Annotated in this window: 111 protein-coding genes, 1 tRNA gene, 1 pseudogene and 1 riboswitch (2 of these 114 only partly in view); of the genes and pseudogenes, 59 read left to right on the forward strand and 54 right to left on the reverse strand. The window is 68.1% G+C overall.

The window, feature by feature from the left end; translation table 11 throughout:
• Together AC1PZ7_RS19060 and AC1PZ7_RS19065 are read right to left on the reverse strand one after the other, a co-directional pair.
• Positions 1-332, reverse strand: partial view of a DNA-packaging protein gene (locus tag AC1PZ7_RS19060; protein WP_482356758.1) — the start only. Its footprint begins 991 nt before the window's first position; the window shows 332 of its 1,323 coding nt (coding positions 1-332); the start codon lies at positions 330-332; the stop codon falls past the left edge of the window.
• Positions 298-870, reverse strand: a complete 573-nt coding sequence (locus AC1PZ7_RS19065) for a hypothetical protein (RefSeq protein WP_482356759.1) — start codon at positions 868-870, stop codon at positions 298-300. Before AC1PZ7_RS19065 ends, AC1PZ7_RS19060 begins: the two co-directional genes overlap by 35 nt.
• A gap of 351 nt (positions 871-1,221) precedes the next feature.
• Between AC1PZ7_RS19065 and AC1PZ7_RS19070 the strand changes: the two genes are divergently transcribed.
• The 4 genes from AC1PZ7_RS19070 (at position 1,222) to AC1PZ7_RS19085 (ending at position 3,355) form a co-directional block, all read left to right on the forward strand.
• Complete coding sequence (locus tag AC1PZ7_RS19070) at positions 1,222-1,911, forward strand: hypothetical protein (protein ID WP_482356760.1); 690 nt, start codon at positions 1,222-1,224, stop codon at positions 1,909-1,911.
• Between the two features lie 143 nt (positions 1,912-2,054).
• Positions 2,055-2,606 (forward strand): hypothetical protein, encoded by a 552-nt coding sequence (locus tag AC1PZ7_RS19075; protein ID WP_482356761.1) that lies wholly within the window; start codon positions 2,055-2,057, stop codon positions 2,604-2,606.
• A complete protein-coding gene (locus AC1PZ7_RS19080; protein ID WP_482356762.1) occupies positions 2,603-2,812 on the forward strand; it encodes a TOBE domain-containing protein in 210 nt (69 codons plus the stop codon). The genes AC1PZ7_RS19075 and AC1PZ7_RS19080 overlap by 4 nt, the downstream gene beginning before the upstream one ends.
• 12 nt (positions 2,813-2,824) lie before the next feature.
• The gene (locus tag AC1PZ7_RS19085; RefSeq protein ID WP_482359680.1) at positions 2,825-3,355 is read left to right on the forward strand and encodes an SAM-dependent methyltransferase; all 531 of its coding nucleotides are present in this window, start codon (positions 2,825-2,827) and stop codon (positions 3,353-3,355) included.
• Between the two features lie 2 nt (positions 3,356-3,357).
• Here AC1PZ7_RS19085 and AC1PZ7_RS19090 read toward each other — a convergent pair whose 3' ends face one another.
• Both AC1PZ7_RS19090 and AC1PZ7_RS19095 read right to left on the reverse strand, forming a co-directional pair.
• A complete protein-coding gene (locus AC1PZ7_RS19090) occupies positions 3,358-4,902 on the reverse strand; it encodes a serine hydrolase (RefSeq protein ID WP_482356763.1) in 1,545 nt (514 codons plus the stop codon).
• A gap of 80 nt (positions 4,903-4,982) precedes the next feature.
• Positions 4,983-5,555 carry an NADPH-dependent FMN reductase gene (locus AC1PZ7_RS19095; protein ID WP_482356764.1) on the reverse strand — a complete coding sequence of 191 codons (573 nt, stop codon included), beginning with the start codon at positions 5,553-5,555 and terminating at the stop codon, positions 4,983-4,985.
• A 246-nt stretch (positions 5,556-5,801) separates the two neighbouring features.
• Here AC1PZ7_RS19095 and dcd point away from each other — a divergent pair, with 246 nt between their 5' ends.
• Positions 5,802-6,359 carry a dCTP deaminase gene (gene dcd, locus AC1PZ7_RS19100; RefSeq protein WP_482356765.1) on the forward strand — a complete coding sequence of 186 codons (558 nt, stop codon included), beginning with the start codon at positions 5,802-5,804 and terminating at the stop codon, positions 6,357-6,359.
• Between the two features lie 225 nt (positions 6,360-6,584).
• Here dcd and AC1PZ7_RS19105 read toward each other — a convergent pair whose 3' ends face one another.
• Positions 6,585-6,911, reverse strand: coding sequence for a DUF6481 family protein (locus tag AC1PZ7_RS19105; protein WP_482356766.1), 327 nt, complete (start codon positions 6,909-6,911; stop codon positions 6,585-6,587).
• 113 nt (positions 6,912-7,024) lie between these two features.
• Between AC1PZ7_RS19105 and AC1PZ7_RS19110 the strand changes: the two genes are divergently transcribed.
• Complete coding sequence (locus AC1PZ7_RS19110; protein ID WP_482356767.1) at positions 7,025-7,924, forward strand: DMT family transporter; 900 nt, start codon at positions 7,025-7,027, stop codon at positions 7,922-7,924.
• A 33-nt stretch (positions 7,925-7,957) separates the two neighbouring features.
• Here the strand turns inward: AC1PZ7_RS19110 and AC1PZ7_RS19115 are convergent, their stop codons facing one another.
• On the reverse strand, positions 7,958-8,719 hold the full coding sequence (locus tag AC1PZ7_RS19115) for an FCD domain-containing protein (protein WP_482356768.1): 762 nt from the start codon (positions 8,717-8,719) through the stop codon (positions 7,958-7,960).
• Positions 8,720-8,958: 239 nt separating this feature from the next.
• On the opposite strand from AC1PZ7_RS19115, the gene AC1PZ7_RS19120 reads away from it, so the two are divergent.
• Together AC1PZ7_RS19120 and AC1PZ7_RS19125 are read left to right on the forward strand one after the other, a co-directional pair.
• A complete protein-coding gene (locus tag AC1PZ7_RS19120) occupies positions 8,959-10,641 on the forward strand; it encodes an L-lactate permease (protein WP_482356769.1) in 1,683 nt (560 codons plus the stop codon).
• A gap of 108 nt (positions 10,642-10,749) precedes the next feature.
• Positions 10,750-11,886, forward strand: coding sequence for an alpha-hydroxy acid oxidase (locus tag AC1PZ7_RS19125; RefSeq protein WP_482356770.1), 1,137 nt, complete (start codon positions 10,750-10,752; stop codon positions 11,884-11,886).
• A gap of 494 nt (positions 11,887-12,380) precedes the next feature.
• Here AC1PZ7_RS19125 and AC1PZ7_RS19130 read toward each other — a convergent pair whose 3' ends face one another.
• Positions 12,381-12,899 carry a YcgN family cysteine cluster protein gene (locus AC1PZ7_RS19130; protein ID WP_482359681.1) on the reverse strand — a complete coding sequence of 173 codons (519 nt, stop codon included), beginning with the start codon at positions 12,897-12,899 and terminating at the stop codon, positions 12,381-12,383.
• 174 nt (positions 12,900-13,073) lie between these two features.
• On the opposite strand from AC1PZ7_RS19130, the gene AC1PZ7_RS19135 reads away from it, so the two are divergent.
• The 4 genes from AC1PZ7_RS19135 to AC1PZ7_RS19150 all read left to right on the forward strand — a co-directional run bounded on the left by AC1PZ7_RS19135 (position 13,074) and on the right by AC1PZ7_RS19150 (position 18,326).
• Positions 13,074-15,308, forward strand: a complete 2,235-nt coding sequence (locus tag AC1PZ7_RS19135; protein ID WP_482356771.1) for a transglycosylase domain-containing protein — start codon at positions 13,074-13,076, stop codon at positions 15,306-15,308.
• A 76-nt stretch (positions 15,309-15,384) separates the two neighbouring features.
• Positions 15,385-15,975 carry a DUF1214 domain-containing protein gene (locus tag AC1PZ7_RS19140; RefSeq protein WP_482356772.1) on the forward strand — a complete coding sequence of 197 codons (591 nt, stop codon included), beginning with the start codon at positions 15,385-15,387 and terminating at the stop codon, positions 15,973-15,975.
• Between the two features lie 49 nt (positions 15,976-16,024).
• Complete coding sequence (locus AC1PZ7_RS19145) at positions 16,025-16,570, forward strand: DUF1254 domain-containing protein (protein ID WP_482356773.1); 546 nt, start codon at positions 16,025-16,027, stop codon at positions 16,568-16,570.
• 331 nt (positions 16,571-16,901) lie between these two features.
• Complete coding sequence (locus AC1PZ7_RS19150) at positions 16,902-18,326, forward strand: DUF2336 domain-containing protein (RefSeq protein WP_482356774.1); 1,425 nt, start codon at positions 16,902-16,904, stop codon at positions 18,324-18,326.
• Here the strand turns inward: AC1PZ7_RS19150 and AC1PZ7_RS19155 are convergent.
• Positions 18,323-18,667 (reverse strand): DUF1491 family protein, encoded by a 345-nt coding sequence (locus tag AC1PZ7_RS19155; protein ID WP_482356775.1) that lies wholly within the window; start codon positions 18,665-18,667, stop codon positions 18,323-18,325. The genes AC1PZ7_RS19150 and AC1PZ7_RS19155 overlap by 4 nt on opposite strands.
• A gap of 8 nt (positions 18,668-18,675) precedes the next feature.
• Complete coding sequence (locus tag AC1PZ7_RS19160) at positions 18,676-19,326, reverse strand: peptidoglycan-binding domain-containing protein (protein WP_482356776.1); 651 nt, start codon at positions 19,324-19,326, stop codon at positions 18,676-18,678.
• Positions 19,327-19,532: 206 nt separating this feature from the next.
• Between AC1PZ7_RS19160 and AC1PZ7_RS19165 the strand changes: the two genes are divergently transcribed.
• Positions 19,533-20,033 carry a DUF5330 domain-containing protein gene (locus AC1PZ7_RS19165; protein ID WP_482356777.1) on the forward strand — a complete coding sequence of 167 codons (501 nt, stop codon included), beginning with the start codon at positions 19,533-19,535 and terminating at the stop codon, positions 20,031-20,033.
• Positions 20,034-20,112: 79 nt separating this feature from the next.
• Positions 20,113-20,547, forward strand: coding sequence for a SufE family protein (locus tag AC1PZ7_RS19170; RefSeq protein ID WP_482356778.1), 435 nt, complete (start codon positions 20,113-20,115; stop codon positions 20,545-20,547).
• Here AC1PZ7_RS19170 and AC1PZ7_RS19175 read toward each other — a convergent pair.
• Both AC1PZ7_RS19175 and AC1PZ7_RS19180 read right to left on the reverse strand, forming a co-directional pair.
• The gene (locus AC1PZ7_RS19175) at positions 20,541-21,101 is read right to left on the reverse strand and encodes a DUF6456 domain-containing protein (RefSeq protein WP_482356779.1); all 561 of its coding nucleotides are present in this window, start codon (positions 21,099-21,101) and stop codon (positions 20,541-20,543) included. The genes AC1PZ7_RS19170 and AC1PZ7_RS19175 overlap by 7 nt on opposite strands.
• Positions 21,094-21,447 carry a helix-turn-helix domain-containing protein gene (locus AC1PZ7_RS19180; RefSeq protein WP_482356780.1) on the reverse strand — a complete coding sequence of 118 codons (354 nt, stop codon included), beginning with the start codon at positions 21,445-21,447 and terminating at the stop codon, positions 21,094-21,096. Before AC1PZ7_RS19180 ends, AC1PZ7_RS19175 begins: the two co-directional genes overlap by 8 nt.
• A gap of 195 nt (positions 21,448-21,642) precedes the next feature.
• Here AC1PZ7_RS19180 and AC1PZ7_RS19185 point away from each other — a divergent pair, with 195 nt between their 5' ends.
• Complete coding sequence (locus tag AC1PZ7_RS19185; protein ID WP_482356781.1) at positions 21,643-21,906, forward strand: hypothetical protein; 264 nt, start codon at positions 21,643-21,645, stop codon at positions 21,904-21,906.
• Between the two features lie 62 nt (positions 21,907-21,968).
• On the opposite strand, the gene AC1PZ7_RS19190 is transcribed toward AC1PZ7_RS19185, so the two are convergent.
• Complete coding sequence (locus AC1PZ7_RS19190) at positions 21,969-22,391, reverse strand: Ros/MucR family transcriptional regulator (protein WP_482356782.1); 423 nt, start codon at positions 22,389-22,391, stop codon at positions 21,969-21,971.
• A 367-nt stretch (positions 22,392-22,758) separates the two neighbouring features.
• Here AC1PZ7_RS19190 and msrB point away from each other — a divergent pair, with 367 nt between their 5' ends.
• Together msrB and AC1PZ7_RS19200 are read left to right on the forward strand one after the other, a co-directional pair.
• Complete coding sequence (gene msrB / locus AC1PZ7_RS19195; protein WP_482356783.1) at positions 22,759-23,196, forward strand: peptide-methionine (R)-S-oxide reductase MsrB; 438 nt, start codon at positions 22,759-22,761, stop codon at positions 23,194-23,196.
• Positions 23,193-25,292 (forward strand): S9 family peptidase, encoded by a 2,100-nt coding sequence (locus AC1PZ7_RS19200; protein ID WP_482356784.1) that lies wholly within the window; start codon positions 23,193-23,195, stop codon positions 25,290-25,292. The genes msrB and AC1PZ7_RS19200 overlap by 4 nt, the downstream gene beginning before the upstream one ends.
• Before the next feature lie 56 nt (positions 25,293-25,348).
• Here AC1PZ7_RS19200 and AC1PZ7_RS19205 read toward each other — a convergent pair whose 3' ends face one another.
• Positions 25,349-26,131, reverse strand: coding sequence for a hypothetical protein (locus AC1PZ7_RS19205; protein WP_482356785.1), 783 nt, complete (start codon positions 26,129-26,131; stop codon positions 25,349-25,351).
• 364 nt (positions 26,132-26,495) lie between these two features.
• Here AC1PZ7_RS19205 and AC1PZ7_RS19210 point away from each other — a divergent pair, with 364 nt between their 5' ends.
• On the forward strand, positions 26,496-27,092 hold the full coding sequence (locus AC1PZ7_RS19210) for a superoxide dismutase (RefSeq protein WP_482356786.1): 597 nt from the start codon (positions 26,496-26,498) through the stop codon (positions 27,090-27,092).
• Between the two features lie 74 nt (positions 27,093-27,166).
• Here AC1PZ7_RS19210 and AC1PZ7_RS19215 read toward each other — a convergent pair whose 3' ends face one another.
• Both AC1PZ7_RS19215 and AC1PZ7_RS19220 read right to left on the reverse strand, forming a co-directional pair.
• Positions 27,167-27,544: a hypothetical protein gene (locus AC1PZ7_RS19215; protein WP_482356787.1), complete on the reverse strand. Its 378-nt coding sequence runs from the start codon at positions 27,542-27,544 to the stop codon at positions 27,167-27,169.
• An 85-nt stretch (positions 27,545-27,629) separates the two neighbouring features.
• A complete protein-coding gene (locus tag AC1PZ7_RS19220) occupies positions 27,630-28,616 on the reverse strand; it encodes a zinc transporter ZntB (RefSeq protein WP_482356788.1) in 987 nt (328 codons plus the stop codon).
• Between the two features lie 187 nt (positions 28,617-28,803).
• Here AC1PZ7_RS19220 and AC1PZ7_RS19225 point away from each other — a divergent pair, with 187 nt between their 5' ends.
• Positions 28,804-29,169 (forward strand): hypothetical protein, encoded by a 366-nt coding sequence (locus AC1PZ7_RS19225; RefSeq protein WP_482356789.1) that lies wholly within the window; start codon positions 28,804-28,806, stop codon positions 29,167-29,169.
• A gap of 61 nt (positions 29,170-29,230) precedes the next feature.
• Here the strand turns inward: AC1PZ7_RS19225 and folK are convergent, their stop codons facing one another.
• Complete coding sequence (folK, locus tag AC1PZ7_RS19230) at positions 29,231-29,770, reverse strand: 2-amino-4-hydroxy-6-hydroxymethyldihydropteridine diphosphokinase (protein ID WP_482356790.1); 540 nt, start codon at positions 29,768-29,770, stop codon at positions 29,231-29,233.
• Positions 29,760-30,602: a dihydropteroate synthase gene (gene folP, locus AC1PZ7_RS19235; protein ID WP_482359682.1), complete on the reverse strand. Its 843-nt coding sequence runs from the start codon at positions 30,600-30,602 to the stop codon at positions 29,760-29,762. Before folP ends, folK begins: the two co-directional genes overlap by 11 nt.
• Before the next feature lie 164 nt (positions 30,603-30,766).
• Here folP and AC1PZ7_RS19240 point away from each other — a divergent pair, with 164 nt between their 5' ends.
• Genes AC1PZ7_RS19240 through AC1PZ7_RS19250 form a run of 3 tightly spaced genes read left to right on the forward strand, consistent with a single transcriptional unit; the run spans position 30,767 to position 34,703 of the window.
• The gene (locus AC1PZ7_RS19240; protein WP_482356791.1) at positions 30,767-32,440 is read left to right on the forward strand and encodes a helicase HerA-like domain-containing protein; all 1,674 of its coding nucleotides are present in this window, start codon (positions 30,767-30,769) and stop codon (positions 32,438-32,440) included.
• A 9-nt stretch (positions 32,441-32,449) separates the two neighbouring features.
• Positions 32,450-33,838, forward strand: coding sequence for a M20/M25/M40 family metallo-hydrolase (locus tag AC1PZ7_RS19245; protein ID WP_482356792.1), 1,389 nt, complete (start codon positions 32,450-32,452; stop codon positions 33,836-33,838).
• Positions 33,839-33,842: 4 nt separating this feature from the next.
• Entirely contained in the window at positions 33,843-34,703 is an 861-nt protein-coding gene (locus tag AC1PZ7_RS19250) for a branched-chain amino acid aminotransferase (RefSeq protein WP_482356793.1), read from the forward strand.
• A gap of 93 nt (positions 34,704-34,796) precedes the next feature.
• Here the strand turns inward: AC1PZ7_RS19250 and AC1PZ7_RS19255 are convergent, their stop codons facing one another.
• Positions 34,797-35,000 carry a CsbD family protein gene (locus AC1PZ7_RS19255; RefSeq protein ID WP_482356794.1) on the reverse strand — a complete coding sequence of 68 codons (204 nt, stop codon included), beginning with the start codon at positions 34,998-35,000 and terminating at the stop codon, positions 34,797-34,799.
• A 91-nt stretch (positions 35,001-35,091) separates the two neighbouring features.
• Here AC1PZ7_RS19255 and meaB point away from each other — a divergent pair, with 91 nt between their 5' ends.
• The 3 genes from meaB to AC1PZ7_RS19270 are packed head-to-tail and all read left to right on the forward strand — an operon-like array spanning position 35,092 to position 37,214.
• Positions 35,092-36,084, forward strand: coding sequence for a methylmalonyl Co-A mutase-associated GTPase MeaB (gene meaB, locus AC1PZ7_RS19260; RefSeq protein ID WP_482356795.1), 993 nt, complete (start codon positions 35,092-35,094; stop codon positions 36,082-36,084).
• 60 nt (positions 36,085-36,144) lie between these two features.
• Positions 36,145-36,582 carry a response regulator gene (locus tag AC1PZ7_RS19265; RefSeq protein ID WP_482356796.1) on the forward strand — a complete coding sequence of 146 codons (438 nt, stop codon included), beginning with the start codon at positions 36,145-36,147 and terminating at the stop codon, positions 36,580-36,582.
• Positions 36,583-36,584: 2 nt separating this feature from the next.
• Positions 36,585-37,214, forward strand: a complete 630-nt coding sequence (locus tag AC1PZ7_RS19270; RefSeq protein WP_482356797.1) for a pyroglutamyl-peptidase I — start codon at positions 36,585-36,587, stop codon at positions 37,212-37,214.
• Positions 37,215-37,340: 126 nt separating this feature from the next.
• Here the strand turns inward: AC1PZ7_RS19270 and AC1PZ7_RS19275 are convergent, their stop codons facing one another.
• A complete protein-coding gene (locus AC1PZ7_RS19275; protein WP_482356798.1) occupies positions 37,341-37,667 on the reverse strand; it encodes a c-type cytochrome in 327 nt (108 codons plus the stop codon).
• 67 nt (positions 37,668-37,734) lie between these two features.
• A complete protein-coding gene (locus tag AC1PZ7_RS19280; protein WP_482356799.1) occupies positions 37,735-39,015 on the reverse strand; it encodes a PQQ-dependent sugar dehydrogenase in 1,281 nt (426 codons plus the stop codon).
• 336 nt (positions 39,016-39,351) lie between these two features.
• On the opposite strand from AC1PZ7_RS19280, the gene AC1PZ7_RS19285 reads away from it, so the two are divergent.
• Positions 39,352-40,278: a sulfite exporter TauE/SafE family protein gene (locus AC1PZ7_RS19285; protein WP_482356800.1), complete on the forward strand. Its 927-nt coding sequence runs from the start codon at positions 39,352-39,354 to the stop codon at positions 40,276-40,278.
• Complete coding sequence (locus tag AC1PZ7_RS19290) at positions 40,275-41,045, forward strand: TIGR02186 family protein (protein ID WP_482356801.1); 771 nt, start codon at positions 40,275-40,277, stop codon at positions 41,043-41,045. The genes AC1PZ7_RS19285 and AC1PZ7_RS19290 overlap by 4 nt, the downstream gene beginning before the upstream one ends.
• Here AC1PZ7_RS19290 and AC1PZ7_RS19295 read toward each other — a convergent pair.
• Both AC1PZ7_RS19295 and AC1PZ7_RS19300 read right to left on the reverse strand, forming a co-directional pair.
• The gene (locus AC1PZ7_RS19295) at positions 41,042-42,451 is read right to left on the reverse strand and encodes an AtzE family amidohydrolase (protein WP_482356802.1); all 1,410 of its coding nucleotides are present in this window, start codon (positions 42,449-42,451) and stop codon (positions 41,042-41,044) included. The two genes, AC1PZ7_RS19290 and AC1PZ7_RS19295, sit on opposite strands and share 4 nt — an antisense overlap.
• Before the next feature lie 11 nt (positions 42,452-42,462).
• On the reverse strand, positions 42,463-42,666 hold the full coding sequence (locus AC1PZ7_RS19300; RefSeq protein WP_482356803.1) for a DUF4089 domain-containing protein: 204 nt from the start codon (positions 42,664-42,666) through the stop codon (positions 42,463-42,465).
• Positions 42,667-42,818: 152 nt separating this feature from the next.
• Between AC1PZ7_RS19300 and AC1PZ7_RS19305 the strand changes: the two genes are divergently transcribed.
• From AC1PZ7_RS19305 to AC1PZ7_RS19325, 5 genes are all read left to right on the forward strand, one after another.
• Positions 42,819-42,895: transfer RNA gene (locus AC1PZ7_RS19305), tRNA-His, on the forward strand.
• 282 nt (positions 42,896-43,177) lie between these two features.
• Positions 43,178-43,471, forward strand: coding sequence for a 30S ribosomal protein S21 (rpsU, locus tag AC1PZ7_RS19310; protein WP_482356804.1), 294 nt, complete (start codon positions 43,178-43,180; stop codon positions 43,469-43,471).
• A gap of 179 nt (positions 43,472-43,650) precedes the next feature.
• A complete protein-coding gene (locus AC1PZ7_RS19315) occupies positions 43,651-43,860 on the forward strand; it encodes a cold-shock protein (protein ID WP_482356805.1) in 210 nt (69 codons plus the stop codon).
• 104 nt (positions 43,861-43,964) lie between these two features.
• A complete protein-coding gene (locus AC1PZ7_RS19320) occupies positions 43,965-44,186 on the forward strand; it encodes a hypothetical protein (RefSeq protein ID WP_482356806.1) in 222 nt (73 codons plus the stop codon).
• A gap of 68 nt (positions 44,187-44,254) precedes the next feature.
• Positions 44,255-44,434 carry a hypothetical protein gene (locus AC1PZ7_RS19325; protein ID WP_482356807.1) on the forward strand — a complete coding sequence of 60 codons (180 nt, stop codon included), beginning with the start codon at positions 44,255-44,257 and terminating at the stop codon, positions 44,432-44,434.
• A gap of 265 nt (positions 44,435-44,699) precedes the next feature.
• Here AC1PZ7_RS19325 and AC1PZ7_RS19330 read toward each other — a convergent pair whose 3' ends face one another.
• The 3 genes from AC1PZ7_RS19330 to AC1PZ7_RS19340 form a co-directional block, all read right to left on the reverse strand.
• The gene (locus AC1PZ7_RS19330; RefSeq protein ID WP_482356808.1) at positions 44,700-44,894 is read right to left on the reverse strand and encodes a hypothetical protein; all 195 of its coding nucleotides are present in this window, start codon (positions 44,892-44,894) and stop codon (positions 44,700-44,702) included.
• An 83-nt stretch (positions 44,895-44,977) separates the two neighbouring features.
• The gene (locus AC1PZ7_RS19335; protein WP_482356809.1) at positions 44,978-46,078 is read right to left on the reverse strand and encodes a choloylglycine hydrolase family protein; all 1,101 of its coding nucleotides are present in this window, start codon (positions 46,076-46,078) and stop codon (positions 44,978-44,980) included.
• 187 nt (positions 46,079-46,265) lie between these two features.
• Complete coding sequence (locus tag AC1PZ7_RS19340) at positions 46,266-47,105, reverse strand: universal stress protein (RefSeq protein WP_482356810.1); 840 nt, start codon at positions 47,103-47,105, stop codon at positions 46,266-46,268.
• A 165-nt stretch (positions 47,106-47,270) separates the two neighbouring features.
• On the opposite strand from AC1PZ7_RS19340, the gene AC1PZ7_RS19345 reads away from it, so the two are divergent.
• The 6 genes and pseudogenes from AC1PZ7_RS19345 (at position 47,271) to clcA (ending at position 53,890) form a co-directional block, all read left to right on the forward strand.
• A complete protein-coding gene (locus AC1PZ7_RS19345; RefSeq protein WP_482356811.1) occupies positions 47,271-48,023 on the forward strand; it encodes an ABC transporter permease in 753 nt (250 codons plus the stop codon).
• Between the two features lie 176 nt (positions 48,024-48,199).
• The gene (locus tag AC1PZ7_RS19350) at positions 48,200-49,066 is read left to right on the forward strand and encodes a diguanylate cyclase domain-containing protein (RefSeq protein WP_482356812.1); all 867 of its coding nucleotides are present in this window, start codon (positions 48,200-48,202) and stop codon (positions 49,064-49,066) included.
• 72 nt (positions 49,067-49,138) lie between these two features.
• Positions 49,139-50,146: a diguanylate cyclase domain-containing protein gene (locus tag AC1PZ7_RS19355; protein WP_482356813.1), complete on the forward strand. Its 1,008-nt coding sequence runs from the start codon at positions 49,139-49,141 to the stop codon at positions 50,144-50,146.
• Positions 50,065-51,267, forward strand: a pseudogene (locus AC1PZ7_RS19360) (winged helix-turn-helix domain-containing protein). The gene AC1PZ7_RS19355 and the pseudogene AC1PZ7_RS19360 overlap by 82 nt, the downstream one beginning before the upstream one ends.
• A 46-nt stretch (positions 51,268-51,313) precedes the next feature.
• A riboswitch (TPP riboswitch) is annotated at positions 51,314-51,411 on the forward strand.
• Positions 51,412-51,504: 93 nt separating this feature from the next.
• Positions 51,505-52,443, forward strand: coding sequence for an ABC transporter substrate-binding protein (locus AC1PZ7_RS19365; RefSeq protein ID WP_482356814.1), 939 nt, complete (start codon positions 51,505-51,507; stop codon positions 52,441-52,443).
• Positions 52,444-52,588: 145 nt separating this feature from the next.
• On the forward strand, positions 52,589-53,890 hold the full coding sequence (gene clcA / locus AC1PZ7_RS19370) for a H(+)/Cl(-) exchange transporter ClcA (protein WP_482356815.1): 1,302 nt from the start codon (positions 52,589-52,591) through the stop codon (positions 53,888-53,890).
• A 7-nt stretch (positions 53,891-53,897) separates the two neighbouring features.
• On the opposite strand, the gene AC1PZ7_RS19375 is transcribed toward clcA, so the two are convergent.
• The 4 genes from AC1PZ7_RS19375 to phnC form a co-directional block, all read right to left on the reverse strand.
• On the reverse strand, positions 53,898-55,643 hold the full coding sequence (locus AC1PZ7_RS19375) for an ABC transporter ATP-binding protein/permease (RefSeq protein ID WP_482356816.1): 1,746 nt from the start codon (positions 55,641-55,643) through the stop codon (positions 53,898-53,900).
• Positions 55,644-55,871: 228 nt separating this feature from the next.
• On the reverse strand, positions 55,872-56,702 hold the full coding sequence (gene phnE / locus AC1PZ7_RS19380) for a phosphonate ABC transporter, permease protein PhnE (RefSeq protein ID WP_482356817.1): 831 nt from the start codon (positions 56,700-56,702) through the stop codon (positions 55,872-55,874).
• 154 nt (positions 56,703-56,856) lie between these two features.
• Positions 56,857-57,861 (reverse strand): phosphonate ABC transporter substrate-binding protein, encoded by a 1,005-nt coding sequence (gene phnD / locus AC1PZ7_RS19385; protein WP_482356818.1) that lies wholly within the window; start codon positions 57,859-57,861, stop codon positions 56,857-56,859.
• A 14-nt stretch (positions 57,862-57,875) separates the two neighbouring features.
• Positions 57,876-58,718 carry a phosphonate ABC transporter ATP-binding protein gene (gene phnC / locus AC1PZ7_RS19390; RefSeq protein WP_482356819.1) on the reverse strand — a complete coding sequence of 281 codons (843 nt, stop codon included), beginning with the start codon at positions 58,716-58,718 and terminating at the stop codon, positions 57,876-57,878.
• A gap of 343 nt (positions 58,719-59,061) precedes the next feature.
• On the opposite strand from phnC, the gene AC1PZ7_RS19395 reads away from it, so the two are divergent.
• Positions 59,062-59,523 carry a hypothetical protein gene (locus AC1PZ7_RS19395; protein WP_482356820.1) on the forward strand — a complete coding sequence of 154 codons (462 nt, stop codon included), beginning with the start codon at positions 59,062-59,064 and terminating at the stop codon, positions 59,521-59,523.
• A 30-nt stretch (positions 59,524-59,553) separates the two neighbouring features.
• Here AC1PZ7_RS19395 and AC1PZ7_RS19400 read toward each other — a convergent pair whose 3' ends face one another.
• Positions 59,554-61,230, reverse strand: coding sequence for an electron transfer flavoprotein-ubiquinone oxidoreductase (locus AC1PZ7_RS19400; protein WP_482356821.1), 1,677 nt, complete (start codon positions 61,228-61,230; stop codon positions 59,554-59,556).
• A 104-nt stretch (positions 61,231-61,334) separates the two neighbouring features.
• Here AC1PZ7_RS19400 and AC1PZ7_RS19405 point away from each other — a divergent pair, with 104 nt between their 5' ends.
• The 4 genes from AC1PZ7_RS19405 to AC1PZ7_RS19420 all read left to right on the forward strand — a co-directional run bounded on the left by AC1PZ7_RS19405 (position 61,335) and on the right by AC1PZ7_RS19420 (position 65,431).
• Positions 61,335-62,207 carry a uracil-DNA glycosylase gene (locus AC1PZ7_RS19405; protein ID WP_482356822.1) on the forward strand — a complete coding sequence of 291 codons (873 nt, stop codon included), beginning with the start codon at positions 61,335-61,337 and terminating at the stop codon, positions 62,205-62,207.
• Between the two features lie 179 nt (positions 62,208-62,386).
• Positions 62,387-63,799, forward strand: a complete 1,413-nt coding sequence (locus tag AC1PZ7_RS19410) for a cytochrome ubiquinol oxidase subunit I (RefSeq protein WP_482356823.1) — start codon at positions 62,387-62,389, stop codon at positions 63,797-63,799.
• Positions 63,800-63,802: 3 nt separating this feature from the next.
• Positions 63,803-64,825, forward strand: a complete 1,023-nt coding sequence (gene cydB, locus AC1PZ7_RS19415) for a cytochrome d ubiquinol oxidase subunit II (RefSeq protein WP_482356824.1) — start codon at positions 63,803-63,805, stop codon at positions 64,823-64,825.
• 162 nt (positions 64,826-64,987) lie between these two features.
• Complete coding sequence (locus AC1PZ7_RS19420; protein WP_482356825.1) at positions 64,988-65,431, forward strand: SRPBCC family protein; 444 nt, start codon at positions 64,988-64,990, stop codon at positions 65,429-65,431.
• 7 nt (positions 65,432-65,438) lie between these two features.
• Here the strand turns inward: AC1PZ7_RS19420 and AC1PZ7_RS19425 are convergent, their stop codons facing one another.
• Positions 65,439-66,089, reverse strand: coding sequence for a ribonuclease HII (locus AC1PZ7_RS19425; protein ID WP_482356826.1), 651 nt, complete (start codon positions 66,087-66,089; stop codon positions 65,439-65,441).
• Between the two features lie 143 nt (positions 66,090-66,232).
• Between AC1PZ7_RS19425 and AC1PZ7_RS19430 the strand changes: the two genes are divergently transcribed.
• Positions 66,233-66,856, forward strand: coding sequence for a MarC family protein (locus AC1PZ7_RS19430; RefSeq protein ID WP_482356827.1), 624 nt, complete (start codon positions 66,233-66,235; stop codon positions 66,854-66,856).
• A gap of 151 nt (positions 66,857-67,007) precedes the next feature.
• Here the strand turns inward: AC1PZ7_RS19430 and groL are convergent, their stop codons facing one another.
• The 4 genes from groL to AC1PZ7_RS19450 all read right to left on the reverse strand — a co-directional run bounded on the left by groL (position 67,008) and on the right by AC1PZ7_RS19450 (position 70,348).
• On the reverse strand, positions 67,008-68,651 hold the full coding sequence (gene groL, locus AC1PZ7_RS19435; protein WP_482356828.1) for a chaperonin GroEL: 1,644 nt from the start codon (positions 68,649-68,651) through the stop codon (positions 67,008-67,010).
• Between the two features lie 46 nt (positions 68,652-68,697).
• Positions 68,698-68,994 carry a co-chaperone GroES gene (gene groES / locus AC1PZ7_RS19440; protein WP_013165451.1) on the reverse strand — a complete coding sequence of 99 codons (297 nt, stop codon included), beginning with the start codon at positions 68,992-68,994 and terminating at the stop codon, positions 68,698-68,700.
• A gap of 248 nt (positions 68,995-69,242) precedes the next feature.
• Entirely contained in the window at positions 69,243-69,734 is a 492-nt protein-coding gene (locus AC1PZ7_RS19445; protein WP_482356829.1) for a phasin, read from the reverse strand.
• Between the two features lie 227 nt (positions 69,735-69,961).
• A complete protein-coding gene (locus tag AC1PZ7_RS19450) occupies positions 69,962-70,348 on the reverse strand; it encodes a phasin family protein (RefSeq protein ID WP_482356830.1) in 387 nt (128 codons plus the stop codon).
• A 318-nt stretch (positions 70,349-70,666) separates the two neighbouring features.
• Here AC1PZ7_RS19450 and AC1PZ7_RS19455 point away from each other — a divergent pair, with 318 nt between their 5' ends.
• Entirely contained in the window at positions 70,667-73,354 is a 2,688-nt protein-coding gene (locus AC1PZ7_RS19455; protein ID WP_482356831.1) for an ATP-binding protein, read from the forward strand.
• Positions 73,355-73,357: 3 nt separating this feature from the next.
• On the opposite strand, the gene AC1PZ7_RS19460 is transcribed toward AC1PZ7_RS19455, so the two are convergent.
• Complete coding sequence (locus tag AC1PZ7_RS19460) at positions 73,358-75,334, reverse strand: AsmA family protein (protein ID WP_482356832.1); 1,977 nt, start codon at positions 75,332-75,334, stop codon at positions 73,358-73,360.
• A gap of 219 nt (positions 75,335-75,553) precedes the next feature.
• On the opposite strand from AC1PZ7_RS19460, the gene AC1PZ7_RS19465 reads away from it, so the two are divergent.
• Positions 75,554-77,515, forward strand: coding sequence for an acetoacetate--CoA ligase (locus AC1PZ7_RS19465; protein ID WP_482359683.1), 1,962 nt, complete (start codon positions 75,554-75,556; stop codon positions 77,513-77,515).
• Positions 77,516-77,665: 150 nt separating this feature from the next.
• Here the strand turns inward: AC1PZ7_RS19465 and AC1PZ7_RS19470 are convergent, their stop codons facing one another.
• The 15 genes from AC1PZ7_RS19470 to coxB all read right to left on the reverse strand — a co-directional run bounded on the left by AC1PZ7_RS19470 (position 77,666) and on the right by coxB (position 91,957).
• A complete protein-coding gene (locus AC1PZ7_RS19470; RefSeq protein ID WP_482356833.1) occupies positions 77,666-79,330 on the reverse strand; it encodes an ABC transporter permease in 1,665 nt (554 codons plus the stop codon).
• 99 nt (positions 79,331-79,429) lie between these two features.
• Positions 79,430-80,479 carry a Fe(3+) ABC transporter substrate-binding protein gene (locus tag AC1PZ7_RS19475; RefSeq protein ID WP_482356834.1) on the reverse strand — a complete coding sequence of 350 codons (1,050 nt, stop codon included), beginning with the start codon at positions 80,477-80,479 and terminating at the stop codon, positions 79,430-79,432.
• A 262-nt stretch (positions 80,480-80,741) separates the two neighbouring features.
• A complete protein-coding gene (gene bfr, locus AC1PZ7_RS19480) occupies positions 80,742-81,218 on the reverse strand; it encodes a bacterioferritin (protein WP_482356835.1) in 477 nt (158 codons plus the stop codon).
• Positions 81,219-81,339: 121 nt separating this feature from the next.
• Positions 81,340-81,615 carry a (2Fe-2S)-binding protein gene (locus tag AC1PZ7_RS19485; RefSeq protein ID WP_482356836.1) on the reverse strand — a complete coding sequence of 92 codons (276 nt, stop codon included), beginning with the start codon at positions 81,613-81,615 and terminating at the stop codon, positions 81,340-81,342.
• 167 nt (positions 81,616-81,782) lie between these two features.
• Positions 81,783-82,439, reverse strand: coding sequence for a GNAT family N-acetyltransferase (locus tag AC1PZ7_RS19490; protein ID WP_482356837.1), 657 nt, complete (start codon positions 82,437-82,439; stop codon positions 81,783-81,785).
• 20 nt (positions 82,440-82,459) lie between these two features.
• The gene (locus AC1PZ7_RS19495) at positions 82,460-83,674 is read right to left on the reverse strand and encodes a M16 family metallopeptidase (RefSeq protein ID WP_482359684.1); all 1,215 of its coding nucleotides are present in this window, start codon (positions 83,672-83,674) and stop codon (positions 82,460-82,462) included.
• A 68-nt stretch (positions 83,675-83,742) separates the two neighbouring features.
• Entirely contained in the window at positions 83,743-85,152 is a 1,410-nt protein-coding gene (gene thrC, locus AC1PZ7_RS19500) for a threonine synthase (RefSeq protein ID WP_482356838.1), read from the reverse strand.
• Between the two features lie 154 nt (positions 85,153-85,306).
• Positions 85,307-86,056 carry an SURF1 family protein gene (locus AC1PZ7_RS19505; RefSeq protein WP_482356839.1) on the reverse strand — a complete coding sequence of 250 codons (750 nt, stop codon included), beginning with the start codon at positions 86,054-86,056 and terminating at the stop codon, positions 85,307-85,309.
• Complete coding sequence (locus AC1PZ7_RS19510; protein WP_482356840.1) at positions 86,053-86,439, reverse strand: DUF983 domain-containing protein; 387 nt, start codon at positions 86,437-86,439, stop codon at positions 86,053-86,055. The genes AC1PZ7_RS19505 and AC1PZ7_RS19510 overlap by 4 nt, the downstream gene beginning before the upstream one ends.
• 106 nt (positions 86,440-86,545) lie before the next feature.
• A complete protein-coding gene (locus AC1PZ7_RS19515) occupies positions 86,546-87,382 on the reverse strand; it encodes a cytochrome c oxidase subunit 3 (RefSeq protein WP_482356841.1) in 837 nt (278 codons plus the stop codon).
• 72 nt (positions 87,383-87,454) lie between these two features.
• Complete coding sequence (locus AC1PZ7_RS19520; protein ID WP_482356842.1) at positions 87,455-88,090, reverse strand: cytochrome c oxidase assembly protein; 636 nt, start codon at positions 88,088-88,090, stop codon at positions 87,455-87,457.
• Between the two features lie 7 nt (positions 88,091-88,097).
• Positions 88,098-88,283, reverse strand: a complete 186-nt coding sequence (locus tag AC1PZ7_RS19525) for a hypothetical protein (protein WP_482356843.1) — start codon at positions 88,281-88,283, stop codon at positions 88,098-88,100.
• Positions 88,284-88,305: 22 nt separating this feature from the next.
• Entirely contained in the window at positions 88,306-89,259 is a 954-nt protein-coding gene (locus AC1PZ7_RS19530) for a heme o synthase (protein WP_482356844.1), read from the reverse strand.
• Between the two features lie 171 nt (positions 89,260-89,430).
• Positions 89,431-91,023, reverse strand: coding sequence for a cytochrome c oxidase subunit I (gene ctaD, locus AC1PZ7_RS19535; RefSeq protein ID WP_482356845.1), 1,593 nt, complete (start codon positions 91,021-91,023; stop codon positions 89,431-89,433).
• Positions 91,024-91,087: 64 nt separating this feature from the next.
• A complete protein-coding gene (coxB, locus tag AC1PZ7_RS19540; protein WP_482359685.1) occupies positions 91,088-91,957 on the reverse strand; it encodes a cytochrome c oxidase subunit II in 870 nt (289 codons plus the stop codon).
• 326 nt (positions 91,958-92,283) lie between these two features.
• Here coxB and AC1PZ7_RS19545 point away from each other — a divergent pair, with 326 nt between their 5' ends.
• From AC1PZ7_RS19545 to AC1PZ7_RS19605, 13 genes are all read left to right on the forward strand, one after another.
• A complete protein-coding gene (locus tag AC1PZ7_RS19545; RefSeq protein ID WP_482356846.1) occupies positions 92,284-92,799 on the forward strand; it encodes an invasion associated locus B family protein in 516 nt (171 codons plus the stop codon).
• A 10-nt stretch (positions 92,800-92,809) separates the two neighbouring features.
• On the forward strand, positions 92,810-93,445 hold the full coding sequence (locus AC1PZ7_RS19550; RefSeq protein ID WP_482356847.1) for an HAD-IA family hydrolase: 636 nt from the start codon (positions 92,810-92,812) through the stop codon (positions 93,443-93,445).
• Positions 93,446-93,503: 58 nt separating this feature from the next.
• Complete coding sequence (gene mutM / locus AC1PZ7_RS19555) at positions 93,504-94,403, forward strand: bifunctional DNA-formamidopyrimidine glycosylase/DNA-(apurinic or apyrimidinic site) lyase (RefSeq protein WP_482356848.1); 900 nt, start codon at positions 93,504-93,506, stop codon at positions 94,401-94,403.
• Between the two features lie 45 nt (positions 94,404-94,448).
• Entirely contained in the window at positions 94,449-95,222 is a 774-nt protein-coding gene (locus tag AC1PZ7_RS19560; protein WP_482356849.1) for an enoyl-CoA hydratase, read from the forward strand.
• Positions 95,223-95,394: 172 nt separating this feature from the next.
• Positions 95,395-95,661 (forward strand): 30S ribosomal protein S20, encoded by a 267-nt coding sequence (gene rpsT, locus AC1PZ7_RS19565; protein WP_482356850.1) that lies wholly within the window; start codon positions 95,395-95,397, stop codon positions 95,659-95,661.
• Between the two features lie 1,199 nt (positions 95,662-96,860).
• The gene (gene dnaA, locus AC1PZ7_RS19570; protein WP_482359686.1) at positions 96,861-98,276 is read left to right on the forward strand and encodes a chromosomal replication initiator protein DnaA; all 1,416 of its coding nucleotides are present in this window, start codon (positions 96,861-96,863) and stop codon (positions 98,274-98,276) included.
• A 238-nt stretch (positions 98,277-98,514) separates the two neighbouring features.
• A complete protein-coding gene (dnaN, locus tag AC1PZ7_RS19575; protein ID WP_482356851.1) occupies positions 98,515-99,630 on the forward strand; it encodes a DNA polymerase III subunit beta in 1,116 nt (371 codons plus the stop codon).
• 11 nt (positions 99,631-99,641) lie between these two features.
• Positions 99,642-100,805: a DNA replication/repair protein RecF gene (gene recF, locus AC1PZ7_RS19580; protein ID WP_482359687.1), complete on the forward strand. Its 1,164-nt coding sequence runs from the start codon at positions 99,642-99,644 to the stop codon at positions 100,803-100,805.
• Between the two features lie 88 nt (positions 100,806-100,893).
• The gene (locus AC1PZ7_RS19585) at positions 100,894-101,508 is read left to right on the forward strand and encodes a LysE family translocator (protein ID WP_482356852.1); all 615 of its coding nucleotides are present in this window, start codon (positions 100,894-100,896) and stop codon (positions 101,506-101,508) included.
• 56 nt (positions 101,509-101,564) lie between these two features.
• On the forward strand, positions 101,565-104,003 hold the full coding sequence (gene gyrB, locus AC1PZ7_RS19590; protein ID WP_482356853.1) for a DNA topoisomerase (ATP-hydrolyzing) subunit B: 2,439 nt from the start codon (positions 101,565-101,567) through the stop codon (positions 104,001-104,003).
• A gap of 253 nt (positions 104,004-104,256) precedes the next feature.
• Entirely contained in the window at positions 104,257-104,658 is a 402-nt protein-coding gene (locus AC1PZ7_RS19595; protein WP_482356854.1) for a DUF6152 family protein, read from the forward strand.
• Positions 104,659-104,665: 7 nt separating this feature from the next.
• Positions 104,666-105,148, forward strand: coding sequence for a DUF6644 family protein (locus AC1PZ7_RS19600; protein WP_482356855.1), 483 nt, complete (start codon positions 104,666-104,668; stop codon positions 105,146-105,148).
• A 137-nt stretch (positions 105,149-105,285) separates the two neighbouring features.
• On the forward strand, positions 105,286-106,980 hold the full coding sequence (locus tag AC1PZ7_RS19605) for a thiamine pyrophosphate-binding protein (protein WP_482356856.1): 1,695 nt from the start codon (positions 105,286-105,288) through the stop codon (positions 106,978-106,980).
• Between the two features lie 9 nt (positions 106,981-106,989).
• Here AC1PZ7_RS19605 and AC1PZ7_RS19610 read toward each other — a convergent pair whose 3' ends face one another.
• The 3 genes from AC1PZ7_RS19610 to AC1PZ7_RS19620 all read right to left on the reverse strand — a co-directional run.
• The gene (locus AC1PZ7_RS19610) at positions 106,990-107,517 is read right to left on the reverse strand and encodes a cupin domain-containing protein (protein WP_482356857.1); all 528 of its coding nucleotides are present in this window, start codon (positions 107,515-107,517) and stop codon (positions 106,990-106,992) included.
• Between the two features lie 53 nt (positions 107,518-107,570).
• Positions 107,571-108,119 carry a hypothetical protein gene (locus AC1PZ7_RS19615; protein WP_482356858.1) on the reverse strand — a complete coding sequence of 183 codons (549 nt, stop codon included), beginning with the start codon at positions 108,117-108,119 and terminating at the stop codon, positions 107,571-107,573.
• A 79-nt stretch (positions 108,120-108,198) separates the two neighbouring features.
• Positions 108,199-109,100: the 3' portion of a lysine--tRNA ligase gene (locus tag AC1PZ7_RS19620; RefSeq protein ID WP_482356859.1), read on the reverse strand. It continues 757 nt past the right edge of the window; only the last 902 of its 1,659 coding nucleotides appear in the window; its start codon lies off the right edge, out of view — the gene reads right to left on this strand; the stop codon is at positions 108,199-108,201.

Here is a 109,100-nt window from a genome sequence, read left to right on the forward strand (position 1 = left end):
GGATGCACGGCGAGAATGCCCGAGACGCCCTCCACCATCACCTCGCGGCAATCGCCGAGGCTTTCCGCCACCAGCGCGATCCGCCCGGCCTTCGGCCCAGCGCGCCCGAAGGCCAGCGCGCGCACCCATTCGGCGCCGGCGCGCGTCTTGCCGGCGCCGCGCCCGCCGAGCACCAGCCAGGTCAGCCAGTCGCCGCCGCCCTGCGCCGTGGCGGGCGGCTGCTGCGCCGGCCGGCCGAGCAGCGGCCAATGGTGCATCAGCCAGCGCGCCGTGTCGGGCTCCAGCGCGGCGATCGCCTCAGCCAGCCTCCCCTGCCGCCAGCACGCGCTCAAGCGTGTCGCCAAGCTCGCGTCGGAAGGCGTCGGCATCGCGCGTGACGTCATCGTCGTCCCTGTCCGGCTCCAGCCTGTCCAGCGCGGCGAGTTCCCGCAGCGAGCGCACGAGAATGGCCAGCGTGCGCGCGGCGCGCTCGCTGTCCGCCTGGGACGCCTCCGGCTTCATGGCGGCGGCGAGCCCGGCGAGCCCGACCAGCCGCTCGAGCGCGGCGATCTCACCCTCGATCCGCCGCACCAGCCGGGCGATCAGCTCGCGCCGGTCGACGGGCGCGGCGGCCTCGCCGTCCACCATCCCGGCCGCGCCGGTTCCGCCGGCGGGCGTCCCGGCCGCTGCCGGCACCAGCCGGGCCGGATCGCCGTCGAAGCGATGCGGCTCGCGCGATTTCCATCCCCAGGCCCGACGGCGCTGATAGAAGGTGCGCAGGCCGATGCCCAGAAGCTGGGCGATGTTCTCGGCCGGCACATCGGTGTTCTCATAGAGCCGCCGGGCGTGGGCCACGGCTTCGGGCGCGAGAAGACGCACGGGAACCGGCATGCCGACCTCCGCCATTCCGGTGAAACCGGCTTGAAACGAAAAAGCCGGCCCGAAGGCCGGCTGGAAACGCGTCGCCGCCGCAGGCCGCAGGGCCCGTCGACGCAGTTGTGGAGCATGACCAAAAGCTACCCCGGCAGCGTCACGCTGTCAAGGATTATTTTCCTAGTATGGGATGATGGGGAAAGACGCATGTCCCGGACAGTCACCTTGCTAGCATACACCGTTATGCCCAGCCTCAGGCGGGGCATGCACGATTTAGTGGGCGGCGTCCAGATAGGGTGAACAGACGTTGTCGAACTAATTGGGGCATCGTATTATTTTAAAATGGGCAACTGGGAATCCGCCAAACGAATGATTCTGACCCCGCAAGGGGTTGTCGGCGTGGTAATTATCGCGCTGGTGCTCGTTGTATTCGCACTGAGCCAATTCATTTCGAATATTTTTGAGCTTTGGCAACAAGTCGAATTTCTGTGGCATACTCCATTTTGGCCACTAGCGTGTGCGATTATAGCATCAACCTGCTTCTTATTAGCAGCTCGACATGTCAGTCACGAGGAAGATAAGAAGCGAGCCGCTCAGAACGTGGCCTTGGAGACTGTCCGGACAGAACTCAGAGCACTGTCCGACTGTATTGTGGCAGAACGTGCAAGAGCCTTGAAGATTCTTGGAATCCTTCAGCAGTTACCTAAGATTCGGCAGGCTCGATCACGGATCGAATCAACTTTCAAAGAAGCGGAAAAAACCGCCGAGAGAGGAGCTGAAGCAGCACCCGGGCGTCTAGGGCATTTGCGCACGCGCTGGAAAGAACAGGGTCGAGAGATTGAGACGCTTTTTTCCGACGTAGGACACTCTATATTGGTGCGGGATGAACCTGACCTGCAGACAAATGTCCCCGGGCGAGAGCATCTCTCGTCGGAGAATTACTTGGAATGGAATGCGATCCATATCAGTCATTGTCGGTCCATAGGGGGAGTCGACATGGGTATTGAACGACTTGAAGAGTCGGTACTTACTCTTTTTGGACACAGACCCGCTAGATAGAGATAACATTCCGTGGACAAGCGGCACAACGTACCGGGCCGCCTTAGGCAGGGGCGGCATCGAACCTTCCTTCCCCCCTCCCCGCATTGCCCCCGCGCGCGGCTTCCTGTATCCCTACGGATATACAGTCGGATCCACCCCGCATGCCCGCGCGCCGCCGCCTTCTTCCCGCCCTGACGGCGCCGCTCCTCGCCGCGCTCGCCCTTTGGCCCGCCATCTCACCGGCGCTGGCGCGCGATCCGGTGGCGCTCGCCGGCGCGGGCCGCGAGGTCGCGCTCTCGGTGGAGGCGCTGCGCGCCCTGCCGGCGGAGACGCTCACCGTCACCTACCTCACCTCGAAGGGGCCCGAGCGCGCCCGCTTCACCGGGCCGCGCCTGTGGGACATCCTCGCCGCGCAGGGCCTCGTCGACGCCGACCGGCACGGCGCGCTGCTGCGCACGCTGGTCGTCGTCACCGCCGGCGACGGCTACACGCTCGTCCTTTCGGCCGGCGATCTGGCGCCGGAGCTGGGCGACGCGCCGGTTCTTCTCGCCCATGCCCGTGAGGGCGAGGCCATCGCGCCCGCCCGCGCGCCGCGCCTCGTCGTGCCGGGAGACCGGCGCGGCGCCCGGCAGGTGTTCGATGTCGCGCGGATCGAGGTCCGACTCGTCGACGCTCCCGCTTCCGAAAACCCGACACAGGAGAAAACGCCATGAAGCTCAGCGCCCGCAACATCGTCCCCGGCACCGTCGTCAAGGTCACCAAGGGCGCCACCACCTCGCATGTGCGCCTCGATATCGGCGGCGGCCAGCTCATCACCTCCTCGATCACCAACGAGGCGGTGGACGAGCTGGGCCTGAAGGAGGGCGGCAAGGCCTATGCCGTCATCAAGGCCTCCGACGTGATGATCGCGGTCGACTGAGGAGGCACGGCCATCGTCCGCCTCAACGAGATCCGCGCCGGCGAGGTCGCCATCGACCCGCCGGCCGCCACCGACGCCGGCCTCGTCTTCGTCGGCCGCATCCGCACGCCGTGGACCTCGCGGCTGGAGACGCCGCGCCTCGGCCGGCTCGACGGCCCGCTCTGCCGCATCGAGCTGTTCGCGCCGTGGCGGCCGGCGCTGGCCGGCATCGCGGCCTATGAGCGGCTGGAAGTGCTGTTCTGGATGCACCTGTCGCGCCGCGACCTGGTGCTGCAGAGCCCGGCCAATGACGGCCGGCTCCACGGCACCTTCGCGCTGCGCGCGCCGGTGCGGCCCAACCCCATCGGCACCACCATCGTGCGCCTCGTCAGCGTCGCGCCGGAGGGGGCGCTGCTGGTGCGCGGGCTCGACTGCCTCGACGGCACCCCGCTTCTCGACCTCAAGCCCGACCGCACCCTGTTCACCCCCATCGCCCCGGAACAGCCCGGCGACCGGCAGGTGGGGGATCAGCAAGCGGGGGATCAGCAAGCGGGCGACAGCTAGGCTCACTCCCGCCGGAGCGTTCCCATCCCGAAACTGTCGAGATCCTCGATGGTGACGGCCTCGGCCTTGCCGTCCGGGCCGAGGGTGAAGGTCACGCCGGAGGGCATGTCGGGCAGTTCCGGCGCGGGGGTGTAGATGAAGACGTCGCGGTTGAAATGGGTGAGCGGGAAGCACGCCTGACCCTCCGGCCCGAGCCGCAGCTCAAGCGCCTCGCCCACCGCCACCACCTCGGCCCGGCCGATATAGGCATTGGCGTAGCGCCCGGCATAGGCGGCCGGCGCGGCGGCGGGCAGCGGCGCGGCGGGGGCCGCGTAGCGCGTCTTCGCCTCGGCGATGGAGGGGCCGAACAGCCCGGCATAGCCGGCGTTCCACGGGCCGATCCAGTCCTTCTGCATCTTCCCGTCGAAGACGAGGTCGAAGAAATTGTCGGCCAGCCCTTCCGGCACGCCGGTGGGGAAGGCGTTGGCCAGCACGACGATGCCGATATCGGCCTGCGGGTAGATCGTCACCAGCGTGCGCGCGCCGACGCTGAAGGCGCCGGCATGGCCCCAGCTCAGCCCGTGCCGGCCGAACTCGACATTCCAGCCCAGCGCGTAGAAGGAGGCGGCGCCGCTCACCGGGTTGTTGCCGCGCGCCATCACCGGCTCGTGCGTCTGCTTCAGCGCCTCGGCGGCGATCAGCCGGCGGCCCTCGAACATCCCGCCGGCCAGCTCCAGCCGCAGCCATTTGGCGAGGTCGTCGACATTGGACGAGACGCCGCCGGCCGGCGCCTGCGCGTCCGGCTCGCGCGTCAGCTTCGCCGCCCAGTGGCCGACGCCGCCGATATGCAGCGCGGCGCGGTTGTCGCGGGCGAGGAAGTCGGCATGGCGGGAGGAGGTCGCGTTCATGCCGAGCGGCGCGTAGAGCTTTTCCCGCGCCACCTCCTCCCACGGCGTGCCGGTGGGGGCGGCGGCGGCCACCGCGCCGGCGGTGAGGCCGAAATTCGAATAGGAATAGCCGGCCCGGAAGCTCGACGCGGGCGGCACCAGGCGCAGCCGGTGGAGAATGGTCGCGCGGTCATAGCCGAGCGATTCCAGCTCGTTGCCGGCATCGCCCGGCAGGCCGGAGCGGTGGGCGAACAGGTCGCGCACGCTCACCTGCTGGCTCGGATAGGGCTCGCTGAGCTGGATCGCCGGGTCGAGGCTCGCGACCGTGCTGTCCCAGTCGAGCACCTTCTCGCCGACCAGCGCCGCCACCACCGTGGCGGAGATCGGCTTGGAGAAGGAGGCGAGCTGGAACACCGTCCCGGTGTCCACCGCCCCCGGCTTGCCCGCCTCGCGCAGGCCGTAGCCCTTGGCGAACACCACCGCGTCGCCGTGCACCACCACAATGGCGAGGCCCGGCACCTGGCCGTCGGCGATGGCCCTGGCGGCCATGGCGTCGAGCCGCGGCAGCGCCGCCGCCAGCCGCTCCTGCGTCACCTTTTGCGTCACCTCCTGCGCGCAGGCGGGCAGCACCGCGCCGGCGAGAAGCGCGGCGGCGAGAAAGGCACGGGCGGAAAACATCATGGGGCGGCTCCTGGTCGGATGCCGCCCCAGTGTGGACGAGACGGCGGCAGGCTCAAACCCCCGCCGCTCCCTGTCGCGTGTCAGGCGGACGCCGCATGCGCCGCCAGCAGGCGGATTTCCTTGATCAGCGCCGCCACGCCGCCCTCCAGGAATTTCCGCGTCTTCTCGTCGGTGAAGGCGCCGTCCTTGATCTTGTCGCCGACATTGGGGATGGCGAGGTGCGGATAGGCGACCACGCGCGCCCCGGCCGCGCTCAGCGATTCGCGCAGCTGCGCCTGCGCGCGGATGCCGCCGGTCGAGCCGGGCGAGGAGGTGAGCACGAGCACCGGCTTGCCGAGCAGCGCGCCCTTGGCATAGGGCCGCGAGCCCCAGTCGACGGCGTTCTTCATCGCCCCCGAGGGGCCGTAATTATATTCCGGCGAGGCGAAGATCACCCCGTCCGCCGCCGCGATCGCCGCGCGCAGCGCCGCCGCGCCTTCCGGCTGGGTCGCGCCGTCCTCGTCCTGATTGTACAGCGGCACGTCGTTGAGCGTCCGCACGCTCAGCTCGACCTGCGGCGCGAGCGCGGCCCGGAGCGCCTCCAGCACGAGGGTGGAGAAGGCGCCGGCGCGCAGGCTGCCGGAAATGCCGAGAAGCTTGGGGCGGTCGGTCATCGATCAGAATCTCCAGTTGCGGCGCCCGACATCGGGCGGTTCACATGGCTGACAAACTCATGCGCCGACGCCCGATGCTCAAGCCCCTTTCATTGCATCGTCGCACAGTTTTTCTTGCATGACCCGGCGGCGGGTTGCGCCCGGCCCGTGGCGGGCGGGCAGCGGGCGCGCCGGCGCGCCGTTCCCCCTGCCGGGAAAGCGTGTTACCGATCCAGATGTTGCGCTGATCTGTGGAGACCCGATCCCTTGATCCTGACCGACCGCGACATTCTCGACGCCATGGCCGAAGGCGCGGTGTCGATCGAGCCGGCGCCGCCGGCCGAGTTCTACGCGCCCAACGGCGTGGATCTGCGCCTCGACAGCCGCCTCACCCTCTACCGCGCCCCGGCCGAGGGCGAGGATCCGGTCATCGACCCGGCCGGGCCCGGCTATACCTTCCGCGAGGCCATCGCCCGCATGGCCGACGACATCGAGATCGGCGCGGAAGGCTTCGTGCTCGATCCCGGTCGTCTGGTGCTCGGCTGGACGCTGGAGCGGGTGGACCTGCGCCCCGGGGCGCGGCTGGCCGCGCGGGTCGAGGGCAAGAGCTCGCTCGCCCGCATCGGCCTCATCGTGCACCTCACGGCGCCGACCATCCATGCCGGCTCCACCGGCCGCATCCAGCTCGAGATCATCAATCTCGGGCCGCGGCCGATCCGCCTGCGCCCCGGCATGAAGGTGTGCCAGCTCATCCTCGAACAGACGCTCGGCGTGCCGCAGCGCGGCTATGGCGGCCAGTTCGCCGGCCAGCGCGCAGCCGGCTAGGACCGATCAGGCCGAAACGACCCGATCGGTGACGCCGAAAGCTGGAGCGACAAGGGAAAAACGAAGGCGCGGCGGAAGCCGGCGCGGCCACGTGTCGGCGCCCGGGCATGTTCCGCGAGAATGTTCGGCATTCGCGGTCGGAACAGGCCCCGGCCGGCCCACAAACCCTGATTTTCCGGATCGGCCTTTCGGAACGGATGGGCACCATCCGTTCCGGTCGATCCGCTAGCGCTGCCCGGTGCGCTGCTTGCGCGCGGCGTAGCGCTCGTCGCGACGGGCCTTGGCGGCGGCCTCTTCGGCGGCGGCCTGCTCGGCGGCGGCGGCACGCGCGGCGAGTTCGGCCGCGGCGGCGGCTTCCTGGCTGGCGATCTTGGCGGCCTTGCGCGCCTCGGCGGCGGCCTGCCGCGCTTCGGCGGCGGCCTTGCGCTCCGCGGCCCTGGCGATCACCGCGGGGTCGTCGGCGCGGGGCCGTTCGGCAAGGCGGGCAATAAGACGAGCCTTCGCCGAAGCGGAGGTCTGTTGGCGGTCCTGGAAAGTGTCGGTCGGTTTCATGGGCCCTCTTTACCCTCAGAATCGACGGATTGACAGTCGGCCGCGGAGATTTAAGTTCCGCGCGCGATCCGGCCGCTTCGGGCGGCGTCGCCGCATGCCGTCCGGTGCCGATCATGACTCCCCGAGACATCGCCTACTACGTCGCCCTGGCGCTGATCTGGGGTGCCTCCTTCGTCGTGATGGCGCACATCATCCACGTCTTCGGCTGGGCCGGCTCGGTGGCGCTGCGCTCCTTCGTGGCGGCGGCGACGCTGCTGATCGCCGCGCGGGCCCTCGGCCGCCGGCTCGATTTCAGCTTCGGCCTGTTCCCGCTGCTGGTGGTCGGCGCCACCACGGTGGCCGCCCAGCTCACGCTCATCTCCTATGGGCTGCCGCGCATCGGCACCGCCATGTCGGCCATCCTCGTCGCCACCATCCCGCTGTTCTCGATGCTGATCGCGCGGCTCTGGCGCGTCGAGCCGGTCCGCCTCGGCGGCCTCATCGGCATCGCGCTCGGCCTTGCCGGCGTGGTCCTGCTGGTCGGCTTCCCGGCGCGGCCGGTGACGGGCGACTTCCTCATCGGCTGCGCCGCGACGCTGGCCTCGACCCTGTCGGCGGCGACCGGCAGCGTCTATGCCGGCCGGCGCCTGTCGCACGCCGGATCGTGGGAAGTGACCATCGGCGCCTTCGCGTTCGGCGGCCTGCTCACCCTGCCGCTCCTCTTCGTCGCGCCGATCACGACCGTGCCCGGGCTGGTCGATCTGCTGATGCTGCTGCTGGCCGGCGCTGTCATGAGCGCGATGACCTATGTGCTCTATTTCAGCCTGATCAGCTCCATCGGCCCGACGCGCGCCATCAGCGTGGAATTCGCCGTCACCGGCGTCGCGGTGATGATCGGCACGCTGCTGCTCGACGAGCCGCTCTCCCTGCCGCAGATGGCCGGCGCGGCGGTCATCGGCCTCGGCTGCGCGCTGGTGCTCGGCCTCATCCCGGTCGGCCGGGCCGAGGCGGTGGTCGAGCATCCCGGCGCCTGAGCGCTACCGATCCGGCATTCCGCCTTCGCTCCCTCACCCCGAGAGCAGCGTCGAGCGGTTGAGCCGGCGCACCGCGAGATCGACCCGGGCGGCGTCGCGCCGCGTCTTCTCCACCGTGTCGCCGGTGAACTGCAGATGGGCGTGGATCGCCTTCTCCGCCGCCTCCGGGTCGCCGGCCACCACCGCCTCGCCGATCGCCCTGTGCTGGGTGAGCAACTCGTCGCGGAAGGCGGCCTGGGCGAACAGGCTGGTGCGGTTGAAGAAGATGTCCCGCCGCAGCATCTCGGAGAAGGCCCGCATGACGTGCAGGATGACGAGGTTGTGCGAGGCGGCATAGATCAGCCGGTGCAGCACGATGTCCGCCTCGGCCTCACGCACCGGGTCCTGCGCCTCGTGCGCGGCCACCATCTCGGCGAGGCATTCGCGGATCGCCTGCCGCTCGGGCGCGGTGGCGCGCACCGCCGCCAGCCCGGCCGCCGTCCGCTCCACCGCCGCGCGATACTCGAAATAATCCGCCGTCACCTGCTCGTTCGACTGCAGCAGGCCGGCCAGCGGGTCGGTCAGGCCGGACAGGAACTGCGTCACCCGCGTGCCGTCGCGGCTGGTCGCCAGCAGCCCGCGCTGCTCCAGAATCTCCAGCGCGTCGCGCAGCGAGGGGCGCGACACCTCCAGCCGCTCCGCCAGGTCGCGCTCGCTGGCGAGCTTCTCACCCGGCCGCAGGATCCCCTCCAGAATCAGCCGCTCAATATGCTCGGCGATCGCCTCGGCCAGCTTTGGCGTACGTAGCCGTTCCATGAGCCGCCCTCCTTCCTTTTGTTTTTACTACACTATTTCCGAAGCGAACCTAACGTAAGTACAACCAAAGGCTTATCTCCGGACCAATTGACTTGCCTGGTAAGAGGAACTTACCAAACGAGACTTTTTTGTAACCTCCTTCCCGGATGGGGAGGGCCGGCACGGCGGATACCGTGCCCAAGAGCCGTTGCGACAAGCGGAGATCAACTCCGTTCCCCCCGCTCCCCGGAGAAACGTCCGTGACCTGGAACCAAGTATATGATCCGTTCGGCAGCATGGCGCTGTCGACGCTGTTCGCCGCCGTGCCCATCGTCGTCATGCTCGTCGGCCTCGGCTTCCTGCACATGAAGGCGCATGTGGCGGCCTTCGCCGGTCTCGTCGCCGCCTTCGTCATCGCCGTGTTCCTGTTCGGCATGCCGGCCGACAAGGCGGGCCTCGCCGCCGGCTATGGCGCCGCCTACGGCCTTATGCCGATCGGCTGGATCGTTCTCAACATCATCTTCCTGCATCAGCTGACCGAGGCCAACGGCTCGTTCACCACGCTGCAGCACTCCATCGCCGGCATCACCGGCGACCGCCGCCTGCAGCTTCTGCTGATCGCCTTCTCCTTCGGCGCGTTCTTCGAGGGCGCGGCGGGCTTCGGCACGCCGGTCGCGGTCACCGCGGCGCTGCTCATCGGCCTCGGCTTCTCGCCGCTGGCCGCCTCGGGCCTGTCGCTGATCGCCAACACCGCCCCGGTCGCCTACGGCGCCCTGGGTACTCCGGTCATGGCGCTGGCCGCGGTCACCGGGCTCGACCTGCTCGACCTGTCGGCGATGATCGGCCGCCAGCTGCCGTTCTTCTCGCTGATCGTGCCGTTCTGGCTGATCTGGGCCTTCGCGGGCTGGCGCGGCATGATGGAGATCTGGCCGGCGATCCTGGTCTGCGGCATCTCCTTCGCGGTTCCCCAGTTCCTCGTCTCCAACTTCCACGGCCCCTGGCTGGTGGACGTGGTGGCGGCCATCGTGTCGATGATCTGCCTCGTCGCCTTCCTGCGCGTCTGGAAGCCGAAGAAGCTGTGGACCTCGACCGCGCTGAAGGGCCGCGAGGGTGGCGACGGCTCGGAAGGCGTCAGCACCAAGAAGGCCACCGACTTCAGCGCCGCCCGCCCCACCACCGGCGCGCTGGTCAAGGCGTGGCTGCCCTGGGCCATCCTCACCGTCTTCGTCTTCGCCTGGGGCATCCCGCAGATGAAGGGCCTGCTGGACGGCTTCTTCATCCAGAAGATCCCCTTCGAGGGCCTGCACAATCTGGTGTTCAAGGTGCCGCCGGTCGTCGCGACCGCGCATGCCGAGGCCGCCGTCTTCACCTTCAACATCATGTCGATGACCGGCACGGGCATCTTCGCCTCGGCCATCCTCGCCGGCCTGCTGATGGGCTTCTCGCCGCTGGCGCTGGTGAAGATCTACGGCCGCACGCTGTGGAAGGTGCGCTTCTCGCTCGCCACCATCGCCATCATGCTGGCCCTGGGCTTCCTCACCCGGTACTCGGGCCTGGACGCCACGCTCGGCCTCGCCTTCGCGATGTCCGGGCCGTTCTACCCGCTGTTCGGCACGCTGCTCGGCTGGCTCGGCGTCGCGCTCACCGGCTCGGACACCGCGTCGAACGTGCTGTTCGGCGGCCTGCAGAAGATCACCTCCGAGCAGCTCGGCCTGTCGCCGACGCTGATGGCGGCGGCGAACTCCTCGGGCGGCGTGATGGGCAAGATGATCGACGCCCAGTCGATCGTCGTCGCCTCGACCGCCACCGGCTGGCAGAACTCGGAAGGCACCATCCTGCGCTACGTGTTCTTCCACTCCATCGCGCTGGCGGTGCTGGTCGGCATGATGGTGACGCTGCAGGCCTATGTCTGGCCGTTCACCAGCCTCGTCATCCACCATTGACGTCTGCCCGGGGAGGCGTATCAGCCTCCCCGGATCACCGCATACCCGGGGGGAGGCATGTCAGCCTCCCCCTGATCCATTTACCCCAGGGGCAGCTGGAGACCGCGAATGGCCACCGTGACCAACATCCAGGATCTGCGCGCCATCGCGATGCGCAAGGTTCCGCGCGCCATCTTCCACTATGCCGACCGCGGCTCCTATGACGAGACCACATTGCGCGCCAACAAGGCGGACCTCGCCGCCATCGCGCTGCGCCAGCGGGTGATGATCGACGTCTCCGACCGCTCGACCGCCACCACCATGATCGGCGAGAAGGTCGCCCTGCCGCTGGCCATCGCCCCGACCGGCCTCACCGGCCTGTTCCACGGCGACGGCGAGATCCATGGCTGCCGCGCCGCCCAGGCCGCCGGCATTCCCTTCACCCTCTCCACCATGTCGATCTGCTCGATCGAGGACGTGGCGGGCGCGGTGGACAAGCCCTTCTGGTTCCAGCTCTATGTGATGCGCGACCGCAAGTTCTCGGAATCGCTGATCGAGCGCGCCAAGGCCGCCAAATGCTCGGCCCTCGTGCTGACGCTCGATCTGCAGATCCAGGGCCAGCGCCACATGGACATCAAGAACGGCCTCGCCGTTCCGCCCCGGCTCACTCTGGCCAATGCGCTCGACATCGCCACCAAGCCGCGCTGGATCGCCAGCGTGCTGATGGGCAAGCGCCATTCCTTCGGCAATCTCGCGGTGCGCCAGGAGAGCGACAGCCTCTCCACGCTGTCGCAGTGGATCGCCGGGCAGTTCGACCCCTCGCTGTCCTGGAAGGACGTCGAATGGGTCCGCTCCATCTGGCCGGGCAAGCTCATCCTCAAGGGCGTGCTCGACGTCGAGGACGCGAAGATCGCCGCCGAGACCGGCGCCGACGCCATCGTCGTCTCCAACCATGGCGGCCGCCAGCTCGACGGCGCGGTGTCCTCGATCAAGGCGCTGCCCCGGATCGTCGACGCCATCGGCGGCGGCAAGAGCGAGATCTGGTTCGACGGCGGCGTGCAGTCGGGCCAGGATATCCTCAAGGCCCGCGCGCTGGGTGCCCAGGGCTGCCTGATGGGCAAGGCCTTCCTGTGGTCGCTGGCCGCCGGCGGCCAGGCCGGCGTCGCCCAGGCGATCGAGATCATCCGGAAGGAACTCGACGTCTCCATGGCGCTCACCGGCACCAAGGACATCGAGCAGGTCGACAGGAGCGTGCTCGCGCTGTGAGCGGCGGCCGTCCCGAACGGGACGATCGGGCGGAGAGGTCCTTGGGATAGAGCCGCCTCCGGCGGTGTCTCCCCCTGGACGCCTGCGGCGGCGTCTTCCCTGGACCCCGGATCGGCGCCGCACTGACGCGCCGCTTGTCCGGGGAACGAGAGCCCGCACCAGCAAGAGCGCAGCCGCAACACAGGGCGAGCCCCCCTCCACTGTTTCCCGGACAAGTGACGCCGCAGGCGGAACGCCGATCCGGGACCCAGCGCAAGACTCCGCCAAGCGTCCGAACCACCGCGCCGAACCACCGCTTCGGGGCATGGAACCACCCGTTCCCCGGACAAGCCGCGCGCCAGCGCGGCGCCGATCCGGGGCCCAGCGCAAGACTCCGCGAAGCGCCCGCACCACCCTCTCGAACCACCCCTACAGACGCTCCAGGCCACGCGCCGCCAGCGCCTTCGCCGTCATGCGGCCGACGGCGCCGCTGATGCGCCGAGGCGCGACGGGCGCTAGCCGGCCGCCTTGCGCCGCACCGCCCCGCGCGGCAGGCGCAGCGGCCAGCGCACCATGTGGTCGACGAAATCCTCCAGCGGCAATTCGTCCTCCAGCGCCGCCACCTTGCCGCGCACCGACACCCCGGCGGCGTGGACGCTCGCGGGATCGCCCGAGACCAGCGGGTGCCACCAGTAGAGGTCGCGCCCCTCCTCTACCAGCCGGTAGCCGCAGGAAGGGGGAAGCCAGTCGAGCGCGCGCACCGTCTCCGGCGTCAGCCGCACGCAATCGGGAATCTGCGCCTGACGGTTGGGATAGTCGCGGCAGCGGCAGCCGAAATCGTCGAGCAGCTTGCAGCCGATGTCGGTATAGGCGATCGCCTCGGTGTCCTCGTCCTGCAGCTTGACGAGGCAGCAGCGCCCGCAGCCATCGCACAGGCTCTCCCACTCGGCGGCGTCCATCTCTTCCAGTGTCTTGGTGCGCCAGAACGGCATCGCGCCGGCGGCGGTCGAGGGGTTGGGCATAGGCCAGGAAATTCCGTGGAGCGATCAGGGGACCGGTCCATGCTTCACGAACCGGCAATCAAACATTAGATAGCGTCGCATCTTCGCTCTGGCGAGCCTTGTTCCCGCCCTCGTCCGGCGGCATCGGCTCGGCTATAAGGGCGGAATGCCTCGAACGGGCATCTCGGACGCCCCTGGAGCCTGGGCTTGAACGACACGTCGACCATCGATCCGCCGGACGACCGGCCGCCGCAGGAGCCGGGCCGCAAGCGCGCGCCCTCGCGCTTCCGCAGACGCCTGCGCCACGTGCTGCTGGCCATCGATTCCTGGATCGACTCATCGATCTATTCCGGCGGCGTCGGGCTTCGCGCGGCCTGGGACGGCTTCGTCGCCTTCACCGAGCGCTTCAACGTGCAGGGCCCCGCCCGCCACGCCATCTCCCTCGCCTCGGAGGGCATGACCTGGGGCGCGGTCGGCGCGGTGCTGATGCTGGCGCTTGCCGTGCCGGCCTTCCAGGAAACCTCGGACGACTGGCTCAAGCGCGCCGAGCTGTCCGTGACCTTCCTCGACCGCTACGGCAACACCATCGGCGAGCGCGGCATCCGCCACAACGACACCGTGCCGCTGGAAGAATTCCCCGATCATCTGATCAAGGCCGTGCTCGCCACCGAGGACCGGCGCTTCTACGAGCATTTCGGCATCGACATTCCCGGCACCTTCCGCGCCGTGCTGTCGAATGCACGCGCCGGCGGCGTGGTGCAGGGCGGCTCCTCCCTCACCCAGCAGCTCGCCAAGAACCTGTTCCTGTCGAACGAGCGCACGCTGGAGCGCAAGATCAAGGAAGCCTTCCTGGCGCTGTGGCTGGAGTTCCACCTCACCAAGAACCAGATCCTCAAGCTCTATCTCGACCGCGCCTATATGGGCGGCGGCGCCTTCGGCGTGGACGCGGCGGCGCAGTATTATTTCGGCAAGTCGGCCCGCGACGTGAACCTCGCCGAGGCGGCCATGCTGGCCGGCCTGTTCAAGGCGCCGTCGAAATTCGCACCCCACGTCAACCTGCCGGCGGCACGCGGGCGCGCCAGCGTCGTGCTCGACAACCTCGTCGATGCCGGCTTCATGACCGAGGGCCAGGTGTTCGGCGCCCGACGCAACCCGGCGACGCCGATCGACCGAAAGCAGGACGACCTGCCGGAATATTATCTCGACTACGCCTTCGACCAGGTGAAGGGCATCGTCGACACGCTGCCGAAGAACTATGCTGAGCGGTCCTTCATCGTGCGCACGGCGCTCGACCCCAACATCCAGAAGGCCGCCGACACCGCCATCCGCGACAGCCTGCGCCAGTTCGGCAAGGATTACGGCACCAAGCAGTCCGCCATGGTGGTGATGGAACCGAACGGCGCCGTGCGCGCCATGGTGGGCGGGCGCGATTATGGCGAGAGCCAGTTCAACCGCGCCACCGACGCGCTGCGCCAGCCAGGCTCGTCCTTCAAGCCGTTCGTCTACACCGCGGCGCTGATGACCGGGAAGTACAAGCCGAACACCATCGTGGTCGACGGCCCGATCTGCATCGGCAACTGGTGCCCGCAGAATTACGGCCGCTCCTATGCCGGCTCGATTCCCCTCATCAATGCGCTCACCCGCTCGCTCAATACGGTGGCGGTGAAGCTGGCGGAGGCGATCGGGCGCGGGCGCATCGTCAACCTCGCCCATGCGATGGGACTGAAGACCGAGCTGAAGATCACTCGCGCCCTGCCGCTGGGCGCCGCCGAAGTGACGGTGGTCGACATGGCGACCGCCTATTCGGTCTTCGCCAATGGCGGCTATTCCGTCGATCCGCACGCGGTCGTCGAGATGCGCACGCCGGCCGGCGATCCGGTGTGGAGCTTCGCGCAGAACGCGACGGCGCCGAAGGTGGTCATCCCGCCGGAGATCATCGGCATGATCAACCCGATGCTCAACAGCGTGGTGGAGAACGGCACCGGCCGGCGCGCGATGATTCCCGGCACCAGGGTGTCCGGCAAGACCGGCACCACCAACGCCTATCGCGACGCCTGGTTCGTCGGCTTCACCGGTAATTACGTAGGGGCGATCTGGTTCGGCAATGACGACTACACCTCGACGCGCCGGATGACCGGCGGCTCACTGCCCGCCATGACCTGGCAGAAGGTGATGGCCTTCGCCCACCAGGGTATCGAGCTGAAACCGACGCCGGGCCTCGGCAACCAGCCGGCCCCCAAGCTCGACGGGGCGGCGGCGCAGGCCTCCGCGCTCCAGATCGACGGCGTGCAGCGCCCCGTCACGCTCTCACCCGCCGCCGCCGAACGCCTGATGAGCCTTTCCGCCCGCCTGCGCGAGGCGGCCGACCAGCCCGTCCGCCGCCCGACCGCCGCCATGGAGCCCGCTCCGGTACCCGGTTCAAGCCTCATGGGAAGCAACTGACCCGCCGCCCGCAATTGACCTTCCCGCCGCATGCGCCCATCCATGGGGCGCCCGTTCCACCGGATAGCTACCGCCCGTGCGCTCCCTGCTGCTCATCCTGATACTGGCCATCGGCGCCGCCTTCGGTCTGGGCCTCACCTGGTTCACCATGGTGAACGGCTACGGGCCGGGCCTGGTGCGCTCGGGACCGTGGGAGACATGGCCGAAGGCCGGTACGGAATCGGCGGACCCCTATGCCCGCGCCACACTGGCCCGCGCCGGCGCGTTGCCGCTCGAACTCGCGGACGGCATCGCTTTCACCGCCACGCAGGACGCCAATGGCCGCGCGCTCGACGGGCGCTGCGACATCCGCCTCTCCGGTAGCCTGCCGCAGGCGCGCTTCTGGACTCTGACCGCCACGGACGGACAGGGCCGCCTGATCGAGAACGCCGCCGACCGCTCCGGCTTCACCAGCGCCGAGGTGGTCTGGAACCGCAACGGCACGCTCGACGTGGTGCTCGGCCCGCGGGCCCGTCCGGGCAACTGGCTGCCGACCGGCGCCCGCGATCGCATCGAGCTGACGCTTCGGCTCTACGATACGCCGGTGGGCCTCGCCAACCGCACCAGCGACGCGCCGGAAATGCCAAGGCTGGTCATCGAACACTGCCCGTGGGAGCGCGGTTCATGAGCGCGCGCCAGCCCCTGCCGAAGCGCGGCCGCCGCCGGAGCGAACGCCGATGACCCGGCTGATCCTGACCATCATCGCCGGCCTCGTGCTCGGCCTCATCGTGCATCTGGCGGCGGTGCTCATGCTGCCCTATCTCGCCGAGCAGGACGCCTATGCGCGCCTGTCCGCCGTCGGCAGCCCCAATGCGGTGGCGCAGATCGACGACCCGTCCGCATTCGGCGCGGTGCTGCCGGCGACCGACCCGGCCTTCATCTCGGCGGTATGCCTCTACGATCTCAGCGATGGCCCGCTGAAAGTGCGCGTGCCGACCACCGAGGATTACACCTCGGTCTCGTTCTACACGCGCTACGGACTACCCTTCTACGCCATCAACGACCGCTCGGCCGGGCGTTCCATCATCGAGCTCGACCTGATGAACGCCAAGCAGCGCGCCGCCCTGCCCGAGGACGACGAGGTCACCGCCGCCGACCGGCTCATCGTCGAATCGCCGAGCAATGAGGGCATCGTCCTCATCCGCGCCATGGTGCGCGAACGCGGCGCCCGCGACGAGGTCCGCGCGCGCATGGATCTGGCGACCTGCGGCCCCGCCTCCTAGCGGCAGCCTATCGCGATTCGTGAACGGGCCCCTGCTCCGCTCCCACGGTCGGGGCAGGCGGATTCGGCCCGGACCGCACGCACTGGACGACGGGGAGGATGACCACCTCGCCGGCATTTTCTGTCGACGCACGGACGCTGCGGGTCTCCCCTTGCGTCCGGCGCATCGGAAACGGCAACACCGTGCCCATCACGCCCTCCGCTGTTCAGCTGACCGAACTGTCGCAGTACCGGTCATTTATGGTTAACGGCTTTCTAACGTTCGCGGCCTAGCTTGGTTTCGCGCCTCCACCCGGGGACGCAAGGTGCCATTCGCGAGCAGCCCGCCGTCCATGCCTTCAACCTCCGGCTCCGGCCCCTCCGATCCAATCGATCCGGTGCGTCGCTCCCATGAGGACACGCGCCCGGACATGCTCCGGCTGCTGGTGCACGAGTTCCTGAAGCAACCGATCCGCACCGAGGCCGCCGAGGCGCGCTTCGTCACCCTCGCCATCCGCCTGATCGAGGCGGTGGAGGTGCCGGTCGCGGCCAAGCATGTGCGCGAGCTGGCGCCGCATCCCGCCGTGCCGCGCGCGCTTGCGCTGTATCTGGCGACGGGCCCGCTCTCGCTCGCCGGGCCGATCCTGCGCCTGTCGCCGGTACTGGACGAAAACGACCTCACCCGCCTCGCCGAACGGGCCGAGCCCTCCCATCTCGCCGCCATGGCGGCGCGCCGCGACGTCTCGCCAGCACTCGCCAAGCGCATTGCCGCGCTGGTGCACCGGGGCAGCGAGCAGGTGGCGCAGCCGCCGGTTTCCGGCTCCGACATTCCGCCTGCCGACATCCCGCCTTCCGAGACGCCGCGCGCCAACGTCGCAGGCGGCGAGGCCCCCGCCCCGATACCGGTCGAGATCGCCGCCCGAGCGCAGGAGGAACAGGCGGGCGCGACGCCCGCCTCCGCCCTCGGCGAGACCCTTGCGGAAGGGGTGGAGATCGAGTTGGCCGACATCGTCGCGGTGGTGGTCGGGACGGCAGCCGCCGAAGCCGCGCCCGCCTCGCTTGCGGCCGGGAATGCGCCCGCTGAACTGGAGGCCCCCGCCGCGCCTCCCGCCCCCCTGCCTTCCGCTCAGGCGCCTGCCCCGGTCCCGCCGCCGCATACCGAACCGACCTCCGAGGACGCCCCCTCGCCAGCCCTTGCGGCGGCGCCGGATACGGAACCGGCTCCCGCCGACACTCCACTTCTGTCGCCGCTCGATTTCTTCACCGCCGGCCCGGAGGAACGCACCCTGCTCGTCGCGCGGCTCGTCACCCTGCCGCCGCTGCCACTGGCCGAGCGCCCGGCGGCGCCCCCGCCGGGCTTCATCGACGCGCTGCTCGACGCCGCCAAGGCCACCGGCACCGACGAGCTGGCGACGCTTCTCGAACGCACGCTCGGCGCGACGCCGGAGAACACGGCCCGCATCGTGGCGGACGCGACCGGGCAGTCGCTCGCCGTCGCCGCCCGAGCCCTCGGCCTGTCCTTCGCCATCCTGTCGCGCGTGCTGTTCCGCCTCCATCCGGTCACCGGGCGTTCGGCCGGGGAAATGTCCCGCCTTGCGGAAATGTTCGATTCACTTCCCCTGCTCAGCGCGCAGCATCTGGTGGCGTCCTGGCGGGGCGGCCGGCGCATCGCCCGCGAACGGCCGGAGGACGCGCCCTCGATGCGCAGCTATGCCGGCCCCCATGCGAACGCGCAGGCCGTGCTGGAAGCCGCGGAAACCCGGCGGCGCAACAGCTAGGGCGTAGCGAGATCGAGGAAGCAGCGGCCCTCGCGATCCTCGATCTCGACGAACCACAGGTCCGGATCGAAGCGGATCTCGCGCACCATGCGCTGCTCGGCCTCGCTCTCCGGCGTACCCGGCGGCAGAATCGGCGCGAACAGCCGCACGCCCGGCGTGCGCTCAGCCTCGAGCGAGGGCAGCGCCGCCGCGTAGAGCGTGCAGGTGCCGTCGAACGTCGTCGCCTTGACGAAGATCGCGCCCGCCTCCTCGGCGCCGCGCCGGCGCACGGCGGCGAAGGCCCCGGCGCCGTTGGCCCGGCGGACCAGCGCGGCAACCCAGATGGCGCTCTTCAGCCGCATCGCCCGGCCTATTGGATGGAAAGGCCCGAGACGGCGTTCAGCTCGCGGATCACGCGATCCGAAATCTGACCCGTCACGGGCAGCCGGCGATCCCGCTCGAAGCGTGTGATCGCCTCTTCCGTCGCGGCGCCGAGCCTGCCGTCGATACGGATGGGACCATAGCCGAGGCGAGCCAGCGCCTTCTGTATCTCGATGATGCGCGGCGACACCGGCACCTCGCCGGGCGGAACCAGGCCCTGCGCCGGCGCACTCGGCGCGGATACGCTCGGCGTGACGACGGAAGCCGCTGCCGGAGCAGCGGGGCGCGGCGGCGGGGCGGGCTTGGAGGGCGGCAGCGGCGCCACCGGTGTGGCCATCAGCGACTCGGCCGGTGCCGCGCTGATCGCGGCTGGCGCGGAGGCGGACGGAGGTGTCTCGACCTGGCGGATATCGGCGGGTGCGGCGGCAGGCAGCGGCGCCGCCTGGCGCGACGAGGCACCCTGGCGAGCCTGCTGCAGCGCCAATGCATTGAACAGCACCGCCGCGCTCGCGGCGGCGGCGACGACCACCATGAACACGTCGGAGCGGCGCCGGCCGGCGCGGTAAGGCGGCCCCGCCACGCGCTCGCCGTCGAGGTCGATATCGTCAACCAGAAGGTCGCTTGCATAGGAACGGGGCATGGCAACCGAATCATGGCGCACATCGGCGCGGTCAGGCTCCACCTTGCCACGGGGGATTTAAGCGAACCCTAAAAAGCGGCGACGTGCTTAACACCGGCTTTCCGCGATCATCCGATTTTGCACGATTCCGACATCGGTTGAGCAACCCCCGACCGTTATTGTCCGGTAGCTGAAGGGTTCCATGGGCGAGGACCGCGAGAAGGATCATGTTCTTCCTGCTGCGTATCAGTTTCTGGCTGACAATCGTCTTCCTGCTGCTGCCGGCGGTGGCGAGCGGGCCGGCCCTGCACGGCACGCCGACGGGGGAAGATCCCAAGGTCAGCGCGATGGACGCGTTCTCCGCGGCAACCTCGGCAATGGCGGATGCGAGCGGCTTCTGCGCGCGCCAGCCGCAGGCCTGCGCCATCGGCGCCAGCCTGATCGACATGATCGGCGAGCGCGCAGAGGCCGGCGCCCGCTTCGCGCTCAGCTACATCACCGAGCAGATCGTCGAGGAGAAGCGCAAGGCTGCCTCGCGCGCGTCCGGCGCGCCGGCCGGCGATACGCTGACCACCCACGACCTGAGCCCCGCCTGGCAGGGTCCGCGGCTGCCGGCAGGCCTCGTGCCGCCCGCCGTCACCGGCTCCTCCGGCCCGGTACCGGCTGCGACCAGCCCTGCGGCGCCCGCCGGCACCTCGGTTCCCCTGCCCCCCAAGCGCCCGGCCTGACCGTTGCGAACGGGAGGTGAAGCGGCGGACATTGCGCTCGTCCGCCTGCGACCCCTATATGCGCGGCCAAGAGGCGCCGATGACATCAAAGATCGACAGCATCATCGAGGATTTCGAGCTCCTCGATAATTGGGACGACCGCTACCGCTACCTCATCGAGTTGGGGCGCGCCCTGCCGCCCTTTCCGGAGGAGCGACGCACCGAAGCGTCGAAGGTGCAGGGCTGCGCCAGCCAGGTCTGGCTGGTGAGCGAGACCATGGCCAGCGAGGATGGTCCGCGACTCGATTTTATCGGTGATTCGGATGCGCACATCGTGCGCGGCCTCGTCGCCATCCTGCTCGCACTCTATTCCGGCCGCTCCGCCAGCGACATCGTGGCGACGGACCCGGCCGCCGTGTTCGAGCGGATCGGCCTCAAGGACCATCTGACGCCGCAGCGCTCGAACGGCCTGCGCTCCATGGTGGAGCGCATCCGCGCCGATGCGCGCCGGGCGCTCGCCGACGCGGTTTACTGAGGCGCATTTCCCGGCTCGCTTCCCGGCTCATCCCCGGCCTTCCAGGCGCGGATGCGGGCGCGCGCCGGCCCCTGCGCCGCCTCGCTCAGCCCGTAATGCCGCGCCAGCCGGTCAAGCGCCAGCGACAGCACCACCTTGGCGGTGCGGGCCGGCCAGCGCCGCTCCCGCTCGACCTGCTCCAGGCCCTTGAGGAAGCAGCACACATCCATCAGCAGCCCGGAGAATTCGGGACCGGCCGCCTCGAGCGCCCGCGTCAGGCGCTGGCGCGCGGCGAGCGCGGCCTCGGAGGCGTTGAGACCCGGCGTCCTGCCGCGCTGGTCGGACCGCGTCACTGCGTCCCAATTGGCGGTGAGGCGCGGCGCCATGCCGGCGCGGGTGAAATCCGCCCGCAGCCGCTCGCCGGCGATGAGCTGCGTCGGCGCGATCAGGCCCCGGCCGTCGCGCGCCCGCCGCCGTGCCAGCCAGCCGAGCGGGCTCTCTTCCAGATCGACGGCGACGCAGCTTCGCACGCCGTCGATCTCCACCTCGATCCGATCGATCCGGCGCTCAGCCACGGTCACCTCCCTTGGCGACGGCACCGCGGGCATGCTCCTCCAGCGCCGCCACCCACCGATCCCAGCCGGCGACCTCACGCCGCTCCTCGATCGTGCGGCAGGCATGGGCGACGGTGGAACGATGGCGCCCGAAGCCTTGCGCGACGCACGTCATCGGCAGGCCGAGCCCAACATGGGCGAGATACATGGCAAGCGCGCGCGCCGAAGCGCAGCGACGGTCGAGCCGGCGCGGATGCATCAACCGGTCGACCGGCACGTCGGCGGCTTCAGCCACCAGCCGTGCCGCGACGAAACAGGAATCGCCGCCGGGCGGACGACACGGGGCTCTGTGGATGGTGCGGGGCATCGCGGACCTCCTTGAAAGGAATTTAAGCCTATCCTCGGGATATCCACAGCACAAGAACAAATACAGAACATTCGTGCGACGCGGGCGATACTCGCTCGCAACCACCAACCGTCTCGGAGTCACGCATCAATGGGAATTTAATCCGCACCCCTCGCGCCATCACCGATACTGCCGCCTCGATCAGCGAGGACGCATATGAGACGCCATCATCGAGGCCACGGCATCAGGGCGGTGAGGAGCGAGGAACCCGAGGAGGCCATCGCGGGCCGGGCGGCGGCGCTGCGGCCCTTCCTCGGGCAGTCGGTGGAGGAACGGCGCGCGACCCTGCGGCGCCTGTTGCGCCTCGAACGGCGCGCCGCCCGCTGCGGGGTCGGCTACGATGCGCTGCGCCATGCGGCGCTGCGCCGGCTGCTCACCGAGGCGGAAGCCCCTGCCCTCCCCCGTCGGGCTGTCCAATGAAAAAGGCCGCCACATCACGTGGCGGCCTTTTTCCGTTGATGTTTGCTTCCGGCGAAGGCGGATCAGGCGCGCGCGGAACGGCGGCGCTGCTGGCCGAGCCCCATTTCCTTGGCCAGCGCCGAACGCGCGGCCGCATAATTGGGCGCGACCATCGGATAGTCGGCCGGCAGGCCCCACTTCTCGCGATATTCCTCGGGCGTCAGGCTGTACTGCGTGCGCAGGTGCCGCTTCAGCGACTTGAACTTCTTTCCGTCCTCGAGGCAGACGATATAATCGGGCGTCACGGACTTCTTCACCGGCACGGCCGGCTTCAGCGGCTCGGCGACCGGCTCGGCCTCGCCCTTGCCGACACGCAGCAGCGCACCGTGCACATCGGCAATGAGGTAGGCGAGATCATTGGCCGAGATCGCGTTATTGCTCACATACGCCGAGACGATATCGGCGGCGAGTTCGATATAGCTGTCGGCGTCGTTGGTGTCGCTCATGGCCCGTTCTTCAAATGACATCGATAAACCCTGGCGCCGTGCGAGGGCGCCCTTCCACATCCGTCGATGTACGCTGAAATACGTCGTGCAAGATCGTATTCACTCTACATCCGGATACGATTTCACAAATAGACTTGATAACGACCGATAACAAGATTTTTCGAACAAACGTCAACGCATTTGCGCTGACGGCCTGCAGGCGGCGAGACTGTCGCATCTGTTCCGCAAGCTGAATTTCATCAAGGCCCTGATTTCTCCGCCAGAGGCCGTCCGCCATGCGATCGGCCAAGACTTCGTGATCGGCCACAACACTTGCCGGGGCCGGAATGGACGATTATCTCTGCGGAAAACCTCAAGGATTCCCCTCATGGACCAAGCATCCCGCCGCCCCAAAGTGGTGAAGACGGACGCGCAGTGGCGCGCCCAGCTCACGCCGGAGCAGTACCACGTCACGCGCGGCCATGGCACCGAATGCGCCTTCAGCGGCCCGCACCTGTCGCAGAAGGTGCCCGGCACCTATAGCTGCGTGTGCTGCGGCTCGCCGCTGTTCCGCTCCAACGCCAAGTTCGAGTCCGGCACCGGCTGGCCGAGCTTCTTCCAGCCGGTTGATTCCGAGGCGATCGCCGAGCATCACGACCATTCCTACGGTATGCATCGCGTGGAGGTGCGCTGCGCCACCTGCGACGCCCATCTCGGCCATGTCTTCCCTGATGGCCCACGCCCGACGGGCCTACGCTTCTGCATCAACGGCGTCGCCCTCAGCTTCGAGGCCGACGCATCCGCCGCGCAGGGTGCCGCCTCGTGAGTTCGGATGCCGCCGCGCCGGCAAGTGCCCATCCGCCGCTGGTCCACAGCTTCCATGGTCAGACGCTGGTCGATCCCCATGCCTGGCTTCGCGCCGAGAACTGGCGCGAGGTCATGCGCGACCCGTCGGTGCTCGACGCCGACATCCGCACCTGGCTGGAGGCCGAGAACGCGGCGGCGGAAGCCTGGCTCGCCCCGCATGCCGGGCTGCGCCGCACCCTCGTCGGCGAGATGCGGGCACGCATCAAGGAAGACGATTCGTCCGTCCCCGCGGCCGACGGTCCCTTCGCCTATTTCACCCGCTTCCGCGACGGCGGCCAGCACCCGTTGATCTGCCGGCGGCCGGCCGGCGCCGTCGCCGGAGAGACCATCCTGCTCGACGGCGACGCGCTGGCGGAAGGCAAGGCCTATTTCCAGTTCGGCGACGCCCGGCAGTCGCCGGACCACCGGCTCTACGCCTGGACTGCGGACGAGGCGGGGTCCGAGTACTATACGCTGCGCATCCGCGACCTCGCCACCGGCAGCGACCTCGCCGACCTCGTCACGGAGACGACCGGCGACGTGCTGTGGAGCGCCGACGGTGCCTATCTCTATTACGTCCGCCGCGATGCCGAGCACCGCCCGAGCTTCGTCTACCGCCATGCGCTCGGCACGGATCCGGCCGAGGACGTACTGATCTACGAGGAGCCGGACAAGGGCTTCTTCGTCTCGCTCGGCCGCACCCAGTCGGGTCGCTTCGGCCTGATCGCCTGCGGCGATCACGACACCAGCGAGGTCTGGCTGATCGACCTCGACGCGCCGCTCGCCGCTCCCATCCGGGTGGAACCCCGCGAGCCGGGCCTGCGTTACGGCGTCGAGCACCACCCCTCGCTGGACGGCGTCGAGAGCCTGATCATCGAGACCAATGCCGATGGCGCCGAGGACTTCAAGATCGTTGCCGCCCCGCTCGCCACGCCCGGCCGGGCCAACTGGCGCGATCTGGTGGCGCACAAACCGGGCCGGCTCCTCCTCTCGCAAAGCGCCTTCCGCTCGCACCTCGTGCGGCTCGAGCGCGAGGATGGCCTGCCGCGCATCGTCGTGCGCGCGCTGAAGGATGGCGGTGAGCACATCGTCGCCTTCCCCGAAGAAGCGTATTCGCTGGGTTTCGATCCCGGCTACGGCTTCGACAAGACCGAGATACGCTTCACTTATTCGTCGATGACCACGCCATCGGAAGTGTGGGACTACGATCTCATCAGCCGGACCCGCGTCCTGCGCAAGCGTCAGGAAGTGCCCTCCGGCCACGACCCGAAGCGCTACGTCACCCGCCGCGTGATGGCGCCGGCGCCGGACGGCGAGCTGATCCCGGTCTCGCTGCTATTCGCCAGGGAGACCCCGCTCGACGGCACCGCCCCCTGCCTGCTCTATGGCTATGGCGCCTATGGCATCTCGATCCCGGCCAGCTTCTCGACCTCGCGCCTGTCGCTGGTGGATCGCGGCTTCGTCTATGCCATCGCGCATATACGCGGCGGCACGGAGAAGGGCTGGCGCTGGTACCGCGAGGGCAAGCTGGCCAAGAAGACCAACAGCTTCACCGACTTCATCGCCGCCGGGGAGCATCTGGCGCGCGAGCGCATCGTCGCGCCGGACCACATCGTCGCCCATGGTGGCTCGGCCGGCGGCATGCTGATGGGCGCGGTCGCCAATATGCGCCCCGACCTGTTCGCCGGCATCGTCGCGGAAGTTCCCTTCGTCGACGTGCTCAACACCATGCTCGACGACACGCTGCCCCTCACCCCGCCGGAATGGCCGGAATGGGGCAATCCGATCAGCGATGCCGACGCCTTCGCCACGATCCGTTCCTACTCGCCCTACGACAATGTCGCGGGACAGGACTATCCGGCGATCTTCGCCCTCGCCGGCCTCACCGATCCGCGCGTCACCTATTGGGAACCCGCCAAATGGGTCGCGAGGTTGCGCGAGATGAAGACCGATCGCCGCCCGCTGCTGCTGCGCACCAACATGGAGGCGGGGCATGGCGGCGCCGCCGGCCGCTTCGACCGGCTGGAGGAAACGGCAATGGTCTATGCCTTCGCCCTCGCCATCGCCGGGCGCTGAAACGAGAAAGGGCGCCCTTGGGGCGCCCTTTGCATGTCTGGTCGGGAAATGACGGCCTAGCCGCGGTTCATCCCGCCGGCCACATGATCGCGCAGTTCCTGCAGCGAGGCGAAGCGCAGCGTGCCATCCGGCAGGTCCGCCTCGATCGATCCGTCCGAATAGAGCTTGTAGGTCATGCCACCGATGGTGCCGGATTTCAGCACGGTCACCTCCGGCTCGGCCGGAGCCGCTTCGGGCTCCTCGGCGAGCAGATCGGTCTCACGCAGGAAGGCGGGCGGCGCGCCCGGCTCGGGTGCGAAGCTCTCGCGCGGACGCGGCGGGCGCGCCGGTTCGAAGCTCTCCTCGGCGACGCCAGCGGGCGCCGGGCGCTCGGCCGAGGGTCCGCCCCGCAGGAACGGCGGCGGCTCGCGGTGCGCCACCGGCCGCGCGGCCTCGGGCGACGAAGAGCGGAACGGCGGCAGTGGTTCGGCTTCGGGCTGAGGGGGATAGTCGCGCTCGGCCTCATAGACGGGCTCGCTCGTCTCGGCCTGACGCTTGCGCCGGAACCAGGACGGCGCGGCGCGCTCGTCGCCGGCTGCAGCGTTGTCCTCCACCGCCGCATAGGCCGGAGCCTGCGGCGCCCTCGTCTCTTCCGGGAAAGCCGGCGCGACGGGCGCGAATTCCTCGGTCTCGATAGCAAGAGCAGTCGCGGCGACGCGTCCGACCGGCACATCGTCCTCGTCCGGCTCGAAATGGACCGCCCCGTCCAGCCGCTCGGCGATCTCCTGCAAGACCCTCAGAATGAAGCCGAGGGCGACCATCAGAAGTCCGCCGACAAAACCCGCACTACCGACCGTCATCAGGCTTGCGCCGGAAGTTGTCTCGGCGGAACCGAACCCAATTGCTCCGAGGACGATACCAAGCGCGGCAACCGCTACGCCGATTCCGATGACTATGGCACCCATATAGAAACTCCGTCGGACCGATTCGCCGCCGATCCTTCTTCTACGAGACTTTACGTCTAGTACAGCTTTAACGAAAGCGCCGTACGCCAAATGCCCCGGCGGCGCAAATCGGGGAAGAAATCGGCCGCGCGCGATGCTTTTGGTTGTCGCCCGTCGCGGAGCGCCCTATCTAGTCCTAGCCGATCTTTCGCGGTGCCCGCGCACCCGTGGAAGGCGCCGTAGCGGCGCGGCCGGATTTCACTCTGCGGAGACAGATTCCATGTCCTTCACGCTTCCCGAGCTTCCCTATTCCTACGACGCGCTCGCGCCCTTCATGTCGCGCGAGACGCTCGAATATCACCACGACAAGCACCACCTCGCCTATGTGAACAACGGCAACAACCTGCTGAAGGGCACCGAGTGGGAAGGCAAGTCGCTGGAGGAGATCGTCAAGGGCTCCTTCGGCAAGAATGCCGGGCTGTTCAACAATGCCGGCCAGCATTTCAACCACATCCATTTCTGGAAGTGGATGAAGCCGAATGGCGGCGGCGCCATTCCGGGCGAGCTTGAGAAGAAGATCGTCGAGGACCTCGGCTCGGTCGACAAGATGAAGGAAGACTTCATCCAGGCCGGCGTGACGCAGTTCGGCTCGGGCTGGAACTGGCTGGCGGTCAAGGACGGCAAGATCGTCGTCATGAAGACCGCCAATGGCGAGAGCCCGCTGGTCCACGGCGCGACCCCGATTCTCGGCTGCGACGTGTGGGAGCACTCCTACTACATCGACTACCGCAACCGCCGCCCGGACTACCTCAAGGCGTTCGTCGAGAACCTGGTGAACTGGGACTACGTCGCCGAACTCTATTCCAAGGCTGTCTGACCTGACGCCTGACGACAGAACGGGCGCCGTCGCTTGCCGATGGCGCCCTTTTTTGTGCGCGCCGCTCTCCCGCCCTACTGCCCGAACGGCACTTCCGTGCGCGGCCCGGCCGGGCGAGCCTTGGGCGGCCAGCCCTTCACGCAGTAGTCGTTCCAGAAATTGAGCTGCCAGGCGGAGCGCCACTGGTAGAGCCAGTTCTCGCATTCGCCCTTGCTACGGAAGCATCCCTCGGCCGTGCGTCCCTCGATGAAGTCGGTGTTCCACGGCGCTTCCCGGCGGCCGGTGAAATGGCCGTACCAGAGCTGCGCCGGCGGGATCGAGCCGGCCATCGCGCGGCAGTTTCCGCCCGGAAATGTGCCGGTGAACTCATAGGCCGCTGCCGGCCCGCTCGCCGCCAGCACGCCGAGGGTCGCCAGCATGGCGGCGCCTCCACCCACGATCCAGCGCGTCATGGCCCGTTCCTCCGCGGATGGCGCGACCGCCGCGTCTCCCTCGCTTGCGAATGTAGTCACTCGCCGCGCCGTTGGAAGGGAGTGCCTAGAGCCAGTGGATCTTGCGCAGCAGCGCCACCAGCCCGACGCCCAGAAGCGCCGCCACCACCGTGACCGCCCAGAAGCCGTTCGGGTCCTGCGAGCCCGGTATGCCCTCGACATTCATGCCCATGAGGCCGGTGATCAGCGTCAGCGGGGCGAAGATGACGGTCACGGCGGCGAGGATGAGCATGGAGCGGTTCATCTGCTCGGCGCGGCGTTCCACCATCTGATCGTAGATCACCGCCGCGCGGTCGCGCACGGAGTCCAGTTCCTCGGCGAAGCGCGTGACGCGGTCGGCCGCCTCGCGCAGCCGGTTGCGGTCGCGCGGGGAGAGCCATTCGGCATCTTCCAGCGAGAAATGGTTCAGCGCCTCGCGCTGCGGCGCGATATAGCGGCGCAGGATGATGGCGACGCGCCGGACCTCGGAGACCTTGGGGCTGAGATTGGAAAGCGTGGCGCGCAGCACCTGCTCTTCCAGCTCGTCCGCCTGCTCGGCCAGTGCGGTGATCACCGTGTCCATGCGGTCGACGAGACGCATCGACAGATCGGCGACGAACTCGCCCGGCGTGCGCGGTGCACGGCCGCGCTGGATCGCGTCCTCGAAGTCGCCCACCGCCGACAGCGAGCGCTTGCGTACCGAGACGATGCGGCGCGGCTCCACCCAGAAGCGGACGGAATGCATCTCGTCGGGGAGCGAATAGGGCATCAGGTTGATGCCGCGCAGGTTGAGGAACGCTCCATTGTCGAACAGCGCGCAGCGCGGGCGCGTCTCCGCCGCGATCAGCGACTCGACGATGGACGGGTCGATTCCGCTGTCGTCCGTCAGCCAGGTGCGACCGTGCCTGTGGTCGAGCTGCTGAAGGTTGATCCAGTCGAACCCGTTGCCCGTCGGCGGCCCGCGCAGGACATCCTCCCAGCCGATGCGCCGCGCGCCGCCGGCGCCGTCGAAGGACCAGGCGGAAACAAGACCTTCCCTGTCGTAGTCGGGCAAAGCTTCGCTCCTGCGTTTCGAGGGGGCTGCGTCTCGGGGTGAATGCCCGATGAACGGATGGACTGGAATGCGTTCAGGTTGATGAACCTTTTGCAACAGGCGGTTCAGTTTGGGTTCGGAGGCCAACAGCTAGACCTATCCCCATCAACGGCCAATACCGGCCGCCGGAGTTCTCAAGGGGTCCGTCATGATCCGCTTCGCCAAGCCCGCCACGATCGCCACTTTTGCCCTTGCCGGCGTGATGCTGGCGTCCCTGCCCTCCACCTCCCAGGCCCGCAACAATGACGGCGCCGCCATCGCGGCCGGCATTGTGGGGGGCCTCGTCATCGGCGGCCTCGCGGCGGCCGCGGTGAGCGACGGCTACGGCCCGCCCCCCGCCGCCCCCTATTACGGCCCGCGCTATGTGCCCGCCCATGGCCCCGGCTACTATGACGGCTATGGTCCCCGTCGCGGCGACTACCGCCGCCACCGCCCGCGCTGCTGGGTCGAAACCCAGACCTACTACAATCGCTGGGGCCGGCTGCGGCACCGCGATGTCGAGGTGTGTCGCTGACGACAGGTGCTGAACGCGGCATGCGCGGGGGCGGAGGAGCGATCCGCCGCCCCTGCCCATTTCAGTAGGTCACGGGCTGCGGGTCGACCTTGACGATGCCGCTACGGTCGAGGCCCGCCAGTGCCTCCTTCACCGCCACGCCGCCGACGACGAGATCGGGTGCCAGCTCGTTCAGCGGGATCAGCGCGAAGGCGCGCTCCATCATGCGCGGATGCGGGATTTCAAGGTCCGGCTCGGCGACCACCTCGTCGCCATAGAGCAATATGTCGATGTCGATGGTACGCGGCCCGAAACGCACCTCGCGGGTGCGGTCGCGGCCGAAGGCGTGCTCGACGCCGAGCAACATGTTGAGCAGTTCGCGCGCCGAAAGTTCGGTCTCCACCGCCACCACCATGTTGAGGTAGGGCCCCTGCGGCACCGGCCCCCAGGGCGGCGTCTCGTAGAGCGAGGAGCGGGCGATGATCTTCAGCCCGGTGCGGGCGATCAGCCCCACGGCTTTCGCCATCGTCCCGGCCCGGTCGCCGAGATTGGAGCCGAGACAGAGATAGGCGACCCGCTTCTCGACCTTGCGCGGCCGGCGGATGAAGAATTCAGGAGGCATGGAGGATCGCCTCCGTCACCCGCGCGGCCTGCACATGGGCGGCCACGTCATGCACCCGGATGATGGCGCAGCCGGCCAGAATCCCGATCACATTGGAGGCGATGGTGCCGGGCAGGCGCTCGGCCGGCGCCGCCTCGATCACCTTGCCGATCAGCGATTTGCGCGAGGTGCCGAGCAGGATCGGAAAGCCCAGCCGGCCGAAGGTGGCGAGCGATGCCAGCGCCTTGAGATTCTGCTCGAAGGTCTTGCCGAAGCCGATGCCGGGATCGAGGCTGATGCGCTCGGGCCGGATGCCGGCCCGCGCCGCCCGCTCCAGCGACTGCTCGAAGAAGGCCGTGATGTCGGCGACGATGTCGACGCCCGGATCGACAGTCGTCCGGTTGTGCATCGCCACCACGCCGGCGTCATAGGCCGCCGCCACGCGCGCCATCTCCGGGTCGCCCATCAGGCCCCATATGTCGTTGACGATGCTGGCCCCGGCCTTCAGCGCCGCCTCGGCGACAGCCGCCTTCTGCGTGTCGACGGAGAGCGGCACCGGCAGCAAGGCAAGCGCCTCGACGGCCGGCAGCACCCGGCGCAGTTCCTCCTCGACCGGCACCGGCGTGTGGCCGGGACGGGTCGACTCGCCGCCAATGTCGAGAATGTCGGCTCCCTCCGCGACGAGGCGATGCGCGTTGGTCAGCGCGTCGTCCAGCGCCGCGCTGCGCCCGCCGTCGGAGAAGGAGTCGGGCGTCACGTTGAGGATGCCCATGACCAGCGTGCGGCCGGCATAGTCCAGCCGGCGGCCGCGCGCGTCGAAGAGGCGTTGGGTGGGCGGCGCGAGCGAGGCCATGGCGTTCCCGAATTTGAAGGTGGTGCGCACCAAATCGCCCGCCCCAGCGCGGAAGGCAAGCATCTCGAAGCCAAGCTCAACCATTTGACGTTGCGGCGCAGCTTGCCGAACCGCCCTCGCCTGCGCTCTAAAGGAGGCAACGCGTGCGCTCGCAGGAGACGACCATGTCCGGGGACATCGACGGCAAGATCTTTGTCGGCAGGAGCACCTCGAATGACGCCGGCAAGCCCGAATACCTGGCCCTCAAGCTCGCCAACCGCCACGGCCTCGCCACCGGCGCCACCGGCACCGGCAAGACGGTGACGCTGCAGACGCTGGCGGAAGGCTTCTCGCGTGCCGGCGTGCCGGTCTTCGCCGCCGACATCAAGGGCGACCTGTCCGGCGTCGCCATGCCCGGCGAGGGGCAGGACTGGATCGTCAAGCGCTGCGAGGAGATCGGCATCGACTACGTGCCGGACGAGTTCCCGGTGATCTTCTGGGACCTGTTCGGCGAGCAGGGCCACCCGGTCCGGGCGACCGTCTCGGAGATGGGGCCGCTGCTGCTGGCGCGGCTGATGAGCCTCAACGAGGTGCAGGAAGGCGTGCTCAACGTTGTCTTCCGCATCGCCGACGAGCAGGGCCTGCTGCTGCTCGACCTGAAGGACCTGCGGGCGATGCTCGCCTTTACGGCGGAGAACGCGGCCAAGCTCACCACCACCTATGGCAATGTCTCGCCCGCCACGGTCGGCGCCATCCAGCGCTCGCTTCTGGTGCTGGAGAATCAGGGCGCGGACAAGTTCTTCGGCGAGCCCGCCCTCAAGATCACCGACATCATGCGGGTCGATCCGCGTTCGGGCTACGGCACCATCTCGCTGCTCGCCGCTGACAGGCTGATGGGCTCGCCCCAGCTCTACGCCTCCTTCCTGCTGTGGCTGCTGTCCGAGCTGTTCGAGGAACTCCCGGAGATCGGCGACCCGGACAAGCCAAGGATCGTGTTCTTCTTCGACGAGGCGCATCTGGTCTTCGACGAGGCGCCGAAGGCCCTGCTGCAGAAGGTCGAGCAGGTGGTGCGGCTCATCCGTTCCAAGGGCGTGGGCGTCTATTTCGTGACGCAGAACCCGCTCGATGTGCCCGAGAGCGTGCTCGCCCAGCTCGGCAATCGCGTGCAGCATGCACTCCGCGCTTTCACGCCGCGCGACCAGAAGGCGGTGAAGGCGGCGGCCGACACCTTCCGTCCCAACCCGAAGCTCAACACCGCGCAGGTCATCACCGAGCTCGGCAAGGGCGAGGCGCTGGTCTCGACGCTGGAGGGCAACGGCACGCCTTCCATGGTCGAGCGCACGCTCATCGCCCCGCCGGCCGGCCGCGTCGGCCCCATCACGCCGGAATTGCGCAAGGTCGCCATCGCTCAAAGTCCGGTGCGCGACCTCTATGACGAGACGCTGGACCGCGAGTCGGCCTATGAGGTCCTGACCAAGCGGGCCGAGGAGAACGCTCCGCCCGAGGCCCCGGGCACGCCGGCTCCCTCGGGCGGCACCTCCGCGCCGGCCCCCACGCAGGCCGACGCTTCGGGCGGCAGCTGGCTCGGCAACGTGCTCGGCGGCATCTTCGGCACGCCCTCGCGCGGACGCATGAGCGTCGGCGAGCAGGTGACACGGCAGGTTGCGCGCGAGGTCACGAACCAGCTGACCAAGGCCATCCTGCGCAACGTGCTGGGGGGCCGCAGCCGCACCGCCACGCGCGCCGTGTCGGAGACGCCCCCTTCGCGCAGCCGCGCCTCCAGCTCCGGCTCCACCGACGACTTCGCGCAGATATTCGACGATTTCGCCGGCCCGAAGCCTTCCAACCGCCGCAAGTGACCCAATCCGATGAGTGATCTCGACCGTGTTCTCGCCGCCGTGGATGCCGATCTCGACGCCAGTCTCGAGCGTCTGTTCGCCTTCCTGCGCATCCCCTCGATCTCGACCGACCGGGCCTATGCAGCCGAGTGCCGGCGCGCCGGCCAGTGGCTGGTCGACGACCTCGCCGGCTTCGGACTGACGGCCAAGCTGAACGAGACGCCCGGCCATCCCATCGTGACCGGCACGTCCAACAGCGGCGCGGCGCGACGGGTCATGTTCTACGGCCATTACGACGTGCAGCCGGTCGACCCGCTCGCATTGTGGGAGAGTCCGCCCTTCGAGCCGCGCATCGTCGAGAACGCCGACGGCGTGAAGCGCATCGTCGCCCGCGGCTCGGCCGACGACAAGGGCCAGGTCATGACCTTCGTCGAGGCCTGCCGCGCCTTCGTGAAGACCACCGGCAGGCTGCCCGTCGACGTCACCATCGTCGTCGAGGGCGAGGAAGAGTCCGGTTCGGTCAATATCGGCCCGTTCATCGCCGGCCATAGGGACGAACTGAAAGCCGACCTCGCCCTCGTCTGCGACACCGGCATGTGGGACGCGCAGACGCCGTCCATCATCCTGTCGCTGCGCGGGCTGATGCATGACGAGTTCGTCATCCGCTGCGCCGACCGCGACCTGCATTCGGGCTATTATGGCGGCGCCGCCGCCAATCCGCTGCACGTCCTGTCGAAGATCATCGCCGCCGTGCACGGACCGGACGGGCGCGTCACCATTCCCGGCTTCTACGACGGCGTGGTCGAGCCACCGGACTATGCCAGGGCGGCCTGGTCGCAGCTCGACCTCACGCCGGAGAATTTCCTCGGCCCGGTCGGCCTCGCCAACCCGGTCGGCGAGAAGGATCGCCTGCTGATCGAGATGATCTCCTCGCGCCCGACCTTCGAGGTCAACGGCATGTGGGGCGGCTATATCGGCGAGGGCTCGAAGACGGTGATCCCCTCCATCGCCACCGCCAAGATCTCCTGCCGGCTGGTGGCCAATCAGGATCCGGTGCAGGTGCGCGACGCCGTGCGCGCCTTCATCCGCGCGCGGGTGCCGGCCGACTGCTCGGTCGAGTTCCTCGGCGGCGAGGGCAGCGCGGCGGTCGCGGTGCGCCACGACAGCCCCGATCTCGCCAAAGCTGCCACCGCGCTGGAGGCCGAATGGGGCACGCCGCCGGTCACGGTCGGCGAAGGCGGCTCCATCCCGGTCGTCGGCCAGTTCAAGAAGGTACTTGGACAGGACACGCTGCTCGTCGGCTTCTCGCTCGACGACGACCGTATCCATTCGCCGAACGAGAAATACGACCTCACCTCGTTCCACAAGGGCATTCGCAGCTGGGTCCGCATCCTTGCGGCACTGGCGCAGCAAGGTTGAGCCGATGTCCCATAGCTGGACCCGCACCTGGACCTTCTTCAACGGGGATTGGCACGAGGGCAACGTGCCGATCATGGGGGTGCGCACCCATGCCGCCTGGCTCGGCACCTCGGTGTTCGACGGCGCTCGCGCTTTCGAGGGCGTGACGCCCGATCTCCATCTGCACTGCGAGCGCGTCAATCGCTCGGCCGTCGCGATGGGGCTGAAGCCGCTGGTCTCGGTCGGGAAATGGTCGGAATTGGCGCATGAGGGCGTGAAGCGCTTCGCGCCCGGCGCCGCGCTCTATATCCGGCCGATGTACTGGGCCGAGTACCCGGGCGCGCGCACCGTCGACGCCGACCCGGAATCCACCCGCTGGTGCCTCAGCCTCTACGAGGCGGGCATGCCGGACCCGGCGCACGGCACCTCCATCACCCTGTCGCACTACCGGCGCCCGACCATCGAATGCGCCGTCACTGACGCCAAGGCCGGGTGCCTCTATCCCAATAACAGCCGCGCGCTGGTGGAGGCGCATGCCCGCGGTTTCGACAATGCCGCGCTGTGCGACATGCTCGGCAACGTCGCCGAGCTCGCCACCGCCAACGTGTTCATCGCCAAGGACGGCGTCGCCTTCACGCCGGCGCCGAACGGCACCTTCCTCGCCGGCATCACCCGCACCCGCACCATCGGTCTGCTGCGCGAGGCCGGCGTCGAGGTCGTCGAGGGGGCCCTGACCTGGCGCGACTTCCAGGGCGCAGACGAGATCTTCTCGACCGGCAACTATTCCAAGGTCTCGCCGGTTACGCGCATCGAGGAGCGCGACCTGCAGCCGGGGCCGCTCTACTGCAAGGCCCGCGAACTCTACTGGGACTTCGCCCATTCCTGACATGACGAAGCCCCCGCCGGGCGGCGGGGGCTCTGTTCGGCCTTGGCACTTTCAGGCCGGCTTGGCTTCCGATCGAAGCGCGCCGTCGGGCGCTCACATCTTGAAGCGGCGCGACCAGTCGTCGATCTGGCGATTGGCCTCGTCCTTGGCGAGGCCATAGCGCTCCTGAAGAACGCCTTCGAGTTCATCGCGCTTGCCGTGCAGCCGATCGACGTCGTCATCGGTCAGCTTGCCCCATTGCTGGCGCACCTGCCCCTTGAGTTGCTTCCAATTGCCTTCAATCCGATCCCAGTTCATTGGGGGTCTCCTGGTTGAAACGAAGGTGCCTCGCCTCGTCAGGCAACGGCTTGGCTGCTAGCATCGCCCCGATAACGCGCAGGTCCCCGATTTGATCCACGCCCACCCGCTTCCCACGCTCGACGAACTCGTCGCAGGTGTCCGTGCCGGGCGCCGCGCCGCGCTGGCGCGCGCCATCACCCTCATCGAATCGCGCAAGGCCGCACACCGGGAACTGGCGGGCGAGCTACTGCAGGCGCTGCTGCCACATCAAGCTGCGGCCATCCGCGTCGGCATCACCGGCGTGCCGGGCGTCGGCAAGTCCACCACCATCGATTCGCTCGGCTGCCATCTCCTCGCGCAGGGCCACCGCGTGGCGGTGCTCGCGGTCGACCCTTCCTCGACGCGGACCGGCGGCTCGATCCTCGGCGACAAGACGCGCATGGCCCGCCTGTCGATGGACGAGCGCGCCTTCATCCGCCCCTCGCCTTCCTCGGGCACGCTGGGCGGCGTCGCGGCGCGCACGCGCGAGACCATGCTGCTGTGCGAAGCGGCCGGCTATGACGTGATCCTCGTGGAGACGGTCGGCGTCGGCCAATCGGAAACCGCTGTGTCCGACATGACCGACACGTTCCTCGTGCTGATGCTACCCGGCGCCGGCGACGAACTGCAGGGCATCAAGAAGGGCATCATCGAGCTCGCCGACATCGTCGCGGTGAACAAGGCGGACGGCGCCAACCTTGCGCGCGCCAGGGCGGCGGCGGGCGAGTACCGCGCCGCCCTGCATGTGCTGGGCGGGCGCGAGCCGCACTGGTCGACGCCGGTGCTGACCTATTCCGGCCTGACCGGCGAGGGCATCGCGGAGCTGTGGGCGCAGGTGCGGCTGCACCGCGAGCGGTCCGAGCGCGCCGGTGCCTTCGCCGCCAAGCGCCGCGCCCAGCAGGTCAAGTGGATGTGGGCGCTGTTCGACGACCGGCTGCGCGAACGCATGCGTGCTGATCCCGCGCTACGCGCCGCACTCCCCTCCATCGAGCGTTCCGTCGCCGACGGCACCCTGTCACCGACGCTCGGAGCCTCGCGCATCGCCGCCCTCTTCGGCTGGTGACTCGCTTAAAAAAGCCGGAATGCCGGGGAACTCTGTCCGCGAGCCAGTGGGGGGCGGTTCTTGGTTGGCGCCGGTGGCGGCCGGCGCGAACCAAAAGGGGTGACGGGCAACATGGGGCAACAGCACGGGCCGTCCGGCCGCCGTGTCTTCATCGTCGAGGACGAAACGCTCGTGGCGATGATGATCGAGGCCATGATCGAGGAACTCGGCGCCATCGTCATCGGGACGGAGTCGCGCCCTGCCGACGCGCTCGACTTCATTGCCGCGCATCACCACGAGATCGACATCGCCATGCTCGACCTCAATCTCGGTAGCGGGCACAGCTACGACGTCGCGGCGGCCATTGCACGCCACGGCATCCCGATCGTGTTCTCCACCGGCTACACGGATGGCGCGATCGATGCGGCGTGGCGTGACTGCCCGCTGCTGAGCAAGCCGTTCCAGCTCGCGGACCTCGAGGGCGCGCTCGCGCGGGCGCTGGCCACCCGCGCAGCCTGAGAATGCCGCTCGGGCCACGCATTCTCGTCACCGGCTTCGGTCGCTTTCCCGGCATGCCAGCCAATCCGTCGGCCGGGCTCGCCATCTTGCTGGCGCGCAGCCGCCGGCTTGCTTCAGGGACGATCGAAGCGCGCATCCTGCCGACCCGCTGGGATGCGGCGGAAGCGTTCACCGGCCTGCTCGACCAGATGAAGCCCGACATCGTTCTGATGCTCGGCGTCGCCGCACGGCGTCGTCACGTCTCGATCGAACTCGTCGCCCGCAACGCCACCGGCGTCTTCCCGGACGCGGCCCGCCGGCGGCCCGCCGCGCGCCGGCTGGAGCGGGATGGGCCGGCCCTGCGCAGGCTGGGTGCCTCGCCGATGCACCTGCTGCGCGCCGTGCGCGAGACCGGCGTTCCGGCCCGCCTCTCGCGCGATGCCGGGCGCTATGTCTGCAACGCGCTGGCCTGGCGCGGCTATGGCTGGGCGCAGGCGGGATGCCGGGCCGATGGCGGCCCGCGCCTTGCCGTCTTCGTCCACATTCACCTCTCCCGCCCCGCCCGGTCGACGCGAACGCCGCTCCTCCGGGCGGTCGAAGCCCTCCTCGCCGCACTGCTGGCGCAGTACCGGCAAACGCGGAAAGACCATTGAACGAAAAGGTGGACGTCGCGGCCTGCCGCGACGTCCACCACGAGGCACGTTGGAAAGCACTCGAGATTCAATAATCCGGCGTATTTTCCAGGCGCGGAAGCCAATCGACTTTCGCGAAAAATGCACCTAGGGCGCCTGCACGGTGACCTTCATTGAGGCGTACCACGCCGCGAGATTGGCGATATCGGCATCGGTCAGATCCTTGGAGACCACCGTCATCATCTCGTTGACGCGCCGGCCGGAGCGGAAATCCTCCAGCGCCTTGGCCAGATAGAATTCCTGCTGGCCGGCAAGGTTCGCCGCCGTCGGAAGCTGGGCGATGCCGTCCTGGCCATGACAGACCGCGCATTGGACGGAAGCCTTGGCACGCCCGGCCTTGGCATCCTGCGCCACTGCCGGGGCGCACGCCAGTGCCGATGCCGCCAGCAGCGACATTAAGATCGTTGGTTTCATAGAGTATTCCCGGCCGAAGAGAAGGGACCGCCCCCGCGGCCATGAGCTCGCGGGGGCGGCAGATGGCTCACTTCTCGTAGGAGATGCGATAGATCGCGCCCGAGGTGTCGTCGGCCACGAGCAGCGAGCCGTCATTGAGCTGCGCCACCGAAGCGGGACGGCCAAGATACTCGCCGTCCGACAGCCAGCCGGAGGCGAAGGGCTCCGTCTTGTCGGCGGTGCCGTCCTCCTTCAGGCTGGTGAACATCACCCGCGCGCCGACCGGCGTGGTGCGGTTCCACGAGCCGTGCTGCACCGAGAAGATGCCGCCACGATACTTCGCCGGGAACTGCTTGCCGGTATAGAAGGTCATGCCGAGGTCGGCGGCGTGCGCCACCATTTCGACTTCCGGCTTGACCGAGTCCGCCGGCGGCGTCTGGTCCTTGTACTCGGCGGTGCGGACGGAACCGCCGCCGAAATAGGGGAAGCCGAAATACTGGCCGGCCTTGGTCGCATGGTTCAGCTCGCCGGGCGGGATGTCGTCACCCATGCCGTCGACCTGGTTGTCGGTGAACCACAGGGTCTTGTCCTTCGGGTTGAAGTCCATGCCCACCGAATTGCGGATGCCCCACGCATAGACGTCGCGGTTCTTGCCGTCGCGGTCCATGCGCACGATGCCGCCGATGCCGTTCTTCTTGTAGAGGTCGAACTTCTCCGGCGCGAACACGTTGAAGGGGTTTCCGAGCGTGATGTAGAGCTTGTCGTCCGGCCCGATACGGCAGACGCGCGCCGTATGGTTGTAGGATTCCTCGCTCGGCGGGATCAACTCGCCCTGCTTGACCACCTCGAAGGCGGCGACGTCCGGTCCTTCGTAGAAGTACTCGGCCGCCGGGAACAGCAGCACCCGGTTCTGCTCGGCAACGAACAGGAAGCCGTCCTTCGAGAAGCAGACGCCGTGCGGCAGGGTGAACTTGATGGAGGGCGCGAAGACCTTGACCTCGTCAGCGACGCGATCCTTGTCGCGATCCGTCACCGCCCATACCTTGGACTTGCGGGTGCCGACGAAGACGACACCCGTCGTCGGGCCGATCGCCATCTCGCGCGCATCCGGCACGATGGCGTAGAGCGCAATCTTGAAGCCATCCGGGAGCTTGATTCCCGCGAGCGTCTTGTTGAAGGCGTCGACGCGCGGGCCGGTCTGCGGCACCGTTTCCATTTCCATGGAAGCGCCGGTCGTCTGGAAATTCGAGAGCTTCTGCATATTGTCGGTCGACTGGGCGTTAGCCGAAACCGAGATCAGCATCGAGCCCGCAAGCATGGTCGATGCAAGCAGCGCAACGGAACGCTGGCCGCGCCGGAATATAGACATAGGGTTTCCTCCTAGACATGCCGGACCTCGTTCGGGTCCGTTGACGGCGGCACGCTAGCACGCGCCTTCGAAACGTTAAGTCAGCAATCGTGACATATTCGACTTATTTCTAATAATACCGCCGACATCAACCTAATGGCGCATACAATGTATTATAATAATACTACAAATCTCGCATCCTTGCGAAACTACATTATTGGTAATTATGTATTACACAAAAGTTCCTTTCGAGCAGCCGCACGCCGGCCGCTCCGGCGGGTCTCGCATGGCTCACCCTTGCCGCCCGAATCCTGCTAAGTCCCTCACAGGAATAATCCCCCTGCGCCAGGCCGACCCGTGACGATCTATCTGCCGATAGCGGAACTGCCGGTAAACATCTTCACGCTCCTCGCTTTGGGGATCGCGGTCGGTTTCATCTCGGGCATGTTCGGCGTGGGCGGCGGGTTCCTGATGACGCCGCTGCTGATCTTCCTCGGCGTGCCCCCGGCGGTCGCGGTGGCCAGCGTGTCGACCCACATGGCCGCCTCGTCCTTCTCGAGCACCCTCACCTATATGCGGCGCAAGCTGGTGGATGTGCAGCTCGGCCTCGTCCTGCTGACGGGCGGACTGACGGGGACGCTGGGCGGCGTCGTCACCTTCATGATCCTGCGGCGCTACGGGCAGCTCGATCTCGTCATCGCCGTCACCTACATCGTGATGCTGGGCACCATCGGCGCGCTGATGGTGGTGGAGAGCCTGCGGGCGCTGCTACGCGAATGGCGCGGCGAGAAGGCCCGCGTGAAGCGGCCCGGCGCGCACCCCTGGTTCCTGCGCATGCCGTTCAAGATGCGCTTCCGCCAGTCACGCATCTACGTCTCCGCCATCCCGGTGGTGACGATCGGCTTCGCCATCGGTTTCCTCGGCGCGCTGATGGGCATCGGCGGCGGCTTCCTCCTGGTGCCGGCGCTCATCTATCTCCTGCGCGTGCCGACGCTGACCTCGGTCGCCACGGCGTTGATGCTCACCCTGGTGACGATGACCGCCGCCATCGTCATGCATGCCGTGCTGAACCAGACCGTCGACGCGGTCCTCGGCCTCGTGCTGATGGTGGGCGGCACGATCGGCGCGCAGTTCGGCGCCCGGGCCGGCCAGTCGATGAAGGCGGAAAGGCTGCGCCTGCTGCTCGGCCTGCTGGTGCTCGGCGTCGGCATCCGCGTGGCGGTGGACCAGATGACCCGGCCGGCCGATCTCTACACCGTCGTCATCGACGAGGCCGCGCGATGAGACGGATATTCCTGCTGGCCCTGCCGGCCCTGCTGATGCTGTCCGGCGCGGCGGGCGCGAACGACCTCGTCCTGTCGCTCTCCAAGTCGCGCGTGACGATCACCTCGAACTTCACCGGCGAGACGATCGTCCTGTTCGGCGTGCTGGACCCCGACCAGACGCCCCCGGCGTCAGGGCACCGCGACGTCGTCGTCACCGTGCGCGGGCCGAACGAGGGCTTCATCACCTGGCGCAAGGCCCGGCATTTCGGGCTCTGGATCAATGTCGACAGCCGCACCTTCCTCGCGGCGCCCGCCTATCTCGCCGTATTGAGCAACCGTGAGCCGGCGCTGGTGGCCGCCCCCGATATCCTGCGACAGGAACAGGCCGGCCTTGCCAACAACCATCTGCTGCAGCGGATCGGCAGCGACTATGCCGACGTCGTGCCGGAGGACCCGTTCCGCCAGGCCTTCCTGCGGGTGAAGCAGGCGCAGGGGCTCTATCTCGAGAAGCCTGCCGGCGTCGAGTTCATCGCCCCGAACGTGTTCCGCGCCGCGATCCCCATCCCCGGCACGGCGCCCATCGGCGCCTATGAGGTGGTGGTGAAGACCTTCGCCGACGGCGCTCTGGTGAGCCGGGGCTCGGTCGGCCTCGAAGTGGCGAAGATCGATTTCGAGCAGGCCGTCGCCACGGCCGCGCAGGACCGCCCCTGGCTCTACGGCATCGTCACCGCGCTCGGCGCGCTCGCCGTCGGCTTCATCGCCAACGTGGCGTTCCGGCGCGACTAGACCGCCGGTTCCGGGGCGACGGCGATGCCGGCTTTTTCCAGCACCTGCGCGGCGCGCAGCGCCACGTCCTCGCGCCACGGCGCGGCAATGAGCTGCACGGCGATCGGCAGCCGCTCGCCGGTCGGAATCGGCGCCGCCACGACCGGCAGGCCGATGAAGGAGATGGGCTGGGTGTAGATGCCGATATTCGGCCGCACCAGCATCTCGCGCCCGTCGAGCACGAAGGTCGCCTGCCCACTGCGCGGCGCCGGCACCGGCGTCGCCGGCGCGATCAGCACGTCCCAGTCGGCGAACAGCGCCAGCGCCCGCTCGCGGAACCAGCGCCGGAAAATCTGCGCCTTGGCGATCCAGGTGCCCGGCAGCACGGAGCCGGCGAGCAGGCGCTCGCGCACCGCCGGATCGAAATCGGCCGGCCGCGCGCGCAGCCGCCCCGCATGCAGCGCCGCGCCCTCGGCCATGGAGATGACGAAGGCGGCGGCGCGCGCGCGCTCCACTTCCGGCAACTCCACCGTTGCCGTTGCCCCGAGCGCCTTCGCCGCCCGCGCCACCGCCGCATAGGCCTGCGGCGCGCCCGCCCTCGCGAACCCGCCGCCGAGCACCGCGACCTCCAGCGCGCCCGGCGCGTCGAGCCCCGGCAGCGTCGGGGCGAAGGGCTTGTCGGCGAGGGAGGGGTCGTCCGGGTCGGGCCCGAGCAGCGCGTCGTAGCAGGCCGCGAGATCGCCGACATGGCGGGCGAAGGGGCCGAGATGGTCGAAGCTCGCCACGAAGGGGAAGCTGCGCGCCCGCGACAGCCGCCCATAGGTCGGCTTCAGCCCGAAAATGCCGCAGAAGGAGGACGGCACGCGGATCGACCCGTTGGTGTCCGAGCCGAGCGAGAGCGGCACGAGCTTGCCGCCGACCGCCGAACCCGATCCGCCCGAGGAACCGCCCGACATATGCCCGAGATCGTGCGGATTGCGCGAATTGCCGTCATGCGCGTTCTCGCCGGTGAAGTCATAAGCATATTCGCCCATGTTGAGCCCGCCGAAGCAGACCGCGCCGGCGGCCGACAGCCGCTCGACCAGCGTCGCGTCGCGCGCCGCCGGCGGTCGGTCGCGGTTGATCTTGGAGCCGGCCCGGGTCGGCAGCCCCTGGAGATCGAACAGGTTCTTCACCGCGAAGGGCACCCCCGCCAGCGGGCCGAGAATCGCCCCCGCGGCCCGTGCGGCGTCGATCGCATCCGCCTCGGCGAGGGCACGCATCGCCGTCACGTCGGTGAAGGCGTTCAGCACCGGATCGACGTCGTTGATGCGCGCGAGTGCCGCCTCTGTGACAGCACGCGCACTCACGCGTCCCTCGCGCACGGCGGCCGCGAGCGCGAGCGCGGGGCCGGCGAGCAGTCCGGCAGCTTGCTTGTCCGTGTCCATGCCGGGCGCGCTCACGGCAGATAGACCGGCGCGGGTTCGGCCTCGTCCGGCAGTTCGAACGCGACGACCAGTTGCGCCATTGCCGCCGCGGTCTCCAGATGCATCAGCACGCGCGGGCGCAGTTCCCGCTCCAGAGGCAGGCCGGCGAGCCTCAGCCCCGCATCGAGAAAGGTTCCGAGATCCGCCTCCCGGTCATTCGTCGCCTGTCCGCTCATTGTCGCCCCCCTGCCGCCACGCGCTTCCGCGCCGAGCATACAGGAAGCGTGCCACGGCCCCGCAGACGCGTTGTCCACCCCTCGCACGGAAGCCGTCCGGGCGGTCTTGCAAAGCGCGGAACAGCAAAGTAGGTTCCGCGCCGTTCTGGCACGCAGCTGTAGCTCAGTTGGTTAGAGCGCCGGTCTGTGGAACCGGAGGTCGGTGGTTCGAGCCCACCCAGCTGTACCAGAAATCCATCCCGCGTAATCAATGGCTTTGCATGAGCTGGCGCTGCGCGGGAAACCGTCGCTGCCATCGCCGATGGAAGCATCGGATGAAGCTCGCGAGCACGGCATGATCGTCCCTACGGTCGGCCGAGCCGGAACGTGGAACGGTTCGCCGCGACCCCGCCTCGGGGCCCTGGCGCCCTTTTTCCTTCCAATCGCCGAGCCGCTCACCATATAAGTCATGCGCCGTCAATTCCGGGGGCCATATCGAACAGCAGCTCGGCTGCACTAGATTGGACATGATTTGCAAGTTCTCGTTCGCGACAACAATGTCGACCAGGCTCTGAGGGTTCTGAAAAAGAAGATGCAGCGCGAAGGCATCTTCCGCGAGATGAAGGCTCGTCGTTCGTACGAGAAGCCTTCCGAGCGCCGGAACCGCGAGGATGCCGAAGCCATTCGGCGCGCCCGCAAGGCAGCGCGGAAGCAGGCGGTTCGCGATGGCTTGATTGCGGCACCGAAGAAGAAGCCGCTCGTCGGCCGCGGGGCTCCGAGAACTGGCGCTCCGATGTCGGCGCCGTCGATGTCGGACCCGAAATAATTCTGACCGGGCTTGCGCGAGAGGCGTGACCCGTGTATGATAGATTCATCGATCTTGCACGTTGAACTTTGTTTGCGCAGCTTTGCGCCGTAGCGAAATTCCTCTCAAATCGATGTCAACGTGACGCCCGCTTCAGCGCGGGTGATCGAATTTCTATGTCGAATGAAAGGATATCGATCATGGCGATCGGAACTGTGAAGTGGTTCAACGGCCAGAAGGGCTTTGGTTTCATTCAGCCGGACAACGGCGGCCCGGACGTGTTCGTGCACATCTCCGCCGTCGAGCGCGCTGGTCTCTTCGGCCTTCAGGAAGGCCAGAAGATTTCGTATGAAATCGAGACCGACCGCCGCACCGGCAAGAGCTCGGCCGGCAGCCTCCAGGCTGCGTGAGAATTTGCCTCCGGTCTTTGACCACGGATGTACTGGCACAGATCGTTGAGGCAGTTGGGAGAGGCCGGGGAAACCCGGCCTTTTCGTTTTTCAGGGAGTGAGAGATGACGAAGCCGACCCGCGATGGCGCCTTCAAACCCTCGCTCTCGAAGTCCGAAAGCAAGGCGGATGCGGTATCTCGCATCGCCATGTCGATCATTGAGCAGGAAGTCGTGAGCCGGGACGCCAAGACCGCCCGGCTGAAGCTGGCAAGACTGGCAAGGGAAGCGGCGGAGCAGGTGCCGGCACCGAGCAAGCCCGGCAGCGGACGACGCAGCGTCAAATGATCAGGAGCGACCGCTCCACCGTGACCACACCGGCCATGATCCAGTTCAAGACTTACGGTTAGGATATCATGCCCTCCAAGCTCGAGGCTCTCCGCTCCCGGCTACTGACCGCCCAGCAGGAGCTTATCCACGCCGCGGCCGAGGCCGGCACGCTCCCTTCCGACAAGACGCTGCGCAAGATCACCGATCTCGAGGTGACGATCGGCGCCGTCGAAGCGTTGATCGACGAGTCCCAGACCAAGCGCTGACCGCCGGCGCATTCGGCCACCCGCATGCACCGTGACAGGCCCTGCCCCCCGGCGGGGCCTCCTCGCATTTGCGCGCCCGCCAGCGCCTTTCCGACGAACACCCGTTCGCCAAACGAACGCCAGCTCCTTGGTTCCGACGCGCCTTCCCCAGGTGAGCCGGATTCCGCTTCGCGTGGGGTCCGACCGCGACAGTCGGCCCGCGGAGCAGTGATCTGGTGGCTCAACTGTTCGAAACGGATGGGTACCATCCGTTTCGGCCGATCCGTCAGCGCGTGTCGCAGATGTAGAGCGACATGTCCGCGCCGGCCGCGCGCAATTCCATCCACACGTCGGGACGCACGCGCACGCGTCCGCCTCGCTTGCGGACATAGGCCATGGCGAAGGCGTCGGCGGCGCGGATTCGCTCCGCCGAAAGTGTCGGGGGTGACAATGTCGGGGGTGACATGGCCTCTGACGTCATGGCGCGCGACCTCCTCGCTTCCAATCGCGAGGAGCCATGCAAGCCACCGGCCAGCCCGGCAGGCGCCGGGCCGGCCGGGGAGATCAGGGCGCGAGAACCTCGGCGCCGGCGCTCGCCTTCGGGTAGGGCAGCTCGGTGACCAGCCGCGACGCCGGCTTCTCCTGCGCGAAGAGCGGAGCGAGGTCGATGGTGAGGTAGTTCAGCCGGTTGTCGTAATCGGCGATCATCAACCGGTTGTTGGTCAGGTCCTTCACCACGACCCACTGGGTGTAGTCGGACCCCAGCGTGCCGTCCTTCTGGTGGAACTGGGCGATGCCGAGCGGGATGTCGACATTGTTGAGGATGTGGGCGACGGCCTGCGCCGCCGCGCGCGCATCCTTCGGCTCGCTCACATTGTGGCGCAGTACCGTGGCGCGGACGAAGCGCGAGGGCGGGGTGTAGTCGCCCGGCAGGCCGAGCAGGCCGCCACCCTGGCCGAGCTCGGTCACGTTCACGTCGCCGACCTCGCGGCTCGGCACGCCCACCGTCGTCAGGCTGAGATAGTTGCGGACATTGTTCAGATGCCAGTCATAGGTCGGCGAATTGGTGAGCACATGCGCGACATTGTCGTGGATCTGCACCTCGCCGCCGACATATTCGACCACGATGCCCGCCCCGCTGCGATCGACGAAGACGAAGTGGATCGTCGCCGGCGTGGGGCCGGTGGGGAGCGTGTCGTCCGCCCATACCTTCATGGTCTTCAGCGCCGCGCGCAGTTCGCCCACGGTGGCGAAGCTGCCCAGCGCCCAGGAGCCGAAGGTGAGCACGGTCTGGTATTGCTTGTCGTCCTTCGTCACCGACTGGTACTGGGTGAAGCCGGGCAGGAAGTTGCCGCTCATCGACAACCCTTCCGAATTCTGCCCGTCGAGCAGCGCGCCGCCCGGGATGATGCCGGCGTTCACGCCGACGACCGAATATTTGGTGGTGACCTTGTGGGCCGGCAGGTCGAGCGCCTTCGGCGCGACCAGCGTCAGCTCGGTTCCTTTCGGTTGGCTGACCAGCTGCCATTTCATGTCGAACGCCCATTCCATGGTGCGCCCGGCAATGACACTGCCATCGGTGGCGGCGAGATCGACGGCCGTGCAGGCGAGGGACATGTTGACTGTGGCCATCAGAGCCAGCGCGGTGGCAAGAAGCCGCTTCATTTCGAGTCCTTTCGTCATCCTGTGCTGTCCACCCTCCACGCGATCGTAAAGGGTTACCAGTCGAACTGCCCGCCCACCTCTTAAGATCGCCTTGCGATCCGACGGCGCGCGGGTGCAAAACACGTATGGAAACAAGAAAGCCCGGCGCGAGGCGCCGGGCTTGGTGATCGGCTTTCTCCGACCGGCCTCAATGGGCCAGGAACAGCGGCACCGTCATGCGCTCCAGCATGTCGCGCGTCACGCCGCCGAGCACGAATTCGCGCAGGCGCGAGTGGCCATAGCCGCCCATCACCACGAGGTCGATGTCGCGCGCCGCCACTTCCTTCAGCAGTACGTCGACGATGCCCTCGTCACCGCTCGGCACCAGCCGGCGCAGCTCGACGGTCTTCTCGTGGCGCGCCAGGTGGCGGGCGAGATCGGCGCCCGGCAGATCGACACCCTTCTTCGGCTTGCCGGTGTCCACCACCACCGCCTCGACGAGATGGGCATGCGCCAGCAGCGGACGGGCCTCGGCCACCGCACGGGCCGATACGCGCCCGCCATCCCAGGCGACCAGGATGCGCTTGGCGGAGAACGGCTTGGCCTGCTTGCGCGGCACGACCAGAACCGGCCGGCCGGAATCGAACAGCACCGCCTCGGTAATGACTTCCTCGGCGCCGAGCCGGTCGGGATCGGCCTGATTGACGATGGTGAGGTCGTAGAGCCGCGCCATCACGCCGATTTGCTCGGCCGCCCCGCCGGGTGTCCCGTCGATCAGGCGGACCTCGCCGGAAAGCCCGAGCGACCGCGACGCCTCGCCGAAGCGATCCACCGACGCCTTCGCCAGACGCTGGCTCTCGGCCCGCTGTGCCTCGATGAAATCGGTCGAGAATGCCTCCGTATAGACCGGCGGCACGTCGATCTCGTAGCTCACCGCCACGCCGGTGAGATGCGCACCGAGCGCGGCTGCGGCGGAGACGGCATAGTCCACAGCCGTATCGTCGGCGCCTTCGCCCACACGCAGGCTGACGAGAATGTCCTTGATCATCGAGGTTCCCTCCACTTTTTACCGTTAGACTTATGTCTCTAAAGAAGTGTCGTCTCATTGACGGACGTCAAGTCATGCCGCGACGTCCGGCCTGAGTGGTCGCGACGGTCGCGCATCCGCCGCCCCCTCGCTATAAGTGCATAAACTGATGTAGGAATCTCCCGCATGGCCGCCATCGGGCGCGCGCTCGCCATCACTTTCGTGCTTTTGGGTCTGTGGGAGGGTGCGGTCCGGCTGTTCGGCGTGCCGGCCTACATATTGCCGGGGCCCGTGCGCATCGGCGTCGCCGCCTGGAACAACGCCGCCATTCTCGGGCACAACGCCGCGATCACGCTGGGCGAAATGCTGCTCGGCCTCGTCTGCGGCTCGGCGCTCGGCATCGCCTGCGCCCTCGCCATGGCGGCGTCGCCACTGGCCCGCCGCGCCATGCGCCCGGTGCTGCTGGTGGCGCAGGCCCTGCCGGTCTTCGCCATCGCCCCGTTGCTGGTCATCTGGTTCGGCTTCGGGCTCGCCTCGAAGATCGTGATGGCGAGCCTCATCATCTTCTTCCCCGTCGCCTCCGCCTTCCATGACGGGCTCGCCCGCACCGAGCAGGGTCTCGTGGACCTCGCCCGGCTGAGCGGGGCGGGCACGGCGAAGACGCTGCGTTACATCCGGATCCCCGCCGCCCTGCCCGGGCTCGCCTCGGGCCTGCGCGTCGCCACGGCCGTCTCGCCCATCGGCGCGGTGGTCGGCGAATGGGTCGGCGCCTCGGCGGGGCTCGGCTATCTCATGCTCTATTCCAATGCGCGCATGCAGACCGACATGGTGTTCGCCGCGCTCGCGGTGTTGCTCGCAGTGGCGCTCCTGCTCTTCACGCTGGTCGACTGGGGGCTGACGCGGCTCGTGCCCTGGGCGCCGGAGACGGCGGAAGTGTGAGAGTCGGCCGCATGACATGCGTCAAGGATGTGTACCTTGGGTAAGGTATAGTATAATTATAAATGGCGTGCCTTGGCTGAAGCGACATAGTGTTCCCTGGCGAGCCCCCAACGGTCTGCATCTTGCCGCAACAACTGCAAATCCCACGTGATGTTCTGAACCAGGCGCTGCTCGACATGTTCGAGTTTTCGCCGATCGCCTTCTGCATTACCACCGCCGACGTCGAATCCCGCTACGTGAAGGTCAATTCGGCCTACCTCCAGCTGATCCAGCGGAGCTGGGAGGAGATTGCCTCGCGCACCATCGCGCTCGACCTCGGCACGGCGATCGATGCTCCGGAGCGCCTGCGCCGCCTGCGCAGGCTGGAGGAGGAAGGCTTCTACAAGCTGGAGGAGGTCTATATCCGCCAGGCCTCCGGCCGCCTCGTTCCCACGCTCATCTCGGCACAACGACGGGTCATCGACGACACCAGCCTCGACATCGAGATCATCATCGACAATTCCGAGCGCAAGGAATTCGAGGCCGCCATCACCCGGGCGGCCTATACGGACGCGATCACCGGCCTGCCGAACCGGAAGGCGTTCAACGACACGCTGGCCCGCATGGCCACGGAAATGAAGCCGGGCGAGGGCGTCGGGCTCGCCTTCATCGACCTCAACGGCTTCAAGAAGATCAACGACCTCTATGGTCACGACGTGGGGGATTGGCTGCTCACCCGCATTGGCCGGCGGCTGCGCCAGTACGCCAGCCCCGAGCATTTCGTGGGGCGACTTGGCGGCGACGAGTTCGCCATCCTGTTCCGCTCGACCGGCATGGACGAAGACAAGCGCCACGCCGACTTCCTGCGGCTCGGCGAGGCGACCTGCCGGGACATGGACCTCAACGGTCAGCCGATTGCGGTCGGCCTGGCCATCGGCATCGCCATCGCCGACGGTCCGCTCGCCGTCCAGACGCTGCTCCACCGCGCCGACGCGCTGATGTATGTGGCCAAGGCCGGGGCCGGCAATGTGGATGTGCGAATGCAGCACTTCGCCGACGCCTGACCAGTTTGGGCGGGCTTGCATCGCGCCCGGCTTGGACGGACGATCCCCGTGCCGTCGATCCAGTGAGGATCCATGATCCCGAGCACCGTGATCTATGAAGCGCTTGCGGACGTGTTCGAGCTCTCGCCGGTGGCGATCTGCATTTCCACGGCCGAGCACGTCTCCCGGTACATCATGGCCAATCCCGCCTACCTCGCCATGATCGGGCGCAGCTGGGACGAGATCGAGGGCCAGCCCATGTATCTCGACACCGTGCGCGCGCTCGACTCCCCGGAACGGCTGCGCCGCATCCACGCGCTGGAAACCGTCGGCCTGTACGAGCTCGAGGAGATCGACCTGCGCCACGTCTCCGGCCACATCATCCCCACGCTGGTCTCGACGCAGCGCCGCGTCATCAATGGCCAGACGTTCGACATCGAGATCATCATCGACAATTCCGAGCGCAAGGCGTTCGAGCGCCGCATCATCGAGGCCGCCTACACCGACGTGGTGACCGGCCTGCCCAACCGGGCGGCTTTCGACAACCGGCTGCGCAAGCTGCTGGAGCGGTTCGCGCCGCATGAGGGCGTCTGCCTCGCCTATATCGATCTCAATGGCTTCAAGTCGATAAATGACCGCCACGGCCACTCCATCGGCGACCAGGTGCTGCGGAGCTTCGCCGAGCGCCTGCGTGCCCATAGCGCCCCCGGCCATTTCGTCGCGCGCATCGGTGGCGACGAATTCGTACTGCTCCATTCCTTCGCCTGCGGCATCTCTCCGGAACATGGCGGACCCACCGGAGGGCCCACGGGGCAGGAGATGCAAATGCTCGCCGATGCGCTCTGTGCGCCGATGGACATCGAAGGACGAAACCTCGCCGTGGGCGCGGCCATCGGCGTTGCCGTCACCCGGCAGACGATCGGCGCCGATGCGCTGCTGCGCCGCGCCGACACCCTGATGTACGCTGCCAAGTCGACCGGCCGAACGGTCGCCGTAAACCTCGACCGGATCGACGACCCATGCCCCTCCGCCTCTCCAACGCCGACGCCCGACGTGTCTTCCTCGCCCGGCAGCAGCTCAGCCGCCCCCGCGGAACGCTGACCAAGACCGGACTTCTGCAACTGATCGACGACCTCGGCTTCGTGCAGGTCGACAGCATCGCCACCGTCGAGCGCGCGCATCATCACATCCTGTTCGCGCGCAACCCGACCTACAGGCGCGAGCACCTGACCGCGCTGCTGGAAAAGGACGGCGCGCTCTTCGAGCACTGGACGCACGACGCGGCGATCATCCCCAACACTTTCTTCGGCTACTGGAAGCACCGCTTCGCGCGCGCGCGCTAAACGCTGGCCGATCGCTGGCGCTCCTGGCACGAGAACGGCTTCGAGGGCTATGTCGACCATGTGCTGGAGCGGGTACGCGTCGAAGGCCGGCTGATGGCCCGCGATTTCGAGCAGGATGTGGACGCCGGAAAGCGCCCGCCCGGCGGCTGGTGGAACTGGCACCCGGAGAAGACCGCGCTCGAATATCACTGGCGCACCGGCGCGCTCGCCATTGCCGGGCGCGAGGGCTTCCAGAAGGTCTACGACCTCACCGAGCGCGTCATCCCCGCCCGGCATTTCGCGGGCGAGGTGAGCCCGGAGGCCTTCCTCGACTGGGCCTGCACCGCGGCGCTGGAGCGGCTCGGCTTCGCCACCCATGGCGAGATCGCCGCCTTCTGGGGACTGATCAGACCGGAGGAGGCGCGTGGCTGGGTGGCGGCGAACGCCCACAGGCTGGAGCCCGTGCTGGTCGAGGGCGCCGAGGGCGGCAAGCCGCGCGCCAGCCACGCCTTCAAAGGCAGCGCGGAGGATTTCGCCGCCCTGCCCGCCCCGCCGGCGCGGCTGCGTGTGCTCAGCCCCTTCGATCCGCTGCTGCGCGACCGCGCCCGGGCGGAGCGGCTGTTCGGATTCACCTATCGCATCGAGGTGTTCGTCCCGACCCCCAGGCGGGTCTATGGCTATTACGTCTTCCCGCTGCTGGAGGGCGACCGGCTGATCGGCCGCATCGACATGAAGGCGGACCGCAAGGCCGGCTCGCTCGACGTGCGCCGGCTCTGGCTGGAGCCGGGCGTGCGGGCCTCGACCGGCCGGCTCAATGCGCTCGACGCCGAACTCGCCCGGCTCGGCCGCTTCGCCGGGGTGGAGCGCACGGTCTATCTCGACGGCTGGCGCGGAGAATAGGCCCCACAGATTGCCCTGGCATACCGGCGATGCTAGCCTGCGCGCGTCCGAGGGGTGTCCCGCCGGCCGAAAGGCCGAAGGGGCTGAGATGGCACCTGCCAGACCCTTTGAACCTGATCCGGGTCATGCCGGCGAAGGGACGGAGCGACGGCGGGGCCTGATCCACGCGATGCGTGGCACCCGTGCCGGATTTCCCCCGAAAGCGCGCGCGCCGGATCTCCAACTGGGAGGAGATCCATGTTCACCAAGTTCGCCGCGACGGCATTCGCCCTCGCGCTCGGCCTCACCCCGGCGGCGGCCGCCGACAAGCTCACCGTCCTGCTCGACTGGTACGTCAATCCGGACCACGCGCCGCTGATCATCGCGCAGGAGAAGGGCTTCTTCAAAGCCCACGACCTCGATGTCGAGCTGGTGCCGCCGGCCGATCCGTCCGCCCCGCCCCGCCTCGTCGCCGCCGGTCAGGCGGATGTGGCGGTCAGCTACCAGCCGAGCCTTTATCTCTCGGTGAAGGAAGGGCTGCCGCTGGTGCGCTTCGGCACGCTGGTCTCCACCCCGCTCACCGCGCTGGTGGCGCTGAAGGACGGCCCGGTCAAGTCGATCGCCGACCTCAAGGGCAAGACGGTCGGCTATTCCGTGGCGGGCTTCGAGGACGCACTGCTCGGCACCATGCTGGCGAGCGCCGGGCTCACGCCGTCCGACGTGACGATGATCAACGTCAATTTCGCCCTCTCGCCCGCGCTGGTCGCCGGCAAGGTCGACGCGGTGATCGGCGCCTACCGCAATTTCGAGCTCACCCAGATCAGGCTTGAGGGCAAGGAGGGCATCGCCTTCTACCCCGAAGAGCACGGCGTGCCGGTGTTCGACGAGCTGATCTACGTGACCCACAAGGACAAGCTGGCCGACCCGCGGCTCAAGCGCTTCCTCGCTGCGGTCGAGGACGCCACCATCTACGTCCTCAACCATCCCGACGAGGCATGGCAGGCCTTCGTGACGGCCAATCCGAAGCTCGACGACGAGCTGAACCGCACCGCGTGGACCGACACGCTGCGCCGCTTCGCCCACGCGCCGGCCGCCCTCGACACGGAACGCTACGCCCGCTTCGGGGAGTTCATGAAGAGCCACAAGCTCATCGACAAGGTCGAGCCGGTCTCGACCTACGCCCCGCCCCTGCCCTGAGCATTCGCCCCGGAGCGCCCCGTCAACGGCCCCCTCGGCCACGTGTGCTCCGGGGGCGACAATATGCTCTGCCGCGCTTCCGGGCCCCGGCCGACGATGCTACCGATTGCAAACGGTTGCTGATTTGTCGGGAGAAGGTCGAGGCATGGGGAACGGGGCATATCACATCGTGGCGATCCTGGTTGGCGCGGTCGTCGGCCTGCTCGGCTCCGGCTTCCATGTCGGCGTCGAGAAGCTGACAGCCGCCTGGCCGGCCTTCCTGCAGACCACGCTCCAGTTCGAAGGCCTCGTGCTTTACGCCGCCGCCGCCCTCGTCGCCGCCGGCATGGCCGTCGTCTCGCTCTGGCTGGTGCGCACCTACGCGCCGGAAGCCAGCGGATCGGGCGTGCCCGAGATCGAGGGGGCGATGGAGGGACTGCGCGAGGTGCGCTGGCATCGCGTTCTGCCGGTGAAATTCATTGCGGGCCTGCTGTCGCTTTCCTCCGGCATGGTGCTCGGCCGCGAGGGGCCGACCATCCATATCGGCGCCTCCGTCGCCAAGGCCGCCTCCGACCTGATGAAATGGTCCGGCGAGGACATGCGCGGCCTGCTGGCGGCCGGCGGCGCGGCGGGGCTTGCCGCCGCCTTCAACGCGCCGCTCGCGGCGGTGCTGTTCGTCATCGAGGAAACCCGGCGGCAGTTCCCCTATTCCTCGCGCACCTATATCGCCGTGGTGCTGGCCTCCATCGCCAGCGCCATCGTCACCGAGTACCTGACCGGCAACACGCCCTATATGCTGCTGGAGGCCTCGGCGATCCCCTATGGCTGGCTGCCGGCCTTCGTGGTGCTCGGCATCCTCCTCGGCGGAGCGGGCGTCATCTTCAATCGGACGCTGGTGTGGGGGCTCGACCATGTGCGCCGCTTCGGCATGCGCACCTCGTTCTACATCTTCCCCGCCATCGTCGGCCTGGTCGTCGGCGTGCTGCTCTTCGTGCGGCCCGAGGCGACGCAGGGCGGCGAACTGCTGGCGGTACAGCTCACCAAGGAAGGATTGCCGCTGGCCATGCTCGCCTTCGTCGTGCTGCTGCGCTTCGTCATGACCATGGCGAGCTACTCGACCGGCGTCGCCGGCGGCATCTTCGCGCCGATCCTCGCGCTCGCCACCACCATCGGCCTTTGCTACGGCACGGCGCTGGAAATGTTCGTGACGCTTCCCGAGAACGGGCTGGTCGCCTTCGCCATCTCGGCCATGGGCGGGCTGTTCGCGGCGACCATCGGCGCGCCTATGGTCGGCATGGTGCTGGTGCTGGAGCTGACCAGCGCCTATGTCGTGCTGGTTCCGGTCATGATCACCGCGATCTTCGCCAACATGACCGCGCAGGCGCTCGGCGGGCGCCCGATCTACGAGATCCTGCTGGAGCGGACCCTCGCCATCGAGGCGGAGGTGCGCGCCGCCGCCTCGCGCTGATCGCGCCTCACGCGGCGGCGACCCGCGGCGTCGCCGCCAGGGTAGCCGGTCCGTCGATGCCGCGCCGCAGCTCGATCTGCCGCTCATGCAGGGCGACAAGGGTCGAGCGGTGGCCGATCGAGAGCATCGACGTCTCCGGCAGGCGCTCGCGCAGCACGTGGTAGAGCGCCGCCTCACCCGCCTCGTCGAGCGCCGAGGTCGCCTCATCCAGCAGCAGCACCTGCGGCTTCATCAGCAGGGCGCGCGCCACCGCGAGCCGCTGCTGCTCGCCGCCCGACATCATGGCCGCCCACAGGCCGGTTTCGTCGAGCCGCGCGGCGAAGCCGGGAAGGCCGACCGCCTCCAGCGCCTCGCGCAGCTCTTCGTCGGTGTAATTGGCCATCGGATCGGGATAGGCGAGCGCGCCGCGCAGCGTGCCGACCGGCAGATAGGGGCGCTGCGGCAGCGTCAGCATCCGCGCCCCGGGCGCCACCGTCACCTCGCCATGGCCATAGGGCCAGATGCCGGCAATGGCGCGGAACAGCGTGCTCTTGCCGCTGCCCGAGGGGCCGGTGAGCAGCACCCGCTCGCCGCGCCCGATGTCGAGCGCGTCGACCACCAGCAGCGCCCGGCCGTCCGGCAGACGCACCTCCATGCCGGAGACCGCCAGCGGCGCGGCGCCGCTGGCCGGACTGCGGCGGAACTCGCTGCGCAGGGTCTCGGCCTGCGTCGCCATCACCGACCTCTCGAAGCCGACCAGACGGTCGACCACTGATTTCCACTCGGCCAGTGTCGAATAGGCGCCAATGAAGAAGGAGAACGAGCCCTGCACCTGGCCGAAGGCCGAAGAGGTCTGCATCAGCTGGCCGAGCTGGATAGCCCCGGTGAAATAGGCCGGCGCGACGACGATGAAGGGGAAGATCATCGACGCCTGGCTGTAGCCGGCGGTGAACCAGGTCAGGCGCTTCTGCGCGATCATGATGCCCCAGTAATTGTGCACCACGCGGCTGAAGCGGGAGAGCAGGCGCTCGCGCTCCACCGCGCCGCCGTCCATCAGCGCGATCTGCTCGCCATTCTCGCGCACCCGCACCAGATCGACGCGGTAATCCGCCTCGAAGCGCTGCTGGTCGAAGTTCAGCTTCACCAGCACACGGCCGATGAGATGGGCGAGCAGCGTGCCGGCGGCGGCATAGAGGAGGGCCGCCCAGACGAGGTAGCCGGGAATGTTCCAGCTGCCGCCGAACAGGTTGAACGAGAAATTGCCGGACAGGCCCCACAGGATGACGGCGAAGGAGACCAGCGTCATCACCGCGTTCAGCAGGCCGAGGAACAGGGTGATGGTCTGGCCGATATAGGTGCGGATGTCCTCGGCGATGCGCTGGTCCGGATTGTCCGCCGTGTCGCCCTTCAGCCGCATGCGGTAATGCGTCTCGTTGGCGAGCCAGGCGGTAAGGTACTTGTCGGTCATCCAGTTGCGCCAGCGTATCTCCAGCCATTGGCGCAGATAGACCTGATACACCGCCACCGCGATCGCCACCGAAGCGATGAGCGCGAACACCCAGAGCTGGTGGACGAAGGCGGCGTAGTCCTTCTCCTGGATGGCGTTGTAGAAGACGGCGTTCCACTCGTTGATCAGCACGCTGGCATAGACCCAGCCGACCTCCATCGCGATCACGGCAGCCAGCAGCGCGCCGCCGCGCCACCGGTCCTCGCCGCGAAAATAGGGGATCGAGAGCCGCCAGACATCGGCGAGCAGGGAAGCAATCACACGCAAGGCATCCACTCCGGTGACGTCGCAGTCGGCCCCATCTACGGCGCGCGATGCTGGCGGGACGGTGTCCGGCAGATTAATGTTTGGAGAGGTTGGGCGCCATCGCGCGCCGGCGTCGTTGGCGCGCCGGGCCAAATGAAAAAACGCGGACGTGTGGCGTCCGCGTCTTCTGCCGTCAGCCGCTGGTGCGGAGAGCTTCCGGGGCCACCGGCCGGTAGCCTGCCCCCCCGCTCAGATGAACTTCTTGCGGATGCGCTGGCTGATCACGTCGAGCGCGGTGACCGTGAGGATGACGATGATCAGGATCGCCGAGGCCTGCGAATAGAGGAAGCCGCGCATGGTCTCGTTGAAGGTCATGCCGATGCCGCCGCCGCCGACGATGCCGAGCACCGTGGCCGAGCGGACATTGGATTCGAAGCGATAGAGCGCATAGGAAATCCACAGCGGCAGCACCTGCGGCAGCACGCCATAGATGATCTCCTGCAGCCAGGTGCCGCCGGTGCCGCGAATGCCTTCCACCGGTGCCGGATCGATGGCCTCCACCGCTTCCGAGAACAGCTTCGCCACCACGCCGGTCGTGTGGATGAAGAGCGCCAGCACGCCGGCGAAGGGGCCGAGGCCGACGGCAGCAATGAAGATCAGCGCGAAGACCAGCTCGTTGATGGCGCGGCAGGCGTCCATCAGCCGGCGCACCGCGAAGGCGAGCCAGTGCGGCGCCACATTGTCGGCCGAGAGGATGCCGAGGGGGATGCCGGCGATCACCGCGAGCAGCGTTCCCCAGATGGCGATCGCCAGCGTCTCCAGCATGGCGTCGGCATAGACGTCCCAGTCGGTGAAGTCGGGGCGCAGGAAATCGGCGCCGAGCGTCGCCATGTTGCCGGCGTCGTTCCAGAGCTGCAGCGGGTTCATCTCCGCTTCGTGCCAGGAGAAGACCAGCACCACCACAGCGAGGACGGCGATGAACAGGCGCGTCAGCCGCGTGCCGATCGGCGTCACCGGCGGGGCCGGCATGGCGCGCTCGGCGGCGCGGTGGGCGGAACGGTCGGCTTCGGTGGCGAACATGGCTCAATCCCTGATCGTCGGCCAGGCCGCGACGATGCGGCGGCAGGAAATCCCCGCCCCTCGGCAATGATCCCGGAGACAGCCTCGCGGCGGTTCCGGGATCATGTCGCGACGGGGCCGGCAGGACGGGCGGCGCGAAGCCGCCCGTCGCGGCTCACATGGCCGGCAGCTTCTTCGACTGGGCGTCGAGGTCGGCGAGCTGGGCGTCGATCTTCTTCAGCTGGGCCGCCTTCTCGTCGGCCGAGAGCTTGTCGTTGTTCTCGGTCTTGATGCGGTTCTTGAACAGCTCGAGCTGGCGGATCGGCAGAAGCTGGGCGTCGGAGGAGGCGAGGAACGGACCCCAGCCATCCGAGGTCTTCGCCAGCACTTCACGCGCATGGGCAACCTCTTCCGGGGTGCCGAGGCGGCCATAGGTCATGAAGAAGGTGTAGATCTTGGCCTTCAGGTCGGCCGGCAGATCCTTGCGCCACACAATCGGGTCGCCGGGGATCAGCGGCGAGCGCCACACTTCCTTGATCTTGGCGGCCTCTTCCGGACGGGTCTGCTGCAGGCGCGACACGTTCTCGGTGTTGTTGGTGGCGAAGTCGATCTGCTTGTTGGCGACCGCGAGCAGGTTGCCCTCGTGGTTGCCGGTCACGACGCGCTTGTAGCACTTGTTCGGGTCGACATTGTTCAGCGCGAACACGTAGTAGCTCGGAACCAGGAAGCCCGAGGTCGAGTTCGGGTCGCCATTGCCGAAATTATAGCCCTTCGAGCAGTCGAGGACGTTCTTGAGATCGTTGATGTCGCTGCGGTCGGCCCGGGTGACGATCAGCGAGTAGTAGCCCGAGGAGCCGTCCGGCTTGGCGGTCTTGACGAAGACTTCGCCATTGGAGCGATCGACGGCTTCCATGGCCGACTTGTTGCCGAACCACGCAACATCGACCTTCTTGAAGCGCATGCCCTCGATGACGCCGGCATAGTCGCCGACGAAGAAGGGCTTCACCGGCATGCCGATGGCCTTCTCCATGTCCTTGAGCAGGGGCTCGAAGCTCTTGGCGAGGTTGGCCGAGGATTCGGTGGAGATGAAGCCGAAGTTCAGCTCCTTGATTTCGTCGGCGCGCGCCGGGGCGCTCGCGAGGGCGGCCAGCGCGAGGCCGGCGGCGAGGAGGCGTTTCATGGTGGTAGCTCCTGTCAGGAAACGGGCTGGGTGGTGGCGACGGCATCGGCCGGGGCCGCTACCGCGAACTGGCTCGGCAGGATCAGCTCCTCGGCGCTCGCGCCGTAGAGCTCGGTGAGGAAGCCTGCATTGATCTTGGAAGCGGGGCCGTCGAACACGACGCGCCCGCCATTCATCGCGATGACGCGGTCGAAATAGGCGGTGGCGTAATCCACCTGATGCAGCGAGACGACCAGCGCGATGCCGTGGTCGCGGCTCATCGTCACCAGCGTGTCCATCACGCGCTTCGCCGATTTGGGATCCAGCGAGGCGATCGGCTCGTCGGCGAGCACGAGGCGGGCGCCTTGCACCAGTGCGCGGGCGATGGCGACGCGCTGCTGCTGGCCGCCGGAGAGCTCGCGGGCGCGCTTGGCGGCATGCTGGGCAATACCGACCTCGGCGAGCGCGGCATAGCCGGTGCGCCGCTCGTCGGCATTGAACAGGCCGAGCGTGCCGCGCAGCGCATTCATCCGCCCGAGCGCGCCGACCAGCACATTGGCCATGACCGAGAGACGCCCGGACAGGGCGAACTGCTGGAAGACGAGGCCGATATTGCGGCGCGCGGAGCGCACCTCGGAGGCGAGCCTTCCGGCCTCCTGCACCTTGACGCCAAAGGCGTGGACGGCGCCGGTGCCGCGGCCCTGCGCGTCGGCCAGGATCAGCCCGGACGCCAGGCGGATCAGCGTCGACTTGCCCGAACCCGAGGCGCCGATCAGCGCCACGCGTTCGCCTTCCCGGATCGTCAGCGAGACGTTGTCCACGGCACGCATCGCGCCATAGGTCTTGGTGACGCGGTCGAGTTGAAGCGCTGCCGCCATCGGATCTCCGCCGGCCTGTTGAAGACCGGCTTGGGGTAGCCCCCCGCAATGACGGGTGGATGAAGCTGGGATTACAGTTTCATGACGGCCCACCGCCCATGCGCCGGCGCCGTTTCGCCCGCCCGCCGCCGAGTCTCGCCGCGGAGTCACACCGCCGCCGGCGCGTCCGGCTTTTCCCGAAGGTTTCCAATTCGCAGCGCGTGTGACGCCGCGCCCCTCGCGGCGCCGGTGCGGGCGTGGCCCGGCGAAAAGTCCGGCGGGGACGGCCTCCCGCCTTGATTGACTTTGCCTCCCCCGTCGCCACACTCGCGGCGGGAACAGGATGATCGGGGCGAGGGGTTCGATGTATTACGCGGTCGTAGTGCTGACCATGGTCGTGGCGCCGCTCATCAGCATCGGCGCCGAGATGGCCACCACCACGGGCATTGTCGGCTTCCTCGCCGTTGCCACCAAATGGTTCGTCTTCTGGGCGGTCGGCGTGCGGCTGCTGATCGCCGGCATCTCGCAGATCGTCCGCCCCGGCTACACCGCCAAGACGATCCTGGGCATCGACGATCCGCGCGTCCATGTGCTGGCGCAGGAACTCGGCTTCGCCAATGTCTCGACCGGCCTTGCCGGCGTGCTGTCGATCGTCTTCTCGATCTGGGCGCTGCCGGTGGCCTTCATCGGCGGGCTGTTCCTGGGCCTCGCCGGCATCAACCACCTCAACCGCCAGAACCGCAGCATGCGCGAGAATGTGGCGATGATCACCGACTTCTGGGGCGCCATCGTCCTGCTGGCCGCCTTCGTGTTCAGCCTGTTCTAGAGACGACGGCGGCCGGAAAGCCGCCGTTCCTTACATGTTCGGGTAGTTCGGCCCGCCGCCGCCTTCCGGCGCGACCCAGTTGATGTTCTGGTTCGGATCCTTGATATCGCAGGTCTTGCAGTGGACGCAGTTCTGCGCGTTGATCACGTAGCGCGCGCCGTCGCTCCCGCCATCCCCCTCGATCCACTCATAGACGCCGGCCGGGCAATAGCGCGCCGAGGGCCCGCCATAGACATCGTGTTCCGACGTCTTCTGCAGCACGGGATCGGCTACCTTGAGGTGGATCGGCTGGTCTTCCTCGTGATTGGTGTTCGACAGGAACACCGAGGACAGCCGGTCGAAGGAGACGATGCCGTCCGGCTTGGGATAGTCGATCCGCTTCGCCTGCGCGGCGGGCTTCAGCGTCGCATAGTCCGGCTTGCCGTGCCGGAGCGTGCCGAAGGGCGAAAAGCCGAACAGCGTGTTCGCCCACATGTCGAGCCCGCCCAGCGCGATGCCGGCATAGGTGCCGAGCTTCGACCAGAGCGGCTTGGCGTTGCGCACCTTCCACAGGTCGCGCCCGATGTCGGAGCCGCGCCAGCCGGCCTCATAGCCCTCCAGCACATCGTGCTGGCGCCCCTCGCCCAGCGCCTTCGCCACTTCCTCGGCGGCGAGCATGCCCGACAGCACCGCGTTGTGGCTGCCCTTGATGCGCGGCACGTTGACGAAGCCGGCCGCGCAGCCGATGAGCGCGCCGCCGGGGAATACCAGCTTCGGCACCGACTGGAAGCCGCCCTCGGTGATGGCGCGCGCGCCGTAGGAGACGCGCTTGCCGCCCGCCAGCGTGGAACGCACCAGCGGATGGGTCTTGAACCGCTGGAACTCCTCGAACGGCGAAATCCATGGGTTGGCGTAGTTGAGATGGAGCACGAAGCCCACCATCACCTGCCGGTCCTCCATGTGGTAGAGGAAGGAGCCGCCGCCGGTGGCGCCGTCGAGCGGCCAGCCGAAGGAATGCTGCACCAGCCCCGGGCGGTGCTGCTCGGCCGGCACGGTCCACAGTTCCTTCAGCCCGATGCCGAATTTCTGCGGTTCGCGCCCGGCGTCCAGCGCGTAGCGGGCGATGAGCTGCTTGCTGAGCTGGCCGCGCGCGCCTTCCGCGAACAAAGTGTATTTCGCGCGCAGCTCCATGCCGCGGGTGAAGCGGTCGGTCATCTCGCCGTCGCGACCGATTCCCATGTCGCCGGTGGCGATGCCGACGACCCTGGTCGGGTCCGCCGCGTCATGGAGCAGCTCGGCGGCGGCAAAGCCGGGATAGATCTCCACGCCGAGTGCCTCGGCCCTGGCGGCAAGCCAGCGGCAGACCGTGCCGAGCGAGCCGATATAGGCGCCGTGATTGTTCATCAGCGGCGGCATCAGCATGTTGGGCAGCCGCAGCGCGCCGGCCGGGCCGAGCAGATAGAAGCGGTCGTCCGTCACCGGCGTCTTCAGCGGCGCGTCGGGCGCGTCGCGCCAGTCGGGGAACAGCCGGTCGAGGCCGACCGGGTCGATCACCGCGCCGGAGAGAATGTGCGCGCCGACCTCCGAGCCCTTCTCCACCACCACGACGGAGAGATCCTCGTTGAGCTGCTTCAGCCGAATCGCCGCCGCAAGGCCCGCCGGGCCCGCGCCGACGACCACGACATCGAACTCCATGGCCTCGCGTTCCGGCAGTTCCGCCGCGTTCATCTCTTCCCTCCGCCGCCGCAACGTGCTGATTGGACTTCTTCCACGCTTGCCCCGGCCTGACAACCATCCCTCCGACGGATAGGATCGGGGAACCGACGGGAAGAATGCTCCTTATGAGTTGGACACTTAGCGACCAAGACGCAATCGCCGACATCCTCGCCTTCCATGTCGAGGCGGGGGTCGATGTCGCGCTGGGCGAGGCGCCGGTCGACCGTTTCGCGGAAAGCGAGGCGGAGCGCGGCGCGGCGCTCGCGCGTGCGGCGCGGGCACCCGCACGGCCGGCCGAGGAGCCCGCCGCTGCGCGCTCCACGCCTTCGGCACCGGCCGCTCCTCGCCCGCCGGCGACGGCGCCCTCGCCCGAAGGGGGCCCGCCCCCGCCCGATCTCGCCGCCATCGAGGCCCGCGAGGCCGCCGCCGGCGCGCCGAGCCTCGATGCGCTGCGCGACCTGCTCGAACGTTTCGACGGCTGCCCGCTCAAGCACACCGCGACACGCCTCGTCTTCGCCGACGGCAATCCCGCCGCCCGGCTTATGCTGGTGGGCGAGGCGCCGGGACGCGAGGAGGACATCGAGGGCAAGCCCTTCGTCGGGCGCTCCGGCAAGCTGCTCGACCGCATGCTCGCCGCCATCGGCATCGACCGCACGAGCGCCTACATCGCCAATGTCGTGCCCTGGCGTCCGCCGGGAAACCGCACGCCGACGCCGCAGGAAACCGCCATCTGCCTGCCCTTCATCCGCCGGCAGATCGAGCTCGCCGATCCGGACGTCCTCGTCTGCCTCGGCGGCCCCTCGGCGCAGACCCTGCTCGGCATACGCGACGGCATCACCAAGGCGCGCGGACGGTGGATGGATTACGACACCGGCAGCCGGGTCATCCCGGCGCTGGCGACCTTCCATCCGGCCTATCTGCTGCGTTCACCGCTCGGCAAGCGCATGGCGTGGCGGGATCTGCTCGCCATCCAGGCCCGGCTCGGCTAAGCGCCATCCAGATACCGTAGACGATCCCCCCATCGGCTTGACGCGATGAGAGGCGCGGATCGGCGCCGGCTGCCCGCGCGTCCGGCCTAAATTGATTTGAGGCATTCCATTGTGCGACGCGCCAGCTTACTCTGGTGCGTATCACCTTTTCGTAAGCGGTGATGGCAGGGGGGAAACCGATGGAATTCGATCCCATCATTCTGGCGCGCATTCAGTTTGCCTTCACCGTTTCCTTCCACATCATTTTCCCGAGCTTCACCATAGGATTGGCGGCCTATATCGCCACGCTCGAAGTGCTGTGGATCACCACCGGCCACGAGCGCTACCACCGCATCGCCCGCTTCTTCACCAAGATCTTCGCGGTGTCGTTCGCGATGGGCGTGGTCTCCGGCATCGTGATGTCCTACCAGTTCGGCACGAACTGGAGCCGCTTCTCGCATGTCGTCGGCAACGTGGTGGGGCCGCTGATCGGCTACGAGGTGCTGACCGCCTTCTTCCTGGAGGCGACCTTCCTCGGCATCATGCTGTTCGGCTGGAACCGGGTGCCGCGCGGGCTGCACGTCCTCGCCTCGATCATGGTGGCGCTCGGCACCACCATGTCGGCCTTCTGGATCCTGTCCGCCAACAGCTGGATGCAGACGCCCGCCGGCTATGAGCTCATCGACGGCATCGCCCATCCGGTGGACTGGCTCGCGGCGATCTTCAACCCGAGCTTCCCCTACCGCCTCGCCCACATGGTGACGGCCTGCTACCTCACCACTGCCTTCGTCGTGCTGGCCGTCGGCGCCCGCTATGTCTATGCCGGGCGCTACCCGGAGGACGGGCGCACCATGATGCGCATGGCGCTCGGCCTCATCTGCATTCTCGCGCCGGTCCAGGCCTTCATCGGCGACGCGCACGGCCTGAACACGCTCCAGCACCAGCCGGAGAAGATCGCCGCCATCGAGGGTCATTGGGGCGAGACGGACGGCGTCGCGGGCGGCGTGCCGCTGGTGCTCTTCGCCATCCCCAACGAGGCGGAGGAGCGCAACGACTACCAGATCGCCATCCCGCATCTGGGCAGCCTCATCCTGACCCATAGCTGGGACGGCACCTTCAAGGGGCTGAAGGAATTCCCCCGCGAGGACCGCCCGCCGGTGGCCATCCCCTTCTTCGCCTTCCGCGTCATGGTCGGCATGGGTCTGCTGATGATCGCCGTCGGCTGGCTCGGCGCCTTGCTGCTCTGGCGCCGCCGGCTGTTCGAGACCGACTGGTACCTCGCGCCCGTGCAGCACATCTGGCCGATCGGCTTCATCACCGTGCTGTCCGGCTGGTTCGTCACCGAGGTCGGGCGCCAGCCCTGGGTGGCCTACGGCATCCTGCGCACCGCCGACGCCGCCTCGCCGGTCGACGGCTGGGCGGTGGCGACGACGCTGGCGCTGTTCGTGATCGTCTATGGCTGCGTCTTCTCGGACGGCATCTACTACATCAACCGCCTGATCGCGAAGGGACCCGAAGGCGCGGCGATCGAGCCGCCCGAGGGGCTGCCGAACCGCCCGCTCTCCTCGGCCCACGAGGCGACGCGGGCCGCCATCAAAACCCCGGGGGAATGAGCCATGGACATCAGTGTCGGCATGGACTGGTACCTTCCCGTCATCTGGTCGCTGCTGCTCGCCATCGCCATCGCCATGTATGTGGTGCTCGACGGCTTCGATCTCGGCATGGGCATCCTCTTCCCCTTCGCCAGGAGCGACCGGGAACGGGACCAGATGATGAGCTCGGTCGCCCCCTTCTGGGACGGCAACGAGACCTGGCTGATCCTCGGCGGCGGCGGCCTGCTCGTCGCCTTTCCCCTCGCTTATTCCATCGTGATGCCGGCGCTTTATCTGCCGGTCATCTTCATGCTGCTGTCGCTGGTGTTTCGCGGCGTCGCCTTCGAGTTCCGGCATGTGGCGGAGCAGAGCCGCTTCCTGTGGAACATCGCCTTCGCCGGCGGCTCGACGCTGGCGGCGTTCTTCCAGGGCATGCTGCTCGGCGGCTTCGTGCAGGGCATCAAGGTCGAGAACAACGCCTTCGCCGGCGGTCCGCTCGACTGGGCGACGCCCTTCGCGCTGGTGTGCGGAATTGCCGTGGTGGCGGGCTATGCGCTGATCGGCAGCGTGTGGCTCATCATGAAGACCGAGGGCGCCGCCGCGGTGCATTCGCGCGCCCGCGCCAAGAAGCTGCTGCCGGTGGTGCTCGTCTTCATGGGCATCGTCAGCGTGTGGACGCCGCTGGCCTTCCCGCGCATCGCCGAGCGCTGGTTCACCACGCCGAACCTGTTCTACCTCGCCCCGGTGCCGATCCTCACGCTCCTGCTCGCCTATGCGGTATGGCGATGGCTGGAGAAGGGCTATGACAACCTGCCCTTCTTCGGTGTGATCGGCCTGTTCCTGCTCGGCTATCTCGGCATCGGCATCTCGATCTTCCCCTATCTGGTGCCGCCCTCGCTGACCGTGTGGGAGACCGCCGCGGCGCCGGCGAGCCAGATCTTCATGCTCATCGGCACGGTGTTCCTGCTACCGGTGATCCTCGGCTACATCGCCTTCGTCTACTGGCTGTTCCGCGGCAAGGTGCGTGAGGGCGAGGGCTACCACTGAGGGGTGGCAACCGGTGGAGCCGCCACCGGCGCAGCTGTAAATTTGCGGCGCGCTGTCGGAGCGGCCGCCCCTCGTTCGTCCTCGTGACATGGCCGCGCCTGCGTGAGGCGAGATCGCGCGGGCCGGCCGACAGGCTCCCGTCGGTTCACGAGGTAACCCGCCATGCCCAGCACCATCCGCCTGCACCGCGTCCTGGCCGCCCCGGCCGAAAAGGTCTACCGCGCCTTCCTGGAGGCGGACGCGCTCGCAAAATGGCTGCCGCCCAACGGCTTCGCCTGCACCGTTCATCACTTGGAGCCGACGGTGGGCGGTACGTTCCGAATGTCGTTCCGCAACTTCACCACGGGCGACAGCCACGCCTTCGGCGGCAAGTATGTCGAACTCGTCCCGCATGAGCGGCTGCGCTACACGGACAGGTTCGACGACCCCAACCTGCCCGGCGAGATGGAGGTGACCGTGACGCTGAAAAGCGTTTCGGTCGGCACCGAGATCGACATCGTCCAGGCCGGCATTCCCGACCTGATACCGCCCGAGGCCTGCTATCTCGGCTGGCAGGAATCGCTGCGAAACCTCGCCCGGCTCGCCGAACCGGACATCCGGCAGTAGAGCGCTTCTACTCCGCCGCCTTCGGTGCCGGCATCCCCAGCGCCAGCCGCGCCCGCACGGGCGCGAAGGAAGTGCGGTGGTGACGGCACGCGCCGAGCGCCGCCAATGCCTGCGCGTGCTCGGGCGTGCCATAGCCCATGTGCCGTTCGAAGCCATAGCCGGGATGCGCCGCGCCAAGCGCGGCCATCAGCCGGTCGCGCGTGACCTTGGCGACGATGGAGGCGGCGGCGATGGAGGCGACGAGGCCGTCGCCGCCGATGATGGTACGCGCGGCGCAGGGAACCGGCGGCAGGTCGTTGCCGTCCACCAGCACGAGACGCGGCGCGCAGGGCAGGCCCGCCACGGCCCTCGCCAGCGCCCAGAGCGTCGCCTGACGGATATTCTGCCCGTCGATCCGTGCCGGCGGCGCAAAGGCCAGCGAGACCTCGGCGGTGGCGCAGATGAGGTCGAACAGCCTCTCGCGCTGGAGCACCGACAGCCGTTTGGAATCGTCGAGCCCCTCGGGCACCCGCGCCGGGTCCAGCACCACGGCGCAGGCGACCACCGGCCCGGCCCACGGACCGCGCCCCACCTCGTCCACCCCGGCAACCGGAACGTCACCCGCCTTGTGCGCGGCGCGCTCCAATGAAAAGTCCGGCTTCTGTCGTGGGGCGGCCATGTTCGGGGGTCTCAGATACGAGTCGGCGCCGCTCCGGCGACGCCGGCGCACGATGCCGATCCGGCGGGCGGGACGCAACCGCGCACGGGTGGAGCTGGCGCACTAAAGCGGGCGGCATAGCGTCTCGTCGAAGCGAGTGAGCCATGAACTGGTCTGAACGTGTTCAGGAATTCGTCACCCTCTGGGTCGTCATCGATCCGCTCGGCACCCTGCCCGTCTTCCTCGCCGTCACCACCGGGCTTGGTGCGGCAGACCGCAGCAAGGCCGCAATCCTGTCGACCCTGGTCGCCTTCGGCGTGCTGGTCTTCTTCGCCATGGCCGGCCACTGGCTGCTGCGCTCGATGGAGGTGTCGATCGAATCCTTCCAGATCGCCGGCGGCATCGTGCTGTTCCTGTTCGCGCTGACCATGATTCATGGCACGAGCCACGCGGACATGCAGGCGCCCGCCGAGCACAACCCGGTCGAGATCGCCATCTATCCGCTCGCCATCCCCTCCATCGCCAGCCCCGGCGCGATGCTGGCCGCCGTGGTGCTGACCGACAATGCGCGGCACGACTTTCCCGACCGCGCGATGACCATCCTCATCTTCAGCCTGGTGCTGCTGGTCACGCTGGCCATCATGCTGACCGCCAGCAAGCTGGTGCATCTCATCGGGCGTGGCGGCGCCTCGATCATCAGCCGGGTGATGGGCATGATCCTCGCCGCGCTCGCGGTCGATCTGGTGCTCGGCGCCGCCGCCCAGTGGCTGCACCTGCCGCCGATCTGACCAGCGACCCCATAAACGAAAAGGGCGCGGCTCGCGCCGCGCCCTTCCGATAATCGGGACGAGATAGATTTCCTCAGAAATCCATGCCGCCACCGAAACCGGGCCTGCCCGGTTTCGGCACTCAGCGAACCGCGGGGGCGGATGGACTTCCTCAGAAGTCCATGCCGCCCATGCCGCCCATGCCGCCACCCGGCATGGCGGGGGCCGCCGCCGGCTTCGGCAGCTCGGCGATCATCGCCTCGGTGGTGATCAGCAGGCCGGCGACCGAGCCGGCATCCTGCAGCGCCGTGCGCACGACCTTGGCCGGGTCGACGATGCCGGAAGCGATCATGTCGACGAACTGCTCGGTCTGTGCGTTGAAGCCGAAGTTCTGGTCCTTCGATTCCAGCACCTTGCCGACCACGATCGAACCCTCGACGCCGGAATTCTCGGCGATCTGGCGGATCGGGGCCTCAAGCGCGCGCAGCACGATCTTGATGCCGGCCTGGATGTCCGGGTTGTCGGAGGTGAGCTTCTCGACCGCCTTCTTGGCGCGCAGCAGGGCGATGCCGCCGCCGGGGACGATGCCTTCCTGCACAGCCGCGCGGGTGGCGTTGAGCGCGTCGTCGACGCGGTCCTTCTTCTCCTTGACCTCGACCTCGGTCGCGCCGCCGACGCGGATCACCGCGACGCCGCCGGCGAGCTTAGCCAGGCGCTCCTGCAGCTTCTCGCGGTCGTAGTCCGAGGAGGTCTCCTCGATCTGCGCCTTGATCTGCGCGACGCGGCCCTCGATGTCCTTCTTCTTGCCGACGCCGTCGACAATGGTGGTCTTTTCCTTCTCGATGATCACCTTCTTGGCGCGGCCGAGCATGTCGAGACCGACACTCTCAAGCTTGATGCCGAGTTCCTCGGAGATCACCTGGCCGCCGGTGAGGATGGCGATGTCCTCGAGCATGGCCTTGCGGCGGTCGCCGAAGCCCGGAGCCTTGACAGCCGCGACCTTGAGGCCGCCGCGCAGCTTGTTGACGACCAGCGTGGCGAGCGCCTCGCCCTCGACGTCCTCGGCGATGATCAGCAGCGGCTTGCCCGACTGCACGACCTGCTCAAGCACCGGCAGGATCGCCTGGAGACCGGAGAGCTTCTTGTCGAAGATGAGCATGTAGGGATCTTCGAGATCCACCGTCATCTTCTCGGCATTGGTAACGAAGTAGGGCGAGAGGTAGCCGCGGTCGAACTGCATGCCTTCGACCACCTCGAGCTCGGTCTCGGCGGTCTTGGCTTCCTCGACGGTGATCACGCCCTCATTGCCGACCTTCTGCATCGCGCCGGCGATCATCTCGCCGATCGACGCGTCGCCATTGGCGGAGATGGTGCCGACCTGCGCGACTTCGTCGGTGTTCTTCACCTTCTTGGCGCGCTTCTCGATATCCTTGATCGCCTCGGCGACGGCGAGGTCGATGCCGCGCTTGAGGTCCATCGGGTTCATGCCGGCGGCAACCGACTTGGCGCCCTCGCGCACGATCGCCTGGGCGAGCACGGTGGCGGTGGTGGTGCCGTCGCCGGCGAGGTCGTTGGTCTTGGAAGCGACTTCGCGCACGAGCTGGGCGCCGAGGTTCTCGAACCGGTCCTCAAGCTCGATTTCCTTGGCGACGGTGACACCGTCCTTGGTGATCCGGGGCGCGCCGAAGCTCTTCTCGATGACGACGTTGCGGCCCTTCGGGCCCAACGTGACCTTCACCGCGTTGGCGAGAATATCGACACCGCGCAGCATGCGCTCGCGCGCATCGCCAGCAAATTTTACGTCCTTGGCAGCCATGTGGCCTACTCCTGAATTCAGCTATGTCCGGGTGAACGCGTCGGCGTCAGCCGACGATGCCCATGACGTCGGATTCCTTCATGATCAGCAGGTCCTGACCGTCGATCTTGACCTCGGTGCCCGACCACTTGCCGAACAGCACCTTGTCGCCGGCCTTGACGTCGAGCGGCACCAGCTTGCCCGCCTCGTCGCGGCCACCGGGGCCGACAGCGACGACTTCGCCCTGCGAGGGCTTTTCCTTGGCGCTATCGGGAATGATGATGCCGCCCGCGGTCTTCTCTTCCGCGTCGAGACGCTTCACCACGATGCGGTCGTGCAGGGGGCGGAACTTCAGCTTGGCCATCGGTTGATCCTCGATCTTCCTGTCTCGCGCCGGCATGGCGCTCGTGAGCAGCAATAGGCTGGGCAGTTACTAGCACTCCTTCGAATGGAGTGCCAAACCGCCGCCGAGATAGGAACGCCGCCGAAGGGAGTCAAGCGAGGGGCGCAGGGAAATCGCGCGTGCGGCGCGCGCGGGCGCGAGCCGCGTCGGCACGAAAAAACCCGGCCCGCGCGAGCGGACCGGGTTCTGAATGTTCGAAGAAGCGGCGATCAGGCCGACTTCTTGATGGTCTTCTCGACCGAGGCCTTGATCGGCTCGGCGGTGTCGGTCGCCACTTTCTGGGCCAGCGTCGACAGTTCCTTGGCCTGGGCCGAGAGCACGTCGAACTGCTTGCGCAGATGGCCGGTCGACAGTTCGACCGCTTCCGACACGCTCTTGGCGCCGAACAGCGCGCCGACATAGTCGAAGGCCGCATTCACATTGGTGCGCAAGGATTCCAGCGCCACCGCATTGTACTCGACCAGACCCTTGGAGGCGGTCGTATAGGTATCCTCGAGAAGGTCGGTGGTCTCCTCGGCGCTGGTCTTCAACTTCTCATACGCCTCGCGCGCGCTCTGCACGCTCTTTTCCGCCATCTCGCGCATGGCGGCGGGAACTTCGAGGTTCGGCATGTCCAGCTTGGGCATCGCCGCCTCGAAAGCGGACGTCGCGGCCTTGGCGGCCTTCTTCGGGGACGGCGTCACGGGGGTAGCCTCAACCATGGGTTTCTCCACGAATTCGCGGTGGATCCAGGATGGCGACGACCGCTTCCGCGTTTGCGACCGTGCCTGACCGGCGAAGCCGCTTCGGGATGACGACCCGAGGCTCCACCTTGTCTCGCGGATAATAATTGTGCATTGCAATATCATATTGCAATGCACAATCAACCCATTCCTGCGATTTTTTTCGCGTCGCGGCCCGCAGACGGCGCCCTGGCCTTGCTCGCGGCTTATTTGCCGGCCTTCTGCAGCGCAGCGGCGAGGCCAGACGCCGCGCCGGCATGCTCGCCCAACGTCTTGGTCTGCTCGGTGAGGCGCGCGGCCTGCTCCTTCACATAGTCGGCGTGCAGGCGCGTCCATTCGTCGACCGTGGTCGCCTTGGCGAGGCGGGAGGCGAAATCGAAGCCAGCGGCGATGTTCGCCTCGGCGAAGTCGAGCGTGGTGCGGCCGAGATCGCGGGCGTTGTCATGCGCCGCGTCAAACTGGCGGCCGGCATCGTCCAGCGCCTTGTGCGCGGCATCGATGAAGCCGTCGATCGCGGCGCGCGCCTGATCGACGCCCTGCTCGGCGATCGTGCGCAGTTCCGGGGGGATTTCGAGTTTTGGATCGTCGGCCATGGCGCAAACTCCCTCCTTCTGACGATGCCTCATCCTAGGCAACCGAGGGCGGAGCAACATCCGGCCAGATGCCTACGACCAAAGTAGTATCGCTGCCGCAAAAGGCAATCGAATTCGGCGGATCGGGCCTCGCCGGTTGCAAGTGGTTAACCGGTATCGGTGGCAACCGATTAACCGGAATTGATGAAGCTGGAACGACAGGGGCGGCGGCGCATGGCACGGGACGCCGGCCGGCATTATTGTTAGCTTCCGGCGGCGGGTCCAATCTCGACCCGTCGCCCATATCCGGTTCGCACCGGCGGGGTCACTCAGACGATCATGAACACACCGACGGACGGTTTCGGCAGCTTGGCGATCGACGCGCTGCGCGCCCAGGCGGCCACCGCCCTCGCGGCGGCGGCGCCGGCCGTGCTCGCGCATGTCGACGGCACGCTGATCGCGGCCAATGCCGCCGGGCGTGCCCTGCTCGACGCGGCAACCGTCGCCGCGCTCGCGCCCCGTCTCGCGCCGACGCTGCGCCCCGCCCGGCCGGCGCGGCTGGAGCGCCTGCGCCTGCCCGGACGGCTGACCCCGGCCACCTTCGCCTGCTCGCTGCTCGCCGCCGGCGCCGCCCGCGCGGTGCTGCTCGTCAGCCTCGATGCGGCGCCCGCCGCCCTGCCCACCGAGGTCCCGCATCCCACGACGCCTTCGGCGACGGCGGAGAGCAGCGTCGCGCCGACGCCGCTACGCTTCACCTGGAGCACCGGCCTCGACGCGCGGCTGACCCGCGTCGATCCCCGTCTCGCGGCGGCGCTCGAACGGGCGCCCGGCGCGATCGCCGGCCTCGACTGGCACGCGCTCGGCGCGCCCGGCGCCCATCGCGCGGTGCTGGAAGGGCTCAGCTTCAATCATCTGCCGGTGCTGCTGCCGACCGAACGCGGCGATGCGCTCGACATCGAGCTCGGCGGCGCACCGATCCGTGGCGAGGGCATGCGCGGTTTCGGCATCGTCAGGGGCCGCCGCCCGGCGCAGGCCCGGCCGGCGCCCGAGCTGGAGCCCGTCCGCCCGGCCGTTACGCCGCGTCCGGCTCCCCCCGCGCCGCCGCGCGCCGCCCCCCCGGCGCCGGAGGCGCCGCCCTCCGAGGCCGCGCCGCCGATGCGCGTCACGCTGAGCATCGTGCCCTCCTCGCCGAATGTCGTGCCGTTGCGCGGCGGCAATGGCGAAACGTCGCGCGAAAGCGCCCGTTCCTCCTGGGAAGTCCTGTCGAACGGCGAGCGCAATGCCTTCCGCGAGATCGCCCGCGCCCTCGGCGCGCGGCTGGAAGGGGTCGACGACTTCCCCGAACCGGCCGGCGCCGATACCGGCGCCCCCGAGGCACCGCCCCCCGCCGCCACGCCGGAACCGTCCGAGCCACCTGCGGCGCCCCCGCCTGTCTCCCCGGCCCCGCCGGCCGTCACCGCCCTGCCCGCCAATGATGCGGCGCCGGAGAGCCGCGCCGAACCGGACGGCCTGCGGCGCGTGCTGGTCGACGGCGAGCGGCCGGTGCTCGACCGCCTGCCGCTCGGCCTCGTCGCCTTCCGCGGCGACCGGCTGCTCTACGCCAACCGCGCCCTGCTGGAGTGGACCGGCTACGCCGACCTCGCCGCGCTCGAAGCCGCCGGCGGCCTTGCCGCGCTGTTCGGACCCGAAGCCGCGGCCGAGGACGCGGACGAGGACGGCCGCGCGCTCACCATCGTCGGTGCGGGCGGCGACGCCGTCACCGTCGAGGCGCGGCTGATGTCGTCCCCCTGGGAGGGCGGGCTGGCCATGCTCTACGTGCTCCACCGGGTCGCGCGCGCCCCCGATCTGCAGGCCGACAGCCTGATCGACGAGCGCCTGCGCCAGGCCGAGCTTGCGCTGCGCGAGGCCGAAAGTTCGGGGCGCGAGCTGCGTGCCATTCTCGACACGGCGACGGATGGCGTGGTGCTGATCGACGCCGCCGGCATCGTGCTGTCGATGAACCATCCGGCAGAGGCGCTGTTCGGCTTCAACGCCGGCGAGGTGAAAGGCGAATCCTTCACCCTCCTGCTGGCGCCCGAGAGCCAGCGCGCCGCCATCGACTATCTCGACGGCCTCGCCTCCAACGGCGTGGCCAGCGTGCTCAATGACGGGCGCGAGGTGATCGGGCGCGTGCGCGAGGGCGGCCTCATCCCGCTGTTCATGACCGTGGGCCGCATCGGCGACGATCCGACCAAGTTCTGCGCCGTGCTGCGCGACATCACGCAGTGGAAGCGCGCCGAGGAGGAGCTGACCGAGGCCAAGCGCCTCGCCGAGCGCGCCAATCTCGCCAAGTCGGATTTCCTGGCCAAGATCAGCCACGAGATCCGCACCCCGCTCAACGCCATCATCGGCTTTTCCGAGGTGATGATGGAGGAGCGTTTCGGGGCGATCGAGAACCAGCGCTACCGCGACTATCTGCGCGACATCCACGCCTCGGGCGAGCATCTCATCTCGCTCATCAACGATCTGCTCGACCTGTCGAAGATCGAGGCCGGCAAGCTCGACCTCGCCTTCACCAGCGTATCGCTGAACGAAATCGTGCAGCAGTGCATGGGCATCATGCAGCCTCAGGCGAACCGCGAGCGCATCATCATCCGCTCCTCGCTCGCCACCGACCTGCCGCCCGTGGTGGCCGATGCCCGCTCGATCCGCCAGATCGTGCTGAATCTCGTCTCCAACTCGATCAAGTTCACCCAGCCGGGCGGTCAGGTCATCCTGTCGACGACGCTGACCGAGGAGGGCGAAGTGGTGATGCGGGTACGCGACACCGGGATCGGCATGTCGGAATCCGACATCTCCATCGCGATGGAGCCGTTCCGCCAGATCACCACCTCCACCCGCTCCGGCTCCGGCGGCACCGGGCTGGGGCTGCCGCTGACCAAGGCGCTGGCGGAAGCCAACCGCGCCAGCTTCAACATCCGTAGCGCAGTGGATGCCGGCACCATCGTCGAGATCATCTTCCCCTCGACACGCGTGCTGGCGGAATAGGTCTCACGGCGCCGGCGCCGCCACGTCCAGCGTGTCGGAGCCACGCAAAAGAGGGCGCGCCGCGCCCGAACGGCGGATCAACGCCTGGGGGTCCGGCAGCACGATCGGCCGGTCCCAGTCTCCCAGAACGACGAAAGGCAGCTCGAACGCCACCGTCGTCAACGCCGCCGTGGTGACGTCGGCCTGCGATGCGGACGCTGCGGTCGAAGCCGGCTCGGCCGCAGCCTGGCCCTCGGCCGTCAGGGGAGCGACCGTCGCCTCGGCCGAAGTGGCCGGCGCCGGATCGGCTTTCGCGGCAGCAACCTTGGCCGCAGCAACCTTGGCGGCTTCGGCCGAGGCCGGGCGCACCAGTTGGGCGATGCCCGTAAAGTCGAGGGCGCGCAGGGCGATCGAGCTCTCACCCGCGAGCGCGACGCGCAGCTTGTCGCTGGCGAGGTCGATACGGTCGAGCCGGGCGACGCCGTCCTCGATGCTGGCATCGACCACGATGCTGTCGAACGGCGTCCGCCCGCCGCGCAGATCGCCGCCGCCGGAGAGCGGGCGCTTCTCAAGCCGCGCGAGAATGCGTCCGACATCGATGCCGACCAGCGCGCCATCCTCGCCGGACAGGGTGAAGGCGCCGTTCAGCTTCTGGACGATTTCCATGACGCTGGTGCCGGAGCCGGTCGCCGAGAGCCGGAACGAGCCGGTGCCCTCCAGCCGCGGCAGTCGGAACAGCTCGCCGAGAGCCTTGGCGAGCGCCACGTCGTCGGCGGAGAGGTCGATGCGGACATTGGCCCCCGCGCCGCTCTCCAGCGGCGATATCTGCGCCGAGGCCCGGAACAGCCCGCCCCACGCCTCGGCCTCGCCGATGGTGAACGAGAGCTTCCCGCCCTTCAGCGTCGCGCTCGCCGCCATGCGCTGCAGCGCGGCCTCGCCGATGCGCACCTGGCCGGCCGAGAGCCGCAGATCGACGTCGAGCCGTTGCGTGCGGTTCAGGTCGATCGCCTCGCGGTTCCAGCTCCCCCCGCGCGAACCGGACAGCGTCATCTCGCCATAGGGCGACAGGTCGAGCGACTCGCTGGCGAGCGAGCCCTGCAGCATGGCGTGGCTGGCATCGACCCTGAGGTTGAAGGCACCGACGCTGGAATTGCCGTCGAGATCGATGCGCGCCTCGTTCAGCACGGCGCCCTGCGCCGACAGAAGGGCTACGGCGCGCAGATCAAAGGCGCCGAAGCCGCGCGCGGTCGGCGCCTCGAAGCCAAGCCATCCGAGAGCGTCACGCAGCCGGTCCGAGCTGGCGGTCAGGGCTCCCGTGACGACCGGGCCGCCGGCCAGCCGCGCGCCGCCCTGGAAGGTGAGCTTCGCCGGCGCACCCGACAGCGACAGGCGAAGGGTGCCGGCCTCGCCGGCGGCAAGGGCGGCAAGACCGCTCAGGCTGAGATCGACGTCGAGCGGCTCGCCGCGCCACACCGCCCGCCCGGAGGCGGTCACCTCGCGTCCGCCGCGCCAGCCGATGCGAATGTCCGCCTGCGGGATCAGCACCTCGTCGCCCGCCGCGCGGGTGACCTTGAGGCTGCCTTCCTTCACATAGAGGTCCGCCTGGGAGGCCGTCGTGCCGAGACCGGTGATCAGGACGCCGAGCGCCTCGAGGCCGTCGCCCGGATCGGCGAGGGTGAGGTCGGCATCGTCCAGCTCGACATAGTCGGCACGGGCCCGCCCCGCGAGCAGCGGCAGCACGCCCAGCACCACCCGCGCCGCGCCCACGTCGAGCCGGGCACGGGGACCGTCGATGGTGAGCTTCTCGACCTTGATGGCCGGCCAGGGCAGCACGGAAAAGGACACTGGCCCGGCAAGCGTCGGATGGCGCCCGGTGGCTGCCTCGACCATCGTCTCGACCTCCTGGCGCAGCCGCGCCTCGGAAGCGAATTTGGGCGCGAGGACGCCGGCGGCAAGCACCGCCACGAGAGGCAGGAGAAGGAAAGGAACGAATTTTCTCATCGCGTCACCGTGCCCCCGGCCCTCGCTACAGCATCGGACCGAAGCCGCGCAAGCCGAAGCCGCGCGACGGGCACTGATCCCATCTGAAAGTCGAGGCAACATGTTGTGCGTCTGTGTCTGTTTGATGGCCTGACAGGAAGCCGGCCCGGCGCTATGACTTGTGCCGTCGGCGGCAGGACGGTCCGAGGCGCGACCATGAGGGAGACGGCAGCGATGGGTGTGACGGGCCAGGAAGCTCTCTGGACGCCGAGCCCGGACAGGGTGGCCCGCACGGTGATCACCTCCTTCATCGCGACGGTGAATGCCCGGCATGGCACGGCGCTGACGGATTACCGCTCGCTGCACCGCTGGTCGATCGCTCATCCCGGCGCCTTCTGGGAAGAGATCTGGGATCTCGGAGAGGTCGTCGGCGACAGGAACGGGCCCGCCCTGGTCGATGGCGACCGCATGCCCGGCGCGCGCTTCTTTCCCGAGGCGACGCTGAACTACGCCGAAAACCTGCTGCGCCCGCGCGATGCCGAGAGCGTGGCGCTGATCTTCCGCGGCGAGGACAAGGTCGAGCGGCACATGAGCTTCGGCGAGCTCACCGATCTCGTCTCGCGGCTGCAGCAGGCGCTGCGCGCGGCGGGCGTCGGCGTCGGCGACCGGGTGGCGGCCACCATGCCGAACCTGCCGGAAACCATCGCCATCATGCTGGCGGCCAATTCGCTCGGCGCGATTTTCTCCTCCTGCTCGCCCGATTTCGGCGAGCGCGGCATCCTCGACCGCTTCGGCCAGATCGAGCCGAAAGTGTACTTCGCCTGCGACGGCTACTGGTACAACGGCAAGCCGGTCGCCATCGGCGAGAAGCTGCGCAACGTCGTGCCGCACATGCCCGGCGTCGCCCGGACGGTGATCGTCCCCTATCTCGGCACGGCCGCGGAGGTGGCGGCGGAGCTGCCGAACGGCACGGCGCTCGCCGATTTCCTCGCGCCCTTCGCGCCGGCGGCGCCCACCTTCGAGCGACTGCCCTTCAACCATCCCGCGTTCATCCTGTTCTCCTCCGGCACCACCGGCGTGCCCAAATGCATCGTGCACGGCGCCGGCGGCACGCTGCTGCAGCACATCAAGGAGCACCGGCTGCACTGCGATCTGGTGCCTGGCGACCGGCTGTTCTACTTCACCACCTGCGGCTGGATGATGTGGAACTGGCTGGTGACGGGGCTCGCCAGCGGGCTGACGCTCTGCCTGTTCGACGGCTCGCCCTTCGCGCCGACGCCTTCGGTGCTGTTCGACTTCGCCGAGAAGGAGCGTTTCGCGCTGTTCGGCACCTCGGCGAAATACATCGACTCGCTGCGCAAAGAGGGCATCTGCCCGGGCGAGACGCACGACCTCGCCGCGCTCAAGGCGCTGACCTCGACCGGCTCGCCGCTGGCGCCGGAGAGCTTCAGCTTCGTCTATGAGGCGATCAAGGCGGACCTGCACCTCGCCTCGATCTCCGGCGGCACGGACATCGTCTCCTGCTTCGTGCTCGGCGACCCGACCTCGCCGGTCTACAAGGGCGAGATCCAGGCGCCCGGGCTCGGCATGGCGATCGAGGTGTGGTCGGACGAGGGGCGGCCCGTCATCGGCGAGCGCGGCGAGCTGGTGTGCACCCGCCCCTTCCCCTGCATGCCGGTGATGTTCTGGAACGACCCGGAAGGCGCGAAATACCACGCCGCCTATTTCGAACGCTTCCCGAACGTGTGGTGCCATGGCGATTTCGCCGAATGGACCGCGCATGGCGGCATCGTCATCCACGGCCGCTCCGACGCCACGCTCAACCCGCAGGGCGTGCGCATCGGCACCGCCGAGATCTACGCGCAGGCCGAGCAGATCGCCGAGATCGTCGAGGCCATCGCCATCGGCCAGGACTGGGACAACGACGTGCGCGTCGTGCTGTTCGTAAGGCTGCGCGAGGGTGTCGGCCTCGACGCCGATCTGGAGAAGCGCATCCGCACGCAGATCCGCACCGGCGCCAGCCCGCGCCACGTACCGGCCAAGATCATCGCCGTGGCCGACATTCCGCGCACCCGGTCCGGCAAGATCACCGAGCTGGCGGTGCGCGACGTGGTGCATGGCCGCCCGGTGAAGAACACCGAGGCGCTGGCCAATCCGGAATCGCTGGAGCTGTTCCGCAACCGGCCCGAACTAGCGGAGTGACGGCGCGACGGACCGCCGCCGGGCACTCCCTCATGACGTCATCCCGGCCGAAGCGTAGCGAAGAGCCGGGATCGCGCCCCATCCTGTACGCGATCCCGGACCGGCCTGCGGCCGTCCGGGATGACGCGTGCGTTTGCAGGTACCGCTCCCTCACCCCTGCCGTGGCCGCGAGAGCCGCGCCAGCAGGATGACCGGCACCAGCCCGACCAGCACGATGAGAAGCGCGGCGAGCGCGCCGTCCTCATAGGTGCCGCGCGCCGCCTCGGCGTAGACATGGCTCGCCAGCGTCTCGAAGTTCAGCGGCCGCAGCATCAGCGTTGCCGGCAGTTCCTTCATGCAGTCGACGAAGACCAGCAGCGCCGCCGTGCCGAGCGCCGGCCGCAGCAGCGGCATGTGGATGCGCCGCACGACCCCGCCCGGCTGCTCGCCGAGGCTGCGGGCGGCCATGTCGAGCGTGGTGCCGATCTTGCCGTAGCCAGCCTCGAGCCCGCCGACCGGAATGGCGAGGAAACGGATCACATAGGCGATGATGAGCGCGGCGCCGGAACCCGACAGCAGCAGCCCGGTCGACACGCCGGTGAACTGGCGGCTGAGATCGGACACCAGATTGTCGAAGCCGGCGAGCGGCACCAGCAGGCCCACCGCCAGCACGGTGCCCGGCACGGCGTAGCCAAGCCCCGCCAGTCGCAACGCCAGGCTTGAGCGCAGCGCGCCCGTCCTCATCGCCACCACCACGGCGAAGCCGCACAGCAGCGCCAGCGCGGTGCCGAGCGCGGCGAACATCGCCGTGTTGAGGGCCTCGACAAGGATCGTCGCCGGCAGGCCATGGAACTGGATACGCTTCCAGGCCGACAGGGCGAGATGGCCGGCCGGCATGAGGAAGCCGAGCACGACCGGGAGCAGGCAGGCAATGAAGGCGAACGTCGCCTGGCCGGCGGTCAGCGAACGGCGCGCCGGCGGCCGGGCGCGGTCGCCGATATTGCCGACGCGCTGATGCCGGCGCCCCCAGCGTTCCAGCATGACGAGGCCGAACATCAGCAGCAGCATGAACAGCGCGATCTGTGCCGCGCCGGGCAGGCTGGAGCGGTTCAGCCAGGTCGAATAGATCGACAGGGTGAGCGTCTGGACGCCGAGGAATTCCGAGGCGCCGATGTCGTTGACCGTCTCCATCAGCGCCAGCGTCACGCCGACGGCGATGGCCGGCCGGGCGAGCGGCAGGGCGATGCGGAAGAAGGCTTCCGTCGCCCCGGTGCCCAGCGTGCGCGCGGCATCCAGCACCGAGGCGGTCTGCACGAGAAAGGCCGAGCGGGCGGCGAGATAGACATAGGGGTAGAGCACCAGCCCGAGCAGCACGATGCAGCCCGGCAGCGAGCGCACCTCCGGCAGCCAGAGGTCGCGCGGCCGCAGGCCGAACACGCCCCGGATGAAGGTCGGGATCGGCCCCAGCGGATGCACCGCGTCGACATAGACGAAGGCCTGAATGTAGGTCGGGATGGCGAGCGGCAGCAGCAGTGCCCACTCGAACACGCCGCGTCCGGGAAACCGGCAGACCGCCACCAGCCAGGCCGTGCCGGTGCCGATCACGCCCACGACGACGCCGACACCGAGGACGAGCAGCGTCGTCTCGAGCAGGGCGTGCGGGATGACGTTGCGGATGAGATGCGGCCAGAGGTCGTCCGATCCCTGCAGCGCCGTCCAGGCCAGCGCCAGCAGCGGCAGCAGCACCAGAAGCACGACCGCCCCCGCTGCCGCCCGCAGGAACGGGTGGCCGGAGGCGGAGGTTGTCCGATGAGTGGAGCTGAGTGCCACGGTCATGTCACGCAACGTCCCGGAGCGGACATCGCTCCGGGACACAGGGATGTCTCGCAGGCATGGCGGCGCTCTCCATCATGACCAACACCGCGCCTACCAGATCTAGTTGTCGAAGCCGACCTTGTCGGCGAGGTCGGCCGCCGTCTTGCGCGCCTTGGCGAGCGCGACGAGGTCGACATTGTCGACCTTCAGCGGACCGAAGGCGGCGATGATCGGGTCGACGGGCGCGCCGGGAACCACCGGGTACTCGAAATTACCCTTGGCGTAGAGCTCCTGCGCCTCGGGAGAAACAAGATATTCCAGCAGCTTGACGGCATTGCCCTTGTTCGGCGCGTTCTTGGCGACCGAAGCGCCGGAGATGTTCACATGCGTGCCGCCGCCCTCGAAGGTCGGCAGGAGCACGTTGATCGCCTTCCCCCATTCCTCCTGCTCGGGGCCGCCCTTGCCGGAGCGCATCAGGCCCACATAGTAGGAGTTGGCGAGACCCAGGTCGCAGATGTCGCCGAGAATATCCCGCGCCACCTCCCGATCCCCACCCGCCGCCTTGCGGGCGAGGTTGGCCTTCACGCCCTTGAGCCATTCCTCGGCCTTCGCCTCGCCGTGATGGACGATGTAGGCGGCGATCAGCGCGGTGTTGTACGGGTGCTTGCCGGAGCGGATGCAGACCTCGCCCTTCCACTTGGGATCGGCGAAGTCCTCATAGGTGATCGCCGTTTCCTTCACCCGGTCCTTTGAGACATAGGCAACGCGCGCACGGGCCGAAAGCGCATACCAGCTGCCATCCGCCCCCCGCAGATTGGCGGGGATCGCCTTGTCGAGGACGTCGGAGGTCACCGGCTGGGTCACACCCTGGTCGACGAGATCGAGCAGCGCGCCGACATCGACGGTCATCAGCACGTCGGCGGGCGAGCCGGTTCCTTCCGCCTTCACCCGCTCGGCGAGGCCGTCCTTCACGAAGACGCTGTTCACCTTGATGCCGGTCTTCTCGGTAAAGCCGTCGAAGAGCGGCTTGGCGAGACCGGGCTCGCGCGTGGTGTAGATGTTGACCACTTCCTCAGCCGAGGCGAAGGCGGGCGCAAGGGCAAGACTGGCGACAACGAAACCGCCCAGAGCGAGGCGGCGGACAAAGGCGTTCGACATCGTGAGCGTCATTGGCGTCTCCTGCGTACACGTCGCCCCGGGGACAGGCCGGAAGCGTGTCCGACGTTAGGTGTGCTGGAGGCGGTAGCGGAGGCGCTGCGGACGGTCAATGAAAAGCTATGTGAGATCAATATCTTAGAATAAGTCTAATACAAAACTGGGATCTGCCGGCGCTGAAGGAGCCGAAAGATCACATGAAGATGCCGGACGCAAAAAAAGGCCGGTCGATCGACCGGCCTTTGTCAGCGTCATGAAACAGAGCAGTGCGCAGGGCTCAGTCGAGCCCGCCAATATGGTGCTGGGCGTAGAGCTGGATGCCGAGATTGGCGATCAGGTCGAGCTGGGTCTCGAGGAAATCGATATGCCCTTCCTCGTCCGCCATCAGCTCCTTGAAGAGATCGCGGCTGGGATAGTCCTGCACGGATTCGCAGTAGGCCGCAGCCTCCTGATAGAGCGCGCGCGCCTCGATCTCGGCGGCGAGGTCGCATTCGATGACTTCCTTGACGTCCTGGCCGATGCGCAGCGGATCGAGCACCTGCAGGTTCGGGAAGCCTTCAAGGAACAGGATCCGATCGATGAAGCGATCGGCGTGCTGCATCTCCTCGATCGACTCGGCGCGCCACTTGGCGGCGAGCTTCTTGTATCCCCAGTTGTCCAGCATGCGATAATGCAGCCAGTACTGATTGATCGCGGTGAGCTCCGAACGGACGCCGCGATTGAGATATTCGATGACCTTGGAATCGCCCTTCATGGCTGCGCCTCTCCTTCTCAAGCTTGTGTAACCTGTTTAGAAGAGTTCTAATTAATTGGCAACAAGAGACGTGCGTGCGATCCCGCCGGCTGATCGCGGGACGGGTCGAGGAACCACGCCGTCACTCGGCCGGAACAGCGTGCGCCGGGTGGACATGCCCAGAGGGAGCGTGCGCGTGAGCGTGCGCCGCAACCGGGCAGTCGCGCGCGCAGCCGCCGCAGGCGGCGGCGTTCACGTCGTCGATCAGCTTGCGGATGGTGCGGGCGCAACGGCCGCATTGGGCGCTACAGCCGAGGCAGCGATAGACCTGTCCCGCCGTACGGACCGCCGCCTCGGTCTCCGTCACCGCGCTGCGGATCTGACGGTCAGAAAGCACATTGCATGAACAGACGATCATCGAGAAGCAGGACCGAAGTGATTAGCTATTTAGAATTATTCTAAAATTAGCCTTCATCTTCTCTTTTCGCGCTATTCCGTCGTGCCGTCAATCGGCAAACGCCAATCTATCGATCACGTGAACCGATGCGACAAGTCTTCATGCGACGACTTTTTAGTCGTTCCAGATTAGCCCTCCTCGCTCAACTCTTTTCCACTTTCGAACGGCGCTAAACTGGGAACGTCGAGCCCTTGCCGCGCGCCGATAGAATCGGTTGCCAGACGGGCATAGAGCAGATGGTCCTGCCAGCTGCCGTTGATGCACAGATATTCCCTCCCATAGCCCTCGCGGCGGAAGCCAGTGCCTTCAAGCAGCCGGATCGAGGGCATGTTGTGTGGCAGGCAGGCGGCCTCGATGCGGCGCAGGCCGAGTGTCGTGTGCGCGAAGGGAACCAGCGCTCGCACGGCTGCGCTCATATAGCCCTTGCCGGCATAGGGCGCGCCCATCCAGTAGCCCAGGCTCGCCGTCTGGGTAACACCGCGCCGGACATTGGAGAGCGACAGGCCGCCGAGCAGTGCCCGATCCGCCCGCCGAAAGACGAGGAAGGGATAGGCGAGGTCCTCACGCACATCGCGGGTATAGCGGCGCATGCGGCGGCGGAAGGAGCCGCGCGTGAGGTCATAGGGTGGCCAGATCGGCTCCCAGGGCGACAGGAAGGCGCGGCTCTGCTCGCGCAGTGTCGACCAGGCGACGAAGTCCGACATTTGCGGCATGCGCAGCAGCACGCCCTCGCCCTCGACAAGCATCGGCGGCTCATGCCAGGAAACCGTGCGGAAGAAGGCCATGTGCGTACTGCGGAAGCGGACTATCCTGCGGAGAGACGTTCCGCGATGCGCGCCGCCGATTCAAGAGATTTTCCGGGGCCGAGCGCGGTGAATGTCGGCCGGCCGCGTGCGACCAACGCCCGACCCGCCGCCTTGGCGTCCTCGAGCGTGACCGCCTGGACCTTGCCGACGATTTCCTCCAGCGGGATCGGCCGGCCGAAGGCCAGCATCTGCCGGGCGAGCTGGTCGGCGCGCGCGCCGGAACTTTCCAGCGCCGCCAGCAGCCCGACCTTGGCCTGCGCCTTGGAGCGCGCCAGCTCGACCTCGCTCATCGTCTCGATCGTCGCCAGGATCTGATCGACCACGACATCGACCAGTTCGTCGACATCGCCGCCATCGGTGCCGGCATAGACGCCGAACAGACCGGTGTCGCCGTAGCCCCAGTGGAAGGAATAGACCGCGTAGCACAGGCCGCGCGCCTCGCGGACCTCCTGGAACAGGCGGGACGACATGCCCCCGCCGAGCACATTGGTGAAGACCTGCAACGCGTGGATGCCGGGATCGCGGTAGGACAGGCCCGGCAGGCCGAGCAGCACATGCGCCTGTTCCAGGTCGCGTCCGCCGCCGATCTCGACACCGCCTTCATAGCGGCCCGGCAGCGGCGCCGGCTTGTCCTCGCGCGAAAATCCGGCGAGGCGCTTGTCCACCTCCGCCACGATGGCCTCGTGCTCGACAGCACCGGCAGCGGCGACGATGGTCTTCGGCGCCCGGTAATTGCGCGCGAGATAGGCCTGCAGCCGGTCCGGCCCGAAGGAGCGCACCGTCTCGGGCGTGCCGAGGATGGAGCGGCCGATGGGCTGACCGGGAAAGGCCCGCTCCTGGAAGAGGTCGAAGACGAGGTCGTCGGGCGTGTCGAGCGCGGCGCCGATCTCCTGCACGATCACATTGTGCTCGCGCGCCAGCTCCTCCGGATCGAAGGCCGGTTCGGTGAGGATGTCGGAGAGCACGTCGAGCGCCAGCGGCACGTCCTCGGCCAGCACGCGGGCATTGTAGGTCGTGTGCTCGACGCTGGTCGCGGCGTTGATGTCGCCGCCGACCGCCTCGATCTCCTCGGCGATGCCGCGGGCGGTACGCCGGCGCGTGCCCTTGAACGCCATGTGCTCGAGCAGATGCGAGATGCCGTGCTCGTCCGCCTCCTCGTCGCGCGCGCCGGCACCCGCCCAGATGCCGAGCGAGGCGGTGGCGAGATGGGGCATCGTGTCGGTGACGACGGTGACACCGTTGTCCAGCTTGGTGATGCGCGGCCCGGCGGGGATCCCGGCGCTCACGCTGCCGTCTCCGACGCGCGGGCGTGGCGGGCGATATAGGCCTCGATGGCGCCGATGTCGTTCGGAAGGGTCGGGGTACGCTCCGGCCGTTCCAGGAGGTCGGCGAGATGGGGCGGCAGCGCCGGGCGCACGCCGCAGGCGCGCTCGACGGCATCGGGGAACTTGGCCGGATGGGCGGTGGCGAGCACCACCTGCGGCACATGCGGATCGCGCGCGATGCGTTCGGCCACCGAGACAGCGACGGCCGTGTGCGGATCGAGCAGATAGCCGGTCTGCTGCAGGGTGCGGGCGATGGTCTCGGCGGTCTGCGCCTCGTCGGCGCGGCCGGCATCGAAATCGGCACGGATCGCCTGCAGCGCCGCATTGGGCGGCGAGAAGGCGCCGGACTGCGCCAGCGCCGCCATCAGCCCGCGCAGCGCACCCGCGTCGCGGTCCATCGCCTCGAACAGCACCCGCTCGAAATTCGACGACACCTGGATGTCCATCGAGGGCGAGGAGGACGGCACGACGCCCGTCACCTCGTAGCGGCCGGAGCCGAGGGTGCGGGCGAGGATGTCGTTCACATTGGTGGCGATCACCAGCCGGTCGACCGGAAGGCCCATGCGCTTGGCGACATAGCCGGCCAGCACGTCGCCGAAATTGCCGGTCGGCACCACGAAGGACACCTTGCGGTGCGGCGCGCCGAGCGCGACGCCGGCGGCGAAGTAGTAAACGACCTGAGCGACGATGCGGGCCCAGTTGATCGAGTTCACGCCGGCGAGCTGCAGCCGGTCGCGGAAGGCGTGATGGTTGAACATCGCCTTCACATGCGCCTGGCAGTCGTCGAACGTGCCCTCGACCGCGATGGCGTGGACATTGGCGTCCGGCACGGTGGTCATCTGCCGGCGCTGCACCTCGGAGACGCGGCCGGCGGGATAGAGGATGAACACGTCGGTGCGGGCGCGGCCGCGGAACGCCTCGATGGCGGCACTGCCGGTGTCGCCGGAGGTCGCGCCGACGATGGTGGCGCGCTGGTCGCGCTCCACCAGCACATGGTCCATCATGCGGCCGAGAAGCTGCATCGCCACGTCCTTGAAGGCGAGCGTCGGGCCGTGGAACAGCTCCAGCACGAAGCGGCCCGGCGCGATCTGCACCAGCGGCGTGGTGGCCGGATGGCGGAAGGACGCATAGGCCTCCTCCAGCATCGGGCGCAGCACGCCGGGCGTGAACACGCCGTCGAGGAAGGGCGCGATGACCCGCCCCGCCACCTCGGCATAGGAGTGGCCGGCGAGCTTGGCGATCTCCTGCGGCGCCAGCGCCGGGAAGGCCTCGGGCACGTAGAGGCCGCCGTCGCGCGCGAGACCGGCGAGCAGGGCATCGGAGAAGGCGAGCACGGGAGCTTCGCCTCGGGTCGAGATGTAGCGCACGCGCGCCTCCGCTGGAGAATTCGGCGGCAAACTAGTGGTGGGGCGGGTCATAGGCAAGCCGACAGGTCGCAGACGCCCGACAGGGGAAGCCGGCGAGAACCCGGAAAGGCCGCAAATGCCGGACGGATGGATTGTGCCGCTTGGCGGAGAATGATCAGCGCCGCCTCACCCGGCCCCAGGCGTAGGCCGCGAAAACGCCGAGCAGCGTCACCGCCAGGCCGAACCAGGTCAGCGCATATTCGAGATGCCGGTTCGGGAAGCTCACGCGCGTCAGCCCGCCGCGCGGCAGGCCGCCGGGATTGGCGGTGGCGTCCGCGTCGATGAGGAAGGGCGCGACGCGCACCAGTTCCTTGGCGCTGGCGATGGCGTCCGGATCGCGCACATACCAGCTGTCGCGCGCCGCATCATTGGCGGGGGTGAAGAGCCCCGCCTCCTCCGGCAGGCGCAGCAGCCCGGTGATGGTGACGAGGCCGTCGACCTGACCCTGCGCGCGGGTCGCGGGGGCGCGCCGGTCGAGCGGGACGAAGCCTCGATTGATCAGCACGAAGGAGCCGTCGGAAAGATCGAGCGGCGTCACCACCCAGTAGCCCGGGCCGCCGGAGCCATCCGGCTCGGAATCGACCAGCGCATAGACCTGCACTTCAAGATCGTGCCGGAAACGGCCCTGCACGCGGACGCGGCGATACTCGTCATTCGCGAAATCGATGTGCGCCCAGTCCGCCTCCGGCGGCAGCGCCACCGGCTCCTTGTGGATGCGCGCTTCCACCGTGGCGACGAGCCCCTGCTTCCAGGCGAGCCGCTCGAGCTGCCAGACGCCGAGCCCGACCAGCACGCAGAAGGCCACCAGCGCCGCGAGCGTGACGGGCAGCAGGCTGCGCCATGACGAAGGGCCGGAAACGCTCACACGTCACCCTTGTCGAGCCGGCCTTCCTGCGCGCGCTTGGCATATTGCAGGGCGATCATCGTCGCCTTGAGCGGCCGCAGCAGGCCGAGGGTCGAGATGAGCACGAGCGGGCCCCACAGCAGCGCATGGACCCAGAATGGCGGCGCCCAGGTCAGCTCCACCCAGAGCGCGAGACCGACGACCAGCGAGCCGGCCGCCAGAATGATGAAGACGACCGGACCATCGCCGGAATCGTCGAAGCTGTAATCGAGCCCGCAATTGTCGCAGGACGGCGCAACGGTGAGGAAGCCCTTGAAGAGCTTTCCCCGGCCGCAGCGCGGGCAGCTGCAGGTCAGGCCCGCCGCATAGGGCGAAACGCCGGTGTGGAAAGGTTGAAGGTCCATTGGCGGCTTCTACTCCCATTCGGTCGCGGCGGAAAATCCGCAATACGCCCGATGAACGAAAAAGGGGCGGCCGGAAGCCGCCCCTTCATTCGATACCGGGGTGTTCTCAGTGCGGAGCGCCCGAGCTGCCCCACACATAGATGAAGGTGAAGAGGAACAGCCAGACCACGTCCACGAAGTGCCAGTACCAGGCCGCCGCCTCGAAACCGAAATGATGCGTCGGCGAGAAGTGGCCGGCATAGAGCCGCCCGAGGCACACGGCGAGGAAGATGGTGCCGACGATCACGTGGAAGCCGTGGAAGCCGGTCGCCATGAAGAAGGTGGCGCCATAGATGTTGCCCGAGAAGGCGAACTCGGCGTGGCTGTACTCGAAACCCTGCAGCAGCGAGAACAGGAAGCCGAGGATGACGGTCAGCCACAGGCCCCATTTGGCGCTGTCGCGGTCGCCATGCACCAGCGCGTGGTGCGCCCAGGTCAGCGTCGTGCCCGAAGTGAGCAGGATCAGCGTGTTCAGCAGCGGCAGGTGCCACGGATTGAACGTCTCGATGCCGTTCGGCGGCCAATGCCCGCCGGTGAACTCGGCGCGAGTGAAGTTGATTTCCTCGCCGGCAAAAAGCGCGGCGTCGAAGAACGCCCAGAACCACGCGACGAAGAACATCACCTCGGAGGCGATGAACAGGATCATGCCGTAGCGCAGATGCAACTGCACCACCGGCGTGTGCGCGTGCTCGTGCTGGGCCTCGCGGATGATGTCCCGCCACCACACGATCATCGTGTAGACGACACCGATGAAGCCGACGCCCATGACCAGCGAGGTGAGCTGGCCATGCATCCAGAACACCGCTCCGACCGCGAGGACGAAGGCGAATACCGAAATGACGAACGGCCACGGGCTCGGTTCAACGAGGTGGTAGTCGTGCTGCTTGGCGTGGGCCTCGGCCATGGGTCGCGCTCTCCGTTCCGTCTACTTCTCTAGCGGGCCGTCGATGCGGCCGCAATGTGGCGTTCTGCCCGGTTACAGGGGTGCCTTCCCGTCCCTCGCCTTGCCGGCGGCGAGCGGCGTCGGCTTGGGGAAGAAGGTGTAGGAAAGGGTAATGGTCTTGACGCCGACCATCTCCGGATCCTCGGCGAAAGCCGGGTCGACGAAGAAGACGACCGGCATGTCGAGGGTCTCGCCCGGCTTCAGCGTCTGGTCGGTGAAGCAGAAGCACTGCATCTTCGCGAAATGGTAGCCGGACTGGGCGGGCGTGACATTGTAGGTCGCCGCCGCAGTGACGGACTCGCTGCTGCGATTATGCGCGCGGTAGTAGGCCAGCTTGGTCTCGCCGACGCGCACCGTGACGGAGCGCGCCTCCGGCTCGAAGCTCCAGTCGAGGCCCGGCGCGACATTGGCGTCGAAGCGGATCTCGACGGTGCGCTCCAGCGCCTTCGCCGGCGCTGCCAAGGCCACCTTGGTGGCGCCGCCGAAGCCCGTGACCTGACAGAACATCTGATAGAGCGGAACCGCCGCATAGGCGGCGCCGACCATGGTGACGACGAACGCCGCGCAGCTCAGGGCGACCACGCGGTGGCTTCGCGCCCGCGGCGGCGTGCCTCGGGGAGCCCGCGTCTCGGCGGGAGCCTCGGTCAGCTTCTCGCGTTCACTCGCCATCGCAACCTCACAGTGGCCGGATGAGCACGGCGGGGCCGAGCTTCACAATGGTGACGACATAGAACAGCACGCACAGCGCCGCGAGCACCAGCGCGATGGCGACGGAGCGCGCGCGCCGGCGGCGCTTCTGCTCTTCGGTGAGCACCACGCCCTCGATTTCCGGCGGCTTCGGCACCTTGTTGTCGTCGCTCATCTGCACCCTCGCCAGCATGCGCTCACAGCCCGAACCAGGCCGGCGCGACCGCCTCCACGAGGAGGACCGCGAAGAGCAGAAAAAGATAAAGGATCGAGAAGCCGAACAGGCGCCGCGCCGCGAGTTCCGCGGGCGCGCCCTCGCGGCGGCGATAGACCTGGACGGCAAGCAGCAGCATGAGCGCGCCCGCCACGCCCGACACGACGCCATAGGCCAGCCCGGCCATGCCCAAGAAGAAGGGCGACATGGCCAGCGGCACGAGGAGCAGCGTGTAGAGCAGGATCTGGCGGCGCGTCTCCGCCTGGCCGGCGACGACGGGGAGCATCGGCACGCCAGCGCGCTCGTAATCACCGGACTTGTAGAGCGCCAGCGCCCAGAAATGCGGCGGCGTCCAGAAGAAGATGATGAGGAAGAGCAGCACGCTCTCCAGGCCGATGCCGCCGGACGCCGCCGCCCAGCCCACCATGGGCGGGAAGGCGCCGGCGGCGCCGCCAATGACGATGTTCTGCGGCGTCGAACGCTTCAGCCACATCGTGTAGACGACGGCGTAGAAGAAGATGGTGAAGGCCAGCAGCGCGGCGGAAAGCTCGTTGACCAGAAGGCCGAGCACCAGCACCGAGCCGATCGACAGGGTGATGCCGAAGGCCAGCGCCTCGCCGGGGGTGACGTGGCCGGCCGGGATCGGGCGACGGCGCGTGCGGCTCATCACCGCGTCGATGTCGGCGTCCCACCACATGTTGAGCGCGCCCGAGGCGCCCGCGCCGATGGCGATGCACAGCAGCGCGGTGAAGGCGATGACCGGATGCACCTCGGCGGGAGCGCGCACGATGCCGACCAGCGCGGTGAAGATCACCAGCGACATGACGCGCGGCTTGAGCAGCGCGACATAGTCCGAGACCGAGGCATAGGACGGCATGTCGAGCGCGCGCGGCTCGGTCCGGCTCAGCTCGTATTCGCGCGAGGCGACGTCGCTCATGAATTCACTCCGGCATCGCCGCGCGGCGATGCGTCCCCTGCCGGCGGAGGTCGTCTCGACGACCGGCCCGGCCGATGCTCCGGGCGGCGGCCGGCAACCGGCCTCCTGCCCCCTTTACGAAACCGGCGCGATCGAAATCGCGCCGGGCCTTTTCCTGGATCGTCCGGCCGATCACTTGATCTTGGGCAGGACGTCGAAATGGTGGAAGGGCGGCGGGGAGCTCAGCGTCCACTCCAGCGTGGTCGCCCCCTCGCCCCACGGATTGGCGCCGGCCGGAACCTTGGCCGCGAACATGCGCCAGATGCCGAACAGGAACACCAGCACCGCGAAGCCCGAGATGTAGGAGCCGATCGAGGAGACGAAGTTCCACCCGGCGAAGGCGTCCGGATAGTCCGCATAGCGGCGCGGCATGCCGGCGAGGCCGAGGAAGTGCTGCGGGAAGAACACGAGGTTCACGCCGATGAAGGTCAGCCAGAAGTGAACCTTGCCGATCGTCTCGCTGTACATGTAGCCGAACATCTTCGGCGCCCAGTAGTACCAGCCGGCGAAGATGGCGAACACGGCGCCGAGCGACAGCACGTAGTGGAAGTGGGCCACCACGTAATAGGTGTCGTGCAGCGAGCGGTCGATGCCGGCGTTCGAGAGGACGACGCCGGTGACGCCGCCGACCGTGAACAGGAAGATGAAGCCGATCGCCCAGAGCATCGGCACGCGCATGGAGATCGAACCGCCCCACATCGTGGCGATCCAGGAGAAGATCTTCACGCCCGTCGGCACCGCGATGATCATCGTCGCGGCGACGAAATAGGCCTGCGTCGAGGAGGACAGGCCGACCGTGTACATGTGGTGCGCCCACACGACGAAGCCGACGACGCCGATCGCGACCATGGCGTAGGCCATACCGAGATAGCCGAAGATGGGCTTCTTGGAGAAGGTCGACACGATGTGCGAGACGATGCCGAAGCCCGGCAGGATCAGGATGTACACTTCGGGGTGACCGAAGAACCAGAACAGGTGCTGGAACAGGATCGGATCGCCGCCGCCGGCCGGATCGAAGAAGGTGGTACCGAAATTGCGATCCGTCAGCAGCATGGTGATGGCGCCCGCGAGCACCGGCAGCGACAGCAGCAGCAGGAAGGCGGTGACCAGCTGCGACCAGGCGAAGAGCGGCATCTTGTGCAGCGTCATGCCCGGGGCGCGCATGTTCAGGATCGTCGTGATCAGGTTGATCGCGCCGAGGATCGAGGATGCGCCGGCCAGATGCAGCGACAGGATCAGCAGATCCATCGCGGGGCCGGGATGGCCGAGCTTGGAGGACAGCGGGGGATAGATCGTCCAGCCGCCGCCGAAGCCGTTGGAGCCGGCCGCGCCTTCAACGAACAGCGACAGGATCGCCAGCGCGAAGGACGGCGGCAGCAGCCAGAAGGCGACGTTGTTGATGCGCGGGAAGGCGGTGTCCGGCGCACCGATCATCAGCGGGATGAAGTAGTTGCCGTAGCCGCCGATCATCGCCGGCATCACCATGAAGAAGATCATGATGAGGCCGTGGCCGGTGGTGAACACGTTGAAGGTCTGCGGATCCGAGAAGATCTGCATCCCCGGCTCCTGCAGCTCCATGCGGATGCCGATCGAGAGGATGCCGCCCACGATCCCCGCGACGATCGCGAAGATCAGGTACATCACGCCGATGTCCTTGTTGTTGGTCGAGTAGACCCAGCGCTTCCAACCCGTCGGATCGCCCGCGTGACCGGCTGCGTTTGCCATAGAACCGTCCCTCATTCGCGCCCTTACAGACGCTTCGAAATCTCGATACGCCGAACCGGCACTCTCAGCGCGCCGCGACGCCCGTCGACTCGCTCTGCGCGACACGCGCCGGCGCATCCGCCGCCGCGAATTCCTGCTTCGCCTTCTCGACCCAGGCGGCGAACTCGCCCTCGCTCACCACCCGGATAGCGATCGGCATGAAGGCGTGGTCCTTTCCGCAGAGCTCGGAGCACTGCCCGTAATAGACGCCCTCCTTGGTCGCCTGGAACCAGCTCTCGTTCAGGCGGCCCGGCAGGGCGTCGATCTTCACGCCGAAGGACGGCAGGGCGAAGGAATGGATGACGTCGGCCGCCGTGACCTGGACGCGCACGACCTTGTTGACCGGCACCACGACCTCGTTGTCGACGGCGAGCAGGCGCGGCTGGCCGGGCTGCAGGTCGGCGGTGGCCACCATCAGGCTGTCGAAGCTGAAGGCACCGTTGTCGGGGTATTCGTAGGACCAGTACCACTGGTGGCCCGTCACCTTCACGGTGATGTCCGCCTTCGGCAGGTCGAGCTGCAGGAACAGCAGCCGGAAGGACGGGATCGCGATCGCCACCAGGATCAGCACCGGGACGACGGTCCACAGCACCTCGATCAGCGTGTTGTGCGTGGTCCGCGAAGGCACCGGATTGGCCTTCTCGTTGAACCGCACCATCACCACGACCAGCAGCACGAGCACCAGCAGGACGACGGCGATGATGATCGCCAGCAGGAAGAAGTGGAAGGAGTGAATGCTCTCCATCACCGGAGAGGCAGCCCCCTGCAGATTGATCTGCCACGGCGACGGCTGCCCGGTACCCGCGAGCGCGGCCCCCGTACCAGCCAGCGCCAGCATGACCCCCCCGGCAAGGCCGGCGGCCGTGCGCACAGCGTTGCGGATCCAGGAATTCATCGCGAACGTCACTCCCATCAGCTCCCCCGTGACCCGGACATGGCGATGGCGATCGCGTGTCGGGCCAGTGGCATTTGATCTTCATCAAACACAAAAAGAACCCCTGAGCAACGCGCCACCCGGTCGCTCCTCCTGCGACATGACGTCGGGTGCCTGGAACCGTTCTATCTCCAGGGAGTGCTACATTGCCGCATTCTTGACATCGCTCTGAGGCGTTCTACCGCCCCTGCCTGACGGGCCCGTTCGGGATAACGGCACGATTCGCCTTGTCCCCGGCCGGCGATTCTTTAGAAGACATAGCGGACGACACTTTTCGGGAGACAGCCATGCCCGGCTTCACGGCACTCCGTTCAGCCTTTTTCGCGGTGATCGCCGTCGCAGCCCTTGTTGCCAGCATCGACGGAGCGGCGGCGCAGGGCGTCGTGCGCTCGGTTCATGGCGAATGGCAGATCCGCTGCGACACCCCTCCCGGCGCCCAGTCCGAGCAGTGCGTGCTGCTGCAGAGCGTGCAGGCGGACGACCGGCCCAATGTCGGCCTGACCGTGATCGTGCTGAAGACGGCCGACCAGAAGAGCCGGCTGCTTCGCGTGCTGGCGCCGCTCGGCGTGCTGCTGCCCTCCGGCCTCGGCCTGAAGATTGACAATGCCGATGTCGGTCGTGCCGGCTTCGTGCGCTGCGTGCCCAATGGCTGCGTCGCCGAGGTCGTGATGGACGACAAGCTGATCAGCCAGCTGCGCAGCGGGCAGAACGCCACCTTCATCGTCTTCCAGACGCCGGAGGAAGGCATCGGCATTCCGCTCAGCCTGAAGGGTTTCGGCGAAGGCTTCGACGCGCTCCCGTGAGGAGGCGCCCGTGACCGCCCCACCCCTCGGCATCGCCCCGCCCCGCCTTGTCATCTTCGACATGGACGACGTGCTCCTGCGCTATGATGTGGAGGCGCGTCGCGCCGCCATGGGCGCGCTTGCGGGGCTGTCCGCCGCCGATGTCGAGCGCCTCGTCTGGGCCAGCGGCATCGAGGATGCCTCCGACCTTGGCCGGCTGGCTCCCGATGCCTATCTCGCAGCCATCTCGCAGGCGCTGGGCGTGCCCTTCGGCCGGCCGGAATGGCTGCGCACCCGCGCGCTCGCCATGACCCTCGACAGGCAGGTGCTGGCCTTGGCGCGGGAGGCGGGCGAGCGTGTGCCGATCGCGCTGCTGACCAATAACGGGCACATCATGAAGGAGCACTTCGACGTGCTCGTGCCCGAACTGCGGGCGCTGTTCGGACCCGCCATGCACGTCGCCGCCGAGTTCGGCGACAAGAAACCCGCGCCGGCTATATATAAAGGTGTCGCGTCACTGTACGGCGTCGCGCCGACCGAGGCAGCGATGATCGACGACAAGCCCGCCAACATCGCCGGCGCCATCGCCGCCGGACTGCGGGGCCATCGCTTCCGCACCGCGCCCGAACTCGCGGACTTCCTGCGCGAGACCCATATACTGCCCTGACGCGCTTCACTCTCGTCACGCCTGTCCGTCTTGTCACTCCTGCGAGGTCCGCCCGGCCATGCCCGAGCTGCCTGAAGTCGAAACCGTTCGCCGGGGGCTTTCCCCCGTGATGGAGGGACGGACCATCCTCGCCGCCGTCGCGCGCCGGCCGGACCTGCGCTGGCCGCTGCCCGAGCGATTCGCCGACCGCCTGACCGGACGGCGCATCCTCAAGCTCGATCGCCGCGGGAAATACCTGCTGGCCGATGTCGGCCCGGACGGGAGCGGCGCGGACGAGGTGCTGGTCATGCATCTGGGCATGTCCGGCTCGTTCCGCATCGAGCCGGAGGCGGGCGTGCCGGAGACGCCGGGCGATTTCGTGATGGCTCGCTCGAAGGCCGCCGCGCACGACCATGTGGCGTTCCGCCTCGAGGGCGGCGTCGAGGTGGTCTACAACGATCCCCGCCGCTTCGGCGCCATGCTGCTGGTGCCCCGCGCCGGGATCGACGCCCATCCGCTGTTCCGCGACATGGGGCCGGAGCCGCTCGGCGCGGCGTTCGATGCCGAACGGCTTGCCCGCGCCCTCGCCGGACGGCGGACGCCGCTGAAGGCCGCCCTGCTCGACCAGAAGGTCGTCGCCGGGCTCGGCAACATCTATGTGTGCGAGGCGCTGCACCGCGCCGGCCTCTCGCCCGAGCGGCAGGCCGCCACCCTCGTGACCGCGTCGGGCCGGCCGAACGCCGCCGCGCGCCGCCTCGTCGAGACGATCCGGCTGGTGCTTCAGGAGGCGATCGCCGCCGGCGGCTCGACACTGCGCGACCATGCCCAGGTCGACGGCACGCTCGGCTATTTCCAGCACACCTTCCGCGCCTATGACCGCGAGGGCGATGCCTGCCTCGCGCCGGGCTGCCGGGGAACCATCGCCCGGCTTGTGCAGAGCGGGCGCTCCACCTTTTACTGTGCCGCCTGCCAGCGATAATTCTGCCCGCGACAATCTTGCCCCCCCGATAGGAGACGGCGCGCCATGGCGTACGACAACATCCTCGTCGAGACCAACGGACGCGTCGGCGTCATCACCCTCAACCGCCCGAAGGCGCTCAATGCGCTGAACGCGGCGCTGATCGCCGAACTCGGCACGGCGCTGGACGGCTTCGAGGCGGATGCCGACATAGGCTGCATCGTCCTCACCGGCTCGGATCGCGCCTTCGCCGCCGGCGCCGACATCAAGGAAATGCAGCCGCTGCTCTTCCCGGCAACCTATACCGACGACTTCATCACCAGTTGGGAAAGGCTGTCGCGCTGCCGCAAGCCGGTGGTCGCCGCGGTGGCGGGCTACGCGCTCGGCGGCGGATGCGAGATCGCCATGATGTGCGACATCATCCTGGCCGCCGACAATGCCCGCTTCGGCCAGCCCGAGATCCAGCTCGGCATCATGCCCGGCGCCGGTGGCTCGCAGCGCCTCACCCGCGCCATCGGCAAGGCCAAGGCAATGGAGATGTGCCTGACCGGACGCACCCTCACCGCCGAGGAGGCGGACCGCTACGGCCTCGTCTCGCGCGTCGTGCCCCTGGCGCAGCTCAAGGACGAGGCGATGAAGGTCGCCGGGACCATCGCCGACCTCTCCCTCCCCTCGGTGATGATGGCGAAGGAAAGCGTCAACCGCGCCTTCGAGACGACCCTCGCCGAAGGCATCCGATTCGAGCGCCGCCTGTTCCAGGCGCTGTTCGCCACCGCCGACCAGAAGGAAGGCATGGCAGCCTTCGCGGAGAAGCGCGGGGCCTCGTTCAGGAACAATTAACCAGTCGTCCCGGGCAAGCCGGCGCGCCTAGCATATTGACGCGACGGCGCCCCACGACTATAAGCCCGCCACTCGCGCGGGGCTCCTCCGGGTCTGCCCCGCTTTATCTTTTGCAACCAGATTCCGGCACGAGCGGCGTTCACCGTTCCTGCGACGACGAAGAGGACGGCCGATGGCCAATACGCCCTCCGCTAAGAAGGCGGCTCGCAAGATTGAGCGCCGCACGGAGATCAACAAGAACCGCCGCTCGCGGATGCGTACGTTCGTGCGCAAGCTTGAAGAGGCTCTCGCCACCGGCAATCGTGATGCCGCCGGCGTGGCCTTCAAGGTCGCCGAGCCGGAGATCATGCGCGCTGCCCAGAAGGGCGTGATCCACAAGAACACGGCCTCGCGCAAGGTCTCGCGTCTGGCCCAGCGTCTCGCCAAGCTCGGCGCCTGATCGCAAGCCAGAAGAATACAACCGACAGCTACGTAAAGCCCGGCCATCGTGCCGGGCTTTTCGCATTTCGCCAGCGCGCTGCCGGTCGGTGCGGCGCCGGCCGGCCGGAACGCAGCAGACCCATCCGACAGCCAGTTGCAAAACTGTCACATATGCTGAACGAGGCCAGACGCCGCGGCCAAACACGGCTCTCGGCCCTTGACTCACCCTCCCCTCGCGAAGCAGCCCTCCCGGCCCGTTTTACAGCAGGCGACAGAGATCGGCCGCGCAGAAATAACGTATATGTTTCATTGGGATACCCCCCACCCTCGACACTCCCTTTCGAATCGGTGCGCCCCATGCCCGGCAGGGGGTGGGGTGGGGAAAAATAGCTGAGGAAAGACCCATCATTTCCCACCACAGAATCTTGCAAGCGACTCAGAGATTTGCCGACTGATGGCTCTTTTTTGGGCGGCCGAATCAGCCTCCGGAGCACCCCAAAGCCCCCCTCTGGCGTGCCTATGGCGTTGCGTGGCGGGGGTCCCCTGTGTATGTTGTGTTCATCCGGTTCCGCCGGACACCTCAGCGAAAAGTTGAGTTTTAGAACTACTCATTTCAACATGAGGGGGGCACTGTGTGTTGTATTGATTTCCCCACCTCGCTGAATTTGTGCCGTTTCTCGTGAAATGACACGGCTCTTTTGAGAAGCTCTTGTCTGCGTGATCCCTGGCGTTGTGAATTTCTAGTTTCATCAAAAAAACGAAGACTACTTAGGGCGGCAATGATCTTGCCGCAAAGGGGCTGCTATGACGACGCGAACGAGCGCACGAGAGGGTGCGCGCCCAGATTGCATGATCGCTTTGGCGGTTGCTGTGCGGATCTGCGACGACCAGAATCTGGACCCTCAGTTGCGATGCGTTCCCTCCGAGCCCCCGGCCATCGCGGGCCCTCCCGGTTGAGGCCATGACGTCGGTCGTCTAGTGACATCGCCGAGCGATTGACAGACGACCCGCGCTGAACCGACAGCCACTCCATTCGCATCGAAGGGTATCCGACCCGGATGTTCGCACCAGCGGACATTGCCGAGGGGATGCTTCCTTCGTGTGTCCCAACAACCGCATAAGAAGCGCGGAGCGAACATGTTCAAATCAGATGGCCTCGAATCCTCCAGTCAGGGTCAGTTTTCCGGTGCGGCAGCCCGGGCCGGAGCGCGCGCGGGTTTGGACGTCGAGGCGCGTGAAGCGTGGGATCGGGTCCGCCGACGACTGCGCGCCGAGATCGGCGAGGAAGTCTATTCGAGCTGGTTTCCCCGCCTCGAACTCGACGGCATCGACAGTGGCCTGGTGCGCCTGTCGGTCCCGACGCGCTTCCTGAAGACCTGGATTCAGCAGCATTACGTCGAGCGGCTGGCCGCGCTATGGCAGGAAGAGGGCTCGACGGACCGTGTCGAATTGATCGTCCGCACGGCGGTGATGCGTGCACCGGGCGCGGTGACGACGCCGGTCCGCACCGTCGTATCGGCCGTGACGCGTGCGCCCGCCACGGAATCCGCCGCCTCGGTCGCGGCGACCGCCACCTCCGCGGAAGTGTCGAACGGCTCGCCGCTCGACGCGCGCCTGACCTTCGCGACCTATCGCCTCGGCGATTCCAACCGCCTCGCCCATGCGGCGGCGCGCAAGGTCGCCGACGCTCCCGCCGGCAGTGGCCCGGTGTTCAATCCGCTTTATCTCCATGCCGCGGTCGGCCTCGGCAAGACGCATCTTCTGCAGGCCATCGCCGCCGCCGGCACCGACAATGGCCGCCGCGTCGTCTATCTCACTGCCGAGCGCTTCATGTACGGCTTCGTCGCCGCGCTGAAGAGCCAGTCGGCCCTCGCCTTCAAGGACCAGCTGCGCGGCATCGACACGCTGATCATCGACGACCTGCAGTTCCTGCAGGGCAAGAGCGTCCAGCAGGAGTTCTGCCACACGCTCAATGCGCTGATGGATTCCGGCCGCCAGGTGGTGATCGCCGCCGACCGTCCGCCGACCGAGCTCGACGCGCTGGAAGAGCGCGTGCGCTCGCGCCTCGCCGGCGGCCTCGTGGTCGAGATCGCGCCGCTCGACGAGGAACTGAAGCTTGAAATCCTCGCGGCCCGCGTCGCCATGCTCGCCCAGCAGCATCCCGGCTTCAGCGTCCCGCCGGACGTGCTGAACTTCATCGCCCGCAATTGCGGACAGAACGGCCGCGACCTCGACGGCGCGCTGAACCGGCTGCTGGCGCACAACCAGCTCACCTCCCGCGCCATCACGCTGGAAATGGCCGAGACCGCCGTACGCGACCTCGTGCGCTCCACCGAACCCAAGCGGGTGCGCGTCGACGACATCCTGCGCATCGTCGCCAAGCACTACAATGTGAGCCGTGCCGATATCCTCTCGCAGCGCCGCACCGCCAATGTGGTGAAGCCGCGCCAGATCGCGATGTATCTCGCCAAGACGCTCACCCTGCGCTCGCTGCCCGAGATCGGCCGGCGCTTCGGTGGTCGCGACCACACCACCGTGCTGCACGCGGTGCGCAAGATCGACGGCCTTGTCGGCACCGACCGCGTGCTGGCCGAAGAGGTCGAGACGCTCAAGCGTCTGGTCAACGACGAATAGCGCCGGGCCGGGGGAAGGCGCCGCGCGGCGGCGTTTTCCCCGTGATTACCGTAGATTTCCCCACTAATTCGGCGCATCCGACGGGTGCGCCGCTTGCGTTGGCGCGCCACCGACGGCAATGTCGACGCCCCCGGCGGCGCGCCCGCGCCGTCCGCCCGGGGCGCGTTGCCGGGCGACGCCCGTGTCGGCGGCGCTCCGTGCGCGTTCCTCTTCTCCTAAAGCCACGGGTGTCGCGGCCATGAAGGTCACCGTCGAGCGGGCCGAGTTGCTCAAGTCTCTGGCCCACGTCCATCGTGTCGTCGAGCGGCGCAACACCATTCCGATCCTCGCCAACGTCTTGATGCGCAGCGATCCGCGCGGGCTGGCGCTGCGCGCCACCGACCTCGACATCGAGATCGTCGAGACGATCCCCGCCGAAGTGCAGCAGGAGGGCGCCACGACGGTGCCGGCGCACACGATCTACGAGATCGTGCGCAAGCTGCCCGAAGGTGCGCAGGTGCAGATAGAGACCTCCGGCGACCGCGGCACGCTGACCGTGCGCGCCGGCCGCTCGCGCTTCGCGCTGCAGACCCTGCCCGAGACCGAGTTCCCCGACCTCGCCGCCGGCGAGATGACGCACAGCTTCACCCTGCCGGCCGGCGAGCTGAAGCGGCTTGTCGACAAGACCCAATTCGCCATCTCGACCGAAGAGACCCGCTACTATCTCAACGGCATCTATCTGCACGTCGCCGACGCCGGCGGCCCGGTGCTGCGCGCGGTCGCGACCGACGGCCACCGCCTCGCCCAGGCGCAGACGGCAGCCCCGGCGGGCGCCACCGGCATGCCCGGCGTCATCGTGCCGCGCAAGGCGGTCGCCGAGATCCAGCGCCTCGCCGAGAATGCCGACGCCGAGGTGACGGTGGAACTCTCCACCGCCAAGATCCGCGTCTCGCTCGACCGCGTGGTGCTGACCTCCAAGCTGATCGACGGCACCTTCCCGGACTATGGCCGCGTCATCCCGCTCGGCAACGACAAGACGCTGATCGTCGACAAGGCGGACTTCGCCTCGGCGGTCGACCGCGTCTCGACGGTGGCGAGCGAGCGCGGCCGGGCGGTGAAGCTCTCCATCGCCGATGGCAAGCTGACCCTTTCCGTCACCAACCCGGATTCGGGCAGCGCGACCGAGGAGATCGAGGTCGAATACGCCGCCGAGCCTATCGATATCGGCTTCAACAGCCGCTACCTGCTCGACATCACCTCGCAGATCGAAGGCGGCACGGCCGAGCTGAAGCTTGCCGATCCCGGCTCACCCACGCTGGTGCAGGATCCGGACAAGCGCGGCGCGCTCTATGTGCTGATGCCGATGCGCGTGTGAACCCACGCACGATTTCCGTAGGGCGCATCGCCCGCCTGCGGCTGACGGAATTCCGCAGCTACCACGCTGCCGACGTGAAGGCCGGCGACGGCCCGGTGGTGCTGGTCGGACCTAACGGCGCCGGCAAGACCAATCTGCTCGAGGCCATCTCGCTGCTGGCGCCGGGGCGCGGGCTCAGGCGCGCCAGCCTCGACCAGTTCGCCGCGCGCGCCCCCGACGGTACGCAGGCGGGAGGCTGGGCGGTGTCGGCCGTGGTCGATGGCGCCTATGGCGAGGTCACGCTGGGCACCGGCGTCGAGGCGGAAGGCGAGGCGCGCTCGCGCCGCTGCCGCATCGACGGCGAGCCGGTCGGCTCGGCCGCCGCCTTCGCCGACCATGTGCGCGTGGTGTGGCTGACGCCGGAAATGGACGGGCTGTTCACCGGCCCGCCCGCGGAGCGTCGGCGTTTTCTCGACCGGCTGGTGCTGGCGGTCGACGCCGAGCACGGCGCGCGCGTCAACGCGCTGGAGCGGGCGCTGCGCGCGCGCAACCGCCTGCTGGAGGAGACCTCCACCGATCCGCGCTATCTCGACGCTGTCGAGCAGGAACTCGCCGCCCTCGCCGTGGCGGTCGCCGCAGCAAGGATGGAGACCGTGCGCCGCCTCGCCGCCGGCATCGCCCAGGGGCGCGACCATGGCCGCGACGACACCTCGCCCTTCCCTTGGGCGACGGTGGCGCTGGAGGGCGAGGTCGAACGCGCCCTGGCACGCGAACCGGCGACCACTGTCGAGGACCAGTACCGGCTCGCCCTACGGGCAGGCCGGCCGCGTGACCGAGCGGCAGGGCGCACGCTGGAGGGACCGCACCTGACCGATCTCCTCGTCGGCCACGGCCCCAAGGCGATTCCCGCCGCGCAGGGCTCCACCGGCGAGCAGAAGGCGCTGCTGATCGGCCTTGCGCTGGCCCATGCCCGGCTGGTGGGCGAAATGGCCGGCATGGCACCGGTGATGCTGCTCGATGACGTCGTCGCCTACCTTGATCCCGACCGCCGCGCGGCGCTGTTCGCGGCGCTCGATGCACTCGGCGGGCAGGTGTGGATGACCGGCGCCGACCCTTCCGCCTTCGCCGCCCTCGGGGGGAAGGCGGAGCGGTTCGCCGTGACCCCCGGCCACATATCGCAGCTGCCCGCGCCCTGAGCGTCCGGGCACGCCTTGAAAGCCGACCTCGAAAGCATTAGCTAGGCATCTCGCGCGCGCGGCGCGCTTGCGCGCACGTGAGGGCACCATGGCCATCATCGATCTCATCGTCTTCGCCGCCGCCCTGGCCCTGGCTGCCGCCTCGCCCGGGCCGAGCGTGATCGCGCTCGTCGCGCGCACGCTGGTGCGTGGCCGGCAGGGCGCCGGCCCGCTGGTCGCCGGCATCGTGCTCGGCGACATGGTGTGGCTCGCCGCCGCCGCGCTCGGGCTGGCGGCGCTGGCTGCCGCGCTCGGCTCGCTGTTCTTTCTCGTGCGCCTCGCCGCGGCCGCTTATCTCATTCATCTCGCTTGGAAACTGTGGACGGCGCCTGCCCGTCCGGCGGAGGCCGCCGAGATCCGCGAGGCGGATTCGCGCACCGGCCTGTTCCTCACCGGCCTCGGCATGACGCTCGGCAATCCCAAGGCGATGGCCTTCTACCTCGCCCTGCTGCCGAGTATCGTCGACCTCAACCACCTGACCGTGCTCGGCTTTACCGAGCTGTGCGGGGTCATCTCGGTGGTACTCTCGCTGGTGTTCGGCGGCTATGTGATGCTCGCGCACCGCGCGCGGCACCTCGCCGCCAGCGCGCGCGGCGTGAAATTGATCAACCGCGCCTGCGGTACCGCCATGGCGGGAGCGGCCGTGCTTGTCGCCACGAAATAACCGCGCGACTGCGCTATAAATCTCTGTCAATTCAAACGATTCGAAGAGCTGCATCCATGGCCGAGCCCGACAACGCCCCCGCCCCCGCTTCCAACGGGGAGGATTATGGCGCGCAGTCGATTCAGGTGCTGCGCGGGCTCGACGCGGTGCGCAAGCGCCCGGGCATGTATATCGGCGACACCGACGACGGCTCGGGCCTGCACCACATGGTCTACGAGGTGGTCGACAATGCCATCGACGAGGCACTCGCCGGCTATGCCGACGAGGTGACGGTGACGCTCAACGCCGAAGGCTCGGTCACCGTGACCGACAATGGCCGCGGCATCCCGACCGACATCCACGACGAGGAGGGCGTGTCGGCGGCCGAGGTCATCATGACCCAGCTGCACGCCGGCGGTAAGTTCAACCAGAACTCCTACAAGGTCTCCGGCGGCCTGCACGGCGTGGGCGTCTCGGTGGTGAACGCGCTCTCCACCACGCTCGACCTGACCATCTGGCGCAACGGGCTGGAGCACCATATGCGCTTCCGCCACGGCGACGCCGAGGCGCCGCTGGCCGTGAAGGGTCCGGCGCCGGAAGGCCGGCGCGGCACGATGGTGACCTTCGTGCCGAGCCCGAACACCTTCACCCACATCGAATTCGACTACGCCACGCTGGAACACCGGCTGCGCGAGCTCGCCTTCCTCAATTCCGGCGTGCGCATAGTGCTGACCGACGCGCGCCACGCCGAGGTGAAGCGCGAGGAAATGATGTATGAGGGCGGCGTCGAGGCCTTCGTGCAGTATCTCGACCGCTCCAAGCAGGCGCTGCTGCCGAAGCCCATCGTGATCCGCGCCGAGCGCGACGGCATCATGGTGGAATGCGCGCTGTCGTGGAACGACAGCTACCATGAGAACGTGCTCTGCTTCACCAACAACATCCCGCAGCGCGATCGCGGCACGCATTTCACCGGCTTCGCCGCCGCGCTGACGCGCCAGATCATCGGCTATTCTGAGCGCTCGGGCATCGCCAAGAAGGAAAAGGTGGACCCGACCGGCGAGGATTGCCGCGAGGGCCTGACCGCCGTGCTCTCGGTGAAGGTGCCGGACCCGAAATTCTCCTCGCAGACCAAGGACAAGCTGGTCTCCTCCGAGGTGCGACCGGTGGTCGAAGCCCTGGTGAACGAGGCGCTCGGCTCCTGGCTGGAGGAGCATCCGGCGGAGAGCAAGTCGCTCGTCACCAAGGTGGTCGAGGCCGCCGCCGCCCGCGAGGCGGCGCGCAAGGCGCGCGAACTCACCCGCCGCAAGAACCCGCTCGACGTCGCCTCGCTGCCCGGCAAGCTCGCCGACTGCCAGGAGCGCGATCCCGCCAAGTCCGAGCTGTTCATCGTCGAGGGCGACTCGGCCGGCGGCTCGGCCAAGATGGGCCGCAACCGCGCCTTCCAGGCCATCCTGCCGCTGCGCGGCAAGATCCTGAACGTCGAGCGCGCCCGCTTCGACAAGATGCTCTCCTCCGAGCAGATCGGCACGCTGATCACCGCGCTCGGCACCGGCATCGGCCGCGACGACTTCAACGTCGACAAGCTGCGCTACCACAAGATCATCATCATGACGGACGCGGACGTGGACGGTTCCCACATCCGCACCCTGCTGCTGACCTTCTTCTTCCGGCAGATGCCAGAACTGCTGGACCGTGGTCACATCTACATCGCCCAGCCGCCGCTCTATAAGGTCACGCGCGGCAAGTCCGAGCAGTATCTGAAGGACGAACGCTCGCTCGAGGACTACCTGACCAATCAAGGCCTCGACGAGGCCTCGCTGCTGCTCGCCTCCGGCGAGGTGCGCGCCGGCGGCGACCTGCACCATGTGCTGGAGAGCGCCCGCTCGTTCCGCCATGTGATGAACGGCCTGCACCCGCGCTACAACCGCGCGGTGGTGGAGCAGGCGGCGATCGGTGGCGCCTTCACGCAGGGCCTCCTCATCGAAGAGGAACGCGCCGCGGAAGTCGCCACTCTGGTGGCGCGGCGCCTCGATATCGTCGCCGACGATACCGAACGCGGCTGGATGGGCGAGGCGGACGGCGCCGGCTTCCGCTTCACGCGCACGGTACGTGGCGTGAAGGAGGTCGCGGTGCTCGACGCCGCCTTCGTCGCCTCCGCCGAGGCGCGCCGTCTCGACGCCCTCGCCGCCGACCTGCAGGAGGTGCACGCCGCCCCCGCCACGATGCGCCGCAAGGCGCTGGAAACGGTGGTCTACGGCCCGATGGACCTGTTCGACGTCGTCACCGACGCCGGCCGCAAGGGCATCTCGCTGCAGCGCTACAAAGGCCTGGGCGAAATGAACGCCGAGCAGCTCTGGGAAACGACGCTCGACGTCAACGCCCGTTCGCTGCTGCAGGTGAAGGTGAAGGAAGTCGCCGACGCCGACGACCTGTTCAACCGCCTGATGGGCGACGTGGTCGAACCGCGCCGCGAGTTCATCCAGGACAACGCCCTGCGGGCGAGCGTGGACGTGTAAACGCCACGCTTCCCACACCTTCGCCACGCGACACGCCTGCCATACCTCGTCATCCCGGACGGCCGGAGGCCGATCCGGGATCGCGGCCAGAACGGAGAGCGATCCCCGCTCTCCGCTTCGCTGCGGCCGGGAAGACGCCTGCGGGTGCGCCCTCCTCCACCCCGCTGGCGCAGATGTGAGCGGCGGACGGGTCGCCCTGCCGCCGCGGCGCGCCATAGTCTGGAACGACTTCCGTAACGACAGGAGCCGTTCCATGCCCGTCACGATGCGTCCGAAATCCCGCCGCGCCGTCGTCGGCGCCGGTCTTGCCGCATTCCTCGCAGTCTCTGCCCCGGCCCTGGCCCATCACGGATGGAGCTGGGCCGAGAGCCAGCAGATGACGCTGGAGGGCACGATCAAGACCATCTCCATGGCGCCGCCGCACCCCTCGCTGCAGGTCACCGCGAATGACGGCACGCTCTGGCAGGTCGATCTGGGCAATCCCCGCCAGACTGCCGGTTCCGGCTTCACCGGCGACACCGCCAAGCCGGGCGACGCCATAACCGTGCTGGGCAATCGCAACCGTGACGCGTCGAAAGCCCATATGAAGGCCGTGCGCATCACGATCGCAGGCAAGAATTACGACCTGTACCCGGATCGGATCGGCAGCAATTGAAGCCGCCATGGAGGGAGCGTCGCACCTTCTGGCCGTGCTCGGCGGGTGGCCCGGCGCCGGCTGGCTGCGCGCGTCCTGGGTCGCCTATCTGTTCGTCAACGCGGCCCATCTGCTCGGCATAGCGCTGCTTCTCGGCTCCGTCCTCGTGCTGGATCTGCGCCTGCTCGGTGGCCTGCGCCAGGTGCCGCTGGTGGTGATCGGGCCGCTCAATGCGCGCGTGGCGGCCGTCGGTGCCGGGCTGGCGGTGCTGACCGGCCTGTGGCTCTTCACCGTGCGTCCGGCCGACTATGCCGGGAACCCCGCCTTCCAGATCAAGCTCGGCCTGCTCGCGGCCGCACTGGTGAATATCGGCGTCCAGCACGCCAATCCCGCCTATCGGCAGGCGCTCGCCGGCCGGCGGGTCGGAGCGAGCGTGCGCCTGTCGGCGGCGGCCTCCGCCCTGCTGTGGCTTGCCGTGCTGATCGCGGGGCGCTGGATCGGCTTCTTGTGAGGTGGCGTCAGGCGCGTTCCGAACCCGTCGCGCAATCGGCAATGGAGAACGCGTCGTCCGATCAGTTTGCGGTGCAATCTGATCGGCGCGTGTTCTAGAGTGCCGGCCTCCTCCGCCTCGAGTTCCGTGCCACGATCATGACCTCCTCCCCCGCTTCCTCCACTCCCCGCACCGGCGCCCGCATCCTCGTCGATGCCCTGCTCGCAAATGGCGTGACCCGCGCCTTCGGCGTGCCGGGCGAAAGCTATCTCGACGTGCTCGACGCTTTCGCCGACACCGATGTCGAGTTCGTCGTCTGCCGGCAGGAGAGCGGCGCGGCGATGATGGCGGAAGCCTGCGGCAAGCTCACCGGGCGGCCCGGCATCTGCTTCGTCACGCGCGGGCCGGGTTCGACCAATGCCAGCGCGGGCGTGCATATCGCGCAGCAGGATTCGACGCCGATGATCCTGTTCGTCGGCCAGATCGCGCGCTCCATGCGCGGGCGCGAGGCGTTCCAGGAGGTCGACTACCGCGCCGCCTTCGGCCCGCTCGCCAAATGGGCGGTGGAGATCGACGAGGCGGTGCGCATCCCCGAGATCGTCGCACGCGCCTTCCGCGTCGCCATGCAGGGCCGGCCCGGCCCGGTGGTCATTGCCCTGCCCGAGGACATGCTGAGCGAAATCGCTGAGGTGCCGGACGCCCCGCCGGTGGAGCCGGCCGAGACCTGGCCGGGCCTGACCGACATGATGCGGCTGCAGCGCCTGCTGTGGGCGGCGAAGCGGCCGGTGATGATCCTCGGCGGCACGCGCTGGAACGAGAAGGCCGTTGCCTCCGTGGCGCGCTTCGCCGAACGCTTCGACCTGCCGGTGGCGGTGAGCTTCCGCCGGCAGATGCTGTTTCCCGCCGATCATGACTGCTTCGTCGGCGATGTCGGCTTCTCCGTCAATCCGCGGCTGATCACGCGGCTCAAGCGGGCCGACCTCGTCATCCTCGCCGGCGGGAGGCTCGGGGAGGTGCCCTCGCAGGGCTACAGCCTGTTCGGCATTCCCGATCCCGGCGTGCCCTTGGTGCATGTGCATGCCGACCCGGACGAACTCGGCCGCGTCTACCAGCCGGCGCTGGCGATCAACGCCTCGTCCAGCGCCTTCGCCGCCGCGCTTGAAGGCGTGCAGCCGCCGCAGGAACTGGCCTGGCGCGACTGGCGCGCGGAAGCCCGCGCCGACTATCTCGCCTGGACCGAGGCGCCGCCGGCCAATCCCGGCGCGGTGCAGATGGCGACGCTGGTGCATTACCTGCGCGCCCTGCCCGAGGACACGGTGGTATGCAACGGCGCCGGCAACTTCGCCATCTGGGTGCACCGGTTCCATCATTTCCGCGCCTACGGCACCCAGCTTGCCCCGACCTCCGGCTCGATGGGCTACGGCCTGCCCGCCGCCGTCGCCGCCAAGCTCTCCCATCCCGGCAAGACCGTCGTCGCGGTGTGCGGCGATGGCGACTTCCTGATGACAGGGCAGGAGTTCGCCACCGCGCTGCAATATGGCGCGGCCATCGTCGCCGTGGTGATCGACAACGGCATGTACGGCACCATCCGCATGCATCAGGAACGCGAACATCCCACGCGCGTCTTCGGCACGGCGCTGAGGAATCCCGACTTCGCCGCCTATGCCCGCGCCTTCGGCGGCTTCGGCGTGACGGTGGAGACGGATGCGCAGTTCGTCCCCGCCCTCGACGCCGCCTTCGCCGCCGGGGTGCCGGCTATCGTGCATGTGAAGCTCGATCCCGAGGCGATCTCGCCCACCACTTCGCTCAGCGCGCTGCGCGACAAGGCGCTGGCCGCCCGCTCGGTGGAATGAGGGCGGCGCCTATTCCGGCGCCTTGTGGATCGCATCGACCCAGTAGACCGCCTCCGGCTTCTCCACCGGATCGACATCAGTGATGTTCACCACCACCGCCTCGTTGTCGGAGCGCACCAGCACGCAGTCGAGCGGCTGGTCGGGATCGGCGTTGATCTCCTGATGCGGCACGAAGGGCGGGACGAAGATGAAATCGCCCGCCTCCGCCTCGGCGACATATTCCAGCCGGTCGCCCCAGCGCATGCGCGCGCGCCCGCGCACCACATAGATCACGCTCTCCAGCTCGCCGTGATGGTGGACGCCGGTCCTGGCGTTGGGCTGGATCGTCACCGTGCCGGCCCAGATCTTCTGCGCGCCGACGCGGGCATGGTTGATCGCCGCCTGCCGGAACATGCCCGGCGTCTGCGCCGTGTTGGGATCGAGCCGGTCGCCCTTGATGACGCGTACGCCATCGTGCTTCCAGCGCCCGCCCTGCGGATGCGCGTCAGGATGGTGGTGCGTGCTGTCGTCGTGCGTGTGGTCGTGATCCTGGGCCATGGCGTCCTCCCGGCTTTTGCACCAGCCTAGGCCGGCCGACGCCGGGGCGGAAGTCAGGCCGGCTCGTACGGCACCACCTTGACGTCGGCGCGGGCGAGGCGACGGTAGAGCCGGCGCTCCTGCACCAGCGGCCACCAGTCGAACAGGAAGATCTCCATCGGCCGCCAGTTCGCCACCCAGCCGAGGATGACGAGGCCTTCCATCGCCACCTGGGCGAGGCGCGAGTCCGGAAAGAGATTGACCAGCGACTGGCCGACCAGAAGGCAGAGCGCCAGCACGAGGAGGCCGACCAGCAGCGCCTTGCGGCCCATGGAGAACAGCTTGTCGAGCTCGTTGCTGCGCCGCTCGACCTGACGCGCGAAATGGCGCGTCATGATCCCCGGCAACCCCTGGCCGAGCTCGGTCGCCTGCATGGTGGCCGGCAGGTGGATCGCGATGGACAGCGGCGCGTCCGGCGCCACGTCGTCGGCATGCTCGCAGATATAGTCGTCGACCTCGCTGTCGATCCCCCTCTCGCGGAAGGGGAACGGGTCGAGCATGTCGAGCAATTGCTGGGGATCGTCGACCTTGAGGTCGATATGCCCTTTACGTCGCTTTGCCATTCTTGCCGCCTCCGGCCGCGCCCGATGTTCCTGAAATCGACGTTCCGTGAAATCGTCGCGGCCGGTACTGGATTAGCGCTTACACGGCGCCCGTGGTCAGTTCCCCGGCCAGCGCCCGCGCGATCAGCGCGCGCGTCTCCGGGATGCCATAGGCGGCGACGAAGCCGCCGAAACGCGGGCCTTCCTTCTCGCCGAGCAGCAGCTCGTAGAGCGCGCTGAACCAGAGGAACGACACGCCCGGCCCGCCCGTCGGGCTCTTGCGCTTGTGGTCCTGATAGCGCGGTTCCGCACGTCCGACATCGAGCACCGCATTCTGGATGGCGTCGCGGTCCTCCCCGTCCACCGCGGCCAGCGCCGCGTCGAGCCGGGCGAGCGCCTGCGCCTCCACCTCGTCCGGCAGGCGGAACACGCGGCGCGGCTTCACCCGGTCGATGAAGTAGCGCACGGCATAGCCGGCGAGCTTGTCGACGGTCGGGTGGGTCTGCGGCGACGTGCCGGGCGCGTAACGCTCGATGAAGCGCCACAGCACCGCCTTGTCCTCGGCATTGGAGGCCGAGGCGAGCTTGAGCAGCAGGCCGAAGCTGAGCGGCAGCTCCTCCACCGGCGGGTTGCCGGAATGGATGTGCCACACCGGGTTGCCGAGCCGGTTCTTCCAGTCCTGCGCGGGATAGCGGGCGAGGAAGTTGAAATACTCGTCCACCGCCTTGGGGATGACGTCGAAGTGCAGCTTCTTGGCCGAGCGCGGCGACTGGAACATGTAGAGCGCCAGGCTCTCCGGGCTGGCATAGGTCAGCCACTCGTCGATGGTGAGGCCGTTGCCCTTCGACTTCGAGATCTTCTGGCCGTTCTCGTCGAGGAACAGCTCATAGACGAAGTGCTCCGGCGCCACGCCGTCGAGAATCTCGCAGATCCGGTCGTAGATCGGCGCGTTGGTCTGGTGGTCCTTGCCGAACATCTCGAAATCGACGTCGAGCGCCGCCC

The sequence above is a fragment of the Ancylobacter sp. TW_SC_1 genome (assembly GCF_056836805.1).

Excerpts from the sequence above, each read along its gene's own strand:
- AC1PZ7_RS19065 (WP_482356759.1), bottom strand. The coding sequence starts at position 870 with ATGCCGGTTCCCGTGCGTCTTCTCGCGCCCGAAGCCGTGGCCCACGCC.
- AC1PZ7_RS19070 (WP_482356760.1), top strand. The coding sequence starts at position 1,222 with ATGATTCTGACCCCGCAAGGGGTTGTCGGCGTGGTAATTATCGCGCTG.
- AC1PZ7_RS19075 (WP_482356761.1), top strand. The coding sequence starts at position 2,055 with ATGCCCGCGCGCCGCCGCCTTCTTCCCGCCCTGACGGCGCCGCTCCTC.
- AC1PZ7_RS19080 (WP_482356762.1), top strand. The coding sequence starts at position 2,603 with ATGAAGCTCAGCGCCCGCAACATCGTCCCCGGCACCGTCGTCAAGGTC.
- AC1PZ7_RS19090 (WP_482356763.1), bottom strand. The coding sequence starts at position 4,902 with ATGATGTTTTCCGCCCGTGCCTTTCTCGCCGCCGCGCTTCTCGCCGGC.
- AC1PZ7_RS19095 (WP_482356764.1), bottom strand. The coding sequence starts at position 5,555 with ATGACCGACCGCCCCAAGCTTCTCGGCATTTCCGGCAGCCTGCGCGCC.
- AC1PZ7_RS19105 (WP_482356766.1), bottom strand. The coding sequence starts at position 6,911 with ATGAAACCGACCGACACTTTCCAGGACCGCCAACAGACCTCCGCTTCG.
- AC1PZ7_RS19110 (WP_482356767.1), top strand. The coding sequence starts at position 7,025 with ATGACTCCCCGAGACATCGCCTACTACGTCGCCCTGGCGCTGATCTGG.
- AC1PZ7_RS19115 (WP_482356768.1), bottom strand. The coding sequence starts at position 8,719 with ATGGAACGGCTACGTACGCCAAAGCTGGCCGAGGCGATCGCCGAGCAT.
- AC1PZ7_RS19125 (WP_482356770.1), top strand. The coding sequence starts at position 10,750 with ATGGCCACCGTGACCAACATCCAGGATCTGCGCGCCATCGCGATGCGC.
- AC1PZ7_RS19145 (WP_482356773.1), top strand. The coding sequence starts at position 16,025 with ATGACCCGGCTGATCCTGACCATCATCGCCGGCCTCGTGCTCGGCCTC.
- AC1PZ7_RS19150 (WP_482356774.1), top strand. The coding sequence starts at position 16,902 with ATGCCTTCAACCTCCGGCTCCGGCCCCTCCGATCCAATCGATCCGGTG.
- AC1PZ7_RS19155 (WP_482356775.1), bottom strand. The coding sequence starts at position 18,667 with ATGCGGCTGAAGAGCGCCATCTGGGTTGCCGCGCTGGTCCGCCGGGCC.
- AC1PZ7_RS19160 (WP_482356776.1), bottom strand. The coding sequence starts at position 19,326 with ATGCCCCGTTCCTATGCAAGCGACCTTCTGGTTGACGATATCGACCTC.
- AC1PZ7_RS19165 (WP_482356777.1), top strand. The coding sequence starts at position 19,533 with ATGTTCTTCCTGCTGCGTATCAGTTTCTGGCTGACAATCGTCTTCCTG.
- AC1PZ7_RS19170 (WP_482356778.1), top strand. The coding sequence starts at position 20,113 with ATGACATCAAAGATCGACAGCATCATCGAGGATTTCGAGCTCCTCGAT.
- AC1PZ7_RS19180 (WP_482356780.1), bottom strand. The coding sequence starts at position 21,447 with ATGCCCCGCACCATCCACAGAGCCCCGTGTCGTCCGCCCGGCGGCGAT.
- AC1PZ7_RS19185 (WP_482356781.1), top strand. The coding sequence starts at position 21,643 with ATGAGACGCCATCATCGAGGCCACGGCATCAGGGCGGTGAGGAGCGAG.
- AC1PZ7_RS19190 (WP_482356782.1), bottom strand. The coding sequence starts at position 22,391 with ATGAGCGACACCAACGACGCCGACAGCTATATCGAACTCGCCGCCGAT.
- msrB (WP_482356783.1), top strand. The coding sequence starts at position 22,759 with ATGGACCAAGCATCCCGCCGCCCCAAAGTGGTGAAGACGGACGCGCAG.
- AC1PZ7_RS19205 (WP_482356785.1), bottom strand. The coding sequence starts at position 26,131 with ATGACGGTCGGTAGTGCGGGTTTTGTCGGCGGACTTCTGATGGTCGCC.
- AC1PZ7_RS19210 (WP_482356786.1), top strand. The coding sequence starts at position 26,496 with ATGTCCTTCACGCTTCCCGAGCTTCCCTATTCCTACGACGCGCTCGCG.
- AC1PZ7_RS19215 (WP_482356787.1), bottom strand. The coding sequence starts at position 27,544 with ATGACGCGCTGGATCGTGGGTGGAGGCGCCGCCATGCTGGCGACCCTC.
- AC1PZ7_RS19225 (WP_482356789.1), top strand. The coding sequence starts at position 28,804 with ATGATCCGCTTCGCCAAGCCCGCCACGATCGCCACTTTTGCCCTTGCC.
- folK (WP_482356790.1), bottom strand. The coding sequence starts at position 29,770 with ATGCCTCCTGAATTCTTCATCCGCCGGCCGCGCAAGGTCGAGAAGCGG.
- folP (WP_482359682.1), bottom strand. The coding sequence starts at position 30,602 with ATGGCCTCGCTCGCGCCGCCCACCCAACGCCTCTTCGACGCGCGCGGC.
- AC1PZ7_RS19240 (WP_482356791.1), top strand. The coding sequence starts at position 30,767 with ATGTCCGGGGACATCGACGGCAAGATCTTTGTCGGCAGGAGCACCTCG.
- AC1PZ7_RS19245 (WP_482356792.1), top strand. The coding sequence starts at position 32,450 with ATGAGTGATCTCGACCGTGTTCTCGCCGCCGTGGATGCCGATCTCGAC.
- AC1PZ7_RS19250 (WP_482356793.1), top strand. The coding sequence starts at position 33,843 with ATGTCCCATAGCTGGACCCGCACCTGGACCTTCTTCAACGGGGATTGG.
- AC1PZ7_RS19255 (WP_482356794.1), bottom strand. The coding sequence starts at position 35,000 with ATGAACTGGGATCGGATTGAAGGCAATTGGAAGCAACTCAAGGGGCAG.
- AC1PZ7_RS19270 (WP_482356797.1), top strand. The coding sequence starts at position 36,585 with ATGCCGCTCGGGCCACGCATTCTCGTCACCGGCTTCGGTCGCTTTCCC.
- AC1PZ7_RS19275 (WP_482356798.1), bottom strand. The coding sequence starts at position 37,667 with ATGAAACCAACGATCTTAATGTCGCTGCTGGCGGCATCGGCACTGGCG.
- AC1PZ7_RS19280 (WP_482356799.1), bottom strand. The coding sequence starts at position 39,015 with ATGTCTATATTCCGGCGCGGCCAGCGTTCCGTTGCGCTGCTTGCATCG.
- AC1PZ7_RS19290 (WP_482356801.1), top strand. The coding sequence starts at position 40,275 with ATGAGACGGATATTCCTGCTGGCCCTGCCGGCCCTGCTGATGCTGTCC.
- AC1PZ7_RS19295 (WP_482356802.1), bottom strand. The coding sequence starts at position 42,451 with ATGGACACGGACAAGCAAGCTGCCGGACTGCTCGCCGGCCCCGCGCTC.
- AC1PZ7_RS19300 (WP_482356803.1), bottom strand. The coding sequence starts at position 42,666 with ATGAGCGGACAGGCGACGAATGACCGGGAGGCGGATCTCGGAACCTTT.
- AC1PZ7_RS19315 (WP_482356805.1), top strand. The coding sequence starts at position 43,651 with ATGGCGATCGGAACTGTGAAGTGGTTCAACGGCCAGAAGGGCTTTGGT.
- AC1PZ7_RS19320 (WP_482356806.1), top strand. The coding sequence starts at position 43,965 with ATGACGAAGCCGACCCGCGATGGCGCCTTCAAACCCTCGCTCTCGAAG.
- AC1PZ7_RS19325 (WP_482356807.1), top strand. The coding sequence starts at position 44,255 with ATGCCCTCCAAGCTCGAGGCTCTCCGCTCCCGGCTACTGACCGCCCAG.
- AC1PZ7_RS19330 (WP_482356808.1), bottom strand. The coding sequence starts at position 44,894 with ATGACGTCAGAGGCCATGTCACCCCCGACATTGTCACCCCCGACACTT.
- AC1PZ7_RS19335 (WP_482356809.1), bottom strand. The coding sequence starts at position 46,078 with ATGAAGCGGCTTCTTGCCACCGCGCTGGCTCTGATGGCCACAGTCAAC.
- AC1PZ7_RS19340 (WP_482356810.1), bottom strand. The coding sequence starts at position 47,105 with ATGATCAAGGACATTCTCGTCAGCCTGCGTGTGGGCGAAGGCGCCGAC.
- AC1PZ7_RS19345 (WP_482356811.1), top strand. The coding sequence starts at position 47,271 with ATGGCCGCCATCGGGCGCGCGCTCGCCATCACTTTCGTGCTTTTGGGT.
- AC1PZ7_RS19350 (WP_482356812.1), top strand. The coding sequence starts at position 48,200 with ATGTTCGAGTTTTCGCCGATCGCCTTCTGCATTACCACCGCCGACGTC.
- AC1PZ7_RS19355 (WP_482356813.1), top strand. The coding sequence starts at position 49,139 with ATGATCCCGAGCACCGTGATCTATGAAGCGCTTGCGGACGTGTTCGAG.
- AC1PZ7_RS19365 (WP_482356814.1), top strand. The coding sequence starts at position 51,505 with ATGTTCACCAAGTTCGCCGCGACGGCATTCGCCCTCGCGCTCGGCCTC.
- clcA (WP_482356815.1), top strand. The coding sequence starts at position 52,589 with ATGGGGAACGGGGCATATCACATCGTGGCGATCCTGGTTGGCGCGGTC.
- phnE (WP_482356817.1), bottom strand. The coding sequence starts at position 56,702 with ATGTTCGCCACCGAAGCCGACCGTTCCGCCCACCGCGCCGCCGAGCGC.
- phnD (WP_482356818.1), bottom strand. The coding sequence starts at position 57,861 with ATGAAACGCCTCCTCGCCGCCGGCCTCGCGCTGGCCGCCCTCGCGAGC.
- phnC (WP_482356819.1), bottom strand. The coding sequence starts at position 58,718 with ATGGCGGCAGCGCTTCAACTCGACCGCGTCACCAAGACCTATGGCGCG.
- AC1PZ7_RS19395 (WP_482356820.1), top strand. The coding sequence starts at position 59,062 with ATGTATTACGCGGTCGTAGTGCTGACCATGGTCGTGGCGCCGCTCATC.
- AC1PZ7_RS19400 (WP_482356821.1), bottom strand. The coding sequence starts at position 61,230 with ATGAACGCGGCGGAACTGCCGGAACGCGAGGCCATGGAGTTCGATGTC.
- AC1PZ7_RS19405 (WP_482356822.1), top strand. The coding sequence starts at position 61,335 with ATGCTCCTTATGAGTTGGACACTTAGCGACCAAGACGCAATCGCCGAC.
- AC1PZ7_RS19410 (WP_482356823.1), top strand. The coding sequence starts at position 62,387 with ATGGAATTCGATCCCATCATTCTGGCGCGCATTCAGTTTGCCTTCACC.
- cydB (WP_482356824.1), top strand. The coding sequence starts at position 63,803 with ATGGACATCAGTGTCGGCATGGACTGGTACCTTCCCGTCATCTGGTCG.
- AC1PZ7_RS19420 (WP_482356825.1), top strand. The coding sequence starts at position 64,988 with ATGCCCAGCACCATCCGCCTGCACCGCGTCCTGGCCGCCCCGGCCGAA.
- AC1PZ7_RS19425 (WP_482356826.1), bottom strand. The coding sequence starts at position 66,089 with ATGGCCGCCCCACGACAGAAGCCGGACTTTTCATTGGAGCGCGCCGCG.
- AC1PZ7_RS19430 (WP_482356827.1), top strand. The coding sequence starts at position 66,233 with ATGAACTGGTCTGAACGTGTTCAGGAATTCGTCACCCTCTGGGTCGTC.
- groL (WP_482356828.1), bottom strand. The coding sequence starts at position 68,651 with ATGGCTGCCAAGGACGTAAAATTTGCTGGCGATGCGCGCGAGCGCATG.
- groES (WP_013165451.1), bottom strand. The coding sequence starts at position 68,994 with ATGGCCAAGCTGAAGTTCCGCCCCCTGCACGACCGCATCGTGGTGAAG.
- AC1PZ7_RS19445 (WP_482356829.1), bottom strand. The coding sequence starts at position 69,734 with ATGGTTGAGGCTACCCCCGTGACGCCGTCCCCGAAGAAGGCCGCCAAG.
- AC1PZ7_RS19450 (WP_482356830.1), bottom strand. The coding sequence starts at position 70,348 with ATGGCCGACGATCCAAAACTCGAAATCCCCCCGGAACTGCGCACGATC.
- AC1PZ7_RS19455 (WP_482356831.1), top strand. The coding sequence starts at position 70,667 with ATGAACACACCGACGGACGGTTTCGGCAGCTTGGCGATCGACGCGCTG.
- AC1PZ7_RS19460 (WP_482356832.1), bottom strand. The coding sequence starts at position 75,334 with ATGAGAAAATTCGTTCCTTTCCTTCTCCTGCCTCTCGTGGCGGTGCTT.
- AC1PZ7_RS19470 (WP_482356833.1), bottom strand. The coding sequence starts at position 79,330 with ATGACCGTGGCACTCAGCTCCACTCATCGGACAACCTCCGCCTCCGGC.
- AC1PZ7_RS19475 (WP_482356834.1), bottom strand. The coding sequence starts at position 80,479 with ATGACGCTCACGATGTCGAACGCCTTTGTCCGCCGCCTCGCTCTGGGC.
- bfr (WP_482356835.1), bottom strand. The coding sequence starts at position 81,218 with ATGAAGGGCGATTCCAAGGTCATCGAATATCTCAATCGCGGCGTCCGT.
- AC1PZ7_RS19485 (WP_482356836.1), bottom strand. The coding sequence starts at position 81,615 with ATGATCGTCTGTTCATGCAATGTGCTTTCTGACCGTCAGATCCGCAGC.
- AC1PZ7_RS19490 (WP_482356837.1), bottom strand. The coding sequence starts at position 82,439 with ATGGCCTTCTTCCGCACGGTTTCCTGGCATGAGCCGCCGATGCTTGTC.
- AC1PZ7_RS19495 (WP_482359684.1), bottom strand. The coding sequence starts at position 83,674 with ATGCCCCATCTCGCCACCGCCTCGCTCGGCATCTGGGCGGGTGCCGGC.
- AC1PZ7_RS19510 (WP_482356840.1), bottom strand. The coding sequence starts at position 86,439 with ATGGACCTTCAACCTTTCCACACCGGCGTTTCGCCCTATGCGGCGGGC.
- AC1PZ7_RS19515 (WP_482356841.1), bottom strand. The coding sequence starts at position 87,382 with ATGGCCGAGGCCCACGCCAAGCAGCACGACTACCACCTCGTTGAACCG.
- AC1PZ7_RS19520 (WP_482356842.1), bottom strand. The coding sequence starts at position 88,090 with ATGGCGAGTGAACGCGAGAAGCTGACCGAGGCTCCCGCCGAGACGCGG.
- AC1PZ7_RS19525 (WP_482356843.1), bottom strand. The coding sequence starts at position 88,283 with ATGAGCGACGACAACAAGGTGCCGAAGCCGCCGGAAATCGAGGGCGTG.
- AC1PZ7_RS19530 (WP_482356844.1), bottom strand. The coding sequence starts at position 89,259 with ATGAGCGACGTCGCCTCGCGCGAATACGAGCTGAGCCGGACCGAGCCG.
- ctaD (WP_482356845.1), bottom strand. The coding sequence starts at position 91,023 with ATGGCAAACGCAGCCGGTCACGCGGGCGATCCGACGGGTTGGAAGCGC.
- coxB (WP_482359685.1), bottom strand. The coding sequence starts at position 91,957 with ATGAATTCCTGGATCCGCAACGCTGTGCGCACGGCCGCCGGCCTTGCC.
- AC1PZ7_RS19545 (WP_482356846.1), top strand. The coding sequence starts at position 92,284 with ATGCCCGGCTTCACGGCACTCCGTTCAGCCTTTTTCGCGGTGATCGCC.
- mutM (WP_482356848.1), top strand. The coding sequence starts at position 93,504 with ATGCCCGAGCTGCCTGAAGTCGAAACCGTTCGCCGGGGGCTTTCCCCC.
- AC1PZ7_RS19560 (WP_482356849.1), top strand. The coding sequence starts at position 94,449 with ATGGCGTACGACAACATCCTCGTCGAGACCAACGGACGCGTCGGCGTC.
- rpsT (WP_482356850.1), top strand. The coding sequence starts at position 95,395 with ATGGCCAATACGCCCTCCGCTAAGAAGGCGGCTCGCAAGATTGAGCGC.
- dnaN (WP_482356851.1), top strand. The coding sequence starts at position 98,515 with ATGAAGGTCACCGTCGAGCGGGCCGAGTTGCTCAAGTCTCTGGCCCAC.
- AC1PZ7_RS19585 (WP_482356852.1), top strand. The coding sequence starts at position 100,894 with ATGGCCATCATCGATCTCATCGTCTTCGCCGCCGCCCTGGCCCTGGCT.
- gyrB (WP_482356853.1), top strand. The coding sequence starts at position 101,565 with ATGGCCGAGCCCGACAACGCCCCCGCCCCCGCTTCCAACGGGGAGGAT.
- AC1PZ7_RS19595 (WP_482356854.1), top strand. The coding sequence starts at position 104,257 with ATGCCCGTCACGATGCGTCCGAAATCCCGCCGCGCCGTCGTCGGCGCC.
- AC1PZ7_RS19600 (WP_482356855.1), top strand. The coding sequence starts at position 104,666 with ATGGAGGGAGCGTCGCACCTTCTGGCCGTGCTCGGCGGGTGGCCCGGC.
- AC1PZ7_RS19605 (WP_482356856.1), top strand. The coding sequence starts at position 105,286 with ATGACCTCCTCCCCCGCTTCCTCCACTCCCCGCACCGGCGCCCGCATC.
- AC1PZ7_RS19610 (WP_482356857.1), bottom strand. The coding sequence starts at position 107,517 with ATGGCCCAGGATCACGACCACACGCACGACGACAGCACGCACCACCAT.
- AC1PZ7_RS19615 (WP_482356858.1), bottom strand. The coding sequence starts at position 108,119 with ATGGCAAAGCGACGTAAAGGGCATATCGACCTCAAGGTCGACGATCCC.